The sequence below is a fragment of the Bacillus sp. z50 genome (genome assembly GCF_058313585.1).
The window spans coordinates 807,402-922,744 of sequence record NZ_JBZFQL010000001.1; the positions used below are offsets into that span (position 1 = coordinate 807,402).

A 115,343-nucleotide genomic window follows, 5' to 3' on the forward strand; every position below is an offset into this window, starting at 1 on the left:
CTCGCAAATATACAATTATTGGTTTGACATTGTGCTGCAGGGGAATTGTGTAATAAAACGATGCATAAGGAGGAATAAAAATGCTAACATTTTTACCAAGTAAGGACCCGTCTACTATTGCAGTAGAAATGTACGGGAAATCAACTGAAGAAGATGCACGTAAATTAGATAACTTTGTAAAAGAAAATTTATTGGATGGTAAGGAATTCAATTTACTAGCTGTCATTGAAAACGTCGATGGAGCCAGCCTAAAAGGTCTGGCAGAAGGAATCAAATTCGATACCAAACGAATGAATCAATTTAACAAGATTGCCATTGTAGCAGATCAAAGTTGGTCTAATATGATTGCAACACTCAGTAATCTGGTACCGGGCATTAAAGCTAAGCATTTTGACTCCGATCAGCTGGATGATGCTTGGAATTGGATACTTGGATATAAACAACACAGTGATGACCCGACAAATGTCATTCTTTAAAATAGCCATTAATTAACTCCCTACAGTTATTTAGGGAGTTATTTTAGTTGTTTTATTAATCTATTAACTATCCATGAATACTTTGAATCAGTTATAAATGAACGATCCTTAAAAGAGAGTAAACTTCTACTATATTACTTTCTTTTTTCTAATGAAAGCAGTGCCTTCTTAACATTCGTCAAAAATGGATAAATTATGTAAATATAATGATATTTAATCCTAAATAATGGACAAACGGAACATTTATTTGGTAATTTATAAGTGTAGGATAATATGCCTAATACTAAATATTAGGCGCTGAGGGGGAATGCCATCATGGCACGTATGGAAGGTAAAGTTGCTATTATTACTGGAGCGGCTCAAGGTATGGGCGCGGCACATGCTCGTAGATTAGTAGAAGAAGGCGCTAAAGTAGTTTTAACAGACCTTAATGTAGAAAAAGGTCAAGCTACAGCTGCTGAACTTGGGGAAAACGCTTTATTTGTAAAACAAAATGTTACTAGTGCTGAAGATTGGGCAAAGGTTGTAGAAGAAGCGGAAAAAGCATTTGGAAAAGTCGATGTCTTAGTCAATAACGCTGGTATTACAATGGCAAAATCTATTTTAGACATGACTGAGGAAGATTATCGCCGTATCGTGGATATTAACCAACTTTCTGTATTCTTAGGAATGAAAGCAGTTATTCCAGCCATGCAAAAAGCTGGCGGTGGATCGATTGTTAATATCTCGTCTATGAACGGAATCGTTGCTGGTGCTATCGGTTATACAGATACTAAATTTGCAGTACGCGGTATGACAAAAGCAGCTGCAATCGAATGTGCAAATTACGGTATTCGTGTAAACTCTATTCACCCAGGTGTCATTGCTACACCAATGGTTGTACAAGAAGATACAAAAGCAGCCGTAGAAGCATTTGCTAAACACATTCCTCTTAAACGTGTGGCTCAATCTGAAGAAGTTTCTAACTTAGTGCTTTACTTGGCATCTGATGAGTCCAGCTACTCAACTGGCAGTGAATTCATCATTGATGGTGGTTTAACAGCACAATAAAGTTTAAAGGCATTAATTTAATACTTATAACCAGAAAGCCAAAACCTTCTAAATCAAGGTCTTGGCTTTTTGCTATTATATATACTAAAAAGCAACAGGAAGTGAATCGATTCCTTTTGAGGAAAGGGCAAATTGCCATTGAATTTCCTCCTGAGGTACATTCAGTCTTAAGTCAGGAAAACGTTTTAATAGGGTAGTAAATGCAATATCTCCCTCTACTCTTGCAAGCGGAGCTCCTAAGCAGGTGTGGACACCATGTCCAAATGCTAGGTGATGATTTATTTTCCGCTTCACGTCTAACCCTTCTGAATCAGTAAATACTTCCTCATCTCGATTCGCGGCTTTTACCGTCACAAGAACCATATCTCCTTTTTTAATATTTTTGCCGCCTATCTCTACATCCTCTTTTGCAAAGCGTGGACCCACACTTGTAGATGGACCGTTGAAACGTAATAATTCCTCTACAGCTGATGGAACTAAACTTAGATCGCTTTTTAATGCTTCAAGTTGTTCAGGATGTTCAAACAACAACATCGATCCCGTTGCGATTAAGTTTGAGGTGGTTTCATGCCCAGCAAAAATTAATAAAGTAATCATTGAGATTAATTCTGATTCTTCAAGACGTTCTCCTTCTGCTTCAATCGCAATAAGCTGACTAATTAAATCATCAGAAGGATTGGCTCTCTTTTCTGCAACCAGGTTTTGGGTGTATTCTCCAAATTCCTGTAAATGGGCTGCTACAGTAGGGTCTTGTCTCCCCCAGCCCATCCCCTTCGCAATCGCGGAGGACCATATATTGAGTTTTTCACGATCTGCGTATGGCACCCCCAACATTTCAGAAATCACATTAATTGGTAATGGGTAAGCATAGTCTTTTACAAGATCCATTTCACCCTTAGATTGAACTTTATCAAGTAATTCATCTGCAATTTCTTGAATACGCGGTCGCAAGCCTTCCATATATCTTGGTGTAAATGCTTTTGAGACCAACATCCGTAATCTCCTATGGTCCATACCATCAACAAAAAGCATTGATTTGCCGGTAAAAAATGTGTCAGGTGCTGATGTATCTACCTCGCTATAAATTTTATCTCTAAAACCCTTTTCTCCATCAATAGAGGAAGGATCTACAGTAAATTGTTTGTGATTTTTAAGGATTTGGACTGCCTCATCCATATGTACAACCATCCAAGCTTGACGATCTGCCTCTCCCAAAGGGTTGGGAATAGAAACGATAGGCCCAAGCTCGCGCATTTTTGCAAATACAGAAAATGGATCTTCATTACTCTTTCCACTTAATACACCCAGAACCTGGTTGGAAACCATTTCTTCTGTCTTATTCATCAATCTACCTTCCTTCCATCTTTTCTTTTAGCCTTACATATTCTTAATGATTGTAAGCTCTGATACAATACTCTATTTTTAGTACTCTAATTTGTGTACTATTTCTTAGGATACTATTACCCTGCTATAGAGTAAATGCGAGTAAAGTACTTTTTTAATATAGGTAGAATGAATGTATAGCTTCAAAGAATCCCTTTCTGTCATATGCAAATATATCCCTTTTATAATAAATACTTTTTGCTCATCTAGACACAATGTCATGGGTGAAAAAACTTATATTTACAAAAAAAGACCTGCACAAAAGCCATAATAGGCATTTATACAAGTCATGATAAGGAAATTATTTAAGCAAGATCCCATTTCATCAAATCAAATCGTCCTTCTCTACTAAAAAGAATTTCTTTTTCTTTTAGCTTAGGGAAATAACGGGCTGTGAATGTTTCTTCTCCTTCATTAATAAATATTTCTAATGAAGAGGTATCTATAAATATTTGCATCGTCTTTAGGCTATCCAGTTTACACGTTCTTGACTCTATCTTCATTGCTTTCTATAACCCACTTTCTTTTTTTCAAGCATACGTTACTAACAAGCTAATAAAAATGAGCTATAGAAGTATTTTAAGTTAAGTCTCAAGCCCTAGAAAACTCTACTGCCTATTATAGATAACCATCAAGATAGCTTCTCCCGTCTAAAAGTTTAATTTATCTGATTAGCCTGCTCTTCAGCCGAATATGTCTTTTTACAATACCATAAAAAGTAAATTATTCTTGTCATACTTTTTACGAAAGGTTGAGATTAATGGGATTTCACTACCTTTAGACATATTTATCTATATAAGAAGTACTTCTTTCTTTCTATTCAGAGCGACAATCTATGCGAAAAAAAAGCCTTTTAAAAAAGACCTGTCCTAAAGTCGTTATTGCAGACTTCCTGAGCAGGTCTATTTTAGTGATTTCATATATTTTATCTATAAAATTATTTCGCTTTCTCCACGCAATAGCCATAAAAGCGATCACAGAGGTCTATGATTTTATCTTGACTGACCAGGGCATTCACCCATTTTTCCGAAATATTTTTCATCCCGTAATACATACCAGCTATAGTTCCCGTTATAAAAGCAATCGTATCAGTATCATTGCCCAGATTGACCGCTTCAAGAACGGCATCTTCATAGGTTTGAGATTTAAAGAAACACCACAAAGCAGCTTCAAGTGAGTGAACAACATATCCATCCGAGCGAATATCATCGCGGTCTGCTTCAAGCAAGCTTAGACTAAAGATTCTTTCATATGAAGCAAATTCTTGTTGATACTCATTCTCTGATCCAAGCTGTTCCCAGCATGTATTGAGTGCAATTTTCAAGGATTCTAAAGGTGAATGTTGATCGTACATATTCAGCAAAAATTCCACATAAATAATTGTACCAAGGGTAGATCTTGGATGGCCGTGCGTGACATGCGCAATTCTCTCTATTTCCTTTTTCCTCGTCTGAAAATCTGGCTCTTTCGATAATGTAAATACAAGTGGCACTATACGCATAAGTGCGCCATTGCCATTATCATATTCCGTTTTCCCACCACACTGAACAGCCGGTACACCTTGCTTATAACGGCTAATAGCATTTGCGGTTGCAATGCCGATATCGAACATTTCACCATATGGGGTCCAGTAGCCTTTATCCTGGTAGGAAACAAAGCGGTTCATCAAATCATTTTCATCTTTTCCTGCAATTAAATTTTCAATCAGGCACATCGTTAGTGATGTATCATCAGACCATGTTCCAGGAGGCATATTATAGGTCCCATAACCGATCATATCTGTAACGCCGGCATTTCTGGCTTTAAATTCTACCGGTACACCAAGAGCATCCCCAATAATCCCGCCTATAATGGTTGAATATATCTTTTCCTTCATTGTATCTGCTGGAACTCCATCTACTTTTCTTGTCATATGGAATCCTCCCTTATACTGTCTTTTATCTCATTTTACCAAACTAACCTTTCTTCTATAACGGGATTTCCCAAAAACTTAATTCCATTTCCTTCAATTTGTTAAAATAGAATGAATATGTTAATATATCAGAATACTTAATTTTTGGATATCCCTCCAAACTACCATAAAAGAGGACTGATAAAATGAAACAAAGTTTATACCTAGCAGGTGCATTTGTAGGAGTCATTGTTGGAGCGGGATTTGGCTCTGGCCAAGAAATCATGCAGTTTTTTACGAATTTTGGCTTTTACAGTATACCTGCTATTTTGCTGGCAACTGTCTTATTTTCCTTTATTGCCATGCAGCTCTCTCAACTGAGCAGCCATATGCAAGCCACCTCACATAAAGAAATCATCGAGGTTCTCTGCGGACGTTTTCTTGGTCAAGCACTGGATATAATTTTATCGTTCTTTTTATTTGGCGTTGGTGTAATTATGATAGCAGGCGCAGGATCAATTGTTGAGGAACAGTTTGGGATTTCTGCCATCTGGGGTTCACTATTTATGACAGTGATCACCATCCTGACCATGCTATTGAAGGTAGAGAAAATCATCTCTATCATTAGCTCAATCACACCATTTTTATTAGTTATTATGATTTTTATATCAGGATACGCGCTAATTAAAAATGGAATCACTCCTATAGACATAGAGCGTAATGTTGATTTAGACAAAGCAGCGGCTTCAAATTGGTTCATGTCCGCATTACTTTATGTATCCTTTAATGTTGCTGTCGGTTTCTCTATGCTATCTGTTATTAGCGGAACGTTTAAAAATAAAAAACAAGCAGCTATTGGCGGAATTATGGGCGGTATCCTGCTCGGTGTACTCATGCTGCTGATTAATATAGGTATGATGACTGATATGGCTAATATGCAAATTGTAGAAATGCCTACCTTATTTTTAGCTAATAGTATCTCACCTTTAATCGGGAACCTGCTATCTATTATTCTATTGGCTATGATTTACAATACATGCGTGGGAATGTTTTATGCATTCACAGTGCGAATCATTCCTCAAGGACGCTTCTTTCATCCTTCAGTTGTGATATTCGGAGCAATTGGTTTTGGTCTTAGCTTTGCTGGTTTTACTACATTGGTAAACACCGTGTATCCAATCATGGGCTATGTGGGATTTATTTTACTGGCAGCAATTGGCTGGTCCTGGATTAAATCTAAGCACCATGCTCCTGAAATCAATCGCATAAACCCCGTAGCTGAAAAAGAAAAGAAAATAGTCTAGAACTTCAAAGGATTCTATCCCCGTACCATTTATGGCACGGGGCTTTTTTAATGTAATAAATGAATATACTGCTACAATCTTTCCAGTTTTATCGCTTTAAAGATAGGGGGAGAGGATTCCATTGTTTGGCTTATCCATACTTTCACCCTTTGTCCGGTTTTTAGTTCACCTCTATAATCACTTTGATGGATGGATAGACGCCCGACATTTTTATATTTGGCTTGCAGCTCCTCAATCGGCAAATCCACGTCCTCATTCTTAAAATTTGAATCGAGCACTACGAATACAGCATCGGCTTCGCTAATGATAATTGTTCCTTCGGTTCCAGGTGAGTCGGTTTGTCGTTCAAGTTCATACAGATAAAGAACGATGAGAAGCAATAAGGATAACCCGATATATAGGGAAACTTTCGTCGTAATCTTCAAGATTCCACCTCCCTTACCCACCTTTATCAATACCTTCATTCTGTCATTCCTAAAATCTCCCACTGCACTTTTTTAATTACGTATATAATTTAATAAAGGGGGAGCTGTAATGAATTGTTTAGGCTGTAATTTAGCACATAAAAAAGAAAATGTTTATGTAGTTTTTGAAGATGATTATGTTTGTTGTATTTTAGATATTGATCCTTATAACGAAGGACACGTTTTGATTTTACCTAAAAAACATGTTCGATACTTTGATGAATTTGACGATAATACGGCAAGCTCCGTAATGATGGCAGCAAAGAGGCTATCAAAAGTGATAAAAATTTTGTTTAATCCGGATGGCATTACAGTCTGTCAGAACGGTGGAGCATTTGATGAATTAACACATTTTCATATGCATGTAGTTCCGCGGTATGAAGGACAAAATTTTGCAGATTTCTATTCTGAAGATGGAGAAACACTTGGAGAAAAGGAATACGACTTGGAAGAGACGAAAAGAAAGATCACCGAAATGCTAAAGGTTTTGGATTAATTTCCACTACCTTTTTTTATTCATTCCATTATACTACGCCCGTTTATTTCTTTTTTACTGCTTTGTATACCAGACGAAACTTATTAAATTTAGTAAACTAGCATCACTCCTGCTATCCCCTTCATCTGTGCCCTCCCATTCATTAGTAATTATGTTCCCTTTTGCATTTCTTCTATGCTCTATTTCGCGCGGTACCCTTTCAAGTTTATTCCCAAATGACATATACATTTTTTTCAAATATAATGGTAGGCGAGGTGAAAATATGATAACCACAAATAGCTTTAAAAGACTTGTATCAATTCTAGCAATTGCAATGCTAGCTTTGGTTACTGCTGCATGCAGTAATAACAAAGGGGAAGAAAGCAAAAAAGAGGAAAAAACCGGCTGGGAAGCCATTAAAGAATCCGGCAAATTAAAAGTTGCAACTTCCGGAACCTTATATCCCGCTTCCTATCATGATTCTGAAACAAATGAATTAACCGGATACGATGTGGAAGTAACACGTGAAGTAGCTAAACGATTAAACCTAGAAGCTGAATTTACTGAAATGGCCTTTGATGGAATGCTAGCCTCCATCAACAATGGACAAACTGACATCGCTGTCAATGATATTACAGCTACTGAGGAAAGAAGAGAAAAATTTTCTTTTTCTGAACCCTATAAATATTCCTTCGGCGCTGCCATCGTTAGAAAATCAGATTTATCCGGCATTAAAGATCTTGATAGTTTAAAAGGGAAAAAAGCAGCTGGAGAAGCAACAACTACATATATGGAAGTGGCACGTGAACATGGAGCTGAAGAAGTCATCTATGACAATGCAACAAATGATCAATATTTGCGAGATGTTTCTACTGGCAGAACTGACATTATTCTAAATGATTATTATACCCAGCGTTTAGCTGTAGCCGCATTTCCAGAATTCGATATTACCGTACATCCTAATATAAAATACAATCCAAGCAATCAAGCCATATTGATGAAAAAGGATAACAGTGACTTGTTGAAAGAAATAAACAAGGTATTGGAAGAAATAAAAACGGATGGAACGATGGCTGAGCTCTCTAAAAAATTCTATGACAGCGCAGACGTTACAAAAGAAGTTCAGTTGGACTCAGTTAAATAAGTGATTGAAAGGGAATTTATATGGCACATATCCAATGGCAATATATATTTAACCCAGAATTAGCAATCGATTCATTGCCATATGTTCTTGAAGGCTTATCGAATACCCTCTTGATTTCATTTATCAGTATGGCTTTGGGATTGATCATTGGTTTCTTTTTGGCTCTTGGACGGAGTTCTAAAAGTAAATGGCTGCGGTGGCCAGCCAGCATGTACATCTCTTTTATGCGCGGTGTACCCATTCTTGTGATTATTTTTATTCTTTATTTTGGCTTTCCGATTATCGGAATTGAATTTACTGCCATGCAAGCGGCTATTATTGGATTCAGTTTTAACAGTGCAGCTTATATTGCTGAAATCAACCGTTCTGCGCTTGGTTCTGTCGATAAAGGACAATGGGAATCCTCACAATCATTGGGTTTATCCTATTGGCAAACCATGGGAGGGATTATCCTTCCGCAGGCTGTCCGAATTGCGCTACCACCTCTCTCTAATGTGTTGCTGGATTTAATCAAAGCTTCTTCATTGGCAGCGATGATAACGGTCCCTGAAATATTTCAGCATGCCAAAATCGTCGGAGGACGGGAATTTGATTATATGACTATGTACATACTTGTAGCGATGATCTATTGGTGCATATGTGCGGCTGTTTCTCTTCTGCAGCGCTGTTTAGAAAAAAGAGCTGAGGTGTATTTGCAGAAATAGAATGGCTGCTAAAGCCACTCCTCACTCAATTTCTATTGTTCGGAGACATTTATATGAAATTCCGCAGGGCACAGTTTATTGGATAAAAAGGATAGAGAATCTATCATTTTTTCATATTGATAGAAAATAAGCAGGGAACATACCCTGCTATCAAGTCGTTATTCGTTAAATTGACAGAAGTTAAGAATATGACCATCCGGATCTTTAAAATCGAAGGTTCGTATATCCGGGTAATCAGCTATTTCGTCGGCATCTACTTCATTTTCTATAAAGAACTTATATACTTCATCTATGTTAGTTGTAAAGAAATTAAATGGGTAGTGTTTTGCAGGTTTTACGTCTGTTGATTGAACAAGGGTTAACGAGGTTTCTCCTATTGTGAAGGCAGCATACCCATTTCGATTCCATCTCATATTTAATCTTAATTTTTCTGAATACCATTTAATCGAGTAGTCTAAATCACTTACCTCTAAAAATACGGTATCAATTCTCTTTACTAGTCCTTCCATTCTTCTACTCCTTCTAATTATTTTCCATAATTAAATTCCATCAAAGAAAGTGTATTTCCTATAGAAATTGAAATAACCCCCGAAAGTTAGAATTGATATCCGACTTTTGGAGGCCACTTCTAGATAGCCCTTGAAACAAAAAGGAGTATCTGCTTTTGACTTCATAAATGACTCAATCTTTTTCTTTAGCCTTCTGTGTATCCCTAATATTTTTTTGAACAGTTATGGCAGCGAATACACTTAATACAAAGGACATACCATAAAATCCTTTCTCACTTAAATCAATACTTCCCGCATTATAAAGACCGATGCCCATCAAGGCGATTGCAACAATAAGAGCAAACCAGCTAATTCCATAATAGATGGCTGTCACAGGTATATCCTCATCTCGATCTCTAACCGCCTTTTGTAATGATACTGCTGAATAAAGTCCAAATACTAATACTGCGAAATAATACCCTTTTTCGTTTAATTCCATTGAAGCATTAAATAATCCTATTAGATAAGCAGCAACCCCTACCAATAAAGCCGCCCAGGTAGCACCTTTAAAAGCAGTCGTTGGTTCCCCAGGATGTCTTTCGACCTTCTTTTTTGGAACACTTTGTTCGTTATCTAATAAATATTCATTCTCATTCGACACTGAGTCTTTTCACCTCTCCTCTATATAAATAGTAATTATGTAAAGCGGAATTCCGCCTCTATATCTATTGTATAGAATATTTTTACAAATTAGTACATATTATCCTTTTTTGTTGTTCAATTGTCTTCACAAGGGCCTATTATAGCATGCGACTAATCAAGATTGTGGTGAATATCCTAGCCTTTTAACACCCAACATAAGTACCGACACAAAAAATATAATGAGCAAAATAAAAAGTTCAACCAGTCTTGTTCTGGTTGAACTTTATTATTTTGCAGATTGATCTCACAATCTCTGAGAATCTCACAGATCTTATACGTTAACTGTCTCTGCTCTATTCGCTTTTCTCTTATGGATTTTCTTCATTACAAATCTGGCAATTGGCTGTGCTACTATTAATTCAATCCAAAATGCCACACCGAAATTCCTAAACCAGCTCAAAAAGAAATTTTGAAAAGGTTCTAAGCTGATTTGTTTTGAGCCAACCCAGGTACCGATAATGGTTAAAAGGACGGATAGAACAGTTACATTGAAAAATGTATTCATTAAAACTCTTGCATTGAATCCATCTGTTTTACCTATGAATTTAGGCATTATTTTACCAACCACAGGTCCAGCAACAAATCTCACCAATAAAACAACAATGATCCACATAAATGGTATAATCTTTAAGGTTTCGATATAATTTTCTTTACTGAAACCACGTTCCAATCCCATAATAATTGGTGCAATCGTATTTACTGAGATGATTGAAATGATGAGCATAAATAATATGCCTTCTCTTGCGTTTTGTGGCAACCTATCTTCTCTATGCATATATACCCTCCGAAAAATGAAAAATTCAGATGGCAGACGTATCATCAAGACATATATTTTTGGCATATCAACTATACCAATATCTCTACACACTGATTTAAATATATTACCATGTTAGTTAAATATTTTTCGAGCTCCATTTTTTACCTATTTACTCTAATAATAGATTCCAATTATGCGAATGAACTATTCCAAGCGTTTAACTGCAAATCCATGGGAGATGTCTAAATTAGATTTGTAGCTCATTGTAGGATACTATATAGCCGTTTAAATCCTTGATTGTCCCAGATAATTCACCGGAGGATTGATTTACCTCATCTATTATAACGGCTATTTCTTTTAAGTCCTTTTCCGCTTTTAACGCTGAGTAAATCTTTTGCTCCAAGCTAAGTACTTCTTCATATTGATCAAGGGCTTGATTATATGTATGTAACAGGTTAATCAGTGAGTCATGGAGGCTCAACAATGTTTCCTTATGTACTTTTTTCTGATCTATTTTACTCAGTAATTCTTCTGATTCTTTCATTTTTATTAATTGATTTTCTACCAATGATTTGTCCTCACCAACCATCAGTTTACACTGATTGATCGTCTCTTCTGCCTTACTAATTTGATTGTCAGCCTTTTTCAGGTTATCTGCTCCATCCTTTACTGTCCTTTCGTATAGGGTTTGCAGCTTATTATTTTCGGTATTAAAAAGCTCCCCATAATTCATATTAGACTTAAAATCCCATGCAACTTGATTATGAACTTTTATATATTTTTCATCATACTTTTGTATAACTGGCAGAATTAAAACAGCCATTAACATACTGGTTACAATTAAAGCTAGATATATACCTATTTTCTTTCTAATCATACGATTCCTCGTCCTTATAATCTCTTATCTTTATGGAAGTTTGCCGGAAAATGTTTTGATTCTTCGTATCTTTCAAATTCATAGCCCGCTTCCTTTATACTTTTAATTATTCCTGGCAATGCCTCAATGGTACCTTTCTTTTCATGAATTAAGATAATTTCCTCAGATCCATTTAATTGCTTCAGAATTTCTCCTTCAATTTTTGAAGGATTCTCTTGCAGCTTCCAATCTTTTGAATCGATTGTCCAATCCCACATTTTCAATCCTGCGTGTGCAGCTTGATCTCGCAATTTCGTATTTAACCCTGGAGATGATCCATATGGACATCTGAATAAAATCGGCAAAATATTTACCTGTTCTTTGATTAATTGCTGTGTTTCCATCACTTCTTCTACAATTTTTCCCTTTTTGTACAATCTATTATAATCATGGCTCATTGAGTGCATTCCGATATAATCTCCACGGTTGACATATTCCTTGGCCATATCCGGGTATTTCTTCATATTATTTCCGATCAGAAAATGAGTAGCCGGTATTTCAAATTGATCGAGTATAGCAATTAACTCCTTTGTATAAAGACTTGGACCATCATCAATTGTTAAATAAACTACTTTTCTTTCTTTACCATTTAATTTTTCAGGCACTTTTTTTACGGTCCTTTCATATGTAACCATGTTCAGTTCTGGATGCCCTGATTGATCATTGGTTTTGTCAGCCAAACTGGAAGTCGGCTTGATCCAGCTCATTACTGTTATGGATACTATAATAGTAACCAAGATAATTGCAAAATTACGCATTCTTTAATCTTCCTTTATAAATCTCTATTTAACTCCTATTATATTACAATTCTTTTTCTATTGTAATATTTTAGTAATATTTCAGAAAAATAGATTAACTAAAAAGCCACTATCCTCTTGTAGGGTAGTGGCTCTTGCATATCTATTTTTTTCTCTTAGATAATCTGCCAAGTAAAAAGGCACCGGCTGCTATCGCAAGAGCCGTGTTTGTTTTTTTGGTGAATACTTGTTTCGTTACAAGGCTTATGTTTTGAGGTCTTTCAGCCAAACGTCTCATAAAGTATCCATACCAATCCGTCCCAAAAGGAACATACGTACAAAACTGGTAGCCCTCTTTAGCCAATTCCATTTGCATATCGAAGCGGAAACCATAGAGCATTTGGAATTCAAATTTTTCATTAGGAATTTGATGATCTTTTACAAATTGCTTCACATGGTTTATGACTTTATGATCGTGTGTTGCAATGGAGGTGAACTTACCATTTAACAGATGATATACTATCAAATTGATATAATTTTTATCAATTTCTGCTTTTGTTTGATAGGCTAATTCAGCAGGTTCCTTATAGGCACCTTTTACAATACGAAGGCGGTAATTTTTATATTTTTGTATATCATTTTCGGCTCGATGAAAATATGCTTGTATAACTGTACCAATATTATCGTATTTTTCCGATATCTGATCTACTAAATCAAAAGAAGGCTGTAATCTGGAATGGTTCTCCATATCAATATTTATAAAAATATCATACTTTGCAGCTGCTTCAAAAATTTCCAACAGATTGTCTCTGCAGAAATCCAAATCTATATCCAACCCTAATTGAGAGGGTTTTAATGATATATGAGCATCGACTTTATTTTCATAAATGGCCTCAATAACCTGAAGGATTTGATTCTTCGCCTTTACAGCTTCATCTTTATCACTCACAAATTCTCCAAGATTATCCACGGTACAAGAAATTCCATACTTATTTAACTCTTTTATACTCTCAATTGTTTCGTCTATATTTGTACCGGCAACTACAGTTTGGGCACCCATTTTTAACCCATATTTTTGAGCTGTGCGGTTTAAAAGCTGATTTTCTGAAAGAGCAATGAAGAAATCTTTAACAATCATTAAGAACACCCCTTATGTTAGTTAAATAACATGAAATCAATAAATACAGAATAAATACTTGTAATCTTACACTATGGGTAGGCTAAAACTTATATGTTCATATAACCTCATTTGAAGCGCTTACTTATTTCAATATATTCATAATATAGTAAATTCCGAAAGATTTCTATAAGGAATATCTTTTTTTACTTCCGTAATAATATGCCGGCTCCCCAATAGAGCAACAGCCTTATATAATAGGCAATTAATCGATTTAATGACCTTTCCTATATTTTTGATTGAGACATATGCAACTATAGTGATTGTTCTTTTAACAAGTACAGGTATTGGCTTCAATCTATATACCGCACTCCATTTCTTTTATGTACTTAGCCCTATATTAACTTGTCAGCTAGTTTTCTCTCCGTGATTTATGGCCTATTTTTCTCGTAACTTAGTTTGTTTCCTAGACTTACTAAGTAGATACCTTCTATAATAATGTTCAAATACCTATGTAAACGCTTTCTATTTTAAATGAAAAGGAGATTAGGACATGTCACAAAAATTAGTACGTAAGTTTCTAAGTTTCGGATTAGCTATTGCCCTTGTAACTCCTGTCGTTTCCACCGATATTGCGAGTGCTAAGCCATTAAGTGCTTTAAAAGCTTCCCCTTTATATGAAAGATACGAAGATTCTTTTACAATTGGGGCTGCTGTCGAACCTGATCAATTACAGGGCAAGAGTGGTCATGTATTAAAGCGTCACTATAACAGTATTGTCGCAGAGAACGTAATGAAGCCAATATCTATCCAACCCGAAGAGGGGAAATTCAATTTTAAAGAAGCAGATAAAATTGTGAAATTCGCCAAGAAAAATGATATGGATGTTCGTTTTCATACCCTTGTATGGCATAGTCAGGTACCTGATTGGTTCTTTATTGATAAGAACGGGAATAAAATGACCGAAGAAACCAATCCAAAACAGCGGGAGAAAAATAAAAAGCTATTATTACAGCGCTTAGAAAATCACATAAAAACGATTGTCAAAAGATATAAAAATGATGTCGACTCATGGGATGTTGTAAACGAAGTGATTGACGAATATGCATCAAATGAGCAGAAGCTGCGTGAGTCTCCTTGGTATCAAATAACTGGTACTGATTATATTAAGGTAGCATTTAAAACAGCTAAAAAATATGCAAAAAAGGATGCAAAACTGTACATTAATGACTACAACACAGAGGTGGAACCCAAAAAAACCCATTTATATAACTTAGTTGTTGAATTGCTTGAACAAAAAGTCCCTATTGACGGTGTCGGTCATCAAGCTCATATTCAATTAGGCTGGCCATCCATTGCTGAAACGGAGGAATCTATTAATCGTTTTGCCAGTCTTGGTTTAGATAATCAAGTAACCGAGTTAGATGTGAGCTTATACGGCTGGCCACCAAGACCTGCTTATCCTTCATATGAGGATATTCCAGAAGAAGAGTTCCAGCGTCAAGCTGCCAGGTATAATGAGTTATTTGAAATGTATGAGAGATTAGGAGATAAGATCAGTAACGTAACATTCTGGGGAATTGCAGATAATCATACATGGCTAGACGACCGTGCCGAGGAATATAATAATGGCGTTGGAAAAGATGCACCGTTTGTCTTTGATCCGAATTATAATCTTAAGCCTGCTTATTGGGCAATAATGGACTAGAATAGATGCCGAGATTAATTTAGTATAAGAATCCTTAGATATCTTCTTATACTATAGTAAAAGAGGAAGCTTATCGCTTCCTCTTTACCTTTTAGTTTCAGTATATACATCCTTTTAATTAACTTGTTGTTATTGTTTTATCTTTAAATGGATTTTTTTACTCAAAGGATTAACCTGCAAGTTTTCCAATCTGAAGCTCATACATTTGATAATATTTGCCTTTTAATTCCATGAGTTCATCATGGTTTCCTCTCTCCATAATTTTTCCTTTATCGAGAACAAGGATTTGGTCAGCGCTTTTAATAGTAGAAAGACGGTGTGCAATAATAAAAGTGGTTCGACCTTTCTTTAGCACCTCCATTGCTTCCTGAATTAAGCTTTCTGTTTCTGTATCAATACTGGATGTTGCTTCATCAAGAATCAGGATGGCCGGATTAAAAGCCAAAGCACGGGCAAAGGATATTAATTGGCGCTGCCCTGATGAAAGAGTACTCCCTTTTTCAACTACCGGTTCATCAAACCCATGTTCAAGATGGGCCAATACGCGGTCAGCTCCCACATCACGTAACGCTTTTTCAGCTACTTCTCTCGAAATTTTTGGATCATCAAGTGTGATATTCGAAAGGATGGTTCCAGTAAACAAATATGGATCCTGTAAAACAATTCCCATATGCTCACGCAAGGTTTGATGTGGGATATCTTTCAATTCTATCCCATCAATGCGGATAGCCCCCTCCTGATAGTCATAAAATCTGAATAACAGATTCATAATGGAGCTTTTCCCAGAGCCTGTATGCCCCACTAGGGCTATTGTTTCGCCCTGACTAGCCTCAAACTGAATATCCCTTAATACTTTTTCTCCTTCTTTATAGCTAAAAGATACATGATCAAATTCAACATGCCCTTTAAAACGTGACTTACGTTGATCCTCAACATCAATACCTTCCTCATCCAGAAGTGCAAATACGCGTTCACCGGCTACCATCGCCTGTTCAAAATTTGCAAACTGATTGACAATTCCTGATATTGGGTGGAACAGACGATTTAAATAATTCACCATCGCGTATAAAACGCCAAGACTGACGACTGATTCCCCAGATGCTGCCATACCTCCGAAATACCAAATAAATAGTGTTAATGTAATAACACGCAAAGCACCTACAAGATTTCCATTTAACAAGGAATTTAATTTTTGCATTTTACTTTGGTATACATAATGCTCTGTGTTCAGTTTTTCAAATTCCTCTGTTGTTTCTTTCTCCCGCTTGAATGCCTGAATGATATTCATCCCATTTATGGATTCGTTAATCATGGCATTAATATCACTTATACGCGCCCGAATGACCCTATTATACTTTGTAGCAAATTTACGAAATAATAATGTCCATCCAACGAGCAGCGGCAGAATAATCAATGTCACCATTCCAAGCTTTACATTAAGTAAAAATAGAGCAATGATAATTCCGATAATATTAACCGTACTCGAGAAAAAATTAGCTAAAACCCTTACATAAAGCTCCCGAATTGCTTCGGTATCATTTGTAATCCGTGCTACGACCTTTCCTGCCGGTAAATTATCAAAGTAGCGAATCGGCAGTCTTTGAATTTGAGCAAAAACGTCCTTTCGCATTGTTTGAATAATTCGATTCGCTGCTTTTTGTAAATAATAGCTCTGCCCATATTGAAAGAAGAATGCCACAACCATAATTCCGAAATACAGAGCAAGCAATTGCATTATACGGCTGATCTCCGGCTGATAAAACGCCATGATTTGTGCTCCTGACAATTTCTGAGCCTCATAGGTTGCTCTTTTTTCTCCACTAGTAATCACTAGCTGCCCATCTTTATAGGATCTCTTCCCATCAAACTCTATCGGTTGGTTTAGGAATAAAAATGTCGTCCCAACCTGTTGGATGGCAACCTCACTTCCGGTCCATTCCCCATCCTCTACATAGGCCTCACGTTTATAAGTGCTCCCCTGATAGTGAACCGCATCCTTTGTATCCTTCGTTTCTACCCATGGAGATTCAATCCCCATAATATGGTTATCTATCATGTTTTTCCCGATATAGGGTCCGATTAAGTCGGCCCCTACCGAGATGGATAACATCATTAGTGCTAGGATAATGGTTCCTTTACACTTCACTGCATATTGATATAAACGTTTTCCAGTCTTCCAACCGGATTCCGTTTGTTCCAAATGTTCGTTCATTAGGCGCTCACCTCCTTGTTCGCTTCAATTTGCTGGCGATCAAATTGTTCTTTATACCAGCCCTTCTTATTGAGCAACATTTCATGTGTGCCTTCCTCAATCACCACTCCATCATCCAGTACAATAATCCAGTCTGCATGCTGTACTGCTGATAATCTGTGAGTAGTGATTATCGTCGTTTTGTCGCTTCGTTCATTCCGAATATTTTCGATAATCGTTGTTTCTGTCTTGGCGTCCACTGCAGAGAGGGAGTCATCGAGGATCAGAATCTCCGGATCTTTAATTAACGCCCTGGCTATTGAAATCCTTTGCTTTTGTCCGCCAGATAAAGCAATACCTTTTTCCCCAACCAGCGTCTCCAGTCTGTTCGGCAGTCTCTCTATATCTTTTTCAAAATCAGCGAGGCGAACTGCTTTCCAAAACTCTTCATCAGTTGCTTCCATTTTTCCAAATAAAATATTCTCCCGAACTGTTTTAGAAAATAAAACATGATCCTGCGGTACATATCCAATCCATTCCCGGACATCCTCAAGATTTTGTTTTTCAATCGGTACATCGGATAGGGAAAGAATTCCGTTCCCAGCAGGATATTCACGGAGCAATTGTTTCACAAATGTGGTTTTTCCGCTTCCTGTTTTTCCGACGATTCCGATGGTATCCCCGCTATCGATTTTGACATTGATATCGGCTAGATTATCCACCTTTGAAGAAGGATAACGGAATACTACTTGATCAAATATAACGTTCTCTAATTCCGGGACATCCACTGGATTCGGATCGTTTTTTACATCCTCCTGAGAAGATAATGTTTCGTTCATGCGATCGAGAGAGGCATTTCCTCTTTGCATGACATTAATTAATTCCCCAATGGCGATCATCGGCCAAATCAGCATCGATAGATATACGTTAAAGGTCACAAGCTGCCCAATTGAAATGGCTTGAGCGAATACTAGATTGGCTCCATATCCAAGACTGATTAAATAACTGATACCAATAACGAATGTGATAACCGGATCAAACATGGCATCTACTTTCGTTACTTTCATGTTTTTCTCATATACATCTTCTGTCATCTCTTCAAAGCGTTTTTCATCCGCTCGTTCCTGTACATAAGCACGAATGACACGGACACCCGCGACTGATTCAAGGACCTTGTCATTTAGTTCACCAAAAGCATCCTGTGCTACTGTGAAGTGCTCATGAATTCGCTCTCCGCCCTTTTTGACTGCCCATGCCATAATCGGCAAAGGTAAGATGGCGGCAAGCGTAAGTTCCCAACTAATTGTAATGGCCATTGTTGCTAAAATCGCAATCATATATAAGGTAGAATCCATTAACGTTAAAATACCGAATCCTGCTGTAACGGATATAGATTTAAGATCATTGGTTGCTCTTGCCATTAAATCGCCTGTACGATTCTTTTCATAGAAGGTTGGTGTCATTTTTAATAAATGACCTATAAATCCTGAGCGCAGCTTCCGCTCTAAAACATACGCTCCACTAAATAACTGGTAATTCCATATATAGGTTAGTATATAGAGGGTGACCATTAACCCGATCATCCACCAAACATAGGTCATGAGTGTCTCCTGATTCATTTCACCTATACTCATGTCATCTATGGCCATCCCAACAATCATCGGTGGCAAAACCTCCAGCACATTTACGATATTCAATAACGCGATTGCGACTGTATACCGAATCCAGTGCTCTTTAAAAAACCAACCTAATTTCTTTAAAACCGAAAACATTCCATCTCCTCCTTTGTCTTAACCGAAGAACATTTTAATTGCTACGTACTGTTTGCCTGTATGTCCCTTGAGATTTTTACATTGACCACATTTGATTCCATTTTTCTTCCTCCTTTTTTGAATACAACTTAAAATTACCAACAAAAAAAGACTGCAACGATTACGTGTTGATACTTCCTCCAATCAAAAGAAGATTCGAACGTAAAAACGTCCAATCTTTACATTTGAGTTAGACAAAAGTACTCACGGCAACGTGCAGTCTTTTCGTTTAAAACGAGTTAAATCATATTTAAACGGGAGGACTGCACAAATCTCATATCGACTCGATGATACGCTACAACAATCACTGATTTTTTCATCATACAGTCCTCCTTTCATTGATAAGTAAATTGGTAAGTCTTTACACAGATTACTACTATTTGAATTGTTAGTCAATTACAAATTCAAAATATTTTCCGAAATTTAATTGCATGTTCGCTCAGTGAATTATTTTTACAAAAACATCCATACTACCTTGCATTAAACAGTACCATGTGTAATACTATAGTTACTACTATACAATGTATAATAGCGAAGGAAAGGAGGCTTTACGATTGAATGTCCAATTCAAAAAGGGCGTTTTAGAGCTTTGCGTACTTGTTATGTTAAATAACAAGGATCGTTATGGATATGAGCTCGTTCAGGGGATTTCCGATAAATTTGAAATTTCCGAAGGAGCCGTCTATCCGCTTCTCAGACGACTTACCAAAGAAGAATATTTCACGACCTATTTACAGGAATCTACAGAGGGGCCCTCTCGTAAATACTATCATCTAACAGAAAAAGGCCGGGATTACCTGAAGCAGCTGGTAAGAGAATGGCAAGCATTTTCCACAGGTGTTAATCAAATTATTGAGGAAGGTGAAGTACAGTGAATCGGGAACAATTTTTGCAACAATTATCTAACCATCTTAGCGCCCTGCCTAAAGAGGAACGCAATGACATCTTAAATGATTATAATGAGTATTTTGAAAATGGTTTATTAGAGGGAAAGTCCGAGAGTGAAATATCAGATAATCTTGGTTCTCCTGAATTAATCGCAAAGGAATTAAATATATCGAATACATTTGCCGAGATAGACAGGAAGATGACCTTCTCAAACGTCTTTGGTGCGATTGGATTAACAATTGGACTGAGCTTTCTGAATCTAATTTTTGTCCTTGGTCCTGCCATAGCTCTTGGAGGTATATTGTTAGGCGGTTGGGGGGCAAGTATCGGTCTCATATTATCACCATTCCTCCACCTGATTGGTATTATATTGGGTTTCAATCAGGCCTATGCATTTGAAGTTTTTCTTTCAATCGGGTTCAGCGGTTTAGGAATTCTCCTCTTGTTTGGCATGTATTATGTAACCATCTTTAGTTCTAAAGTGTTTATTAAATATTGCAAATGGAATGTTTCAGTTGTAAAGGGAGGTATGAAGCATGTATAAAAAGTGGCTGATTGTAGCTGGAATACTCATCGTTATTGGCTTTTCAGGAGCATTGCTGACTGCAAAATCGTTTTTTTCACTTCAAAATGAGAATGACAAACAAACGAAGCAGTTTCAAAGTTCAGAGATACAATCGATTGATGTCAATAATACCGTAGGGACAATCAAGCTGGCAGAAACATCTGGAGATGAAATTATTATTGAGACAATTGGGTCTAAAATGTCCAATCCCATAAAAATAGAAGAGAACGGTGAAACCCTGTCCATTACAAACGAGGCGGATCATACTATTTCTCTAGGTGTTAATTTTAAAAAATCATCAGAGAATATTACAGTCTATTTGCCAAAAAAACAGTATGACAGAATCTCAGCATCAAATGAAGTCGGTGAAATTACAATCTCTCAGATTAATGCAGCCCACTTAAATGCAGAATCAGAAGTTGGAAGCATTCATATAAGCGATGTATCCTCCACTTCAATAATCGCTTCTTCAGAGCTAGGGAACATTAAGATACAAAAATACAGCGGCAAGCTCCAGGTCGATAATGAAGTTGGCTCGATTGATATTTCGACGGATGAAATCACTGAACCGCTTATCGCCAAAAATGAACTTGGAGAAATCGACTTAACAATTAATCAGGATCCAAATAACATCTTAATTACAGCAGACTCTGAGATAGGCAGTAAACGAATCTTTGGCAAAAAAACCGGAAGTTATATGAGTGGGGATGGAAGCATTACAGTTCAACTGAGCACGGAGACCGGCAGTATTCGTGTTACTGATTAATGAAAAACCCGATAAAACCTTCAAGGGCTTTATCGGGTTTATTTTCAATTCTATCAAACAGCTGTTTTAGCCTGATTTTGAGCAGCATCCACAAGGATGAATACCGCTGACAACAAGTGCATAATCATTCCAATACCAGGAATGAAGCCAACAACGGACGTTACAATTCCCAGTATATTTCCGTTAGCTTTTATTCCGGCTTTATACGAAAAGACTACAATGATGATATGGAAAGCAAGCATAATAAATAAGGGTACCCATGCCATGCTTAGGATAATTGTTCCTCCAAGAACAGGTATACCTAATAATGCTTCCATACCGCCTGATACCCATTTTAAAATATTAATCATTTGACGACTCATTACTAGCCACCCTCTCTCTTATATATTTTTTAAAATATTATTCTATAATAACTATATTTACTATATACCCATTAATCTAAATATTATTAACTCTATTTTTCAATAAATATGTATTATGTTTATATAATTTTGTCTTTCTTATCTTTATGTACATCCATTTTTCCAGTAACCATCTAACACGTTGCTGCTATTATAAACCTCCTCCTGCCCTACTTCATCAATAGAACTACTCCCCATCAATTAAAATTCCAAAAAAGATAACAGCACAAGCGGTATCGCCATACATAAAGAATACCTTTTAATCGTAGATTGCAAAGATATGAAAGTAATCAATCAAGATGTAGATAAGATTATTTATCAAAAGGAAGGATTAAGTAAATCCATAAATGCAAATGCTGACAGCCAATACATTCAATTTACCCCTTTCGATGCGAGTTTTTCTGCTCAGATTATTTTTGATCTATTTGACCGTATTTTGGAGCTGAATAGCTTGAGGATATCCGATATTGCTGCATTTTGTATTTCACAATTTGCATATGGAGATAAGTTAACCATTGAACAACACTAGGATATCCAAAGCCAAAAGGTCATTTATATTGGAGATCAATATGGCTATACAGGTTCGAGCAGTCCGTTCCTCGCTTTCCATGAAGGGATACAGGATGGGCGTATTAAGCGCGGAGATTATGTTATGTTTTGGACAGTTGGTGCAGGACATCAGTTCATCGCTATGTTATGGAAATACTAATCTCTTTATATAAAATGAAACGGATCTAGCATCAAGTCGTTGCAGGAACAAAAAATCCACCTTGTTTTTTAGGTGGATTTTCTCTTATCATTTTTTATTAAACTGACTTCGCCCGAGCGTTTCAACCGTCCTCGGAATTAAACTGTAAATCTTACTTCCCGCATTCATCCAGCCTGGTGCATTAATTTCCCGCTTATTTTTTAGCATGATATTCGTGATTTTTTCTGCCAGCTTGACCGGATCAATCATCAAGCGTTCAATGTTTTTGATATACGTACCTTCTTTATCTGCGATATTAAAGAAATTGGTTTTAATCGGTCCAGGATTGACGGATGTAACAAAAACATTCTCTGTATGCATTTCCATACGTAAGGCATTTGTAAATCCAAGTACCGCATGCTTCGTTGCTGAGTAAACACTTGATTTCGGCGTCGCCATTTTCCCAGCCTGGGATGCAATATTGATAATGTGGCCTGATTTCTTTTCTGCCATCGCAGGCAGTACCATTTTCGTACAGGCAATGAGTCCAACCACATTTGTATTGATCATGGATTCTGTATCATCTAAACTTGCGTCCAACACTTTCTCGAAAATTCCAAAGCCAGCATTGTTCACCAGAACATCGGTATCTCCCACTTCATTCTTGATGTGGGCAAATGTCTGTTCAACAGCATTCCGATCGGATACATCCAATGTATATACATAAACCTCGCAATTAAAATCAGTCATTAATTCTTTACGGATTTTTTCTAATTTGTCCAAACTCCGTGCGATTAAAACCAATTTTGCTCCACTTTTAGCAGCATGTCTGGCAATTTGTTCACCTAACCCGCCTGAGGCACCCGTAATCGTAACAATTTTCCCACGAATTCGTTCATTCATGTACTTCACTTCCTCATTAATGGTCCATTATTTATTATAATACCATACGACACCATCAACCATTTCACTTTCAATTTCATGAAGACTATCTAGATAATCGAGCTGGCCCAATGTCTCAAACAATGCCAGTGCTGGATCTCTCTTAACAGCCTTCGGAAATAATTGTATAGCTAATTCCAAGACGTTCCGACGGTCTTCCCCAATGAGGCTTTTAACATGAAATGCCCGCTCATGCTGATTTTTTAAACGTTTCTCTATTAGCTGGTATGGTTCAGTAATGTCCTTTCCATGCCCTGGATATACGATTGTCAGTCTTTCATTTTGCAATCGACGCAAGCTATCATTCAGTTGCAGTTGCGGCTTCAATCTCTCCTGCTCTGCCCTTTTCGGTACCTCCAGAATCGGGTTAGGTGAAATTTTACCCAATAATAAATCTCCGCCAATCAGTGTACCTGACTCTTCATGATAGAAGGATAAGTGACCCTGTGAATGGCCAAAGGTTTCCATTGCTCTCCAACCAGGATGGCCGGGAATCCAGTCTCCTTCTTTCAAAAAATGTGTGAGGGGTTTTGAACCCGAATACGTATATAGGGACTCTACATCATTGGCATATTTCATCAATTGCGGAGGTACGCCAAATTGCTTTGCCATACTTGTAAAATAATCTTTTTGTTCCTTCATAAATGCTGGATCCCTTTTAAGATACCGCTGGTTATCTTCATGTCCATACAATGGATCTTCTTGAAATACATCAATTAATCCACAGTGGTCAGAGTGGTGGTGGGTTAATATTACCTGTTCAATATCAGATAGCCTATATCCCAGTTCCTTTAACTGCCGTTCAAGTGCCTCTTTTGCTTCCTGTGTTTTAATTCCGGCATCTACCAGAGTTAAAGCATCTCCTTTTAGAAGATACGTATTTACATCTCCGACAGCAAACGGAGTCGGTATAATAATTTTTTCAGCTACCCTTGTAATCGAACTCATCTCATTACTCCCTGTTATGTATTTTAGTAATTATTTTTACATAATTTGTATGAAAATTCCATCATAAAGTTTGAATATTCTTGACACATGAGCTATTTTTTTGCATAATTTCTATTAATATCAAATAAATATACTTATACAAGCGTTCGAGAAAGAATAGTAAATCATGTATGGCGTAAGAGAGTGAAACCCGTTGGCTGTAAGGTTTCGCCGCCCACTGATGATTGAACCTGCCTTTCGAGCTGTCAGGAAAACCTGGCCGTCAGACCGGGCGTTATCCGGTATAAAGATGCAAGCATTCTAGAGCCGAATGCTCGTAAATTAAGGTGGTACCACGGAAGAATAGCCTTTCGTCCTTTACAGGATGAAGGGCTTTTTTTATTTTTACAAAGGAGGCAGGAGCATGAATAAAAAAATTGCTTTTCTTGGAGCCGGTTCTATGGCTGAAGCATTGATTGCAGGCATTGTAAAAAAAGGGGCAACTTCACCCGGAGATCTTTGGGTCTGTAATCGGAACAATGATCCTCAACTAGAACGCTTGAAAAAAAACTATGGCGTTATTCCATGCCGCAACATGTCCTCCCTTCTATCTGACGCAGATATCATCCTGATAGCCGTTAAGCCGAAGGATGTTTATACAGTCTTACAACAAGCCAAACCTTATCTAACCAGTAAGATGGTACTTATATCTGTTGCCGCAGGAATTTCTACTCAAAGCATTGAAGCCATTTTAGAGAATACTATGCCGATTATTCGGGCTATGCCAAATACATCTGCGGCAGTTGGAAAATCCGCCACTGCTATTTCAGGGAACATCTATATGAAACCAGAGCATCTTACACTGGCTAAAGACATTTTCAATACGGTAGGAATGGTCGTTTTTACAGAAGAAGAGAAAATGGATGCCGTCACAGGCCTCTCTGGAAGCGGACCAGCATATATTTATTACTTAATTGAAGCCATGCATCAATCAGCCCAACAAATTGGTCTTAATCATCAAGAAGCTCAAACTCTGATTATCCAAACGTTAATGGGAGCTGCCGAAATGGTCCACTCCTCCGATAAATCTCCTCAAATGCTGCGTTACGAGGTAACAAGTCCAGGAGGAACTACTGAAGCAGGTATCCAAATCCTTGAACAACATGGCGTTAAGGAAGCCTTTATTAAATGCATTCAAGAGGCTACCCTCCAATCAGAGCGTATGGGTAAGGAATTAGGAAGTAAAATCAAAGAAAAAATTCTATATGAATAAAATAAATAGTTATATGATGCGCGTATCAATTACAGCACTTCTCTAAGCGCATTCAGAAAAATGGTCAATCATTAATCATCTAACGGGAGGATTATACTATCCTCTCTTTTTTTACTATCCCACTCCAGTAGGCTTTCAACATTCAGCCCAGCAAATGTTAGAATCCCGCTCTCCCCTCATACATGATGAAATAATGATTGAACTTTTAAGGCCACCTCCATTGGTCTTACGTCAATAGATGTTAACTTTTCAAGACCCACCCATATTGGCAGGTACGTTCCTCTTCCCCTTGTTTTGTTTGTATATTCATCACCTTGCCCGGTGCCTATAGTTCCAGATAAAATTTCTGCCTTGTAGAAGTATTGGTTATTTCCGTTATATTTTACTTTTGAAATACATTCATTAACATTTACACCTACCCCCAATTCCTCGATGGCTTCCCTTTTAGCTGCAGCTTCAGGTGTTTCACCATTCTCTATGCCTCCTCCAGGAAAAACATAATAAACAGAAGCATTCAAACTTCTTTTAATGAGTACTATCTGATTGTTTTCTATAATTACCACGGAGCTCCGATCTCTCATAGCCATTCTCCTCCCTGTTTACGAGTATTGTTCTTGATATTTTTTATATAAAACCATGACTTATAGCAAAATAGCTGACCTTTTAACATTCGTAACATATTAATAAGGTAAAGAGGAATTTTCATAAGCTAATTTTAAATCCATTAATTCTCGAGAGTAATGATTGCTGCAGAAATTTAGGCTGTCCCAACTTTAAATATTGTCCAATCCATCTATCACTTTAAACCATATGATGGCTATGTAATGGGAATTCGCTCCCATTATTGCAGCAATGAACAGGAGGTGTCTGTATTGAGTGATTCTTATGGTGGTAAAGGTGTAGGAAGCTTTGCTTTCGTTGTTGTTCTTTTCATCTTGTTAATTATTGTCGGTGCTTCTTATGTTGGAGGCGGCTACGGCGGTTACTAAGTAAGATAGGGGGCATGTACTCGGGGATTCCCGGGCCACATGCTCTCTTCCTTTTATTTGAAGCATTTGATTAGTCACCCCTTAATCCCAACTGTTATACTTGGTTACTGAAAGGAGTTGTCATCAATGACTAAATCATTATTATTTGAACCATATACAATTAAAAATATAACTCTTAAAAATCGGATTGTCATGTCACCGATGTGCATGTACTCCAGCTACGAACGTGATGGAAAAATACAGAACTGGCATATGACTCACTATACAAGCCGGGCTGTCGGCCAGGTTGGTTTAATCATCGTGGAAGCAACCGCAGTTACTCCGCAAGGTAGAATTTCTGATCAAGATTTAGGCATTTGGAGTGACGATCACATTGAAGGTTTACATACGCTAACTGCTATGATGAAGGAATATGGCACAGTTCCCGGGATTCAGCTCGCTCATGCAGGGCGAAAAGCTGAGCTTGAAGGTGAAATTATCGCACCTGTTTCTGTGCCTTTTAATGAAAAAATGAAAACTCCTAGAGAAATGACCAAAAAGGATATTGCCGATACAGTTGAAGCCTTCAAACAAGCCGCTATTCGTGCCAAAAAGGCAGGATTTGAGGTTATGGAGATTCATGGCGCACACGGATACTTAATCAATGAATTCCTAACTCCTGCCGTTAATACTCGTACCGATGAATATGGCGGATCGCCGGAAAATCGTTATCGATTCCTAAAAGAAATCATTACTGCTATTAAATCTGTTTTTGACGGCCCATTATTCGTCCGAATCTCCGCTAAAGATTATCACGAAGACGGATATGAACCGGAAGATTATATTCAATATGCCCGTTGGATGAAAGAAGACGGAATCGATCTTATTGATGTAAGCTCCGGTGGTGTAATGTCAGTACCGGTACCAAGCTTCCCAGGCTATCAGGTCCCAATGAGTGAGACAATCAAGCATGAAGCCAACATTGCAACTGGTGCCGTCGGATTAATCACATCTGGCGTACAAGCGGAGGAAATCTTACAAAACAACCGTGCTGACCTAATTTTTATCGGTAGAGAATTATTACGTGATCCATATTGGCCTAAAAATGCTGCCAAGGAACTGCGTGCTTCTGTTGAAGCTCCTGTGCAATACGGTCGCGGTTGGTAATTTCCTTCGATTAAATCATTGTTTTGATTTAATAAAGTACAGGAAACAAATTAAGAAAAAAGTATCGTTTCTATAGAAACGGTGCTTTTTCTTTTTTTGAACCTTAAAATTCGACAGGAGAATACAAAATAATAATGACGAGATCTTAAACTAAAATTAAATAATTACATATTGGAACAATTCGATGTAGCTGTAGATTAGTATTTTTCCTTCACATCCGTACCAAAGGGACAAACATTTCTTCAGTTTCTCTTATCAGAATTTATTTTTCACAACAATTACATTATTTTCATGTTAAGACAAAAAAATGAATGCCGATAGTTAATTGAAGACCATTGTGACTTTCCTAATTGATAGGAGGAAAAATATATTGAAAAAGAAAAAAGCTCGTTCAATCAAGATTAAATTATTGATGTTAACTTTAATAACGTTAATCATTCCTGTAATCGTTATCGGTATCAGCGTATTTTTTATCTCAAAAGATCAATTGATTGAAACAGAGAAAGAAAATCTCCAAACAAACACTGATATGACAATTGGAATGATCGGACTCTTACACCAACAAGTGAGTGCTGGTTATATTTCCTTAGAGGATGCACAGCAACAATTAAATGAAGAGATTCTGGGAGAAGAAGAGCAAGTTTATCAAGGTTATGATTTTGGAGAAGATGGAGAACTATCTGCAATCGACAAAGATGGCACTCTTACCTTACATACTAAAAACGCAGATACAAATTATAAAGACCTTAAAACAAACGGAGACAAAACAGTGGATCAGCTGATTCTTGAGAAAGGTGAGAACGGGGCTTTCATATCGTATTCTTCCAAAAAAGGTGATGTTGAAAAAATAGCTTATGTTAAAAGGGAACCTTATTGGGAATGGACGATTATATCCAGCAAACCCGTCGCAAAAATTACATCTAAATCATCTGAGCTTGCCTGGTTAGTAGCTGTAATATCAATTGGCTCTGTCATCATTGCCAGTTGTACTGCTTACTTCTTTTCTGCAAAAATAGCCAAACCGATTTCACAGGTTAGTAAAGGCCTAAATCGGATTGCGACCGGTGACTTTTCAATCTCTCCATTAAAGAATAAAAGCAAGGATGAATTAGGACAGTTGGCAAGTGATTTTAATACAATGGTGGACAATACGAAGATACTGATCACCCAGGTTAACCATTCAACTGAACAAGTTGCAAGAGCATCCGAAGAATTGACTGCAAGCTCGGAGGAAACAACTCACAGCACAGAAGAAGTATCCAATTCCATTAACCATGTTGCCGATGTGTCTGATTCCGCTAATACTCGACTTCAGGAAAGTGTACACGCTCTTGAGGAAGTGACAACCTCTATCCAGCGTCTGGCAGGTGTATCAAACGAAATCTCCGAAACAGGCAGCAAGGTCGTATCAAAAGCAAATCATGGGAATGAATTATTATCCAGGACCATTCAGCAAATAGAGTTTATTTACAAGAAAGCCACTGAAAGCGAAGAAATCCTGAAAATGCTGGATACCAGTTCCAGTGAAATCAGCAAGATTTCAGGAACTATTTCAGCCATTGCCGATCAAACAAACCTTTTAGCATTAAATGCAGCTATTGAAGCAGCCAGAGCTGGAGAACATGGAAGAGGCTTTGCTGTTGTCGCAGATGAGGTACGAAAGCTTGCTGAGCAATCTCAATCCTCGTCCAGCCAAATCGTCAACCTTATTAAAGAAATCCAGTCAAATATGGAAGGATCGATTTCATCCATGTATGAGGTAAAGGTCGAGGTTGAGGAAGGGATGTCTGTTATCAATAATACGGAAGAGGCTTTCAAGGAAATTGTGGCTTACATGGTTCAAATGGAACAAGAAGTGAATAGCATGGCCGCTTCAGTCCAACAGATTTCGGCCAGCTCCAACCTTGTATCGGATTCCATTAATCAAGTAGCAGAGGATATATCAAGTGTGTCAGTGCATACAACTAATATAGCTGCCTCTACTGAAGAACAGCTTGCAGCCACCGAAGAAATCAGCCTGTCCTCAAGCTCTCTATCCAAGCTCTCATCAGAGTTACAGGAGCAAATGGCGAAATTTAAGCTATAAAAATCTCTTATTACAATTGAAAACTTGGAGAAAATCCAATTTAAGGAAAGACCTTCAGAGAATTTGGCGTGCTGGCAACATTCTTTATGGAAGGTCTTTCTTTTTGCTATTTTATAAGGTTTGTTTCTGAGCATTAAAGATAGCTTTTTTGCTGTCTCCGTTATTCAACTAAATCCCCTTTTTTAAGTACATTTATTCACATATAAATTCTATATATTTTTTCTATGTTAAACTTTAATATTGTTTTTCCCACTTTAAATTGTTTTTTTATTGAAGCATCCCTCACCAATAAAACAACTTTAATTTCATTATTTCTTTATTGCAGATTAAGCATTTAGGTTTTTACGGAATACTTTTTCGGCTCTTGATAAATGATCCAGACGAGTCTTTCTAATCAACACTTCCCCGTCTGCCGTCTGTCGGTTTCTCCAAGCCAAATAGCAAGTGGTTGAGGTCTCAGTGTTATTATTGGTTTTCCTCTAATAAAATCGTTTCACTATTTTCAACAGCTGCTAACATTTGAGCTGTATCGATACCGCAATCTAATAATTTTCACTTTCATGGACATAGTAAAATTATTATTTTAAGGAAGTGATATGATTGGACCAAAAACAAGCGATTAAGACGCTTAACACATTCTTAAGAGGTTCATATATGGCCATTAACGCCTATGAACACTTTATAAAAAAGCTACAACATTCCTCATTAAAAGACTCGTTTATTTCGATCCAGAAAGACCTAAAAAATCACGCAATCCTTATTTCAGAGAGAATTCAAAATCTAGGTGGTACACCTATAACGAGTGAAGGAATATTTGGAAGGATTGAAGCGAAAGTTGTAAATTTGATTGAAAACTACAATTCAGAGGAAGAGATTATAAAACATGCTATTAAGGGGGAAAATATATATGGGATAAAAATGAGTGAGGACCTAGTAAGGGGGAAGTTAGATGAAGAAAGTCTTAGTCTAGTCCATAAAATCCTGGATAAAGACCGGGAACATGTGGATTATCTAAAATCTCTTCTACATTCTTAAAAGTGAATTTCTCATTCAAATTAATTTTAGTACATTTCATTTCTTCCAAGCCTAACATATATATTTAATAAAAAAATCACCTCAAATCAAGAGGTGTTTTTTTTATCAATTAAAATTTTTGCTTTCATATTCATTAATATCATTTTTCCTAATATGATTAAATAAGTTGGTTTGATATCATTGATTCCTTATTCACTTCTCTTCCAAAATCTCTATCCATTCATCATCGCTATAAATCCAAGTATCTTCTGTTAGAATTCTAATTTCTCTTTCATACTTTTCTGCACGTTGATAATCTTTTTCCTGTGGGTTAGGAATTCTGGATAAGTCTCTGTTTTCTTTTAAGTCCGCTATTTTAACTGTTCGACCAAGCTCATTTAATTTGGCGCGATATATAAATGCTCCCCTCTCTTCTCCTTCCCTTCTAGTCACAGAATCAATTCCAGCTATAATTTTTTCTGAAAAGCCATATTCTCGTAAATCATCAAAGGTAAGCTCTGTATCCTCGATGATATCATGCAACACTCCGACAATTTTCTCTTCTGCCGTGTCTAACCTATTCATTACAGCTAATGGATGATTAATGTAAGGGTTACCGCCCTTATCAAATTGATCCTTATGATACTTTTTAGCTAATTCAATAGCTAAGTCTAATAACTCCTCAGACATACTAATCCGTCCCCCATTCTTTTTTAAATATTATATTAATATTATAACTTCATTTGGAATGAAATAAGAAATGGGTCGCTTTCATTTAATCGCAGATAAAAAAACATCTCAAACAACAGAGAGTTTTTAATAACAGGTAGAAAATCTTCTCTCTCAAACGGAAGTCAATAGCACTCTTATGCATTAATACCTTTCCTAAAGAATCACCTCAAACGGCTGTTTAGCCCTTCCATCCAGCAATATTTGAGAAAGTTTCATAGCTGCAGCCGGATGTATACTCAAAATCCTTTTTCATTCTTGTTGCATAAGCATAGGAGGCTATTGATAATAAAGGTTCAAATGTTCGATTTTTATTCATCATCTCGGGATTTTTTAATGTACGCTCAAAATTTTGCTGCCCCTCTGCAACCACTGCACAACGGATATACAAAAATAAATCAACAGAAAAATTGATTGGATTATCTTCTGTATATGAATATTCTCCGATGTTTTTGGCATGCTCTCTAGTGTCTAATAGGTAGAGTTTGTAAGATAATGCTTCCTCAAATTCTTTTATATCTTTTACACTCATTTTTGATAAAGCAATAACGGCCGGTTCTAGTATATCTTCTCTCCCATTACCATTTGAATTCAGCAAGGAAATAATAGACCAAAATTCTTCATCATGCATCATCTTTTTAGGTACTTGAGCTATATTTCGATTTTCTTCCTCTTCATTTTTTTGTTCCTCTTGAACTTCTTTAATAAAATTCTCCTGATCATTCTCCCATCTCCATTCATGATAAACCTCTATTCCAATACGATCCCATTGTTCACAGAATGAATTGCATATTATAGCTTTTTCCTTTTCCGCCAAAGGAAGATTTCCTATATATATTAAATCCCGAGGAGGCTCTCCATCAACCCATACAAGGGCTCGATTATTCTTATAAAAAAAACGATTTTGACGAAGGATATAAGTTAAACAATTATTCTCAATAACAGGCAGTTCCTCACCTATATATGGAGTTGTGATAACCAGGTATGAGCCTAATTCTTGATGGTGCTTAGCAATTCTTATCGCACCAAACCGTCCATCAGGCAGTTTTACAGCAAACACATCTCCAATTAATACTTCAAACTTTTGTTTATCCAAATCGTATTCCCCCTATATATGTATACATCAATTGTATTACATTTTCTTACAAAAGGGTTTTTAATTAAAACTAGTAAAACTATGCTTATCCCAGAAATAAAAAAAGATAGCAGGACATACGCTTCCTGCTATCTCTACTATTAGTTTATCGATTTATTTTTAAAGCTTAAAAACCGAAAAATCTCTCGCTAATTCAGTATTTGCAAAAACAGCTTTGGCCTCATTAACAAGCTCTATTTCATCATCCATAGTAAATCTGGAACTGATGTGAGTGAGGATTAAACGCTTGGCACCCGCTTTTACAGCGCATTCGGCTGCCTGAATGGTAGTCGAATGAAAATAGTCAGCGGCCATCTCTTCCTGTCCCTTTTGGAAAGTAGCTTCATGAACGATGCATTCAGCGTGCAATGCCAGATTGACAGTATTTTCACACGGGCGGGTATCACCCAATATAGCAATCACTCTCCCCGGCTTAGGTGTTCCGATATAATCTCTGCCATTTATTATGCGGCCATCCTCCAATTGGACCATTTCACCTTTTTTCAGCTTGCTGTATAACGGACCGGGCGGAATTCCAGCTTCTTTTAATAAATCAGCCCGTAGTTCTCCGGGTTTATCTTTTTCGACGATTCGATACCCATAGCTTAAAATAGCATGATCTAAAGGCAATACCTCCACTCTGAATGTCTCATCCTCGAATAGCAGACCATCTTCTACTATCTCCACGAATGACAGATCATATTTTAAATGAGTTTGGCTCAAACGCAAGGACGTTTCCACATACTCTTTGATTCCTACCGGTCCGTAAATGGTCAGCGGTTCTGTCCCCCCCTGAAATGAACGGCTGCCAAGTAAGCCAGGTAGCCCATATATATGATCACCATGCAGATGCGTGATGAATATTTTCTCTATTTTTCTCGTTTTTACAGGCGTGCGTAATATTTGATGCTGAGTCGCTTCTCCACAATCAAACATCCAGCTTGCCCCTCTCTCTTCATTCATCTGCAGGATAAGCGAAGATACGTTTCGCTGCTTAGCCGGTATGCCGGCTCCTGTTCCTAAAAATACAAATTCCAATCTAATTCCTCCAGCCTATTTGAATACATCTATTTTACAGCACTCTTCCTTTTTTTTCAGCATTTGAGAAAATCCGAATACTTCCACATTTTTAATATAGCGATAAAATATTTTATTTTCTCCCTCTTTATCTGTAAACTAAGTATAGATGGAAAAAATTCAATCCATTGATAAAGAGTTGAATAAGAGATAAAATAAACTATCGTAATTACCATATAAGGAGAGGTTCTGAATGCCCACTATTGACAAACAATCAGGATTAATATTGATATTTGGGGCTACTGGAGATTTAGCGCAACGGAAACTTTTCCCTTCATTATTCCGTCTATACACGAAAGGCAGATTATCTTCAAACTTCGCCTGTATAGGAATTGGCAGACGCGAATGGACAACAGATCGTCTTAAACAACATATTCAGGAAGCGGTTGCCGATGAACATGGCACTGATTCAGAAAAGCTTGAATTTGCCGGTCATTTCTACTATCAATCACTGGATGTCAGCCAAGCGAGTGTATCATATGAAGAACTGCGTCTCTTGGCAGACCAATTGGATGAAAAATATGAGTTAAATGGAAATCGACTATTTTATCTTGCGATGGCACCGGAGTATTTTGGACCGATTGCCACAAGATTAAAAGAAGATGGATTGACCAATACAGCCGGTTATAAACGCTTAGTTATCGAAAAGCCATTCGGCCATGATTTTAAATCAGCTGAAGAGCTCAATAATCAGCTTCGTCAATCATTCTCCGAAAATGAAATTTATCGAATCGATCATTATTTAGGGAAAGAAATGGTTCAAAATATTGAAGTGATTCGCTTTGCAAATGCTTTTTTTGAACCGCTTTGGAATAATCACTACATAGCCAATGTTCAGATTACCTCTACAGAAACTCTCGGAGTTGAAGATAGAGGCAGATATTATGAGAACAGCGGTGCCTTGCGTGATATGGTTCAAAACCATATTATGCAAATTGTTTCACTGCTTGCGATGGAGGCTCCGATTAAATTAACGACTGACGAGATCCGCAGTGAAAAAGTTAAAGTACTTCGCTCCCTTCGCCCTATAAAGGAAGATGAAGTAGATCAATACTTTGTGCGCGGTCAATATGGTGAAGGTCAAGTCGGTGACAAACTTTTACCAGCATACCGTTCTGAAAATATGGTTGACCCAGAGTCCAATACAGAAACTTATGTAGCCGGAAAATTGTTATTTGAAAATTTCAGATGGGCCGGTGTACCGTTCTATATCCGTACCGGCAAGCGGCTTGCGGCGAAGTCTACTCAGATTGTCGTACAATTTAAGGACGTGCCGATGAATCTGTTTTATAGAACTGAAGAGCAGCTAAACCCTAATTTACTAGTTATTAATATCCAGCCTAAAGAAGGAATCACGCTTCACCTCAATGCTAAAAAAGGCGGAAAAACACCAGTTAAATTAAGCTTTAGGACTTCCAAATACGACCGATTCAATACCCCTGAAGCCTATGAACGCCTGCTTTTCGATGCGATGCGCGGAGATGCAACAAACTTTTCCCATTGGGATGAAGTAGCCTTGTCCTGGAAGTTCACAGATGTAATTTCTCGTGCATGGGAAAGCCAACCTGCTGGATGTTTCCCTAATTATTCATCCGGTTCAATGGGGCCAGAGAGCGCAGATGAACTGCTCTCAAAAGATGGCTTCCATTGGTGGGCAATTGAAGAAGAAGACGAGTAAATTAAAATAAAGTTGTGGAGGAGAAACCAATATGAAAATTTATGATGTTTCTATGCCAATTTACACTGGAATGCCCGTTTATAAAAATATTGAGGACAAACAGCCAGTTTTCAACACTGTAACAAATGGACATGTTACCGAATCCCGTATTACTCTTGATGCTCATGTCGGAACTCATACAGATGCCCCGCTTCATATGATGAATGACGGTGCTACTATTGAAACAATTGGACTTGAACGTCTCGTTGGTAAGTGTAAAGTATTTGATTTAACTCATGTAACAGGGTTAGTTGAAAAAGAAGATCTTGAGTCTTTGCCTATTGAAAAAGGTGACTTTATTCTTTTAAAAACAAAAAACTCTTTCGATGAAGAATTTAACTTTGAATTTATCGCGCTAGGTGAGTCTGGTGCGAAGCATGTGTCTGAGATTGGCATTAATGGAGTGGGAATCGATGGGCTTGGTGTTGAACGTGCCCAACCTGGACATCCTACTCACCGTACCCTTTTTGCAAACGATGTAATTGTTATTGAAGGCTTGCGCTTGAAAGATGTCCCTGCCGGTGAATACTTTATGGTCGCAGCACCGCTTAAATTGGTAGGCATTGATGCTGCTCCGTCTCGTGTATTATTGCTGGATGGTATGCTTTAATAAATGATTAAATCCACTTTCGCGTGCGAAAGTGGATTTTTTTTGATGTTGAACATATCATAAAAACCTTTTTCGAATTTCCGGTGAAAGCAGTATACACTGATCTTTCTTACCGAACCATTTAATTCTGTTCCTCGCAATTAAATCATACACTCTATCTCTAATAGTTCTTGGAACCAGCTTAAAGACATACAACATACTCCATAAACCCGATAAATGTTTACATATCCTTAAGGCAGCCGAAGACTTCATATAGTATTTGTGATTATCTGGTTCAAGTAAAATTAAGCTGTCTATTCCTTCAGGAACATGGTATTCCTTTAATAACTGCTGGCCTGCTTCACTCTGCAGGGAGGCAAAAACAAAAATTCCTTTCGGGTCTCTTTTAATGATAAATTGAACACTCTTATCGCAAAAATTGCATTCCCCATCAAATAATACAATCATCTTCTACTAACCCCCTTCTCAAGTTGCCCCTTCGGTTTCTATTGATAAAGTTACCCTCTTTATTGTGATATAGACAATTTTGTTACCCCAAAATATAAATTCTTCTATTTGATTATACTAAACCCATCTTATTAAATATTGGATTTTATCTAAAAACCATCTCAGGTGCTATAAAGAATTAACCCTATGATAGTTTTTAAAAACTTCATGAATCTTTTTGATTGATTTTGAATGAATTTGATTGATTTTTATTTATAAACAAATTATATTTAAACGGTAGGGAGGTGACTGGATTGCTGACTTCAGAAAGACAGCAATATATCATCGAAAAAATCAACCAAAATGGCTTCATCAAAATACAGGAGCTAGTAAAAGAATTACATACATCAGAATCCACAATTCGCAGAGACTTAAGCCAATTGGAAGACATGTCTATTTTAAAGAGAGTACATGGCGGAGCTGAACTTGTGAAAAAACGCAGCATTGAACCAACGATTCTGGAGAAATCCACTTCCAGAACAAGCGAAAAAGAAGCAATCGCCAAAGAAGCGGCGAGTATTATTGATGATGGTGATTGTATTTATCTTGATGCCGGTACTACAACCCTTGCTATGATTCCATTCATTCAAAATAAGCCCATTACCGTTGTCACAAATGGGATTATGCAGGCAGCTGCACTTCAGGAAAGCAATATTATTACGTATTTAATTGGTGGCCGCATTAAGAAATCTACAAATGCAATAATTGGCAGTCAGGCTATCAATAATATTAACAACTACCGGTTTGATAAAGTTTTTCTAGGAATAAACGGCATTCATCCAGATTGGGGCTTCAGTACACCTGACCCAGAGGAAGCTATATTAAAAAGATCAGCCATCGATTTATCGAAAGAAGCTTTTATATTAGCCGATTTCAGTAAATTTGATGAAACATCGTTTGCCAGAGTGGCTGAATTGAATCAAGCAACCATAATTACCAGCGGGATGGATTCAGCCAAATTGGCTAAGTATAAGATGAATACAAAAATAAAGGTAGTGAAATCATGATCTATACCGTAACACTAAATCCATCGGTGGATTTCATCGTAGAGGTTGATCATTTTCAACTTGGTGGCTTAAATCGAATGAGTAAAGAAGCTAAATATCCAGGAGGAAAAGGAATAAATGTTTCACGTATCCTCTCCCGAATCGGTTCAAAAACAACTGCACTTGGTTTCAGCGGTGGATTTCCGGGTAGATTCATTCTCGATGCTTTAAGAAAAGAGAGCGTACCTGAAGATTTTATCGATGTTGATGAAGATTCCCGAATCAATATAAAGCTAAAAACTGGGCAAGAAACTGAAATCAATGGATTAGGGCCATACATAAGCGCCGAAAAAATGGATGAACTCCGTCAAAAGCTTTCAAACATGACCAAAGAGGATATTCTTGTTTTGTCAGGCAGCATCCCTCCTTCCATTTCACCAGATTTGTATCAGCAGTTAACAAGGGAATATGCAGCACAAGGCATACAGGTAGTAGTAGATGCAAGCGGAAAAACCTTACTCGATGTTGTAAAAGAACATCCTTTTCTTGTGAAACCAAATCATCATGAACTTGGAGAACTATTCGATACGAAAATAGAAACAACCAAGGAGGCCATTCAGTACGGTAGCATTCTTGTTGAGCAAGGTGCTAAAAACGTGATTGTTTCTATGGCAGGCGATGGAGCTTTACTTATTAATCGTGATGGAGTTTATACAGCTACGATTCCAAAAGGTGATGTAAAAAACTCTACTGGCGCAGGCGATTCTTTAGTAGCTGGATTTATCGGGAAGTGGGACCAAACGAAGGATATACAAAAAGCATTTCAATATGGAGTTGCCTCTGGAAGTGCAACAGCATTCAACTACGACCTTGCCGAAAAAGAACATATCGAAGCTCTTCTCCCGCAAGTTGAAATTCAAAAACTATAAGGAAGTGAAACCATGAGAATCACAGACCTGTTAAAGAAAGATACTATTATCCTGAATCTTTCATCCAGTAACAAAAAAGAAGTTATTGATGAACTTGTCAGCAAACTAGATCAAGCAGGCAAACTGAAAGATCGTAAAGGATATCATGAAGCAATCATGAAACGTGAAGAGCAAAGTACAACCGGTATCGGTGAAGGGATTGCAATCCCCCATGCTAAATCGGCAGCTGTTAAAGAAGCGGCCCTATGTTTCGGTCGTTCCATTAACGGAATTGATTATGAATCATTGGATGGGCAGCCCGCTCGCCTGTTCTTTATGATAGCTGCGCCTGACGGAGCAAACGATACTCATCTTGATACCTTATCCAAGCTGTCATCTATGTTAATGTATGATGATTTCCGTCAGGCCATTTTGAAAGCTGCCTCAGAGGATGAAATCCTCTCTATTATTGATGCCAAACAGAATGAGCTTGAAAATGAAGATTCAAAAGATCAGCCTGCTCCGGATACTGCAGAGGCAAATGAAGAAGGTTATGTGTTAGCCGTCACTGCCTGTCCAACTGGAATTGCGCACACCTATATGGCAGCGGATGCCTTAAAAGCAAAAGCGAAAGAAATGAATGTAAATATTAAAGTAGAAACAAATGGTTCCACCGGAATCAAAAACCCTCTCACTGCTGAAGATATTCAAAAAGCAAGTGCAATCATTGTTGCTGCAGACAAAAACGTTGAAATGAATCGTTTCAATGGCAAACATGTGATTCAAGTTCCAGTAGCACAGGGAATCCGTAAGCCAGAAGAACTAATTAACCGTGCTTTAAAACAGGATGCCCCAATTTATGAAGCCAAAGGCGGATCCACTAATCAAGATAGCGGGAATCAGGAGAAAAAAGGGATAGGCTCTCAAATATATAAACACCTCATGAGCGGTGTAAGTAATATGCTTCCATTTGTTGTCGGCGGCGGTCTCTTAATTGCCCTTTCCTTCTTATTTGGCGGAATTAAACCTACGGATCCAACGACACCGGGCTACAATGAATTTGCTGCAGCACTCAACACCATTGGCGGCGGAGACAAGGGTGCGTTCTTCTTATTAGTACCCGTACTTGCCGGTTTCATTGCCAGCTCGATTGCAGATCGCCCAGGTTTCATGCCCGGTATGGTCGGCGGATTATTGGCTGCAACGGCCGGCGCAGGCTTCCTTGGTGGATTAATCGCTGGTTTCCTTGCAGGGTATGTGACTCTTGGTGTGAAAAAAGCTTTCAATTGGCTGCCAGCTTCTTTGGAAGGTATAAAACCCGTATTGCTATATCCTTTATTTGGCCTATTAATCACCGGTCTAATTATGATATTCATCATTAATGACCCGGTTGTGGCCATGAATAAAGGGCTGACTAATTGGCTTGAAAACTTAAGCGGTACAAACGCAGTGTTCCTTGGTTTAATCGTTGGCGGTATGATGGCTGTTGATATGGGAGGTCCTATCAATAAGGCTGCTTTCACATTTGGTATAGCAGCAATTGCTGCCGGAAATGGTGTACCCCATGCAGCTGTTATGGCTGGAGGGATGGTACCACCTCTTGGCATCGCACTATCCACTACGCTCTTTAAACAGAAATATACTGACTCGGAACGTAAGTCTGGTCTTACAAACTATATTATGGGCGCATCCTTCATCACGGAAGGAGCAATCCCCTTTGCAGCAGCAGATCCGATTCGAGTTATCGTCAGTTCTGTAATCGGTGCTGCTACGGCTGGAGCCTTATCTGCAGCATTTGGCTGTTCGACTCCCGCCCCACACGGCGGACTCTTTGTATTCTGGTTAATTGATAATCGCTACATGTACCTTCTAGCCATCCTAATCGGTTCACTTGTAACAGCTGTTCTTTTAGGTTTCTGGAAAAAGAATGCAACTATTAAGGATGTTGCGTAAGCAAAAAAGAAAGAATGACCTTGTTTCTGGTCATTCTTTTTTTATATGCACAGATATCCGCATATAATATCTAATTTCTTTGTTGACGGCTGAGCTTAATTCTTCGTATAGGTATATAACTGCCTATTGGTTCACTATCATAAAATTTACACTTCCCTAAATTTGTACGTTTGCAACCAGAATATTCACTCACCCCTACTCAGGTATTAAATCCCTCCCATTGTTAATTATTCTAAAAAAATAAAAAATAGTAAGTTTTATTTCTAAATTTTATTAATCTCATATTCTTACAACAACGAAAATTAACACTTATAACTTTAATCTAAAATTTTACTATGCTAATATAATAACGATATTGTATTTTTATCAAATAGCTAGTAAAGGAGTTGATTAAAATGAAGCATATAAAAGTTGTGACCCTCACTACAGCTGCAATCATGTCGACTGCTTTTGCTCAAGAAGCCTCTGCAGCATCGACATATACAGTTAAAAAGGGGGATACACTTTCTTTTATTGCCTCAAAATTCAAAACAACGGTTTCGAATTTAAAGAAGTTGAATGATTTGACAGGTGACATTATTTATCCAAACCAAGTCATCACAGTATCTAGCAGTACATCATCATCCGGTATTACCGAACGTTCTATCAGTTCTAAAACTTACACCATTAAATCAGGAGATACTTTATCAGCAATAGCTGCTAAGCACTCTACGACTGTAAGTAAACTAAAGAGCTGGAATGATTTAAAGAATGATCTCATTTACCCTGGTCAAATTATTAAAGTGGCCGAAGGTGCTTCCGGATCCTCATCAAGCACCAATCATTCTTCTTCCGGAAGTACATCAGTGTCTACCAATCAGACATATACGGTAAAGTCAGGAGACACATTAAGTAAAATCGCCCGTAAATATTCAACTACGGTCAGTCAGCTTATGAGCTGGAACAACCTATCGAGTACAGTTATTTATCCGAATCAAACGTTAAAGGTGACTAAGTCTTCAACTACTACTGGATCTAGCAGTTCAAGTTCTACAAGTTCTTCCAGCAGTAGTTCATCCGCTACTACTTATACGGTGAAATCTGGCGATACGTTAAGTAAAATTGCCAACAAGCATTCAATTACGGTCAGTCAACTTAAGAGCTGGAATAACCTATCCAGTACAATTATTTACCCTAACCAAGTGTTAAAGGTGTCTAAGCCTTCTACTACTACAGGGTCAAGCAGCTCTTCAAGCTCTTCCGGCAGTACTGCTACTTCAACGACCTATACAGTTAAGTCGGGGGATACGCTAAGTAAGATTGCTAAAACCTATTCCTTGACCGTTTCACAAATCAAATCGATGAATGGGTTAAAATCTGATGTGATTTATGTGGGGCAAAAGCTGAAAATTTCAAAGGCAGCAAGTGATTTGCCTTCTGTTTCCGAACCTTCAAGCGGGTCTTCTTCCGCTCAGGAAACAATAGGAAACTCAGCTTTTACATCTAATCTGATTTCCATCAGTAAAAGCTTGATCGGCACAAAATATGTGTGGGGAGGAACAACACCATCTGGGTTCGATTGCAGCGGTTTTCTTTATTATGTCTTTAATAAAGCGGGACATTCTATGCCAAGATACACGGCTGAAGGTTTCTTTAATCGTTCCTATTATGTAAGTTCTCCTCAGCCTGGAGATCTCATTTTCTTTTCCGGTACATATAAGAAAGGAATCTCCCATTTAGGCATCTATCTAGGAAATAATGAATTTATTCATGCTGATAACAGCGGAGTACGTATTACTAGTACAAACAACAGCTATTATAAAAAACATTTTGATAGTTATAAGCGATTATACGCTAATTAAGATTCAGCGAGCGGGTTCTATTACCCGCTCGCTGTTTTTTCACCAATAGACTCACCTTCCCTCTAATGATAAATTAATAATAGATCTGTGCTACAAATAGTAATTCTAATAGAAAGGTTGTTAAGGATGAGTCATATATATAATGAAAGAGAAATAATAGAACCAGTTCATTTATGCAATGAAAAAGGTAATTTAATACCTGATAGCATAGGCTGGTCGAGAAAGCCTCTTATCAGCGGAAATGTCACTGGACGCTTTCTTCGTAAAAAGAAATGGAACTATTGGTGTATAACAAATAAAGATGTTCTTTTTTCGGCTACAATCAGCCATTTAGATTTCGCAATGGTTTGCTTTGTTTATTATCTCGATTTAAACACCAAGACATTTTTTGAGAAAACAGCCTTATTTCCTTTTAAAAGTAATAAAGCGCTCCCTAATGATGTATTGGCGAGTACTAAACTCACCTCCAAACAAATGGACATCGCTATATTATGGGAAAATAATCGTTTTCAGCTGAACGTAGAGATTCCTAATTTTAACGAAAAACCGTTGCTGGCAAACTTTGAAATTAGCTATCCTGAAACGGATTCGTTGAGTGTTGTCATACCCTGGAGTGATCAAACATTTCAATTAACAACGAAAATGCACTGTCTTCCTACTAAAGGGACGCTGACTATTGGGTCTAAAACCTATCAATTTACTCCTGATGAAAGCTATGCCAGCTTAGATTACGGACGAGGTATCTGGCCAAGAAACTGTACCTGGAATTGGGGAATGGCATCTGGTAAACAAGGAAATGATGTAATTGGTCTAAATTTTGGCGGACAATGGACTGATGGGACAGGCTTTAATGAAAATGCAGTATTAGTTAATGGACGGCTGACAAAAATCAGTGAAGATATGAAATTTCACTATAATAAACATGATTTCATGCAGCCATGGAAGATTGACTCTTTGGCGACTGATTGTGTAAGGCTCACCTTTACACCTCTATATGAACGGATCGCCAAGACTGATGCTATTATAGTGAAATCAGAAGTACATCAAATGGTAGGCTATTATAACGGAGAAATACGCTTACCGGACAGCACTATCCTGACAATCAAGCAAATGCTTGGCTGTATTGAAGACCATATAGCAAAATGGTAGATTGATGTTCACTTATTCAAATATAGATATACGGAGTTGCCTAAAAAAAAGTTAGTTTTCTTCATGTTTTTTCACAATCCATATCGTTTGCGTTCCTAACTGGCGATTGAGTTGACAAATGTAAGTTGCAACATTACAATTTACTTGTTACTTACTAAAAATAAGCAAAGCATATAATAATAACTTTATTTATGGAACTGTGGGGGATTTACTTTGTCAAATGTACATAAAGATTTATCAACGATTATTAAGGAACGTCATTCGATCAGACAGTATGATGCTTCTTTTAAAATTTCCGAAGAAGAATTAAAAAGCATCCTTGAGGAAGCTACTTTAGCTCCATCTTCTAGCAATATGCAGGCTTGGAGCTTCATCGTAGTTAAAGATGAGGATAGAAAGAAAGATCTTGCCTTATATGGTAACAATGCAAAGGTGGCTGAAAATGCATCTGCTGTTATTGCTGTCCTTGGGGATACTGAAATGTATAAAAAAGCAGATCAAATCTACGATATGATGTTTGAAGCAGGCTATGTTGACGAAGAAAATAGACAAAGGCTCGTGAATGATGTTAAACGGGTCTATCCGGGTGCACCTTTAGAAACAAGAGCTAATATGGCAAGCTTTGATGCCGGTCTTGTTTCCATGCAATTAATGCTGATAGCGAAAAATCGTGGGCTGGATACCATTACGATGGGCGGCTTCGATAAAACTGCTTTTGCTAAAAATTTCAATGTGGACGAAAGATATATTCCATTAGTATTAATCGCAATTGGTAAAGCAGAGGGAGATCATTACTTTAAAACCGTACGCTTACCTGTAGAAGATATTACTACATTTATCTAATCGAGATGATATAAGGATAGAGCTGTCACACTAGTTGGCAGCTCTATTCTTCATTTTTTCAGACCAATATAAAGTAAATGTGATGATGTACCGAGCAGAGATGGTTCCTTTGCATACTCAATCAACAGGTCTACTATTTTTCCCATTTCGCCTTCACCCTTCTCTCTCCAATAATTCCACTGATGATTTGTAACCATAGAACCTATATTAGATCCTATTAAAGCTACTTTTTCAAATCCACTTGATTTCATAAATGGATCTATATCTTCTACACGATAATAGTATGCACCCGTAAATCTCCCACTATCTGCATGATTAAAACAGCCGGTTTCGGTAAACTGTCGAATGGCATCCACCGTGTTGTTTGGCCGCCAATGTTCAGGACAGATGAGTGAATTTAACATGTGCTTTACTCTTGGCATAAATGCTATGAAAACAAGGCCGTTTTTCTTGGTTACACGATATAATTCTTTTACCGCCATCAATCGATCCTCTTCCTGCTGCAAATGGTATAGTGGCCCTAGCATTAATGAAGCATCGAATTGTTCATCTTCTATTGCAGACAGGTCTCTTGCATCTATGTTATAAAACCCATCAAATTGGGCAAACAGTCCCAATTCCCGCGCTTTATCTTCAGCAATATCAACCAAGCTCGGTGTCAGATCCGACAGGGTAACGCGATACCCCTCTTCAGCCAGCTTAAGCGAATATTTCCCTGGGCCTGCTCCATTGTCCAAAACAGTACCTGATGGAGTTAAATATTTTTTAATATAATGCCAATTCACCTGAAACTCAATTGGTTCCCTGTCTAATCTGCCCCACTCATCAAATTCACTATAGTAATCAACAATCTCATTCATACCGATCCCCCTTTAAACTATAAAACGATTTGACTACTTATGTTCAAGAAAGAGAGCTTAAAACCCTCCTAATTGTTAAAAATATTATTCGTGAAGCAGGAAAACAACCATTCCCTCTATGCTTGTGATTTATGATAAAGAACTAAAATAGATTAGAAAATTAAAATCCTTCAAAGAGGAATTAGTGCCATAGAAGCACAAATTAACAATCAATGATTTGACTCCAAGTCTACTGAATGAACCTACTACTAGTAGAGAATAAACCTATATTACAGAAGATTTCTTTTCTGTCCTTCCATAAAAAAAGCCGCTCAAATTGACTCCAATTGAGCGGCAAAAACATTAACTTTTTGAAATGAATCCTTATCTATTTTCCTTTTAATTCATCCATACTCTCATCACGGATATTAATTGCTCCAGGTTAATTGGTTTACTGATATAGTCTGATGCACCAGCCGCTAAGCATTTTTCACGATCGCCCTTCATTCCTTTTGCTGTTAAGGCAATAATCGGTAGTGATGCAAACTCTGAATTCTGACGGATACGTTTCATCGTCTCATATCCGTTCAATTCAGGCATCATAATATCCATCAGGATCATATCAATCTGGCAATCCTTTTTTAGAATCTCCAAGCATTCGATTCCATTATGAGCTACTAAGACTTCCATTTTCTTTTTTTCAAGAATTGCTTTTAGTGAGTATATGTTACGCTGATCATCATCTGTAATAAGCACTCTTTTTCCATGATGTATGTCCAATTGGATATCATTTGGTTCTTTAGCCGCAGCCACTTCTGCTATCATCTGATGATATTGATCCCCTTGATTTACATTAATATTTTCCTGATTCTGTAGATACGGTATATAAAGAGTAAACGTACTACCTTTCCCTACTTCACTTTCAACAAATATATGACCGTTAAGCAAATAGGATAATTTTTTGCAGATTGATAAACCTAAGCCTGTTCCACCATATTTTTGTACAGTAGATCCGTCTCCCTGTTGAAAGGCCTCAAAAATGGTTTGTTGCTTATCTTTATGGATTCCTATACCTGTATCCATGACAACAATTTTTATCCACTCGTCAGTTTGAGTGGTATTATGGTTATCTTTTTCATCACATGTATGGATTATTTTTTCCACCTTCACAGACACTTTTCCTCGTTCTGTGAACTTAATAGCATTTGATAGTAAGTTTTTTACGATCTGCTGAATTTTTTGTACATCTGTATAGAAATAGGAAGGTAGATTCTCATCTATTTCAATGGTGAAACCAAGTTGTTTTCTTTCGGCTTGTGGCGAAAATATATTTAAGGTTTCAACCAACTCACTGATGTTCATTTTGCTATATGTGATTTCAGACTTTCCAGCTTCTATTTTTGAAAGGTCAAGTATATCGTTAATTAAAGATGTTAAACTGTCTGCAGCCGAATAAATATATTCAATATACTCTTTTTCCTCTGCTGAAAAACAATCACTATCTATGTCTATTAACATCTCTGCAAGAATTAAAATACTATTTAAAGGAGTACGAAGTTCATGGCTAATATTCGCCAGAAATTCGGATTTATAATTTGAGCTTAGCTGCAATTGTTCATTTTTAATTCTTAATTCTTCCTGGGACTGTTCAAGTTCCTTCGTTTTTTGTATAGCTTCTTGCTCACGTTCTTCCAGAAGTTCATTAATCGTCATTAATTCTTCTGACTGTGAATGAAGCTCTTCAGTCTGAACCTGCAATTCTTCAGTCATTGCTTTTGACTCATTTAGCAAACATTCAATTTCCATTCTATTTAGAACACTGTGTATGGCCAAACCGAGAGATTCATTCACCTGCTGAATGGCTTGGTATTGTATATCTGAAAAGCCAGTTATACTTGCAAATTCAAGAACCCCAATCGTGTTGTTTTCATAAATGATTGGGACAATTAAGAAAGCTTTTGGTTTTGCCTCACATAAGCCCGTTGAAAGTAGTTGGTAATCTTCCGGGAAATCTTCTAACATAACTATTTTTTGATCAATAGCAGCCTGCCCAATAATCCCCTCACCAACTTTAAATTGATCTTTTCCACCGTCACCATAGGATGCTGCACGATAAAAACATGTTTCATCAGCTTGACCCCTCAAATAGAGCGCCCCAATCGAAGCACCTACTAATGGTGCAAGCTTCCCTTGAAGACGTTTTGCAAATTCATTTATATCAAAGACACTTTGTGTTAAGCTTGTTATTTCATTAATTTTTGATAGTACCCAGTTCTGTATCTTGATATCTTTCAAATACGCTTTCTCATTTTTATTGTAGATTTCTAAAGACACGGACATATTATTAAAAGCTTCAGCAATCAGACCTATTTCATCATCCGTTTTTACTTCAAGCCTGTGGAGGGTCGATGGATCATTTAAATCAATTTCTTTCAATACAGTTGTTATTTGTTTTAAGTCCTTTGTTGTTGAACGAATAACCCAGTATCCAATTAACCCAATTAACCCGCAGGAAGTTATTGTTAACAAGAAAACAACCTGACACAAATGATTGTACTTTTCACTTGCCCGTTTAAATGCGCCCTCCATCATCTCCTCTTGATAGCTAATAAACTCTTCTATTGACTCTGTTAGCTTAGAACTTGATTCCTCTATTTTCTTCCAATTTTTACTAACGTACTCATTGTCTTGTATTAATTCCATTATGATTATTCGTTCGTTTTCTTTGTATATACGATATAGGGATGCGCAATCCATTAATATTTCCCTAGCTTCCTCATTTAGTGTCATACCATGGATTTTTGCAAAATGTTCTTCAATCTTGACATGATTTTCAGCAAGTTTATCTTGTATAGTAGCTGATGTTACTCCTGATAGATCATTCGCAATACTCCCAACCAACATTTTTGATGAACTGACGTTCTTTTCTATCTCATAAGTATAATTCACTTTTTTATATCGATTTTCTACAATTTCTAATAAGTCCTCACGGGAGCTATTTAAATTCTGGATGGTCATTACCGAAAAGAGTACGATTACCACCATAATCAGGATTATAGAAATTTGGAATCTCCTTCCAAGCCCTAATTTACTGCTAATCATCATCCTCATCCTCTACGCTTAGTATTCAACCTAACTATTTTAATATCCTAAGTTTTCTATTTATACCGGTATTATTAGCCAGTTCATACAAAATACTGTATGACTGATTGAACAACAATCAACAAGCTATATATAAGAAAATAGTAATCAAAAAAAGTGAGCAACTTCTCTGTATTCCAATATTACAGCTTTTATTTTGAAAAGAAATACAGTTTTTTTGGCGACGTTTCGAATTTGTATAATGAGATAAAATGGAGGTGTTTACTTTGCGAAGCGTTGATAAAAAAGAAATCGTTAAAGTATGGTTTCGGGATGTATTTACGGACGGGAATACAGATATTTTAAAAGATATTGCATCAGCGGATATGGTTACTCATTCTCAGGGAAATGACGAGGGCTATGTCGGTATCGAGCACTTTAAAAATTGGTTATCCTGGTATTGCACCTCTTTTGTTGAGCGCAAATGGAGCGTTCATGACACGATTGAAGAAGGTGATAAAGTCGTTGCACGCTATAGCGGATATAGCATTTATAAAGGCGGATTACTGGACATTCCTTCTGAAAATCAACAGGTTAAAGAAACGGGCATCATTATATTTCGAATCGAGAATGGTAAAATTGCCGAACAATGGTGTGAAATGAGTGATTTACAGCTTATTCAGCAGTTAGGAGTTAAATTTGCTACAAACTAAATTATGTAGAGCTATTCTTTTAAGAATTTCTACTGAATGGCTTTTAATCCATTTTTTTTGATTTATTCCATATAAAAACAGCGGATTTTAACCGCATCCACTGTAATATAGTAATATTTTAGTAGTAGAATTTAATAATCAATTAGATGAATTAACACTTCAGATTCTTTTTTGTAAAAAATATTGATGATGTCCTTCTGGATGATTTTCAATCACTCCAAATACGGAAAATCCGTTTTTCTTATAGAAATCTGGTGCTTGAAAGCTGAATGTATCCAACATCAGAAGTGTACATCCTTTTTCTATTGCATAGTGTTCAACACTTGCCAGAAGCTCTTTCCCTACCCCTTTTTGTCGCAATTGATCGTCAATCCACAGGAAATCAATCTGCATTCTTCCCCAGCTGTAATGAGCTGCGATTCCGCCCTGTATATGATTGTGGTCGTCCTTTACCACATAGGTGACTTTCCCATACGGTGTATCATTATACTCCGGCAGTTTTCGTCGATTAAAATCAATTAAATGTTCTCGGATAAACGCTTGATCTCCTTCGGTGCCGAGCTCTATTTTAATCACTCAAACAACCTCTCCTTCTTAATCAACGAGTTCTTTATACATTAGTATATCATCCACATACTGACCATTCAGAAAAAATTCTCCCTTTAATACACCTTGCTTAATATAGCCATTCCTCTTATAGAAAGATATAGCCGGTGTATTTGTGGACAATACCCTTAAAGAAATTTTTCGGATCCCACGCTTCTTCCCCTCTTCATCCAGAAACTGCAATAATTTACTGCCTATACTCTTGCCCTGAAAGTCAGGATGGACACCAATCGCCATTTCCCATACATGACAATTGCTCTCCAACGGAGTAGGATATTTAACAGACATATAGCCCGCAACTCTCCCGTTCTCAATTGCGACAAACATGCTTCCCGGCGGAAAATGCTGAGCATAATCGGCTACTGATTCCCAAACGATCGGCATCGGTGTATTTGTATAATTCCAAATCAAATTTTCAAGTTTTATTAATTGTTCGTAGTCCTCAATTCTTGATGAACGTATGACCATTTAATATCTAATCCCCTTTTCAACCATCTATCCTATAGTTTACTCTTTACATGCTTGAATGATCTATCAAAGTCAAAAAGCATTGCCACCCTCTAAAGAATGACAATGCCACACAAAAGGAATTTCTCCCTTTATTTCGTTAATTCAAGGAATTCATTTACATCAGCAATTGCAAGATCCACACCAGCCTGCCAGAAATCTGGTTTCGTTAGGTCTACACCTAAATGTTTCATCGCAAGCTCCTCTGTTGTCATAGCAGCTGTATCCTGCAATAATGCAATATATTTCTTTTCAAATGACTTACCTTCTTTTAAAGATAAGTGATAAATCCCTAAGCTAAACAAATATCCAAACGTGTACGGGAAATTATAAAATGGCACTTCTGCAATATAGAAATGCAATTTACTTGCCCAGAAGGTTGGATGATATTCACTCAGAGAATTTTGATATGCCTCTTTTTGTGCAGATGCCATCATTTCGTTCAAGCGCTCAACGGAAACCAATCCATTTTTGCGTTCTGTATAATAATTTTTTTCAAAAATAAAACGGGCATGAATGTTCATGAACATAGCAATTGCATTTAGTATTTTGTTATCGAGCAATGTGATTTTTTCTGCATCCGATACAGCAGCACGGACACTGGCATCAGAGCAAATTTGTTCAGCAAATGTAGATGCTGTTTCAGCGACATTCATCGCGTAATCTGTATTAAAGAATGGCTTATCATTTAATACATGGCTGTGGAAAGCATGACCTAGTTCATGAGCAAGCGTTGCTACACCGCTTGGTGAGCCTGAATAGGTCATAAAGATACGTGATTCATTTGTTTCAGGAAAGCTAGTACAGAATCCTCCAGGACGCTTGCCAGTACGATCCTCTGCTTCAATCCACGCCTTTTCAAATGCTTCCTGGGCAAATTTAGGCAATTCATCACCGAATTTCGCAAAATTATCGATGATAAACTTTGCTCCCTCATCAAATGTGTAATGCATCGGTTCCGTTGTTACGATCGGTGCATCAACATCTACCCAGCTCAATTTCTCTTTACCTAAAAGCTTTGCCTTACGGTTAAGAAACTCTACAAAAGGCTGCTTATTTTTTGCAATGACATCCCACATTACATCCAATGTTTCTTTCTTCATTCGGTTATACTGCAATGGCTCTTTCATAAAATCTTCAACACCATGCATTTTATAATTAGCCAAACGGAAGCCGCCTAAATGATTAATCGTGTCAGCAAACAAAGGGGCTTTTTCTCCCCAGGCTTTTTCCCATTTCTTGAAAATTTCCGCTCGGACTTCTGGATTAGGATCGTCGTGCATCTTATTAAAAGCTTGGCCAGCTGATAAATGAACAGTCTCGCCATCTTCATTTGTATAAGGAATCTCAATCATTTTTACAAGTGAATCGTAATGGGTACTCCACCCGACATATCCATCTACGCGCAATGCATTAATGAGTGCTTCTTCAGCTTCCGATAATTGTTCCTTACCATGTTCCCTTTGCTCATTAATATAGAAAGCTATTTCACTAATTTCTGGTTGTTCGATGATTTCTTGCCAGACAGCATCATTTATTTGGACAAGTTTAATTGTAAATCCTGTAAAAACTGTTTCGAATTCACTTATTAATGTGTATACTTCTCCATTTAATTGATCCGCCTTTGTATCATGGACATTTTGGGCAGTAGCACATTCAAGAAATGCCGATACCTGATAGATTGCTTTTTGCAGTACCTCTGTTTGTTTTAATATAGAAACAATCTCTTTGGTACCGCTAACGTCTGAAGGAGCCTGCCAAGCTTTTACTGCCCCTTTGTATGTATTTAACAGCTCTTTGATTTCAGCTAATTTTGATAGTAATTCAGGTGACTCAGAGCCATTTGGAAATATGTTATCCAAATTCCATGTTAGAGAGTAATTCATTCAAAAACCTCCTGTCTTTTCACAATTTTCAGTATACAACTTTTATTACCAGTTGGATATATATTTTCCTCAATAATAGTACTGTCTCCCATATGCTATCTACTCATCCTCTTGAACCTCTTGATTGGTTACCCTTTTTAATATATAAAGTAAAACTTTTTATCTATCCAATATTATTCCGTATAATGAGAGTTAATACAGCACGAAGAAAATAAGGAGACAGGTTATGGGATATTTTCAATCAGAGGAGACTTATCAATTATTAAATGCAGTAGGAGAAAATATTTTTATTTGTGATGATCAATTAACCATCATATTTATCAATCGTTACGCTGACAAATTAATTCAATGTCTAAGTCCTTTTACCGGTTTATCAAGTAAGGAAGAATATATCGGGAGAAACATAGCAGAATTTGATCAAGGGGGGAACTGCAAGAGGACAATACTCGAAAACGATTCCTTCCCCAATACCAGCAGAATTATATTTTTCAATAAATACACAGCTAAGATTGCAATAAGTCCCTTTACATTCAACAATGGTTTAACAGGTTATATGCTCACTTGGAAGGATGTAACCGATTATGAAGAAGAAATACATAAAGGGCATTCGATGATGGAAGAAATGTATGCTCCTATCATCAAAACAATTCTGGATGATGTACTTTTAATGCCCATTACTGGATTTTTGTCGGAAGATCGTCTTCATAAGATCAAAGAGAAGGCTTTATATGAAAGCTCTGATAAACAGGCTTCCTATATGGTGATTGATTTTACTAGCGTAACTTCACTGGATGACGAATATATTGTGGCAGAGCTGGAGGTCATCTCTCAATCCCTTGCTTTATTGGGTACAGAAGCTATATATACAGGCCTGTCCACTACTCTTGTCCGCCAAATCGTAAACCAGGGAACAAAAATAAAGAATGAAACATTTGCTACGTTTAATCAGGCTATGAATCATATCTGCAAAATAAAAGGCTACAAGTTGGTAAAATATTAATCTTGATCTTCCTCTTCAGCTTGATTTATTAAAATCAAGCTGTTCTTTTTGTCAACTGATTTGCAAACGAATGACAATTCGTTTGCGCAGCTTTTGTGACAATATTGTTTCATAAATTTGAATTAATTATAGTAATTTTAGTTTAGTTATAGATATTTGCAAATTATAGGACTATTATATCTAATATAAACAAGGTCATTGTAAATTTAACTAATTATTAATATATACATAGGGATAACCTACTAAACAATTTAAACTATTTAAGCCAACTCTTCATTCACGCAAAAATAATTAGTTACTTTTATAATAGAGGTGACAGCACTTTATAAATGGTTTTTTTTCGTCTGTTTTGTGAATGAATGAACAATGCATAAGAATTGAAAGGTGTGAACAGTTAAATGGAAGTATTGGATCTCGCTAGGTTTCAGTATGCAGCAACTACAATCTATCACTTCTTCTTTGTACCACTATCCATTGGATTGGTATTTTTAGTTGCTATTATGGAGACATTGTATTTTTTTAAGAAAAAAGAAATTTATTTGGACATGGCAAAGTTTTGGGGAAATATCTTTCTCATCTCTTTTGCTGTCGGAGTAGTTACAGGAATTATCCAAGAATTCCAGTTTGGAATGAACTGGTCAGAATACTCCCGCTTTGTCGGAGATGTATTTGGTGTTCCATTGGCTATTGAAGCCTTACTGGCTTTCTTTTTAGAATCCACATTCATTGGTGTATGGATGTTTGGGCGTGACCGATTGCCAAGATGGGTTCATTTACTATCTATATGGCTTGTATCAATCGGTACCATTTTTTCTGCCTTGTTTATTCTCGCTGCGAACTCTTTTATGCAGGAACCAGTTGGGATTGCGATTGAGAATGGCAAAGCTGTATTAAATGATTTCGGGGCATTTATCACAAATCCTCAGCTGCTTGTTGAATTTCCACATACGGTCTTTGGGGCTTTTGCAACCGGAGCCTTCGTAGTAGCTGGGATCAGTGCATTTAAAATATTGAAAAAGCAAAACTTAGATGTATTTAAGAAATCATTTACGATCGCTATGATTGTGGCGATGATCTCAGGACTTGGAATCGCATTTACTGGTCACTGGCAGGCACAGCATTTAATGTCCTCACAGCCTATGAAAATGGCAGCCAGTGAAGGTTTATGGGAAGATAGCGGTGACCCGGCAAGCTGGTCGCTAATTGCTAATATTGATGAAGAAACCCGTGAAAACAAGTGGTCTGTTGAAATCCCTTATGCTTTAAGTATCTTAGCCTATAATAGCTTTGAGGGATCTGTAGAAGGAATGAATACACTCCAGGAGAAATACACAGAGCTTTATGGTGAAGGCGATTATATCCCGCCGGTAGGAGCTGTTTATTGGAGCTTCCGCATTATGGTTTTCGCTGGTGCTATTATTATGGGCTTAGCAGCCTTAGGACTATTATTTATCAAGAAAAATAACCTAATAAATCAATCACTCTATTTAAAAGCAATGGTTGGAGCAATAGCCCTTCCTTTTATCGCCAATACAGCTGGCTGGATTATGACTGAAATTGGCCGGCAGCCTTGGACAGTCTTTGGATTATATACGACTGCACAGTCCGTATCCCCTAATGTTACTGCAGGACAGCTGTTAACATCGATTATTGTATTTTTGGGGGCCTATACTGTTCTTGCTGTCGTATTAATCACTCTTATTGTGAAACAAATTAAAAAAGGACCATACCAAACCACTGATACAAAACCAGATGTAGATTTATTTGACAAGGAGGCCTTTGGAGCATGAGTCTAAATGAGTTATGGTTTATCCTTGTAGCTGTTTTATTTATTGGTTTCTTTATTCTTGAAGGCTTTGACTTTGGCGTGGGAATGTCCACTCGTTTTCTCGCGCGTAATCAAAAAGAGCGGGATCAGTTGGTTTCTACCATCGGGCCTTTCTGGGATGCAAACGAAGTATGGTTGATTACTGCAGGCGGTGCTATTTTTGCGGCATTCCCTGAATGGTACGCAACCATGTTCAGTGGGTACTATCTACCATTTGTTTTATTCCTGCTGGCCTTAATTGTACGAGGAGTTGCTTTTGAATTCAGACATAAAGTCCATGAAAAGTGGATCAGTTTCTGGGATTGGATGATATTTGTCGGCAGTATAATACCTGCTTTTGTATTGGGTGTTCTTTTTACTAGCCTTGTACGTGGAATGCCAATTGATGCATCCAAAAATATGTATGCTAGCTTTGGAGATTACTTTGACCCCTACTCCATTGTTGGCGGAATCGCGATGATTGTGTTATGCCTTGTGCATGGTTTAACATTCATCGGCATTCGGACAGAGGGGCAGATTCGTGATCGTGCACGTTCTTTAGTATCAAAAATATATTTAATTCTATTAGCAGGTCTTATAGTTTTCGCCGTACTAACCTATACAATGACAGACTTATTTGAAGTACGGCCGCTCGCTACACCATTATTCCTGCTCGGTGCAGTTGTAACAACCGTATTAGGTTATGTATTCTCAGCAAAGAAAAGGGAAGCTTTAGCCTTCACTATGACGGCTTCAACTATGCTATTTACTGTTACGATGTTATTTGTTGGTCTGTTCCCAAGAGTAATGGTCAGTTCAATTAGTTCCGAATATAACTTAACTATATTGAATGCTTCCAGTGGACCATATACCCTTAAGGTGATGACCATCGTAGCATTAATATTACTTCCCTTCGTTCTTGGCTATCAAATATGGAGCTACTATGTATTCAGAAAGCGTATTTCTGATAAGGAACCGGTGAGTCATTAATGATAAACAAAGAGATTTTAACTATAAAAGGAATAAAGAGCACCATGACATTCCTATTCGTGATTTCTTTATTACAGGGGATTGCCATTATTATTCAGGCCATCTACCTTGCTGAAGGGATTACAAACTTATTTAATGGGGAAAAGCTGTCTGAACAGCTTATCCCCTTCCTTTTATTCGTATTAGCTTTTTTGGTACGCCACCTTTTGACTTTTATTCGTGATAAATGGATGGATCGCTTTGCCTCCGAATCAGGGACAGCGATGCGAAAAGAATTATTGAAGAAATTATTTGAATTGGGTCCTCGATTCACCCAATCCGAAGGGACAGGAAGCTTAGTAACAATGGCTTTAGAAGGTGTTTCCCAGGTTGAAACGTATTTAAAGCTTTTCTTGCCCAAGATGATGAGTATGTTCCTGATTCCTCTGTTAATTGTAGGGTTTATGCTGACGCTTGATTTGACTTCTGCGGGAATTGTAATCATTGTACTCCCTATTCTTTTATTCTTTATGGCTATGCTTGGGATTGCAGCAAAGCGTAAGGCTGATAAACAATATGAATCCTATCAAGTCCTTTCCAACCATTTTGTTGATTCCTTACGTGGCTTGGAAACTTTACGACTTCTGGGCTTAAGTAAAAAGTACGATCGAAATATCAAAAACGTAAGTGAACGTTACCGAAAAGCAACGATGGGGACACTGCGAATTGCATTCCTTTCAACATTCGCGCTCGATTTCTTCACCTCCCTTTCAGTCGCTATTGTCGCCTTATTCCTGGGTGTTCGGCTTATGGAAGGTGCAATTTTATTAGGACCGGCACTTACGGTATTAATCCTTGCTCCTGAATACTTTTTACCGATTCGGGACTTCGGAACAGATTACCACGCTACTTTAGACGGAAAAAACAGTATGTCTGCTATTCAACGGATTATTAATTGGCCGCTTGATCTAAAACAAAAACAAAATACAACATTCTCTACTTGGTCAAATCAGGATTCCTTAACCATTAGCAACTTGACAGTCCAACACATGGAATCCAATCAATCCGCTTTGAATGATCTATCATTTTCATGGAAGGGATACGGAAAAATCGGTATTATTGGCGCAAGCGGTGCCGGAAAATCTACCTTAATTGATGTACTGGGCGGATTTTTAAACCCTACATCCTGCACAGTTACTATTAACAATCATTCCTATTCCTCTTTTAAAGAAATGAGCTGGCAGGATCAATTGCTATATATTCCACAGCATCCTTATCTATTTAATGATACTGTGCGAAACAATATTACATTTTACACTCCAAACGCCAGTGAAGAGGAAATTCAGTTGGCTATTGATCGAGCAGGATTAAAAGAAGTTGTTGATTCCCTACCAAATGGATTGGATGAACAGATTGGAGAAAGCGGTCGTATGCTGAGTGGCGGTCAGGAACAACGAGTTGCTTTAGCACGGGCATTCCTTGATAAAAATAGAAAAATTCTCTTGTTTGATGAGCCAACTGCTCACCTTGATATAGAGACGGAATATGAATTAAAGCAAAATATCGTTCCTTTATTTGACGATCATCTTGTATTCTTTGCGACTCATCGACTTCATTGGATGACAGACATGGACCAAATTATTGTTTTAGATCAAGGGCGTATCGTTGAAATCGGAAGTCATGAGGAGCTATTAAAAAAAGAAGGCCATTATTATCAATTAATTAAAGAACACTTAGGGGGAAATGAGGTGCACCATGGCTAAGAAAAAAGACTCTATCTCCATTCTCAATAACTCGTGGGTTGGTCCTTATTTATCCCAAAATAAGTGGCTCTTAACTATCGTAATTGTACTTGGTGTTGGCACATTCTTTAGCGCAGGTGCTTTAATGTTTACATCTGGCTATTTAATATCCAAATCTGCCACTTTACCAGAAAACATCCTCCTTGTGTATGTACCGATTGTCTTGGTAAGGCTGTTTGGAGTATCAAGGCCAGCCTTTCGTTATGCTGAACGCTTAAGCAGCCATAGCCTTGTTTTAAAAATACTATCGAGTATGCGGGTCCGTTTATATAGAGCACTTGAACCAGATGCTTTAGATTTCAAATCCCGATATAAAACCGGCGATTTGCTTGGTGTGATGGCTGATGATATTGAGCATCTTCAAGATTTATATATTAAGACAATCTTTCCATCTATCATAAGCATCGGTTTATATATGTTAATTGTCTTGGCATTAGGATTCTTTTCTATTCCTTTTGCGCTTCTAATGTTTCTATTGTTATTCGTCCTGATTATTTTGTTTCCTCTCGTATCACTATTAGTGACGCGTGCAAGACATGCACAAATGAAAAATGCAAGAAACGGACTATATCAATCTCTGACAGATGCTGTTATGGGAATTGGCGATTGGATGATTAGTGGCAGACAGTCCGATTTTATCGAACGTTATGAAAAAGATGAAAAAAAGGTTGATGTACTTGAAGCAAAGATCAATCTATTTCAACGAAAACGTAATTTTCTCTTTCAAGCTGTCATATTGGTTATTATTGTGGCACTTGCCTGCTGGATTACCTTACAGGTAGAAGCCGGACAATTCTCTCCTATTTGGATTGCAGCTTTTATTCTAGTAGTGTTCCCATTAGTCGATGCTTTCGCCCCATTATCCGATGCTGTTAGCCAGGTCTCCAGTTATAAAAGTTCATTGGAGCGAATGAATGGCTTACAGGAAGAAAAAGAATTAATAGGATTAACAAACAATGAAAACACGAGCGAATTTGATGATTTGAAGGCACAAACTGCATTGCCTATCACCTTTAATCAGATTAGTTTTTCTTATTCTTCTATTGACGAGAAGGTATTGAATAATTTAAACTTTACCATTCAGCCTGGCGAAAAAATTGCGATGCTGGGTAAAAGCGGAGCGGGGAAAAGTACAATCGTAAAGCTTTTATTAGGTGCATATAAACCTAATCAAGGAAAAATCAGTATAGGAAATAAAGATATTTCTCTTTTAGATTCTCGAATTACAAGCTTCATTTCTGTACTCCATCAGAAACCACATTTATTTGATACAACCGTTATGAATAATATACGGCTGGGCAATCCAAATGCTTGCGATGAAGAGGTATATGAAGCTGCTAAATTAGTTAGGATGCATGATTATATTGAATCTCTTCCAAATGGGTATCAAACGCGTATGCATGAATTGGGAGGGCGTTTTTCAGGCGGAGAACGTCAGCGTATTGCGCTTGCGAGAATACTTTTACAAAAAAATCCGATTGTTATTCTAGATGAACCAACTGTCGGTCTTGATTCGCAAACCGAACGCAGCCTCCTTGAAACCATATTTAAGACGTTAAATGGTAAAACAATGATCTGGATTACCCATCACTTAATGGGTGTGGAAAAAATGGATAGAGTTCTGTTTCTTCAAGACGGGGAAATCAGTATGAACGGTTCTCATGAAGAACTTCTTCAAATGATGCCCCATTATACAAAACTATATAAATTGGATATGCCACAGCTAAATAATTAAAAACAAAAGCGCTTGAGACATATACCCGTCATCAAGCGCTTTGTTTTTATTCTGCTGGCAATTTCTCAGCTTGGTTCCAATTTACCAGGCCATCGTCTTCATCGAATTCGATCATGACATCAACAACGCCCTTTTCCGCTAAGATTTGCTTTTTAAGACGATCTTTAATATCGTCCATATCGGCAACCGTTAAAGACAGATCAATTTCGACACAGACTTCTACATGAAAATCCTCGCCCTCTTTAATTACGACTACCTTCTGAACATCCTTGATATCTTTATCAAGAAGAACCAGATCGCCAATATATTGCTCCATCAGTTCATCAGCTTCACCAAGGGCACCTGCTGCATTGTCGAAGAATACTTTACCAACTACAAATAACATCATCATGCCGATAAGAATGGAGGCAATTCCTTCAGCTGCGTGTAGGTTTGTTAAATGTGATATGACAATCGCGATGATCGCTAAAACCCCACCTGAAGTAGCAACTAGGTCTTCCAAAAACACTAGCCTAGTTGCAGGCTTCGCTTTACCAAAATAGGTGAAGCTTTTATATAAGAAAGACAAGCCTTTCGCTTCCACTCCGACTTCATGCATAATTTCCTTCATTGCTTTAACTAAAACAAAAACTTCGAGAATTACACTGATGGCTAAAACACCGATACTCACCCAAAAATAACTAGATTCACTAGGGTGTAAAATATGCATATATCCTTCTTTTATCGTTTCATAAGACATGATTCCTACTATTAATACCGCTCCCAAAAGAACCAAATTTACCAAGCGGCCAAATCCATTGGGAAAACGTTCGGTCGGTGCTTTTTTACTTAACGCTGACCCAATAAACACAAAGAATTGGTTAGCTGAATCTCCCAAACTATGAAGTGTCTCCGCGAATAATGCCACATTACCAGTAAACATATAAGCTGCACCTTTAATAATAGATATCACTAAGTTGACGATTGCTGCTGTAATTGCGCTTGTATTTCCTTTTTTTAGTAACTGAAATAATTCACCCATAGACCCTACTCCTTCAATTCAAAATAGATACATGCAGATAGAAAAACTAGATATGTAAAGATTAGGCTAGCCTCTGTAATGAAAACTAGTAAGCTATTCCATTAAGACGAGGATTTTAAAAAAATATAAAACATTTTGGATCACACTTCATTTAATTCCTATGTTTGAATTTTCTTCTTCACCTCCTAATCCCTTATCTGTTAATCTCAATTATCTCATCATTTTATTCCCCATCTCTAGTGTATTTACACTAATTTTGAAGAAACAATAATCCAAATGAATTTATTGGTGCTTTTTACTGGATTTATGATCAACACCGGCGTATAGTTACCTAGGTAACTATATTCGAGGTGGTGGTACAATTGTCTATTTCCGGGCACCAGTATTTTTTTCATCAATATTTGCAGACAGCTCGATTATTTACAAAACGATTGAATGATCAATTAGCCAAGCATGATTTATTCCACTCACAATGGGCTATTATTTATTATTTAAAGCACTATGGACCTTCCACCCTCGTGGATATTAGTAATTATTTGAATGTGGAAAAACCCACTATTACAAGAACCGTTACCAGACTGCAAGAGCGGGATATTATCGAGCAGATTCCAAGCGATAATAAACGGGAAAAAAGAATTCAATTAACAGAGGCAGGAAGAGAAATTTATATCACCTGCATACACCATGTCAGTGAATTTGAAGAAAAAGTAATGTCAAGTGTATCAGAGGATGAAATAAAAATTATGATGAAGATATTTGGCAAAATGCAGCATCAATTACAGCATGAATAAGGACGTGACTACAAATGGAGAAACCAAGACTTTGGACAAAAAACTTCCTATTAATCTCTTCAGCTAATTTATTTATCTTTTTAACATTTTACAGCTTAATGGTTACTTTAACACTTTATACAATTACTACTTTTCATACGAGCCAAAGTATAGCCGGACTCGCTTCAAGTATATTTGTTATCGGAGCTGTGCTAGTTAGGCCTATTGCTGGCAAAAGAATTGCCCTGGTCGGTGCAAAAAAAATGCTTACGATCAGTCTAGCCTTATTTTTAGCAGCAACTATTCTCTATTTTATGGCGTCGAGCCTTGCACTCTTACTAATCGTTCGATTAATCCACGGTATTTCATTTGGTTTCGCATCAACCGCTACAGGAACACTTGTGGCTGAAATATTACCTTTATCCAGAAGAGGGGAAGGTATGGGATATTTCGCGATGAGTACAAACCTGGCAATGGCTATTGGACCATTTCTAGGCTTAATGATCAGCAATTCCTTTTCTTATACAATTGTCTTTTCGGTTGCCGTTGTCTTTGCTTCGTTAAGTTTCATCTTCACGCTCTTCTTGAATGTTCCAAAGATGCAATTTACAGCTGAGCAAGTCAAGTCGATGAAAGGTCATAAAATAAGTGACTACTTTGAGCTGGCCGCACTGCCTATTGCTATTACAGCTGGGGTCATTGGATTTACATATTCCAGTATATTATCTTATTTAACTTCCTATTCTCAGGAGCTTAATTTAGTATCGACAGCAGGCTTCTTCTTTGTCATGTATTCTATTTGTCTAATACTGACGCGTCCATTTACGGGAAAATGGTTTGATATATACGGTGAAAATACAGTAATCTACCCCTCTCTAATTTTATACACAATCGGGTTGATCGTTTTAAGTCAGACAAGCCACAGTATTACATTGCTTTTAGCAGGCGCTATAATCGGTGTAGGGCTTGGCACTTTTCAATCCAGTGCACAAACTGTAGCAATCAAAATGACGTCTCCCCACCGGATTGGGCTCGCCACCTCCACATTCTTTGTCATGTATGACATTGGGATCGGGATCGGACCATTTGTTCAAGGATTTTATATTCCGGTTTCCGGTTATAGTGGGCTTTATTTAACAATGGCTGTTATCTCGTTTATAGCTATAGGCCTTTATTATGTAGCTCATGGTAAAAAAGCTACTCAAGCTTCAAGAGTTACTCAATATTAATTGAAAAAGTATCGATTCAGCTTATTCATAGCTTGCTTGAATCGATTTTTTCTATAAATGATGTTATTAACCATTCATCTGTATTCAATCAAGTCTTTTACATGCTTATTTCAATAAAAAAAGCTCAAAACAGCCATTTATTAGCCAAACAGATAAGAAATAATCTTATTCTATAGCTTTCTTTGAATATAATTGAGCGATTTTCCATAATAATTGAGCGAAAACAGCACTTAATTGAGGCGATTTCCCCTTTCCATATTTTTTAGTTATATAGCATACATCTCCCTAACTATTAAAATAGGATAAGCGCCTAAACGTATTGTATTTCTTTATCTCCATAACAAAAGCTGTCCAATCAGTTACTCGGTTGAATGATTGGACAGCTTTAAAATTCACTTTATGTTTCTGCAAGATTCCCGTTCAATAAATTGTGTTGCAACCGTCACTCTCTTTGGAAATGTGTTTGGATCCTTTATCTTTTCAATTAAACTTTTTGTTGCTTCAATACCAAGGCGAGATATATGTATTTCTATTGATGTCAGTGGCGGTCTCGAATGCTGAGAAAGAATTTGGTTATTAAAGCCGATAATGGAAAGGTCTCTTGGTACATGGATATTGAGTTTTTCCAAATAACTTAATATTTCATATCCGGTCAAATCATCTTGGGCAATGATAGCTGTTGGCATGGGATTGTAGTTAATTAGATTCTTTAGTGATTCAAAACCTTTATCATTAAATTGATGTTCGTCAATCAGATAATCCCTGCAAAATGGTAGTCCACTCTCTTCCAGCGCCTCCCTGTATCCTTTTAAACGATCAATCGTAACAGCAAAGTTTTCATTTCCTCCAATAAATGCAATATTCTTGTGTCCCATCTCTATCAAATACTTTGTAACATCTTTAGCAACTGTCACATTATCATTATCCACATAGGTAATACTTTTTTCATGCATCAAGGGTCTTCCAATTACGATGAATGGGAAATTAACTTGCTTTAAAAACTCAATCACTTCATCATTTTTACGTGAATACAAGAGTATTAACCCGTCGACCCTTTTTCCTTGAACCATGGAAACAACTTCTTCATAGATACCTTCTTGAGTAAAACTGGTTGATAAATACAAACCATATTTTTGTTCATTCGCACTTCGGCTAATGCCACGTAGAACGACTGAGAAGAAAGGATTTTTAAATGCTTGATAGGCAGTGTCAGGCATAATTACTCCTATAGCCTGTGTACTTTTCCCAGCTAAGCTTTGAGCCTGAAAATTAGGGGTATACCCCATCAGATTCATGATTTCCCGGACTCTCCGTTTTGTTTGAAGACTGATATGCGGGCTATCTTTCAGGACTCTTGACACAGTTGACGGTGCTACATTCGCTTCTCGAGCAACATCTTTAATTGTTACATCCATCAGAGCCACCCCTCAATTCGTAAATCCTATTTCACTGCACCTTCAGCTACCCCTTTAATAATTTGTTTTTGTGCAAAGAAATATCCAATGATGACAGGAATAATGGCTAAAGTTAACCCGGCTAGAGCAAGATGCCATTGTTTTGTATATTCCCCAAAGAAGAAGAACATTTTCAATGGAAGAGTCTGCATTCCTTCCTGGTTGATGACAAGGGACGGCAATAGATAGTCATTCCAAATCCAGATCGTATTTAAAATACCGACTGTAATAGAAATTGGTTTTAGCATTGGGAAGATAATATGCCAGAAGATTTGCCATTTGTTAGCTCCATCTATAGTAGCCGCTTCATCAAGCGATTGGGATATACTTTTTAATGTTCCATGATACAAGAAAATCGACAAGCTGCAACCAAAGCCAATATACATAAAGATTAAGCCAGCACGATTCAGCATTTCAAATTTCCCAAATACCGTAATTAATGGAATCATGACGGATTGGAAAGGAATCAGCATAGCTGCCACGAAAATAAAGAATAAAAACGTACTCATCTTACTTTTATTCCGTGAGAGAGCATATGCAGCCATTGAAGAAAAGATAATAATCAGACCTACACTTACAACTGTAATTAACACGGAATTAAATAGTGTTTTCAAGAAATCCAGTTGTTCGTACGCCTCCACATAGTTGTCAAAATTAAATGCTTCCGGAAGGCTTAAGACATTCGTAAACATTTCTTTTTTTGTTTTAAGCGAATTAACAATCATGATATAGAAAGGGGAGAGCCAAATTAAGGCTAATACAATCCCAGTTATTTCTAAGGGCCAGTTATGCTTTCTGCGCATTACAATTCAACCTCCCTTTTCTTGTTGATATATACTTGTGTCAAGCTGATAGATGCGACAATCAAGAAAAAGATAACTGCTTTTGCAGAGGCATAAGCCATATCGCTTTCCTTAAATGCAGTCTGGAATATTTCCATGGCGACCATTTGTGTGGAGTTATAAGGTCCCCCAGCTGTTAAGCTTAAGTTTTGATCATATAATTTAAACGTATTGGACAGCGTCAAGAACATACTAACGGTAAATGCCGGTGCTACGAGCGGGAATATGATTGCGCGTAGTTTTTGGAAATAGCTCGCCCCGTCAATCTCGGCAGCTTCAGTTAATTCTTCTGGAACACCCTCAAGATACGAAATATAGATAATCATGATATAACCGGCCATTTGCCAGCTCATCAGGATGACTAATCCCCAGAATCCAGTATTTGTAGTCGACAACCAGCCTTGTAAACCTTCATAGCCAAGGGCCACACCAACTGCGTCAAATGCTTTCGTGAAAATAAACTGCCAAATGAACCCTAAAATCAGTCCACCAATCAAGTTTGGCATAAAGAAGATTGTACGTAAGATATTATTTGATTTAATTTTTGAGGTTACAATTAAGGCTAAAACTAAACCGATCACATTGATTAAAATAATCGATACGATAGAAAACTTAACTGTGAACCACAAAGCGTCCATGAATTCTTTTTCTTGGAATATACCAATATAGTTTTGAAAACCAACAAAAGCGGTTGTTTGAATTCCATTCCAGTCCGTAAATGAGTAAAATACACCAAGTGCCAGTGGCACGAGTACGACAAGAAATAGCGATACTAGAACCGGTGTAAGGAATAACCAGTAGGAAAAACTGCGAGTACGCATTATTACCCCTCCAAAATTGTGACAAAATTTATGACCTCATCCATTATCTATGTAGCAAAACAAAGTAGCCCAACACTACTTTGTTTTGCAGTTCTATCACATATACGTAAAGGATATTAGCGTGATTCAGACCAAGATTTTTGAGATTCTTTGACTAGCTCATCCCAAGACATTTCATCACTTAAATATTTTTGTATGTTTACACCCAATTTATCTTCGCCCCAACCAGTTGGATAGCCCATAAATACCCATCCAATTGTTTTTCCTTCAGTCGCATAATCATATACTTCTCTAGATATTGGGTCTGCGATTTTACTAGAATCATATCCTTTGTAAGCAGGAATGAAGCTGAAATCTTCAAGAACTGTCTTTTTACCTTCTTCAGATGTATATAACCAATCCAAGAAGTCTTTAGATGCTTCAATAACTTTCTCATCATTGTTGCTGTTTACTCCCCAGTACATTGGAATACCAACTGGTAGAGAATCTTCTTTATAACTTTCTACAGGAATTGGTAGAATACCAACTTTTTCTTGAGCAAATTCTTCATCAATTCCGGCGATGGAACCATATACCCAGTTACCTTGTTGAATCATAGCTACCTTTCCAAGTGAGAAGTTTTCTTCTACTTGCTGTGAGTAATCAAGGCTAACAGTTGGCTGAATAGAATATTTATTGGATAAATCAATGTATGTTTTATATTGATCTCCATATTTAAAATCAACCTTGTCAGATTTGTAAGCATTCATAATATTTTCTTCAAATTCTGGAGAGATAAAGACGTTGGAAGCATGCAACCCGGTAATCCATTTTTCTTTTCCTGGTAAAGCAAATACTGCTTTAATACCAAGATCGTCTTTTTTGGTATCGATTGTTTTAACCGCCTCTTCAAGCGCTTTCATTGTTCTGATTTCTTCTGCTTTAATACCAGCTTTTTCAAAGACTTCTTTGTTATAAAGCAAGCCGTATCCTTCCTGGTTATATGGAAGACCAAGGATTTTATCATCTGTAGTTACACCATCTAGAGTTCCATCTAGTGCTTCTTTGGATGCTTTTGTATCGGATAAATCAGCTAGTTTATCTTTCCAATCTGCAACATCCTGCGGTCCGCCAACATTATAGATAGCAGGTTCCTTGCCTGAAGCAAATTTAGATTTTAAAGAAGCACCATAATCTTCCCCGCCACCAACTGTAGTAATATTAATTTCTACACCTGGATTTTCTTTTTCATATTGTTCGGCTACATCTTCAAATTGATCCTTGAATTCCACTTTAAACTGAAATACATCAATTGTTACCTTATCTTTGCTATCGGAGGAAGAGCTCTCAGATGAGCATCCCGTTAAGACAGCTGCTGCCAATAGTGAAGCTGATAAAGCACCCGCATACCATTTTTTTTGTTTCATTCTTTTACCTCGCTTCTCTCTTTATGTTTGGTTCAAGTAAACGTTTTCTATAAATATGTAAAAGACCAGTGACCTTATTCTTAAAAACTATTAATTTTCCACTTTACGAAAACGTTTGCACAAACCTTTCTTTTCCAATTTAACATATGAATGTAATATCTCAAACCTTTTTTTACTCATTTACCTATTTAATCATATAAATTATCCTGAAAAGTCAAATAATATTCACTTTTTGCGCAAACGATTTCATCTATGACTTGTCAATATTGTGAGACCAAAAAATGATTAAACTCTTTGCAACCAAAGAACGAGTGAATCAAATGGTTTTAAGTACATTTTAGATTAACGGTTAAATATATGTGTAAAAAAAGCCACCTCCATAAGGAAGTGGCCGACGCATTATTCCACTGAAGTACCAGACTCAGGTATAAAATCTTTATTAACTAAAGGTTTTCCATCTTTATCAACCATAACAGTTAATCCAGAAATAAGGCCGTTATAATGAAACATATATAGGACTCCTGTCTCATTATCACGAATTATTTTAGTAACCTCCATTTTCCTTGAGTATAAACATCCTCAAAACGTTTATTTATCACTATAACGCACTCCTTTTTTCGGTTTGTTGAAGCAGCTATCTCTATCTATAACTACTACAAAATGGTAATTGAGTCTTTTGTATTGAGCAACATACGAAAACAGCCATTGAAAAAGAACATCTTTGAAAAGCACGTTCTTTTATTACTATTTATACTAATCTTACAATCGATATGTTAGCCCCTGTCCCCTGTTTCCACAGAGACCGTACCTACTAATTGGAGAGAAATAGTCGAACCTTTCAGTTAAAGGGAGGCTTACCTCATTGGCACGTTGAAAAGATACTACTACTGACAAGGTAGATGGAACCTAGCCCAAAATGATATCTTCCAATTTCAGTTGCAGCATAATTTATGATATTACAGTTGTCCTAAGTGTTTGATTAACGCTATCATCCATCATAATAGAGTCTTCTGAATGTTATGGACAGCTTTTACTACAGTTTCTCTCCCCTTGCATTCAATATATGTGATAAACCCATAACTTCCATCGCTATGGAAGGCAGTAACATTTTAATGGCATCTTCCCGGTCAATTATTATACAAGGGTAATGTTTGGGTTGTTAGGTAAGGACATACTAGTCCCCTCTCTGTTTATAAATAAATTTCCCTTACGTTACTCTCTTTGGGATAAATGTGCAGGTATACGTTAGCCTCTTTTTGGCAAATAAAAAAATAGACCATCCAGTCAATAATAAAGATTGAGCGGAATGGACTACTTTTTAAACACCTTTTTCTCAATTGCATAACCATATTCGGCTCTCGGCTTTATTTCAATAACTTTACACTCTTTAGTGATACTCAACATTTTTGGCGATTGTCTATATTTTTCAGCACGATATTTGGCTTTGTCCATAATATAATCAGTCAATCCAATACTCACCTCTCCATAATTTCACAATCAGTTTCATAAAAATGACCACAGGCTGCTTTTTTTTCAATCCAGATGGCATATTCTATGTTTTCCAGACGATCAGATAAGGCATGATGAAGTATATACATGCATTGCTGGTCAATAGCATCAAACTCATGAGTATAACTCCAAAGAACCGTTACAAGGACGGTGTCAAAATGCTGATACGTATAAATCATGGAGTTTTTTGATGGTCCATATACAGTCGTTTGTTTATTCTTTATACAAGGCTTATCTTTATCTGCTGATATATAAGCCTGGTGTTTCCATTCTTCCGGTAAAGCCTGCCACTCATATACCCCCCAATTGATTCCTATCCTAACCTGCTCCCAGTATTCCTCCGCCATTATTTCCAGATAGAAAGCCAGTGCCTCTTTATAATCTGCCCAACCGGCTTGTTCATTATAGAAACGGTAGAGACTCATTTTATTGTTTTCGGCATAGATATTAGAAATGATTTTTAACCGTGCATATTGAAAAATTTCGACAGGGACTTGTTCCTCCAAAGGATCTTCATCCTCCAGCTCTATCTCAAACTGAAATAATCTGAAGCTCTTTAAACTCCTCGTTGCTAAAGGCACAAATAGAAATAGTAGTATCCAAATAATCAGCAACAACAGCCCTCTTCCAATAATCCGATTTGCATCTGATGTTACTATATTGGTCATCAATGCTACGAACCAACCTTTATCAAGGTTAGACAATTCTGTTACCATGAGCAGTTGTATCGGATTCATCAAGACTTCCTGATATGCCATCACTAAACTTGCCAATGTCCAGCCGGCAATACTAACTAACCCCAATTGATAAAAATAAAGCATTCCTTTCTTGGCTATCGAGCGAAATAACTCTACGCATCCTTTCATTCGAAACCATTTTTTCATTATCATCAATTCCTTTATAAGGATTTTGCTAATGGCAACTACCTAAAGGGGGATAGTAATGAATAATTAAATAGTGTAATTGTTTCGTTGTATCTGATATATCAGTCGGCTTTCAGACTCAGTTGGCTGGATTTCCGTCCAGTTCGGCTGGATTCTGTTCCATTTTGGCTGGATTCTGCTATTTATATACTCGCTTTGGCTAATTTCAGCTCCACGTCAGCAGATTTTCCTCTGCTTAAGATGAATTCCCCACAAGTTTTGTTGTTTTACATCATTTTTTTATACTTCATCTGGAAACACCTCCTAGTTTTGCAGATTCCATTGAATTCCAGATCAGATTAATCCACTCTCTCAATTAATCCTATTATCAATCAGCCTCCCAAAAATCGGGAGGCTGATTCGTAAGTTTCAATTATTATTGTACTCTTGCAAAACCGAAACCGGATGCGTAATCATCACCTGTAGCGGCTCCATATCCACCTTTAATATCAACTAACTTCGCACGTCTTTGTAATTCCGCGCGTAGCTGTGTATGAGAGTATCCTGTATTGGAAGCCCATATTTTTGCTGCCAATCCGGATACATGCGGTGTTGCCATTGAGGTTCCACTGATTGTATTATATCCACCCGTATGCCAGGTTGATTCAACTGCAGAACCTGGAGCAGAGATTTCAACATCCTTTAAGCCAATTACATAATCACCATCTGTGGATGGGTTACCTCTGGAAGAATAGTTAGCCACACGGTATGTTCCATTTTGCTGAACATTCTCAAGAGCTGCCACAGCCACTACATTCGCCAAAGCACCCGGATATCCGATTGTATTGGCAGAATAGCCGCTATTACCAGCTGCCGCAATAATTAGAACACCTTTTCCATAAGCATATGTTACAGCACTGCTAATGAGAGAGTTATTAGAGCTGGAACCAAGTGACATTGAAATAATTACTTTTGAACCTGTAGAGGATGCTTGGTCTGCCGCATGTCTAATTGCTGCTGCTATATCATCTGAATAACCAGATCCATCGTCACCCAAAACTTTATAGGCCCATACTTTGGATTGAGGGGCAACCCCATATACGCCAGTACCATTGCCAGCCACTGTTCCGGCTACATGGGTACCATGACCATTCCCATCAGCACAGGAGCCATTCACAACCGTGCTGCTTGTTTGAGTGAAATCCTTACATTGTTCAATATTGGATGAAAGACTCGCATGCGTTTTTAACACGCCTGTGTCTAAAACTGCTACTTTAATTCCACTGCCGCCTGATGTAGAAGTAAGAGAGCTATTATTATAGATTGCTTTAATTCCCCATGGCACTCGGGTTGTAGGTGCAGAAGTAGCTTTTTCTATAGCAGTTGCAGCAATTTTAAATTCAGGTACTTTTTCTACTTCGATATTTTTATTTTCCAATAGTTTCTGATATTCTTTTTCAGAAACATCTGTCGTAAATCCTTGGTTGCTGAAGTCTCGGTGTGTCCCCATATTTTTCTTTACTTTTGTTTTTTCTGACTGAGATCCCTGAATCAGAACACGATAGGTTTTCTCTGAGCTGACATCCTTTGCCTTTGCAGTCGACCTATCCTCAGCATTTGTTCCTGAGCCAAAAGATAAAGCCATTGATACACTTAGGACAACTCCAGCAAATATCTTCCTTTTTTTCATCTTTCAGTCTCCTCTCGTTTTTTGAATTTTCTGTGAACTTTTCTTGTTGTATCGTTATTATAGTGGCTATTTTTTTCTTTGAACACGGAACAAATTAACTATTAATTCAGAATTATTATTTTCTATTTTGTCAAATAAAAAAACTTTCCCAAGTTATCAGATTAGTTTTTGTGACAAATTACTATATTTTTTGCGCTTTTTCTTACCTATCGACATTTTTCTATCCTATTTGCGACCTATTTGGCGATTAATACAAACGGGTGTTTGTACCTAGTAGAATTATATTTTCCCAATAAAATTTATGTAAATTTTCAGATAATTTAATAATCCACTAAATTAATTATGCAAAAATGAAAACAAAAAAGAACTGATTGATTGGACAATCAGTCCTTTTGACCCTCTCTAAAATGACACCATTTATACGATTGGCGGCAAAATGGGAGCTTTTCTTTTCATCTATTCTCCTCCTTAACTAGTAGTCTGTATAAATATATTGCAAGGCTTTCTGAAACTTTCCTGATTTCTTATAATAATCTGCCAAAATTTTACTAACACTGCGAATATCATTATAATGAGATTCCCCATTATATAGATAAGGAAGGGTATACTCTTCTAAATAGCTAATCGCTCTTTCTTCTTCCCCCTGAATCATATATAAATAATAATTGGGCAGCATTTGATATATTTTAGACCCGGTTTCTTGAGCTTTCTTCTTTAAGTGATGTAAATACTCTTTCGCCTGTTCCCATTCTCCCAAATAATAAGAGGTTTCTGCCAAAGCATAAAGGCTCACCATAGAAGATTGGGCATTCTCCGCTTCACAATTTACAGCTTTATAATAATAGTCTCTTGCTTCACTCAGCTCTCCTTTTTTCTGCTTTAAATAGCCAATATTATGATAGGCAATCGATAAAGTTGCCGATTCATTTAGGATCTCAGCATTTCTTTTCAAATGTTTATAGCACTCTGCTGCCACCTCATAAATGCCTGTATCGGTATAACTAATGCCGAGAATCACAAGCGTGTGCATAATTCGCTTTATATTATATTGGGCAGTAAAGGCATTTAGTGCCTCGTTAGCATAGAAGATAGCATGCCCATGCTGTTCCATATGACATTTAGCAAGTGCCAAATGATAATAAACATCCGCAGAAACACTCATCCCATCCCTGCTTGCAGAAACTAATTCCTCTAAAACTTCATTGGCCTGTCTGTACTTATTTTGGATGAGCAGACAAATAGCATGATAATAATGAAGCAAATATAGCTCCTGATAATTTAAATTCTTCTTATGTTTATCAAGCCATTTATAGTGTTGAATGGCTTTTTTAGTATCCTTAATAAATAATAAATATCTCATTTTATACAATTCATATAAAAATAAATGTGGTGTATAGGCAATGAAATCTACCAAACTATCTAACTTCCGATCAATCTCTTTTGCCTCTTCAATCTGAAAATAATTGATGCATTCAATCCATTCATCCAGCAATCTTTTCACCGTATTATTTTGTTCATAAACATTCGTTAAGTCTGCTCCTAAACGTTGTAATAATAAATGGATAGTTTGGTCATTTGCTTCCTTCTCATTATGTTCAATCTTACTTAGATGAGGTACAGAACATATGCCTTCGACCAGCTCACTTTGAGTTAATCCCTGCTTAGTCCGATAATATTTAATCAACGAACCTACTTTCATGCACCCACCCTCTTCCATTTGTTTCCAATATTATATATTTAAAAGTCAAGTTCTAACATACATCCTGAAACCTATTTTTATAATTTTCGTTCCCCTCATTTCATCATTTACCGACATTCAGTCTGATATTATAGCGGATTTTAGTCAGTAAAAATAAAAACCTGGCTATATGCCAGGTTCATTAAATATTTCTTAGCCACATTCATTCTTTTTCAGCATGGTTCGCCGTTTGCGTAATCTTATCCCTTTAATTCTAACTTGTTCTAAATCATTCGGAAGGATATTACGATACTCACGAAATAATTGTCTCCATTTCAAGGTATAAGCACTCCCTTCCTAAAATTTATTTTGAAAGCAAAAAATCCACCTTGTCTATTGGCAAGGTGGATTGCTGATTATCTCCAGTTTTTCACTTCAGCTTCTGTTTTTCTCACGTGTTCCATTATTTCCTGAATACGAACCCGTTTATTTTCCCAGCATTTTGGACTTAGATCAACCGGATATTTTTCCGGATTAAGGAACCGTTTATATTCATCCCAAAGCAAGTCCAGGTTATCCTTTGCAAATTGTTGAATAACCGTCAAGTCTGGTGTTTTATACACTAATTGCCCATCCACAAAGATGTTTTCATGCAGTGGTACTGCATCAAAATTTGTTACTTCCTTGCTAATGAAGGTATGTACAGGATGGAACATAGTCAATATTTTCTCAGAAGCAGGATTTTCATATTCAAGTGTAATATAATCCCCTTCCGATTTATTTGTTTCCTTATTAATAATCCGATACACATTCTTCATGCCAGGAGTAGTTACTTTTTCAGGATTTGCACTGATTTTGATCGTATCAACCATATCGCCGTTTTCATCTTCAATGCTGACCATTTTATATACAGCTCCTAAAGCTGGCTGGTCATAGGCCGTGATCAGTTTGGTTCCGACACCCCACATATCAATTTTGGCTCCCTGTGCTTTCAGATTCAGGATTGTTGCTTCATCTAAATCATTGGAAGCCGTAATTAATGTATCTGTGAAGCCTGCTTCATCAAGCATTTTTCGTGCTTTCTTAGACAAGTAAGCTAAATCCCCGCTATCCAAACGAATGGCTTTAAAATTAATTTTATCGCCCATTTCCTTTGCTACTCGTATGGCAGTTGGCACACCTGATTTTAATGTATCAAAGGTGTCAACAAGGAATGTGCAATCATAATGTGATTCTGCATATTTGCGGAAGGCTGTGTATTCATCCCGATAAGCCTGAACAAGCGCATGTGCATGAGTTCCTACTACCGGAATGCCGAATTTCTTGCCAGCTCTGACATTGCTGCTTGCCTGAAATCCTCCGATATAAGCGGCTCTTGTTCCCCAGATAGCCGCTTCCGTTTCCTGTGCTCTCCTTGTACCAAATTCAAACAGGGATTCACCGCCAGTTACTACACTCAGACGTGATGCTTTTGTTGCAATAAGAGTTTGGTAATTAATAATATTCAATATTGCTGTTTCAACCAGCTGAGCTTCTGCAAGCGGAGCCTCAATTCGCATTAAAGGCTCATTTTCGAAAACGAGCTCGCCTTCTTTCATGCTTCTGATGGTACCTGTAAAACGCAGTTCTTTTAAATATTCAAGGAATACTTCGTCATACTTAAGCTCTTCCCTTAAATATTGAATATCACTCTCTGTAAATTTTAAGTCTTTAATATATGTAATCACCCGTTCAAGTCCGGCAAATATGGCATAACCGTTCTTAAATGGGTTGCGCCTGAAATACACATCAAATACCGCTTTTTTATTATGAATCCCATCTTTAAAATAGGTTTCCATCATATTAATTTGGTATAGGTCTGTATGCAAAGCAAAGCTGTCGTCCGGATAATGTGTCATCAAACTTCCTCCTTCAATTACAAAACACTGGCTCCCAGCGTATTTTCAAAATGGGATAAGGCCCACTCATGACCTGCTTCATTAAAGCTCGCCACTCCATTTTTATGTATTACTATTTTAAACCCTTTATTATAGGCATCCACTGCTGTATGCAAAATACAGATATCTGTACAAACTCCTACTAAATGTAATTCCGTGATTCCGCGTTCACGCAATTTAATTTCCAAATCAGTACCAGCAAAGGCAGAGTATCGTGTTTTATCAATCCATAGCAGGTTCTCTTGTCCAATATTAGTATTATACACATTTTGAAGATTTCCAAATAATAAACGACCTTCGGTACCACGTATATTATGCGGTGGGAATAATTTACTTTCAGGGTGAAATGGATCATTCTCATCGTGTACATCAATAGCAAATACAACAAAATCTTTGTCCTCAATGAATCTTTTTGTTAAAGAAACAATGTACTCTTCAATTTCCTTTCCAGGTTTACCGCATGTTAATTTGCCAGCATCTGCTATAAAGTCATTTGTATAATCTATATTGATTAAAGCTTTCATCTCTCCACTCCCCTATCCATTTTCCATCAAATCCGCTTATCGTACGTATAGAATATCAAATTGTATTACAAAATGCCTACTTTGATTTTAAAGAAAGTCAACCACCAATAAAATAAACAGCGCTTTTTGATACGAACACAGTGGTTATTAAAATCGTATCAATCCTTTAAATCTTTAAAGTCGACCCTAAATCCATATCGCCATACAAGAATAGCTGTGATCAGCAAGACTCCCCCATATCCATATAAACCATACTCAACCTTGCTTATAAGAAAGTGAAAACCTGCAAATACGCCAAGAATGAAAAGCAGGAAAACGGTCTTAATCCCCTCATTCTCCTGTGTTGCAGAAGTTGGTTTAGAAAATGGCAATATAATTGTATATGTCCTGAACGACAGGACTGCCATTATAAATAACGTAAAGAGACCAATCAATAGATCCCAAAAGATAGCACTTCCATATATAAGAATAAATAGAAAGCTATATGCCAAATAGATGGGAAGAACATACTTGGCCATAACCGCATTCCATGTACCTATAAAGATAGACTTAGCACTCTGTAATGGAGAGGCCCTGTATATCCATGCTCCTTTATATGAATCGGTATATCGGAGTGCAATAGCAATAGTTGGAATCATAAGCGCACTGAAATAAATTGTATAATAACCGCTGCCATTTTGAATACCTTTCCATCCATTTTCCCCGAATTGATTGAGTAGTGTAATAAACGGAAAAATAATAACCATTCCAATAGATGGATATACCTTCAGTTTAAACGCCTGTTCGTTTTTCATGAGGTTTTTTGCGAAATGATAAAAGACTCGTTCTTCTTTATTTCGTAATAGGAACATTGAAAAATGACTGCGTTTCTTTTTCGATAAGGCTCCTGTATGATTAGTTAACTTTTGTAAATACTGCTCAAAGTTTTGAACATTTTTAATATAAATAATGACAGAAACAAGCGGTACAATTACAGCCAAGCTGATTAAGAGAATATATTGCCATGCAAAATTCCCATTTAGTATTACCTCAAAGGGAGCGGCATACCAAATAGGCGCAAGAATATAGCTCCACCAAGTTGGTGTAAATTCTACTTGCCTATCTACAAGGTCAAATATCCTTACCGTTAGTTGATAGCCAACAATCATTAAAATAGACAAGGAGATTTGTACATAACTGATAAAATCCTTTAATTTCTCTCCATCAAAATACTTTAAAATAACCAAGTAGATTAAAGCAGTAAGCAAGACTATCCATATATCAATCAATATAATGACCAGCAAAAATAACAGACTAAAGCCAATTCCTTGAGTAACAATAGCAGCAATGAACGCAGGCGCAATAAAAATAAGGGTTATTGTGCCAAGGTAAATAATAATATGTATCAGCTTTGCCACCGAGACCGTTCTCCCATCAACCGGTCTAGACAATAAAATAGACTGATCCCGTATATCAAGCATTACATGGGAAAAATCAGATATTAAAGATGTCATGATAAAGAACATAAAAATAGCAAACAGCAAACTCATTTGGAAAAAATAATTTTCACCCATAATAATAAAAGGAATCAGGATAAGACCCATAAGCGCATAAACCCATAAGGATTTCAAAAACTGATTAGAATCCTTACCTGTATTTCCAGACCCATCATTCATCAAAGTTGGAACTCTTCTGGCATCCATTGTAAGCTTAACCTGAAGAATTCTTCTCATAACCGGATAATCAATTCCCATCCACTGAAAGAGCTTTTGTCCTCTATCCAACACACGCAAACTCATAAATTTTTTCATCTATTAATCCTCTTTAACAACAGATACAATATCTTCGGCAATTGAACGATGCTGTGTAAAACCAGTTAATTGGTTAAAAATTTCTTCAAGAGTTCCTTCCTTGCCAACATCCTGTAATTCTGCAAAGCTTCCATCTGCAACAATCCTGCCTTCATGCAGTAAAATAATTCGATTGCTAATTTTCTCGACGACATCCATGATATGTGAGGAATAAAAAATAGTTTTTCCCTCGCTTGCCAGCAGTCCAAGCAATTCTTTAATGACCATAACGCTATTCGCGTCGAGACCGCTTAAAGGTTCATCTAAAAATAAAATATCCGGATTATGAAGAAGGCTTGAAATTAATAGAACCTTTTGCTTCATCCCTTTTGAATAACTATTTATTCGTGAATCATACATTTCTTCAATATTTAATAGCCTCATTAGTTTAAAAGCCTTTTGGTCAGCCTGCTCATAAGATAAGCCATAAAGCTCACCTATAAAAGTCAAATATTCACGTGCAGTCAATACATCATATAAATCTGCCAATTCAGGCACATAGCCAATTCTATTTTTATAGGTAATCCTATCCTCAGAAAGCTCTTTATCAAAGACCTTCACTGAGCCTGTATAGTCTGTAAGGAGTCCAAGCAATATTTTAACTGTGGTAGTTTTCCCCGCCCCATTGGGACCTATATAGCCAATAATTTGTCCCTTGTTTACATCAAGATTAATTCCTCGAAGTACTTCTTTCGATCCATAATGCATTTGAAGATTGCTAATAGAAATCACCAGTTCAGCCATTTTCATTCTCCCCAAAGACCCATTTTGGTATAGTATATCAAAACGGGTCGTTAATTTGCATAATTTTCTAATTTATCCTTTTTAGGTATTACTTCTGGAATCCTTCATGATGCACCTAAATGCCTGTAAAGTTCAAATTTCTAATAACCTAAACCGATAATGATTCAAAAGCTTGAATAAGATCATCAATCAAATCATTCGCATGCTCTATCCCAACAGAATAGCGCAGCAAACAATTACAGACTCCATTTTGTGTACGCACTTCCTCAGGGATATCCGCATGTGTTTGTGTAGCAGGGTACGTCATTAAACTTTCTACTCCACCCAGACTTTCAGCAAAAGATATGATGCGAAGGCTTTTTAAAAATGGATTGATCCATTCCTCTGATTTCAGCCGGAACGATATCATCCCCCCTTTACCAGGATAAAGGACATCTGTCACTTCTTCTCTTTCTCTTAAAAATCGGCTGATTATCTTAGCATTTTCCTCATGCTGCCTCATCCTTAGGCTCAATGTTTTCATTCCCCTCATCACAAGCCAGGAGTCAAATGGCGGCAGTACAGCGCCTGTTGCATTTTGATATTCTTCTAGGCGCGCACCAACCTCTTTACTCTTTGAGACAATTAATCCAGCCAATACATCATTATGTCCTGCTAAATATTTGGTGGCACTGTGGACAACAATATCTGCTCCCTGCTCAATCGGTCTTTGCAAAATGGGTGTATAAAACGTATTATCCACAAGGAGCAGTAGATTGTTAGATTGGGTCAGTTGAGCAATTTCTTTAATATCCATTTCCTGCATAAGCGGATTTGTCGGTGTTTCTATAAAGAAGGCCTTCGTATTTTCCGTAATGGATTCAGCGAAATCTTCATATGTATGGCAATAGTTAAATTTGATGCCATACGTCTTCCATATTTGCTCAAATAACCGATATGTCCCTCCATACAGATCGGCAGAGACGGCTATTTCATCACCTGGAGAAAATAAACATAGCAATGAGTGAATGGCAGCCATACCTGAACTAAAGGCAAATCCCTGTTTACCACCCTCTAGCTCGGCAATTGCTTCCTCTAATAATTTTCTGGTTGGGTTTCCTGTTCTTATGTAATCAAACCCTGTTGATTCCCCTATTCCGTTATGGCGATAGGCTGTGGAAAAATAAACTGGCGGATTAACAGTACCTGTTTGTGTTTCACTTCGATTGCCTATTTGAGCTAAGAGTGTTTCGATTTTAACTGTTGTCATATGTATGACCCCTCTCTCTTTATTAATCCCCGAAATACAGTTACTCTGATTTACCTTCATCCGGCTCTAATTTGCCATCAAAGTTACGAATTACTTACATCCACTCATTTTCCCAGTGAATAAAAATATGCTTAAAAACGAAAAAAGTCTTCAAGAAGAAGACTTTTCATTAGAGTGAGTCCCTTCTTATCGGCCAGGAATGATTGTTCCTGCAGGAATTAGCACCTTTCCATATTGGCGGTTGCTGAGACTTCACAGGGCCTGTCCCTCCATCTCTCTTGATAAGATTTTTCAGAATATTTATTTAACTATAAATTTACAGTCCTACTGCTAAAAAAGCAAGTTATTTCTGCCTTTATTGTCCAACTTTTTAACAAAGGTATATAATAAATCTATACATAAAAAGGAGTGATTCGGAACCATGAAAGCCAATGGCCAGGAAATTTTCCAGTACATAAAAGACCTTGTATCCATTCCAAGTCCGAGCGGCTATACAACGGAAGTAATTGATCATGTAGCACAGTTTTTACAATCTCAAGGAATACCTGCAGTAAAAACAAATAAAGGTGCCCTATTGGCAACAATCAAGGGACAGGATGATTCAAAGCACCGTTTTCTAACAGCCCATGTAGATACATTAGGTGCTATGGTGAAAGAAATCAAACCAAGCGGGCGTTTAAAATTATCGATGATCGGCGGATTTCGTTGGAATTCTGTTGAAGGCGAATATTGTAAAATCCATACAGCTGAAGGTAAAACGTTTACAGGGACGATTCTTTTAAATCAAACTTCTGTCCATGTTTATCAGAAAATGGGAGATATTAAACGCGAGGATGCAACGATTGAAGTTCGAATTGATGCTGTGACAAAAAGCAAGACGGATACAGAAGGTCTAGGTATTTCTGTAGGTGATTTTGTTTCCTTCGAGCCCCGTGTTGAACTGACAGACAATGGATTTATTAAATCCCGTCATTTAGATGATAAAGCGAGTGTCGGCATACTGATGTATATCATTAAACAGTTAAAAGAAGAAGGCATCACTCTCCCCTATACGACCCACTTCTTAATTTCAAATAATGAAGAAATAGGCTATGGCGGAAACTCCAACATTCCTGCTGAAACTGTTGAATACCTGGCTGTAGATATGGGAGCAATTGGAGAAGGACAATCTACGGATGAATACAGTGTTTCCATTTGTGCAAAAGATTCTAGCGGACCCTATCATTATGGCCTGCGTCAGCATTTAGTCGAATTGGCAAAGCAACACAAGATTGATTACCGTGTAGATATATATCCTTTTTACGGATCTGATGCTTCTGCTGCCATCCGTGCCGGCTATGATATCATACACGGATTAATTGGACCCGGCATTGATGCTTCACATGCTTTTGAAAGAACCCATATCAGCTCTATTGAACATACTGCCCAGTTAATCTGGAATTACTTACAATCAGAATTAGCCTAATTTCATACTAAACGTTAACCCATCACCATTTAAGTGATGGGTTTTTATTATAATAACCGTTTGATTTTTCCATAAGCAGCCTTGGCTTCAGCATATCCTTGATTGTACAGCTTTTTCAGCTTTTTAGGGTTACGCTCAACACGGCTGACATCTGATTTCACTAATGGACGAATAATGACGACAAGTCCCTTTTCTTCTTGTTCCTCCAAATAGCGGATCGTGTCATTGTAAACGATATGCCGTTTGCGAAGAGCCTTTAGCAGCCCTTGATAGTTCTTATATTTTCTTTTTCCAAGCCAATCAAGCGACGATGCTTTCATATAGCCTTTATTCCCAGTAAGCACAACGATATTTTTCGTATTCCCGTCTGCTTGAGATTTTTGTATCGGTATTGGATCGGCAACACCGCCATCCAGCAGCATTCTTCCATCATAAGAGATTTCCGGAGCAAAAAAAGGAATCGAACTGGATGCGCGCAGAATCGTTGTAATATCTTTTATTAGGTGCTCTTTTCTATAGTATACAGGTTCGCCTGTTACGCAATCTGTAACACCCACGACAAACTGTTCCTTTGCTTCACAAAAAGCCTTTATATCAAATGGGACCAGTTCATTTGGAATTTTATCAAAAATAAAGTCCATTCCAAATAATTCACGTTTCTTCAGAAAACGTTTATAGGATAGGTATTCCGGGTGTGAGACATAATCGATATTCGCCGCATAATTACGGTCTATTTGCCGTGCAATATAAGAAGAGCCATTACATGCACCAGCTGAAACACCAATTGTATATGGCACATATATATCCTGTTCCATCAAATACCTCAGAACTCCAGCTGTATATAGCCCTCTCATTCCGCCACCCTCTAGAACCAGGCCTGTATTATGCATAACAAGTAAACTCCTTCCCCAGAGAATCCTTATTATTTTGCCATGACCCTTCTTAAATAATTACACGTTTTAAAACTATTTCAGGGAATTTTTTACTATCCTATTGACAGTTTTAGTGTATTAACTGTATAGTACACATATCAAGTGTATGAACTACATAGTACACACACTAATAATTGGTTAAAAAGCCATAGGAGATGAATTAATGAACATCATCTTTAATAACCGGGATCCTGTATATTTACAAGTTGTCCGTTACTTCAAAGAACAAATAGCGACCGGTCGGCTTGCAAGCGGAGAGGAGATTCCTTCTCGACGTGAGCTTGCCAATCTTCTAAAAATAAACCCCAATACTGCTCAAAAAGCGTATAAGGAAATGGAGGAACAGGGATTGATTCACACAGAAAGAAATTTCCCAAGCCGGGTCACAACCGACAAGGTCATATTGTCAAGCGTTCGTCAGGAACTCATTGTTGAAGCCGTTGATACCTTTGTTCAGGCAATTAAACCGATTCAATTACCAGTAGATGAACTGTTGAGTATTGTCAAAGAAAAATATAATGCGGAACAAGAGTAAGGAGGGGATTTCATGTTAGAAGTAAAAAATGTAACGAAAAAATTTGGAAGAAAAAACGTATTGGATGATGTATCATTCACAGCCAACAAAGGGGAAATCACGTGTTTAATCGGTATAAACGGTGTAGGTAAAACAACGATTATGAAATCCATCATGGGCCTTACTCCTATTGATGGTGGAGAAATTCTTATAAACGGAACTAAAAGAACGAAGGATACGTATGAGAAAATCACATTTATTCCAGATACGTTCACGATGCTTTCGAACTTCACCATTATGCAGGCAATGGATTTTATGAATGATTTTTATGAGAGTTGGAACCAAGATCGCGCCGATGAATTATTGAGCTTTTTCAAATTGGATGAAAACATACGGATTTCAACATTATCTAAAGGAAATACCGCGAAAGTGAATTTGTTATTGGGATTGGCTCTGGATGTTGATTATGTTCTTATGGATGAACCATTCTCCGGTATCGATATTTTTAGCCGTGAACAAATAGCAGATGTCTTTACAAGCCACCTGATTGAAGACCGCGGTGTTATCATCACAACCCATGAAATCAACGATATTGAGCACCTCATTGATAAAGTTGTTTTGTTAAATGACGGAGTCGTTTATAAAGAATTTAATGCAGAAGAAGTTCGAAATAACGAAGGTAAGTCTGTCGTAGATGTAATGAGAGAGGTGTATAGAGGATGAATCGCTTTTTTAAGCTTGTGAATGTGGAGTTAAATCGATTTACAAAAATTTTATTTGGATTGATTATTGCTGTTTTTATTATACAAGTTGCCGGGTTAATCATTGAAGCTAACATCTACATGAGTGACGCTAATAAATCATTAACGAATGGTGTCCCTATAGAAGTCTTTATTGAAGAATTTGGTTATTATGGCATGGACAATTATGTGAATTCTATTTGGTTTAATGGTCCGATTGCCTTATGTGCAGGTGCCATCTTCTTATATATCTTTCTAATTTGGTACCGTGACTGGTCAGGTAAAGGATCCTTTATCTATCGTTTATTAATGATTCCTACATCAAGAATGAATATTTATTTTTCGAAATTAACAGCTATAATGCTACTTGTACTCTCACTAGTATCTATCCAATTGATACTCCTTCTAATTGAATCAAAAATTTTGAAATGGTTTATATCAGCGGATTATTTACATGAGGTATCGATTGGCAGCTTAATCAAGGGATCTCAATTTATTACGGTTATTCTCCCATCTACCTTCACAGAATTCGTTTTATATTATGGTGCAGGATTTATTGCTTTGAGCATCCTATTCACGGCCATATTGCTTGAGCGCAGCTTTAAATGGAAAGGAATCATTCTTGCCATCCTATACTGTGTAGGTGTTATAGCTGTATTATCAGCACCTATTATATTAATCGAATTATTAGAAATAGGTAATTACATTTATACATCTGAGCAAATCATCATTGTAAGCGTTACAGCCAGTATTTTAGGCATTATCTCCATTTTATTAAGCCGCTATTTATTAAATAAGAAAATAACTGTGTAAGGAGAGGAAACATATGAAAAAATATCGAAATTCTATTCTGATCCTGCTTGTTGCTGTGCTATCCATTTCAGTATTTTATATAAATCAGGCCTTTTCTTCCTCCACCCTCCCTGATTTTTACGTCAAACAAATAAATGGAGATGCTAAAATCTTAGACACCTTATCATTGGAAGCAGATTATCAAGTAGGTGGATTCACAGAAACGTTTAATGTAACGAAAGAGGGGGCCACTTATCGATCTGAATTACCTTTTTTTGAGCAGGTGGACTACGGGGAAAAATATTTAGAAACAGCGGAATTGAAAGATTTAGCAAATCAGTATTCTTCCTTTATGAGAGGAAAAATTTATAGTAACCAGTTGTACAATGACACAAATCAAGTCATTTTTGTCGACTCCAAGTATGATTTTTCTACCAGACATGGAATGCATAATTTCAGTTTAAAAATTGATCAGCTCAATAAGAAAACAGAGGATACAACCTCTTTTGAAGTAAACCTGCCCAATCAGGAATATTCATCTTTTATTGAAATCCTTGATGTCCAAATCTCCACGAATGAATTATTTGTCATGACACGCAGTAATTCGAAAGATGGGACAGAAATACTTCAGGAATATACGATTAACCTTAAAAAGGAAAAACTAATTGACGATAATTCGATTTTGACAACTGAACAATCAACGGATCAGCAAGATATTTATATAACCAGTTTAACAGATACTAACCCGACGCAAGCTCGTACTCATTTTACATTTCAGATAGATAAGACTATCCATACAGATGAAAACAGTCAAACTGTTAGCCGTGACTTATATGTGTACAACTATAAAACAAAGAAATTAGATAGGTTGACCCTTCCGAGTGATTTAACGAAACAGCTATTACAAGAAGATGGTTCTAGTTTTAATATAGCTTATGATCAAACTTCATTATATGTTTCCGCTATTAAAGATGAGAACGGAAAGAAAATAGTCGCTATGGTTACGTATGATTTTGAGAAACAAAAAATCACAAAGGATCATAAAATCCAAGTGAACTCAGAAATGTTTGATCACAATATAAATGTATATCACAACAAAATGATTCTCACTTATAGAGGAGAAAAAAACAAACCTTATATAAGCATCTTTAATTTCGAAGACGGAAAATCCATTTTCGAAGGAACGATTGAGACAAAAAGCAACGATCAAAAGATAGACTATATGGATCTATATTTATATCAGATTATTGGTCTATAATGTAAAAATTGTTTTGTTAACTTCAAAAAGGGAATACAATAACCAAATGATGATTTGGAGGAATTTCCCATGTACTATGTTTATTTTGAAACGGAGCCAAGGCTTTTGCATGAAGGTACTAAATACAACGTGGAGGTTCCGACCAGAGAGTTGCAGGATCAAATAGCCAATGAACTTGAGAAATATGGAGAGGTTTTCAATGTACAAAAACTCGATGCTCCTGTGGATCAATTCCCGGTGCTGACAAAAGAAACCTATAAACGCAATATTTAAAAACGGAAAGGTGAATGGCTCGAGAGCCATTCACCTTTTCCACACCATGTGGAGATGCAATTTTATCAATCTGTTTTACGTGCGTGTTCAAATGGGAGAATGACATATTCACATGTACCGACTATATCATCTTCATCTATGTAGCCCAATCCATTACGGCTATCCCTGCTGTTCAACCGATTATCTCCCATCACAAAATAATGATCATTAGGAACTTTCAATGGATCAAAGTCACCTGTTTTATTCATTTTCAGTAAATCAACTTCTCCTTGTTCATCAGGCAGATATGGCTCATCTTTTTGCTTGCCGTTTATATAAAGCGAGTCATTCTTATATTCAACCTTTTCTCCAGGTAACCCTATAATCCGCTTTATATAGTATTTATCTTTTCCATCATCTCGAATGACTACTATATCCTGACGATCAACTGAACCGCTATACGCCGCTAACTTATTGACCAAGACTTTTTCATTATTATAAAGTGTTGGTTCCATTGAGGCTCCTTCAACTATAAAAAAGGAAATGATAAATGTTTTTACAAGATAAGCTAAGACGATTGCAAATGCGATAGAGATAATCCAACTTCCTACTTCAGTTTTAAATAACTTCCTCAATCGCAGTCTCCTTCTTTCAAGCATGATTCCTCTAGTTGTTTCTACATATGATTCTTATATTTTATACCCATATAATATGCTAAGATACCTACAAACGATATTACATTTTCATTACGATTAATTTACATCTAGTAAGGGAATACAATAACATCCATTTTTCATTCACGTGAGGAGTGAAACTCCAGTATGTTGTACTTATCGAAAAATCATGATCCAAATAAAAATGAAATTCTCTTATCTAGATGGCTTCCCTCAAACCAAACTCCAGCAAGTCTGGTAAAAGAGACGTTTTCATTGCTTAATGAAAAATTAAATAAGTTTTCCCCTCTTTCCATGCCTAATCGGAAGCCACTAAGGGATTTAAAATATGCATTTCCCCGTCTCTTATTGACAACAAGCAGACAGCCTGAGCTAAAAAATCCAGCTGATTTCACAATCTTGAACGGTTACCCTTTTCCAGCATGGAAAAAGAAATTAGATGAAGAGTATCAGCATTTAAATCAAAAGATCCAGGAACAGATCAATGTAACCGACTATGGTGCTGTTGGTGATGGGATAACAGACAATACTAAAGCGTTTGAGGCTGCTCTTGGTAAAGGTAAGCGAATGGTTTATATTCCGGAAGGTGTTTTTATTGTTAAGGGACTAAAGCTCCCCTCCTACACATGTCTGATAGGAGAAGGTAAAGATAAAACGGTTCTTAAATTAGCCAATGAAACACCAAAGAAAGCTATTCTTATTACAAACTCTAGTCCAATCCGTGGTAATCATCATATTCTCGTACAGGGGATGACACTTGACTGGAATGTAGAAAGGCTTCCACAGAGCGATCGAACTAGTTCCGGTAATAACCGTTCGAGCTGTTTAACATATGCTCATGTTACTTATGGATGGGTGAAGGATGTTGTAGCCCGTAATGCAGGTTTACACTGTTTTGATGTTTCAGCTGCCTACTATACATATTTGGGCGATGGCACACGTTCGAGATGGCCGAGCCAATATATATGGTTAGATCATCTTTCTGGCTATGGATTTGGAGATGATGGAATAACAACACATCATAGCAGCCATATTCTGATTACAAACAGCCATATGTGTGATCCAAGCGGCAGAGCTCACATGAAGGGATTCTCCAATTCAAATGGGTTTGAGGTAGATGACGGATCTGACGATGTTTGGCTGATTAATAATTCTTCAACCAGGTGCTTTGGAGGGGTTGAAATAAAGGCGCATGGTACTGCATCAGCTGCTTCCAATGTTCATATTATCGGACATATATCTATCCATGATAATCGTTCCTATAACTTCCGGCACATAGGCCACCATCTCGAATCAGAGCCACAGTCTAAATCTGCCTTTAATATAACAGCGACGAATATCGTTGCAATTGCACCCATTTTCACAGATCTTTATGAAGGCTCGACTCCAAGGTGTCTAGTCGTATCAGCCTATCAAAATGTGGTTATTAACCATTTCACTCTGCTCGGAGATTCGAATTATGATTATCAAAGGAATCCAATGGTTTCCATTCAATATAAATCTCGTCATATCACACTGGCAAATATAACAATAGAAAATTTCCAAACTGCGGGTACGGATATAAAAATAGTTGGCGGCAGGCAGCATACCGATGACATTCGTTTAAGTACTATTTCCATAAAAAACTCAGCTCCAACTGCCATCGATATTGGTAAAGGTGTAGCAAAAGCAACTATATCAAATGTACAGGCTGAATCAAAGATTGGAGATATCGCAATTAAAAATGCCAACCATAAAGTCAAGCTGAATAATATTCATACGGTTGGATATAAGACACCCATTTTAAAAATGGATTAAAACTTAATTACCTATTCTATTTCTCCACCTCTTCGCATATACATTTATGGTCTTTCCTGTAAAATGTGAAGAGGTGACTATTTCGTGAGTCGGATTGCAGAAGTCCTCAAACAGTTCCTTTCATCAATCAAAGACCTAATAAACGATATACTGACTTTTATTTATTATAGCGGGCTGCTCTTCATCATCGGCTGGACACTATATCAATTGTTATGGGGTGATGTGAAACCGCTTCCTATTTCAACTGCTGTTCCTCCTACATGGTGGACGGAATATGTAATTAAACCACTGATTTCCTCCACCTTTCTGCTTACCATATTGAAGGGAATCTTCTTATTATCAGTCTGGATCATTTTATTTTTAATTATTCCTAGTACAACGAGGCAGCTCAAACGTTTCAAGCTATTTCAAATGGAATTTGAGGTGGAGGATAAAGAAACGGCTGCAGTTGCCTTTATAGAATTGCAAAGCTCAAAAGCAACCCTTCTGTCAGCCATGTATTCAGATGCAAGCATCGGAAAGTTGTTCACATTCCTTGATGAAGAAACGATGGAGGTGAATTATTTTTCCGCACTTGATTACTTTTTGGAGGACTTTAAAATCAGTTATAAACAACGGTATAATATTGCCTTTGAATGCGAAACCAAGGATTTACATCAGCTTATCGGAGTCGAACGGGAATATGCCATACTTTCAAAAGAAACCGGCGATCCAGAAGTGTTAAACTGGGAGGCTCCCCTTGTGAAAATAAAGAAAAACAGACTTGTTTTCCATTTCAACTATCGCGGAACTGATAAGGTGACCATATTGTCCAGCTACTCTTCTCAATTTGATGTTATTGATAAACAAAATATCTTATTTTTACATTATGCCCTAATGTATCAAGCTGAAAATATTGAGTATGCACTTATGGTTGAAAAAGAAGAATGGCCCTTTGCCAAAACCCCTAATTAAAGGGGTTTTATTTGTTTACAAAAAAAATGCCCTTATTCATATAGTAATAAGGTCAAAGTTTAATACAGATGCTCATATAAAATGTCTATTATTTTGGAACTGTTGTGAATACTTCTTTAGCATATCCTGAACCACTTTGTTATTGGATGCCAGTTCTGTTGGATCTTTTGCACTTAGCTTCCCCACTTGCTTTTGGCTAAAGGGCTTAGCAAATTTCTCGCCTTTTTTATAACGCTCATATAAATTTTGGATATTGTCCATAATGGTTCCCCTCCCATTAAGTCCTCACTTATTTATATTCAGTTCTTTAGAAAAATCGCCATCTATTTGTCTAGTTAACTAGTATTTTTTTTTACGGGTTGATTTTCTGTCATAAACGTAATCCTATAAGTTTAATTTACTGTTTTAAATTCGTATAAATTGTGATAGGATAAAAAACTGTTTAGTGAACACGAAAAAATGTTATTTGGTGTTTTATTATGAGATATAGTACGATGATATTGGCTTTTACAGCAAACGGGTTATATTATGAATCAATACACTAACTTTACAAAGAAGAAATGGAGATTAAATAAATATGCAGCAGAGCAAATCTTCAATCCACTCATTCCGGCAAATATTCTTCCTATACATAGGTTTTATCATTTTATTTGCCTTTTTGTTATGGATACCCCAGTCCAATTCCATCGGGTTTTCTATAATGGATTCTCTATTTCTGTCCACAAGCGCCTTAAGCGTAACAGGACTTACTACAATAGACGTAGGAACAGAATTAACCAGGGTGGGACAATCCATCTTAATGGTGGAAATGCAGCTTGGCGGAATCGGGATTGTTGTATTAATCAGTTACCTGTTTGTCGTGATGGACAAGAAGATTACGGTATCAAGTATGCTTCTTTTATCCAAGGACCAAAACCAGTCAAAACTAAGTTCCATTACATCTCTTGGAATTTCGGTTTTAGTCATTGCCTTATTAGTAGAAACGATTTGTTTCTTTATATTATTAGGGGAGATACGACCCCGATATGATGATTTTTGGGATGCGGCATTCGTGTCTGCCTTTCATGCAGTAGCAAGCTTCACTAATTCCGGATTTGATTTATTCGGTGATAGCCTGATTTCATTTAAACATAATCATCTTTTCCTAATAACAACGGCTATAACAATCTTCTTAGGAAGTCTTGGCTATCCGACATTGGTAGAGTACTTCTTATCTTTTAGAAGGAAGAAAAGTTTGTTTACAAAGATTAATATAAGACTTCATTTTCTCCTACTATTTATCGGTATGGCTATATTTTTCTTTTTGGAAACAAATAATACGTTTAGCGGACTTTCCATTTGGGAAAAACTATCGAATTCATTGTTTTTTTCGGCGACAGCAAGAAATGGTGGGCTTTCAACGATTGATGTCTCACAAGTAACAATCACTACCTTTTTATGTTTGACCCTATTTATGTTTATAGGGGGAGCTTCCTCCAGTACAGGAGGCGGTATACGATTGACCACCTTTGCAGTACTATTATCAAAGGTATTATCTGTAGCGAAATCACAAAAAGAGGTTGTTATCTATAAAAAAACCATTGCTCAGGAAGCAGTTGATAAATCCTTTATGGTTTTCTTTACTTTTATGGCATTGTTTTTTGGTTCTACGATTTTATTAACCATGTTACAAACGCAGCCATTGGAGCCATTGATGTTTGAGGTGTTATCTGCCCTGACAAATACAGGCTTATCATTTGGAATTACATCTGAATTAACACCTGTTTCAAAATCCATTTTAATCATGCTGATGATTATCGGCCGAATAGGTGTATTCAGTTTCATTTATACTATTTTTAAAGTAGAAAAAGTTAAAACAAGATATTTAAAAGAAGACTTAGCAGTAGGCTAAAAAGGGGACATTTTTCATGAAATCATATCTAGTCATTGGAGCAGGAAGATTTGGTACTGGCATCGTAAAAGAATTATACAAACAACATTGTGAAGTAATCGTTACAGATCGCAGTGAAAAAAATCTCGAGTCCTTAGATGAATATTCGACTCATGCGATTGTCGGTGACTTTCGTGATCCGCTTGTACTCGATGAACTGAAAATCGATCAATTCAATGCGGTCTTTGTTGCAATTGGCTCTGATGCCTTTTCGGCCATTTTAATTACAAAAAAACTGAAAGAAAGAAAAGCAAAAAAAATCATCGCCAAGGCTAACAATCGAGAAATCGGGGAAATTTTAAAAAGCCTTGGTGCCGATCGTATTATCCTTCCAGAGGAAGAAGCTGGTCGGAAAGTGGCACGTCAGGAATTATTAACAGGTGTCATTGAATATATTGAAATCACGAAGGATATTTCTGCAATTGAAATGCAAGTACCTGAAACGATGCATGGAAAGTCATTGAACGAATTGAATTTTTCAAGAAAATTCGATATTACGGTGTCCTTAGTCCTTCGTAATGGACAGCCAATATTATCGCATTTTGCGGATCTCAAATTACAAGAAGGAGACGACTTTTTACTGATTGGTTCAAATACCAGTATCGAGAAGTTCAAAAAGAAATATAAATAAAGGCGGGTTGCTATGTTAATCGGGCACGTGAAAGCAATTATGCGCCACCCTGTTAAATCCTTTACAGGTGAACATGTTCAGGAATCTAATGTAATGCCCTATGGTCTTTATGGGGATCGCAGTCATGCTTATATAGACAATAGCCGTACAAATAAATTTCTGACCATCACTCAGGCTCCAATCATGGCAAGTTACCAAGCATCCTTTATGGGTCCTGACAGCTTGGATACCTATCCACCCATCGAAGTAGTCATGCCATCAGGAAAAAGAGTAACGTGGAATCACCCTGGATTGATTAAGGACCTAGAAACGGCAGCAAACAGGAGTATTACTCCTGTACAATTCACCCCGAATGATGTGCCACTAGGCGCAATTGAGGTGGAACATTTATTGCTCGTAACAGATGCTTCTCTTCTAGAATTAAAAAAGCAGTATGGAAGTCTGATAGACTATAAACGGTTTCGCCCTAACTTGGTCCTCGATCTAACTGAAAAGCAACCATATATAGAAGATACCTGGTTCGGAAGACGTCTTTTGATTGGTGAATCGGTTGAAATACAAGTTAACCGACATTGTGAAAGATGCATGATTATTACCATTAATCCCGAAAACAGCGAAAAGGATCCTTCTCTATTAAAATTTATTAATAGAACTCGTCAGAATTGTTTCGGTGTATATGCCTCCGTTCTTAAAACCGGAAAAATCCGGATAGGTGATGAGGTACAATTAGTTTAAGATTTCTTATTTTATGCTAGTTGTTAGTTCAAGACTCATAGTAATAAGCAAAACAAGGGAACCCATTTGGTTCCCTATTTTACTAATTTTAATGATTTCTTATTGGTAGATTCGTGTTTAGAATATCCGCAATTAATCACCAGTATCAGGAATAAAAATTCCTTAACTCTCAGGACAATTGCACTGTTTTGTCTTTGCCATGAACTACTTATTAAATACACTTTTCTCCCTGTATCCCTTTCTCCCCCACTATGATCCATGTTGAATTTTAATAGAAAACCCATATAGAAATGCTAGATAGTAATAAAAAAAGAATCCAAATGGATTCCTTTTTTTCAAACCTATTCATTTTTTAATCTGATTAGTAAGCAGACCATCCTGCATCCGCTGCCAATACTACACCATTAATATAGGAAGATTCATTGCTTGCCAAGAAAAGGGCAATGTCTGCAATTTCTTGTGGCTTAGCAGCACGAGGCATTAAACTAACACCACGCGTTGCATATTGTAATCCTTCCATATCCATACCATCCACTGAACTGGTTAACCCAGTCTCAACTTGGGCCGGTGCGATTCCATTGCAACGAATCCCTTGCGGGCCATAATGAGATGCAATATTTTTAGTCATGCCTGTAACTGCATGTTTAGCCGCAGTATACGTAAATCCGCCACGTCCACCAGTTAAACCGGTAATGGAGGAAAGGTTCACGATTACGCCGCTGCCCTGAGCCTGGAAGTATGGCAATACTTTACGTGTACCGCGCATTACACCGCCAACATTAATATCCATTACGCGGCTCCAAACTGCATCTTCTACATTATGAGCAGCCTGCATTTTGTCTAATACACCTGCACAGTTAACTAAAATATCTACGCGACCAAATGTGGCCACAGTTTCTTCCACCATTTTTTGAACATCTTCTTCAACTGCCACATTGACTTTTACACCCATTATCTCAACATCTTGCGCTTTAAATTCATTGACAGTAGCTTGCAATGCTTCTTCATTGAGATCGGCAATTACCAGCTTTGCCCCTTCTTCCGCATAGCGTGTCGCAATTGATTTACCAATACCATTCGCTCCACCTGTAATAATGGCTACTTGGTCTTGCAATCTTCCCATTGTTCATCCTCCTAATCATCGTTAAATTAATTGGCAGATTCATGTATGGATCATAAATCAGGGCGATGAATTCTATAACTTGTAAGATTCCAGATTTATTAACAGTTAGAAACACAGTATTTGATATTCCTATATATTAAACCCGAAAAGTAATTTTTAAGAGATTCATCGTTCTAAAGAACAAATCAATAAGCTTACTAAAACCCTTACATTTCCTCTGCCCTATCAACTTTTTATAGCATCATGTATATCTCTACTACATTTAAACTATACATGAAACTTTTTTTAATTTCAAAAGATTCTTGATATATTATAATAATTTATACTGAATAATATTCTTTGAGTCACAAAATCCAAAATATAGCCATCTCTACATAAAAGGAAGTGGATTTTATTTCATTTTATTCTCTCTTTTTAGATGAAAATACCCAGCTGAAATTATCTAAAAAACAAGCCTCTATTTATAGATAATTATCATTCTAATAAAATAATATATTTTTCTAAAATAATGAAAGCGGATTATTCTAAGCGACAATAGGGTATTAGATAGTTGTAATATTTTTAGTATAATCATAGGAAAGATGAGGTGTCAGGTGTCATGTATAAAGAGTTAGCGGATATTTTTTCTCTCCTTGTGGATGATATGCCAATAACGCGATGAGTACAGAAGTCTCACCGGACAAACTGGCGGACTGTGTTCTTACAATCTTAGAATACGAAGGATATACATTCCCTGCATTAGAAAAAATCTTGAGATGACACTGCATATTTCCTCTTAGGATGAATATAATTTTGAACTAGGTCATCCGGTTTATGTAGCATTCTAAGGTGTACATATGTAGTTATAGAGTTTCTGAATATTAGTGTGTGGAAAATTAATTAAAAAATTGAGCCACTTAAATTTTCATGTAAAGGAGACTGCCTTATGGGTTTCTGGTCAACTGTTTTCGCAATCATAGTCGCATTGGTTCTCTTCTCAATATGCGGTTAAATAAGAGACAAAAAAAGGATCTGTTATTTTTCATTGTGCCGCTGATCCTTTTTCAAGTAAATGAATTAATTAAAGCGGACGTACAAATTCCTGTCCTCGGATATCTGCTGCGATGTCATTTCAATGACTACCTAGGAGGCATCTCCTTTGCAGCATACCTGAACTTTATTCTATCTCTAAGTAACTGGACTTCGTTTCAGCTAACAAAGATCCATCACTTCCTGGTTGCCGGTTTATTTTGTGGAATCTGTTGGGAGGTCATAACTCCTCTATTTATAAAAACGAGTACCGGTGATGCATGGGATATTATTGCGTATATCTTGGGGATGCTGACATACTGGTATTACGGCAGAAAATTGGCATCTTAAACAAATAAATAAGTACGCTGATAAATGTAAAAGAGACGACCAAGTCGTAATGACCCCTAAAAGTTAGAGTAAAAAACTAACTTTTGGGGTCGATACAAATGATCGTCTCTTTGTAGTTTCTTTTATTTTTTATGAATATCAAATTATAGCCTCATGATTAGGCACGTCTCGCAAACGATACTAAAAAAATGATGGCTTTCCAAAAAAAGACCATATTACAAGTAGTATGCAATATGGTCCGATTAACTTTAATCAAAATTTATACCTAATTTCCGGTTCTATTCAGCATAGTCTTCTGCTCAATTAATTGTTTAAACTCTTCATCCAATGCACTGTACTTAGAATCGCCGGGTGTTAATAAACTCAATTGACTTAAGACTGCAGCTAGTTTTGTCTCTACGACCATAAGTTCTTCTTCGATATTCTTATTCATTGCTTTTATTTGTCTGACTGGCTTTCGATTGTTGCTTTCAACGCGGTTAATAATCTTTTCATCAATAACCAACAGCTTGTTACACAAACGTTCAATTAAATATTGATCATGCGATATAATTAACAAGGTCCCGGCAAAGGTAGAGAGAGTCTCCTCCAATTGTTCTCTGCTCGGCAAATCAAGATGATTAGTCGGTTCATCCAGTATCAACAAATCATAGCCTTCCATCAGCATTTGAACTAGCTTGATTTTCGTACGCTGCCCCATTGATAGGGAGGAAATCGGTTCGTCTATTTGTCTTGCTGTAATCCCGAGATTCGCCAAGTACGTTTTTGCCTTAAATATCGAATCCCTTTCATAAAGTCCAAGTGCTTCTATTGGCTTCTTATGAACCGGGAGATCACCAACATCCTGACTTAAGTAGCCGATTTTCAGAGTAGGACTTTTCCATAACTCTCCGCCGCTGATGGGCTCTTGATCTAGAATCAGCCGAATTAGCGTTGTTTTCCCCGCGCCATTAGGACCAACGACGCCAATTGACTCCCCGTGTTTTATATAAAAATAACTGCTTTGGAAAACTGTATGATCTCTATATTGCTTTTTTAAATCCTTTGCCTCCACTATCCGTTTACCGCGCTTGTCCGCCGCCTGAAAATCAAATTCAATCTTTACTTCATCAGCAGGCTTTTCTATTCTTTTTTTTGTAAGTTCCGCTTCCAGCCTTTTTCGCTTGGATTTAACCTGTATATCCTTCTTCTTGGCCTTAACTCGGTAATATTCTTTTTTGCCCATTAATTTTCTTTCAGAGGCAGTGCCATGCTTCGTTGAATCACGGTGTGCCTTTTCTGACCAATTCTTCAATTGATTCATTTGCGCTTCTACCCGTTTGATTTCTTTCTGTTGTTGATCATATTGATGTTTATGAATTCTTCTGTTTTCTTCTTTTTGTTTCTTATAAGCACTGTAATTGCCAGTGTACTCATGCGCAATACCATCCTCAATTTCATATATACGTTTAACAGCCAGGTCCAGGAAGTATCGATCATGTGAGATGATAATGGCCGCACCTTGATAGGATGCAAGCTCCTCTACCAGCCAAAGAATCCCATCAAAGTCTAAATGATTTGTTGGTTCATCCAGAATTAATAAATCAGGTTTGGTTGACCAAATATGTGCGAGTGCAAGCTTTAAACGTTCTCCCCCGCTTAAATGGTCCAATCGTTCTTGATTCCACAACTGTGACCCTTCTAATCCAAGCTGACTCGTCAGCTCAAACATTCCAGCCTCAGCCCCGGTCTCCAACATGGATTGAAAGATACTGGCTGTATAGTCAATTGACTGCCGCAGATATCCTATACTGACATGATCTTTCCCAAAACTAATATTCCCTTTATCCGCTTGAATTGCTCCTGTCATAATATTGGCTAACGTTGTTTTACCTGCCCCGTTATAGCCAATCAGCCCAATTCTATCCCCAGATTCTATAATCATATTTATATTCTTTAAAATCGTTCTTTCACCATAGCTTTTTTGTATTTCCTTCAGACTTAGCATATTCATTCTCACCTCTTAAAATTAACAACTAAAAACCCCAACAGAAGCCTATTGGGGTGTGAACATCGTTGATCAACAGAGGTATACAAATATGAATACAGCCATGGCAGCTGAATCCTTTATTTATACTCTATTCAATGAAAGAACGTGTTATGGGCACACTAATCCAATTTTCAGGCTTCTGTTTTTATAAAAAAACATCGCAGAAAACAAGATTAGATTCTCATCGTCCCAATATCAGTCCTTTACCATTTATTATTTATTATTTATTATTTACAGTATATGCCAGCTCTTGAACGATGTCAAACTGTTCTAAAACTATTATGACTTTTCAGTCACTGAGGGTTTGCTAAAATCTATTTCCTAGAATGGATTTCATTCCCATAATTATACATAAAAAAGCAGCTTAAAGAACAAGGATCTTTAAGCTGCTTTATTGATATTATTTAGATTCCATCCATTCAGTATGGAAAATGCCTTCTTTATCTACACGCTCGTATGTGTGAGCTCCAAAGTAGTCACGTTGTGCCTGTAATAGATTTGCAGGCAATGTTTCTGCACGGTAGCTGTCATAGTAGGACAATGCTGCTGTAAAGCATGGTACCGGAATACCAGCCTGAACAGCTGCAACAATTACTTCACGCAATGCTTCCTGATAGCTTAATGCAATTTCTTTGAAATAATCGTCCAAAAGAAGATTCTTAAGGTTAGGATTGCGATCATAAGCATCTTTAATCTTTTGAAGGAATTGTGCACGAATGATGCATCCGCCACGGAAGATCATCGCAATATCACCATACTGAAGATCCCAATTGTATTCGTCTGATGCAGCTTTCATTTGTGCAAAGCCTTGAGCATATGAACAAATTTTGCTCAAATATAAAGCTTTTCGAATTGATTCGATAAACGCTGCTTTATCTCCGGCAAATGGTTTAACCTCAGGACCTGTTAAAACTTTAGAGGCTTCCACACGTTCTTCTTTCAACGCGGATAAGAAACGCGCAAAAACAGACTCAGTAATGATTGGCAGTGGAACACCAAGATCCAGTGCACTTTGACTTGTCCACTTTCCAGTTCCTTTTTGTCCTGCTTTATCAAGGATTACATCTACCATCGGCTTACCGGTCTCGTCATCTTTTTTCGTAAAGATGTCAGCTGTGATTTCGATTAGATAGCTATCAAGTTCACCTTTATTCCATTCGGAGAATACACCATGAAGTTCATCAGCATTAAGCCCTAGAATATGGCGTAATAAAGCATAGGATTCGGAAATCAATTGCATATCTCCGTATTCAATTCCATTGTGAACCATTTTCACATAATGACCAGCCCCATCCGGCCCAATATATGTACAACATGCATCATCGCCAACTTTAGCGGAAATAGCTTTTAAAATTGGAGCTACAAGCTCGTATGCTTCCTTTTGTCCTCCAGGCATAATAGAAGGGCCTTTCAGTGCTCCCTCTTCACCGCCAGATACACCAGTCCCAATAAAATGGAAGCCTTGCTTGCTTAATTCTTCATTACGGCGCTGCGTATCTTTAAAGAACGTGTTACCGCCATCAATCAGGATATCCCCTTTGTCAAGGTAAGGAGTTAATTGGGCAATAGTTGCATCTGTTGCTGCACCCGCTTTAACCATGATTAAGATTTTACGCGGCGTTTCCAATGAGTTTACAAATTCTTCGATTGAATAGGTAGGATGAACATTTCTGCCTTCTGCCTCTTTCATCATAGCATCTGTTTTTTCGGATGAACGATTATATACTGAAACGGAATATCCACGGCTTTCAATATTAAATGCTAAATTCTTACCCATAACGGCAAGACCGATTACACCGATTTGTTGTTTTTCCATCTGTAAACATTCCTTTCATTGATTTATTCGCTATATTAAATCGTATTAACTTTAGCAATTTTACACTATTTTCGCAAGTGCTACGAATTAGTTTCCCTTGTCATTCCTAGGTTTGGGCTGTTTTAAGAAGTCCTTGCTAAAACTGGTATTAGCATCCACTTTGTTGTTATCTATTTCTATCCCTTTACGGATAATTTTATCCCCAAACTTTTTGGTTAGCTTTTCCACAGCAGTATCCAATTTCACTTCTTTTTCATCCTGATCAAAAGAAAAAATGTCCAATTGCTTAATTGCTTCCTGCTGCTCAACTACTTCATTTGCTGTTACCCCCAATAGCCTGACTGGATTTCCATTCCAATGCTTTGAAAAAAGATCTCGTGCATGGCTATATAGATCTTCAGCTTTATAAATAGGATTTTGAAGGGTTTTACCTCGAGTTACTGTTTTTCGATCCTTATAACGAATCGTTATTTGAACTTTTATGGTCAGCAGTTCCTTCTTCTTTAACCGAGCAGATACTTTTTCACTCAAGCGATGAAGGACTTCAAACAATTCATGCTGGTTTGTTACATCTCTTGGTAATGTAGTTGAATTCCCGACACTTTTAAAATCATATATCGACTCCGGATCTACCACACGTCTGTCAATGCCATTGGCTCTTTCTCTTAATCGCACCCCATTAATTCCAAGCAGCTTTTTAAGCGAAACCTCATGTGCATTGGCCAAATCACCAATAGTTTCAATTTTTATTGATGATAGTTTTTCAGCTGTTTTCTGGCCCACTCCATGCATCTCTCCAACCGGCAGGTGCCAAAGTTTAGCCTGAACTTCACGCTTTCTAAGAATCGTAATTCCCATTGGTTTTTTCATATCTGAAGCCGTTTTCGCTAAAAACTTATTTGGAGCTATACCTATACTGCAAGGCAAATCCATCGTTTCCATAATCCTTTTTTGAATCGTCTGGGCTATTTCAACTGGTGATCTATCTCCGCAATAATCGGTAATATCCAAATACCCCTCATCTATCGAAACTGGTTCTACAAGCGGTGTATACATCCGCAACAAATCAAAAATACCTTGCGAGGCAGCACGGTACCGGTCAAAATTAGGTTCCATCAGGATAAGGCCGGGACAAAGCTTCTGCGCCTGCCAAATAGGCATGGTGGTTTTCACCCCGTGTTTACGCGCTGCATAGCTGCATGTCACGATAATCCCTCTTCTTTCTTTTGCATTCCCGGCAATCGCCAATGGCTTGCCTTTCAATTCAGGATTATGTGCCATTTCAACTGAGGCGTAGAAGCTATTCATATCCACATGTAAAATGACTCTTCCGCCTTTTTTTACTTGACGTTGTTCCATCTCTTTAAACCCTCTTATTCCCTTATATTCACTGTTTATCCGGCACTAAACAATTTTATGTAAAATGGCCACCGGAATAATCCAGTGGCACCTTGAACAAACACTATTATTTAGATGGACTTGCTATTTCTTCAATAATCGCAAGTACCATTTCACCAAGCTTATTAAGCTCAGCAATTGGCATTTTTTCACTTGTAGTATGGATATCCTCATATCCTACCGCAAGATTAACTGTAGGAATGCCGTGTCCAGCAATGACATTCGCATCACTGCCTCCACCGCTGTGCTGAAGTTTTGGTTCACGGCCGATTTTAACGGCTGCTTTTTTAGCAACTTCCACCACATGATCACCATGATCATATTTAAAACCAGGATACATAACCGTTACCTCTACTTCAGCAGTACCGCCCATTTCTGCAGCTGTTGATTCAAAGGCATCTTTCATTTTCGCAACCTGAGCTTCCATTTTCTCAGGGATTAGGGAGCGCGCCTCCGCTAGAATTTCTACGTGATCACAAACGATGTTTGTTTGAGTACCGCCCTCAAAGCGGCCAATATTAGCAGTAGTTTCTTCGTCAATTCGTCCAAGCGGCATTTTGGCGATGGCTTTAGCCGCAATCGTAATCGCAGAAACACCTTTTTCCGGCGCAACGCCTGCATGCGCTGTTTTACCTTTAATAACAGCCTGAACTTTAGCTTGTGTCGGTGCTGCAACAATTATGTTGCCAACAGCTTCATCACTATCCAACGCAAAACCATATGTAGCTTTAATAAGAGAACGATCTAATACCTTCGCACCGACTAAGCCGGATTCTTCACCAACTGTAATGATGAACTGGATTGTGCCGTGCTCAATATTGTTTTCTTTTAATACACGGATAACTTCCAGCATAACGGAAAGACCAGTTTTATCATCTGCCCCAAGAATAGTTGTACCATCAGTTACTACATAACCATCTTTAATGGAAGGTTTGACACCGTTACCAGGAACAACCGTATCCATATGGGATGTAAAATAAATCGTATCAACACCTTCTTTAGTGCCAGGCAGCGTACAAATTAAGTTGCCTGCTCCAAAGCCAGTAAGTTCTTTTGCATTGTCCTCGTAAACGTCTAGTCCAAGAAGACTGAATTTATCTTTTAAGATTTTTGCTATTTGTCCTTCATTTTTTGTTTCAGAATCAATTTGTACTAATTCTAAGAATTCTTGTAATAATCTCTCTTCATTAATCAATTGTCTTCCTCCTATCAGGAATAAGTTACTTTATAAGTATACCGATGTTTTTCTCATAAGAAAAGAGCAGGCGCTTGACATATGGCAGACAGTTTTTCCCTTTGCAAATAATAATTTTGGGCATTCCCTTTTTCAGGGAATGAGGTGTACGGTTAGTATCATTTAGAAATTACAAGTCTTTTAGTCAGCTGTTTAATAATCAGATAAAATTAATCTTTATTAAAAAAAATAGTTTACAAGAAAAGAGCCCTTAATAGGACTCTTCAATTTAATTAAAGCGGAATATTTCCATGTTTTTTTGACGGCCTTGATTCTTTTTTTGTTCGAAGCATCTCTAAAGCCTGTGCCAATTTAATTCGGGTTTCTCTTGGATCGATAACATCATCGACCATCCCTTGACTTGCCGCTACATATGGATTAGCAAATTTTACACGGTATTCTTCAATTTTTTGTTGGCGTACGGCTTCAGGATCAGGGCTATTGTTAATTTCTTTAGCAAAAATGATATTGGCTGCACCTTGTGGCCCCATCACAGCGATTTCAGCATTCGGCCAAGCATAGACAAGATCAGCCCCAATCGATTTACTGTTTAAGGCTACATATGCTCCCCCATATGCTTTTCTTAAAATCACCGTTAATTTTGGAACGGTTGCTTCCGAATAAGCATACAAAATTTTCGCACCATGCCGAATAATTCCTCCATGCTCCTGTTTAATTCCCGGAAAGAATCCCGTTACATCCTCAAATGTAATAATCGGGATATTAAATGAATCACAGAAACGGATAAATCTTGCCGCCTTATCAGAAGAATTGATATCGAGTCCTCCCGCCATATATTTCGGTTGATTACATACCAAACCGACTGTCTCACCTTTAATTTTCGCTAAACCAATCACTAGGTTTCGAGCAAAACTCTCTTGGATTTCAAAGAAGGAATCCTGATCGACTACTGCTTTTACAACCTTCCTAACATCATAAGGACGGATACCGTCATAAGGTACCAATTCAGCAATATCAGGGCAATAATCATTTTGCTCAGTCCATTCACTTACTGGTGGTTTTTCTTCATTATTTAAAGGCAGATAGGAAAGCAATTTCCTTACCAAACGTAATGTTTCTTCCTCAGTTTTTCCTTCAAAATGTGCATTTCCACTAATAGAATTATGCACTTTCGCTCCGCCTAAATCTTCTGAACTAATTTTTTCCCCAGTCACGGTTTCTATCACTTTTGGACCGGTGATGAACATTTGGCTTGTTTGATCCACCATAAAAACGAAATCCGTAATGGCTGGAGAATATACGGCACCACCTGCACATGGACCCATGATAACTGATATTTGCGGTACAACGCCCGAGTAGATAACATTGCGGTAAAAAACCTGGCCATATCCATCCAGCGAGGTGACACCCTCCTGAATTCTCGCTCCGCCGGAATCATTTAATCCTATTATTGGAGCTCCGTTTTTAGCAGCCAAATCCATAATGGATGATATTTTCTTGGCATGCATCTCACCCAATGCTCCGCCAAATACGGTAAAATCCTGAGAAAAAATATAAACTGGCCTTCCATCAATTTTGCCATAGCCGGTTACAACCCCATCGCCAGGCCCTTTTATTTGATCCAAACCAAAGTCTCTGTTGCGATGTTCAACAAAAGCATTCAGTTCAACAAAGCTATTATCATCCATCAAAATATCGATTCTCTCTCTAGCTGTCAATTTTCCTTTTTCGTGTTGTTTTTCAATCTTATCCCATCCGCCACCAAGCTCGATATCATTTTTTCTATCATACAGTTCGGTTATTCTTTCATACATATCCACTATTTTATTCCTCCCGTTCCGGTTTCTCTAGAACCTCTACTAAAACTCCCTGTACCGACTTAGGATGTATAAAAGCTACTTGTGTATGATGTGCTCCGGGTCTGGGTTCTTCATCAATCAATTGAATGCCATTATCCTTTATTTCTTTAATTCTTTCTTTAATATCACTCACTTCAAGCGCAATATGGTGTATGCCTTCCCCTCTTTTTGCAATAAATTTTGCAACAGCACTTGATTCATTCAAGGGCTCCAATAACTCTATTCGTGTATTACCAGTGGATAAAAAAGCTACCCTAACTCCCTGGCTCTCGACTATTTCTTCCCCTTCATTTACCATACCAAAAATCCCCTCATATAAAGGAAGCGCTTTCGAAATGGAACGAACAGCAATGCCGATATGATCAATTCCCTTTTGCATACAAATCCCCCTTTATTTTCCTATCTTAAATAATAGAGCATTCTTAAAATTCTATAAAGATATTTTGCTCAAATAGTGAATGAATTTTTTTTAGACTTGAGGAGTTTTGCTAAACATAGTAGTATCAAATAGAAGAATGTAAAAGGAGTGTAGCTCTATGTCTAAAAAGCGTACACAGAAGATAATCGTTTATATTATGATTTTTACGATGGTCGCGGTGACCTTATTATCCGGTTTGTCAGCTTTCCTATAAAAAATAAACCTCATCTTTTTCTCTTCACGGAGAGTCAGATGAGGTTTTTTCGTTTATGGCATGAAATAGTCTCGCATAAAAAGAAGCAGGCTCTGAATTATCATAGATGTACACCTTTGTACCAAGCGGAACTAATTCAAACAGTACCTGGACTTCTTGATTTTTCATCCGGATACATCCAGCAGACACCTTTTTTCCAATCGAATCCTCCTGATTCGTTCCATGAATCCCGTAATTTCTACCATTCGTTTTACGTGCATCAAACCCCATCCATCTAGAGCCGAGTGGGTTTCTTTCATCATTACCGGGAATCGACTTTCTGGAGTATTCAGGATCCTCGAATTTTGTAATAATCGTAAACAGACCCTCTGGTGTATCTTCATCATTCTTTCCAGTAGCAATCGAAAATTGATATCTTTCCTGATTATCAACATAAAATACTAGCTGATTGGTTTGTTTATTAATCACGATAAACGGATCCCCGGGAATTGGGTTGGGTCCTAAAGGCCATATTGGAGACATTACTTGCAGTAATAACCAGAGTGACATCCATTTCATAAAAAACACCCATCCTTTTTGTTTAGGATGGGCTCTGAACTGTGTTTTCATTCATTTCTTTTCTTTAGAATTTGGCAGTGGTTTCACTGTACTTTTGATTATTAGATAGTCTTTCAATTCTTTGATCAGCTGGAAAAGTGCGGCCCGTTTCTCAAAATCATCGAAGGATGTTGGAATTTCTTTCTTTTTTACTTCCTTCACTAACTTCTCAAGCATCTCGATGTATTCATTAGCGGTATTATGATGATGAACATTATCACTTAAAAATCCAATGTATTCACCAAGTTCATGACTGACCTCATCACCCGACAAATCCATCTTAGCAGCTAAAGGCAGTATTCTCTTTAAGATACTCAACTGTTTTTCACGGAGTTTAAAATAGTGATAGTACGAGGCATCATCGACTATTTTATGATTTTCTTCCTCCAAAGCTGCATAGTAAACCGCTTTTCGAATTAAATTTTCTGCATCTATAATCTCTTTACCGCTCCAGGCACTGTTCCCTGTCACCAAATAATTACTTAATTCCTTAAAAATAATACTATAGAGCTTTTCAATATCCATTCGGTATTTTTTTAGCTCCCGCTCCATGTTCGGCATATAAAAGTTAACCAGAAAGGCAACTGTAATCCCAATGACAACTAGTAAAAATTCATTAAGTAAGCTTGACAATGTAATCGAATTAGAAGCGTATAAGTGCAAAATAATTACACTGCTTGTCACAATACCGCCAGAAATATTTAATGCAACAGTTGTCGGAATAAAAAACAACAGCATTAATCCAATGACAGGAGGTGTATATCCGAGAAGTTCAAAAAATGCAAAGGAATAAACCATGGCCAATGAACAGGCAAAGAAACGCTCACCGGCAGCCCTGAACGATCGCTTTTTTGTTCTTTGAATACACAATATAGTAATGATTCCAGCAGAGGCAAAACTCTGAAGCCCAATTATTTGGGCTATGTATATAGCAATTGGAGTCCCTATAGCCGTTTTAACGGTTCGATATCCGATTTTAAACATAGTTTATGTAGTCCCTCTCATGCAATTTAATGCAAAAAAGACGCTCTGAAATCAGACCATCTTTTTACTAATAGCATAAACTTTTTAGAGTACCTTTTGCAAGAAGTCTTTAGCACGTTCAGATTTAGGATTCGAGAAAAACTCTGCCGGAGGGGCATCCTCCACAATCACTCCTCCATCTAAAAATAAAACACGATCGGCTACTTCCTTGGCAAATCCCATTTCATGCGTCACAATCGCCATTGTCATCCCTGAAGTTGCCAGTGATTTCATAACTTCGAGTACTTCTTTCACCATCTCAGGATCAAGCGCTGAAGTAGGTTCATCAAACAGCATAATTTCAGGTTTCATGGCTAACGCTCGCGCTATGGCTACCCTTTGTTTTTGACCGCCGGAGAGGCGTTCAGGATACACATTCGCTTTATCTTCCATTCCTACTTTTGCCAATAGTTCCATTGCTTCCTTTTTGGCTTGCTCTTTCTTGACTTTGCGGACTTTCATTGGTGCGTACATGATGTTTTCCAAAACCGTCTTATGAGGGAACAGATAAAAGTGCTGGAATACCATTCCTACATTCTGACGCATCGCTAACACATCTGTTTTCGGTGCAGTAATCTCCTCACCCTTTATCCAAATCTGTCCGCCAGTTGGTTTTTCCATTAGGTTCATACAACGAAGAAATGTTGATTTACCGGAACCGGATGGTCCAATTACAGCAATCACTTCTCCTTCTTTTATCTCTGTGGAAATCCCCTTTAGAACTTCCAGCTTTCCATAGCTTTTATATAGCTCTTTTACTTTAATCATCAGTGCTGCAACCTCTTTTCAAGCATTTTTCCGATTAGCGTTAAAATCATAACCAGTACGTAATAGATTAAACCTGCAAACAGAAGCGGCTCTAAATATTGGAAGGTTTGTCCCCCAACTTGGTATGCGCGTCTCATGATATCCATTACGCCAATAGTTGTAACGATCGCAGATTCCTTTGTAAGCGTGATGAATTCATTCATTAAGGCAGGTAAAATATTTTTATATGCCTGCGGAAGGATGATATTGGCCATCATGCTGCTGTATGGAACACCAAGTGCCATGGCCGCTTCCCTTTGACCCTTATCTACCGCAAGAACCCCCCCACGGATAATTTCGGAAATATATGCAGCCGAGTTTAAAGAAAATGCTAAAACTGCTGCCCAATACCCTTCAATCTGAAAACCAAATAATTGCGGTGAAGCAAAATAAATAATCATTAATTGAAGAACTAATGGAGTACCCCTAAATATAGATGTATAAAAATCTGATAACCAAATGAGCGGCTTAATTGTAGTGATTTTGCATAAGGCTATAATGGTTCCAAGAAAGAAACCAAACAATGCAGCCAATGCTGCTATTTGCAATGTCGTATATACACCTTCCATTATATAGGGCATGGAAGGGATAATATCTGTAAAATCAAGATTCATGTACTTTCTCCTATCACTGTTAATAAAAAGAAAATTTCAGAAAGGGGTTCTCCCTTTCTGAAATTATTATTCAGCGTCTCCGCCAAACCATTTTAGAACTAACTCTTCAAGTTCACCATTTTCTTTCATCTTTTTCAACTCTTCATTAAATTGATCGCGCAATTCACTGCCTTTTTTGAAAGCAATGGCAGATCCAACTTCTTCTGCATCTCCTTCAAGAAGGAATCCTGTTAAATCTTCATTCTTATCAAGATACCCTTGTGCCACTAAATCTTCAATAATAGCCGCATCAAAACGTTCAGATTTTATTTCCTGTACCAATTCAGGAATTTTGTCACGGTTTTCAACTGTCATTTTTGTTGTTTTAGCTAATTCCTGAGCTTTTTCTTCTTGAATAGAACCCATTTGTACCCCGACAGTTTTATTTTCCAGATCTTTAACTGATTCGATTTTGTTATCTTTTGAAGTGACAATCATATGGTTTGCTGTGTAATAAATATCAGAGAAATCCACATTCTTTTCACGCTCCTCAGTTGGAGTCATCCCAGCCATAACAAAATCAGCTTGTCCATTTTTCACAGCCGTTACTAAACCGCCAAAATCCATATCGACAACTTCTACTTTATAACCAAGTTTCCCAGCAATCGCTTTTGCCAAATCTACATCAAATCCGATAATTTCATCACTTTTCGCTGTATCAATGTATTCGAATGGTTTATAATCAGCCGATGTAGCCATTTTTAAAACTTTTTCATCTTCAGAACCATTTCCTGACTCGTCAGAACTTCCACAAGCCGTTAATACCGAAACTGCTAATACTGCTGTCAATAAACTAAGCAACCATTTTTTCATTGTCCTTTACCCCCACTATAATGTGTTTTTCATGATGATAGTTTTCATTTCCTTACACAATTAAACTATCAAACTATATTTTAAGATTTAATAAATATTATATATATGCAACAAAATGTATTTTAACACATAAAATCTGTTTTGCAAAATATTTAATTATTATGTATATATAATTAATTTTTCTTGAGTTTTCACGCGTTAAACTAAAAAAGAAGTATCAAAAAATGATACTTCTCCCATAACATTATAATAAAATTATATACAGAATTTTATTATATTTAGACATTTTCATTCTTATCTTTTTTGAGCTTATTTTCCTCTTTTCACCTGAGGTAAGATCGATTAGACTTCTTCACAATATTCATCAAACATTTTTTGCAGATTTTCAATTACTTCTAAAGGTTCATGCCCTTCAATCTCATGACGCTCAACCATTTTGATGATTTTTCCATCTTTTAAAAGAGCGAATGATGGAGAGGAAGGCGGATAGCCCGTAAAGTATTCTCTTGCTCTGGCAGTAGCTTCTTTATCCTGACCGGCAAAGACCGTTACCAATTGGTCTGGTCTTTTATCATAATTCACTGCATGATAAGCAGCAGGACGAGCAATACCACCTGCACATCCACAAACAGAGTTAACCATAACAAGCGTTGTTCCCTTTTTGCTTAGAGTCTCATCTACTTCTTCTGCAGTTGTTAATTCTTTGTAACCTGCATTTTGTATTTCCTGACGAGCCTGGCGAACCACGTCGTTCATAAATAAATTAAAATTCATGCTCACTTAAACATCTTCCTTTCTATCGGAGCTACCCTTATAGTATCAGAGCAGCCGTTTTTTATAAAATATTCCAGATGACAGGTTTAGTTTACTTACACATGGGAATAGTACCTTTAATTAAGATGACCCCCTATACTCCTAAACTTTTGGATAGCCATAAGGCTATCCATCTTTTTTATGTACTACTCTACATTTTACTTATCCTTCGAAAAAAAATACAGATGAAATAATTCAGCAGCTGCTTTTGAAACTATTTTCTCTCCATCTCTGACACTTGCTTCGATAATCGGTAATAGTTTCTTAACAGCTTTATCGGTATAAAAATGATCAATGATTTGCTGTTCTACTTCACTCTCAAACCATTTTGTGACCTGCCGTTTTCGCCTATTCGAAAATTCACCTGTTTCCTTTGTGAAAACGGAAAATTCTATAATGGCCTCCCAAATTTCATTCAGACCCTGTTTATGCAAGGCTGAACAAGCAAACGTCCTGACAGTCCAATCCTTTGTAGCCGGTATATGATCACGGAGGATTTGACGGTATTCCTCTTTCGCTCGCATTGCTAGCTTTTCATTTTCCCCATCAGCTTTATTAACAGCTATTCCATCGACAAGCTCAAGGATGCCTTTTTTCATTCCTTGCAGTTCGTCTCCTGCACCCGTAAGAGTCAGCAGCAGAAAAAAATCTACCATATCCCTGACTTCAGCTTCACTTTGTCCCACTCCAACCGTTTCTACTAAGATCACTGAATATCCGGCAGCCTCACAAATCATCATGCTTTCTCTTGTTTTACGGTGCACACCGCCTAATTTACCTCCTGATGGGGTCGGGCGGATAAAGGCATTTGGATGTTTCGAAAGTTCTTCCATCCTAGTCTTATCTCCAAGTATACTGCCTCCGCTGATGGAAGAGCTGGGGTCAATGGCAAGTACGGCCACTTTATACCCAAGCTCACATAAAAATAGCCCCATATTCTCAATAAATGTACTCTTTCCTGCCCCTGGAACCCCACTAATACCGATGCGAATTGAATTCCCTGTAAAGGGGAGGATAGATTGCAAAATCTCTTCAGCCTGCGGACGATAAACGTCCCCTTTGCTTTCAACGAAAGTAATGGCTTTTGATAATGCTTGTAATTGCCCGGCTTTTAAGTTCCGGACAATTTCCTCTGTATCAACGGGCTTCGTATGGACTCTCTTATATCTTTTTCTTTCGTATTGCTGATTATGGTCTGTCATGACTGGACACTTCCTCATACCCTAGCCTTTTATAAATTTCATTTACTATTTTGATAGCCGCTTCCGGTATGACGGTTCCAGGACCAAATATAGCTGAAGCACCATGCTTGTATAAATAATCATAGTCCTGCTCCGGTATGACGCCTCCTGCAATAATGACGATATCCTCCCGGCCAAGTTTTTTTAGTTCACTGGCCAATTGAGGCAACAATGTTTTATGCCCTCCGGCTAAAGAACTCATCCCAATGACATGCACATCATTTTCAACTGCCTGTTTAGCAGATTCCTCCGGTGTTTGAAATAAAGGACCCATATCGACATCAAATCCAAGATCTGCATAAGCTGATGCAACAATTTTGGCCCCACGGTCATGACCGTCCTGACCCATTTTAGCAATTAATATTCGAGGACGGCGACCCTCATTAAGCAAAAATTCCTCTGTTAATTCTCTAACTTCATTGATTTTATCTAACTCCCGATAATGGGAACCATAGACTCCGCTGATTGTTCGGATAACAGCGCGGTGGCGACCCGATACCGCTTCTATCGCATCCGAGATTTCACCAAGAGTTGCTCTCGCAATGGCTGCCTCAACAGCCAATTCCAACAAATTGCCTTCTCCAGACTGTGCAGCTTTGGTCAATGCATTCAGTGTTTTTGTAACTTGTTCCTGATTACGCGTACCCTTAATCGTTTCGAGTCGTTTAATCTGCTGTTCGCGGACCTTTGAATTATCAATTTCAAGGATATCAAATTCTTCTTTTTCTTCTGTCCGGTATTGATTGATTCCAATCATGATTTCTTCACCGGAATCAATTTTGGCTTGCCGGCGTGCAGCAGCTTCCTCAATCCTCATCTTTGGAATACCGGATTCAATTGCCTTGGCCATCCCTCCAAGCTGTTCAATTTCCTCCAAATGTGCCCATGCTTTCTCAATTAAACGATTCGTTAAGGACTCGACATAATAGGAACCACCCCATGGATCAATAACATTTGTAATTCCGGTTTCCTCCTGCAGGAATAACTGCGTATTCCTGGCGATACTAGCTGAAAACTCTGTCGGCAGCGCAATCGCTTCATCAAAAGCATTTGTATGTAAGGATTGAGTATGCCCAAGTGCCGCTGCGTGTGCCTCTATTAAAGTTCTGGCGATATTATTGAAGGGATCTTGTTCAGCAAGGCTCCAACCGGATGTTTGCGAATGTGTTCTAAGTGCCAGCGATTTTTCATTTTTCGGATCAAATTGCTTCATAAGTTTTGACCATAAAAAGCGAGCCGCTCTTAGCTTAGCAACTTCCATAAAATAGTTCATACCGATACCCCAAAAAAACGATAAACGTGGGGCAAATGTATCAATAGCTATGCCCGCTTTCAATCCTGTTCTCACATACTCAATTCCATCAGCCAGTGTATAGGCAAGCTCCAAATCCGCAGGTGCTCCTGCCTCCTGCATATGATAGCCAGAGATTGATATACTATTAAATTTCGGCATATGAGCGGAGGTATACTCAAAGATATCGGCAATAATTTTCATAGACATAGCTGGTGGGTAAATATATGTATTACGTACCATATATTCTTTTAAAATATCATTCTGTATCGTACCGGTAAGCCGTGATGAATCTACGCCCTGTTCTTTTGCTGTAGCAATATAAAATGCCATTATCGGCAATACGGCACCATTCATTGTCATCGACACAGACATTTTCTCTAGTGGTATACCGGAAAATAGTATTTTCATGTCTTCTATCGAATCAATCGCAACTCCCGCTTTCCCAACATCCCCAACCACACGCGGATGATCAGAATCATAGCCTCGATGAGTCGCTAAATCAAATGCAACCGATAACCCTTTTTGTCCCATCTCCAAATTCCGTCTGTAAAAAGCATTCGATTCTTCAGCAGTAGAAAAGCCTGCATATTGGCGAACTGTCCATGGGCGGTTTACATACATCGCTGCATATGGCCCCCGCGTAAAGGGAGCAATCCCCGGGAAGGACGGTACATGCTCCACCAGTTCTAAATCATCCCGATTATATAGAGGCTTTAACGGTATTTGCTCATTTGTTTCAAAGTCAGGAATATCCGAACGTATATCTGCTGAATCTGAAACGAAATCCTCATGGACAGACTGCCAATCTATTTGTGAAAAATCCGGTTTTTTCATGCCTTTACCCCCTGCCTTGATGACAATATGGTTAATAGGTCAATCATATTTGTATGTCGGTCAATTTTCTTCCAATTAAATTCCTTGATAGCCAAATCAAAATTCCCCACTGCATAAATATGCATATTGCTGTCTACTTTTAAATTGGATAATGGCGTATTCAGGTGATTCTCATCACCGCATATCAGGAAATAGCTTCCCTGGCAACCTCTTATTATCTCTTCCAGCATTTCTTGATTTACTATTCCGGTTCGCTCTGTATAACTCAGACCCCCTGCCGCCAATACTTCTTTTGAAAGATCAATATATGGCTTAGATTGAGAGACGCTGCCCAGCCCAATCACTATGATTCTTTGCTGTTGCTCCATCTCATTGCCCCAGGTCAAATTCATCGATCGAATAGCTTCAAATTCTGATGCTAAACGGATTGGTTTAAGCGGGAATATTTCTTTTTCACTCTTTTGAATGCTTTGCGTATCTATTAAATTCTGCGTGAGATCCGGTCGTTCTTCTTTTGGATTTGCATACACATTTGTACCCACCATCTTTTCCTTCCTAATAGCTACCGCTGATAATCTGTTTTTAGCTAGCTCTGCTAACTCTCCTTGTATTTGCCCCTTCTTTAACTCTGAAAGAATACCGCCTTTTTTCTCCAGTTTAATAAACTGATCCCATGCCTGTTGACACAGTTCATCTGTTAAAGCCTCCAAATAGTAAGAACCCCCGCCTGGATCAGCTGTTTTCATTAACATGCTCTCTTCCCTAAGAATATGTGGAATGTTTCTTGCCAGGCGTTTTCCAAGAGAACTCTTTTCTCTTTGCAATTGATCGAATGGAATGACCGTGAGATACTGACAGTTCCCAATTACAGCTGCCAATGCTTCATTTGTTGTACGAAGGAGATTTACATAATGATCAAACCCGGTTTTATTTCTTAATGAGGTCTGTGCATGGATGTCCATTTTAAAGATGTTTTCCTGACCATATGCCTTACCAACCGCAAACCAAAGCTTTCGCGCAGCTCGAAGTTTGGCAATTTGCATGAAAAAGGAGGAATCAATCGAGAATGAAAAAATTATTTTTTCTGCCGTTTCTTGTGCTGATAACCCTGCCTGCATGCCTTCAAATACATAATGTGCACCAAGTGATAATGAATACGCAATCTCTTTGACGGCATCTGCACCTGCTTCATGATAAGGCCTACTATTGACCAGAATTGTTTTTATTGTTGGGGAAGATAGATTCCAGTTCTTTATATAGTGAAACCAATCAGATAAGGCATTGTTTTCTTTAGTAGGTATAGACCCTCTTTCAGCCCATTCAGTAATTAAATCTCGTACCACTGCTCCTTGTTGATCAGATAGCCCGTTAACCTCAGCTAACTTTTCCATAATGATTTCCTGCCTGTTACCAGAACCAGCCTCTAGAAATAAAGGATAGTCCTCAATCGGCAAATCATTCAATAGTATGATTAGTTCTTCACTGCCCATTTTGTTTACATCAAAGGAAATCGTATTTTGCCCATTCTCCAATGCCTCGAGTATAGTTCCCTTAATATTGCTTCCTGTTGCCACTTGGCAAATTTTTAGCGGGTGATGCTGATAGCCATTTTCATAGATTCCTCTTGTATAAGGAGGTTTACCGGGTACTTCATCTTTTTCTGAATCCAGATTGTAAAGCGGTTTCAAAATAATTTTTTCAAGCGTTTGAGTGTGTAATGTGTCCAGTTCTTTTCCCTTTAAAGATTTTAGAACTGCTTTTTCCCACTCCTCCACTGTTGTCTGTTGAAACCTATCATTCTTTGCATCCTTTATATTCATAGCTTGCTTTCTACTAAAAGAAAGCTCCCTCCCCTCGCCAATTAACGAAATAGTATGTTAATTAATCTTATCATGCAAATGACCTTTTTCTCCAATAAAAGGAAAAATAGTGCAAATCTCTTAAGTCCTTATAAAATCAATTCACCAATACTTCTCCATTAAAGTATTTGACCAGGTGGGTTGAAGAACTCTTTCTTTTGGCAAAAATTCTTTCATTACAGGCTTAATATCTATGATAGGGGTACCATCCAGAGCATCTAGCCCTTTAACAGTTAATACTCTCTGTTTAACTCCCACCAATTCAACGATTGTAACCCCAAGCTTATTCGGCCGATTCTTCCCTCTTTGTGCAAAGACGCCTACCTCGGGAAATTCTTTATTATTTCTGGGATGTCTGGCTTCATACTGAATATTTCTATCATCCACTTTGTCAAAATAAAAAATAATTTCTAAATGAGAGAATTCGTGTATACCTTTTAAAGACGATTGACTTATATTCTCAGCCAGTTCAATGGACGATACAATAGCACCCCAATCATCATCCACTATTTCTTTCCTGCTATTCTTCACAAATGCTATTGGTTCTATCAAATAGTGCATAGCTACATCTCCTTAATCAGACGTCAGTCACTCTATCATTTCTTCAACTCCGAGAAAAATTCCTTTAAAATAAAATGAAAAGAAAAACGTCGATGAATTCACAGGTGTATATAATGTCCATTTAATCCAGTAAATTATTTCTTGGGAAATGATTCAAGCAAATAAAAGAAGACACACATACTGTGTGCCCTCATGTTTTCTATTAATATAGCGGTGTGTTTTCGCTTGTGATATGTTCCAGGATATCTTTCACTCGAGCCAAAAACCTTCCGCATACCAATCCATCAAGAACACGGTGATCTAGTGATAGACATAAATTGACCCGATCCCGGATAGCAATCATATTGCCGTGCATGACAACTGGTTTCTTGACAATTGACTCCACTTGCAAGATAGCTGCCTGTGGATGGTTTATAATTCCCATCGATTGGATGGATCCAAATGAACCAGTATTATTTACCGTAAAGGTACCGCCCTGCATATCCTCGGACTTTAATTTACCGGAACGGACCTTTTCAGCCAATTCATTAATTTCACGCGCGATCCCTTTAATTGTTTTTTCATCTGCATATTTAATAACCGGAACATACAACGCATCATCCGTCGACACAGCAATCGAGATATTAATATCTTTTTTCCTGACAATTTTATCTCCAGCCCACATTGAATTCATTTCAGGAAACTCTTTTAATGCTTGAGCAACCGCTTTAACAAAAAAGGCAAAATAAGTTAGATTATAGCCTTCCTTTTGCCTAAATTCCTTCTTAAGTGAATCACGGTATTGAACGAGATTGGTTACATCCGCTTCCACCATTGTCCATGCATGCGGAATCTCATGTTTAGAACGCACCATATTTTGTGCAATAGCTTTCCTCATACCAGTTACAGGTATTTCTAGGTCTCCACTTTCTATCTTCATATCACTGCCTGATGATTTTTGCTTTACACCCAAATCAGGCTCATACATCTGAGTATCCGCTTTCGGTTCAGCATTTTCAATGTTAACTTGGGCCTTAGCAGCAGTGCCGCCCTCCACAGCTTTCAAAATGTCTTTACGAGTAATTCGACCGCCGGCTCCGCTTCCAGCCACGTTTTCGAGGTTAATCCCATGTTCCTGGGATAATTTTAATACGGCCGGAGAATAACGTGCCTTATTAGATTGGTTGGTCTGAATTAGCAATTCACTTTTTTCCTCAGAACGATTCTTTTCTTCCTTTGGTGCCTCTTCAGAACTATCAGGCTCTCCTGCCAGTTGGATACTGCACATGACTTCCCCGACAGGAAGTGTCTCTCCCTCTGCTGCAATCAAATCTTTAATTACTCCAGTAAAGGAAGATGGAACTTCGGCATTCACTTTATCCGTCATTACTTCAGCTATCGGGTCATATTTATTCACTCGGTCACCGGGCTTTACAAGCCAGCTCGAGATCGTCCCTTCTGTCACACTCTCCCCAAGCTGCGGCATTTTCATCTGTTCTATTGGCATTCGCTATTTATCTCCTTTCGCAATCAGTTTAAAATTCTGCTAATTCTCTCATGGCTTTTTCCACTTTTTCCGGGTTGACCATAAAATATTTTTCCATAGTTGGAGCATATGGCATCGCCGGAAGATCAGGACCTGCTAAACGTTTAATTGGTGCATCCAGCTCAAACAAGCAGTTCTCGGCAATGATCGCCGCCACCTCGCTTATTATGCTGCCTTCCTTCGTATCTTCCGTTATCAATAGCACTTTACCAGTTTTGGAGGAAGCCTCGATAATTGCTTCCTTATCGAGGGGATACACTGTCCTTAAATCTAAAACATGCACTGAGATT

At 37.5% G+C, this 115,343-nt stretch carries 109 protein-coding genes and 1 riboswitch (1 of these 110 only partly in view); of the genes, 45 read left to right on the forward strand and 64 right to left on the reverse strand.

Features of this window, described 5'->3' with window-relative positions:
• The first annotated feature begins 80 nt into the window (after positions 1-80).
• Both AC4G3N_RS03795 and AC4G3N_RS03800 read left to right on the forward strand, forming a co-directional pair.
• On the forward strand, positions 81-476 hold the full coding sequence (locus AC4G3N_RS03795) for a SpoIIAA family protein (RefSeq protein WP_491089775.1): 396 nt from the start codon (positions 81-83) through the stop codon (positions 474-476).
• Positions 477-791: 315 nt separating this feature from the next.
• A complete protein-coding gene (locus tag AC4G3N_RS03800; protein WP_066104599.1) occupies positions 792-1,526 on the forward strand; it encodes a glucose 1-dehydrogenase in 735 nt (244 codons plus the stop codon).
• An 84-nt stretch (positions 1,527-1,610) separates the two neighbouring features.
• Here AC4G3N_RS03800 and AC4G3N_RS03805 read toward each other — a convergent pair whose 3' ends face one another.
• The 3 genes from AC4G3N_RS03805 to AC4G3N_RS03815 form a co-directional block, all read right to left on the reverse strand.
• On the reverse strand, positions 1,611-2,870 hold the full coding sequence (locus tag AC4G3N_RS03805) for a cytochrome P450 family protein (protein WP_140462066.1): 1,260 nt from the start codon (positions 2,868-2,870) through the stop codon (positions 1,611-1,613).
• A 344-nt stretch (positions 2,871-3,214) separates the two neighbouring features.
• Complete coding sequence (locus tag AC4G3N_RS03810) at positions 3,215-3,412, reverse strand: GH32 C-terminal domain-containing protein (RefSeq protein ID WP_139892411.1); 198 nt, start codon at positions 3,410-3,412, stop codon at positions 3,215-3,217.
• Between the two features lie 434 nt (positions 3,413-3,846).
• Positions 3,847-4,821, reverse strand: a complete 975-nt coding sequence (locus AC4G3N_RS03815; protein ID WP_491089776.1) for an ADP-ribosylglycohydrolase family protein — start codon at positions 4,819-4,821, stop codon at positions 3,847-3,849.
• Positions 4,822-5,006: 185 nt separating this feature from the next.
• Here AC4G3N_RS03815 and AC4G3N_RS03820 point away from each other — a divergent pair, with 185 nt between their 5' ends.
• Positions 5,007-6,104, forward strand: coding sequence for a YkvI family membrane protein (locus tag AC4G3N_RS03820; protein WP_066104608.1), 1,098 nt, complete (start codon positions 5,007-5,009; stop codon positions 6,102-6,104).
• A 71-nt stretch (positions 6,105-6,175) separates the two neighbouring features.
• Here the strand turns inward: AC4G3N_RS03820 and AC4G3N_RS03825 are convergent, their stop codons facing one another.
• Complete coding sequence (locus tag AC4G3N_RS03825) at positions 6,176-6,529, reverse strand: DUF3221 domain-containing protein (protein ID WP_491089777.1); 354 nt, start codon at positions 6,527-6,529, stop codon at positions 6,176-6,178.
• A gap of 109 nt (positions 6,530-6,638) precedes the next feature.
• On the opposite strand from AC4G3N_RS03825, the gene AC4G3N_RS03830 reads away from it, so the two are divergent.
• From AC4G3N_RS03830 to AC4G3N_RS03840, 3 genes are all read left to right on the forward strand, one after another.
• A complete protein-coding gene (locus AC4G3N_RS03830; RefSeq protein ID WP_491089778.1) occupies positions 6,639-7,064 on the forward strand; it encodes an HIT family protein in 426 nt (141 codons plus the stop codon).
• A 262-nt stretch (positions 7,065-7,326) separates the two neighbouring features.
• Entirely contained in the window at positions 7,327-8,187 is an 861-nt protein-coding gene (locus AC4G3N_RS03835) for a transporter substrate-binding domain-containing protein (RefSeq protein WP_148630050.1), read from the forward strand.
• Between the two features lie 20 nt (positions 8,188-8,207).
• Positions 8,208-8,891, forward strand: coding sequence for an amino acid ABC transporter permease (locus AC4G3N_RS03840; protein ID WP_491089779.1), 684 nt, complete (start codon positions 8,208-8,210; stop codon positions 8,889-8,891).
• A 158-nt stretch (positions 8,892-9,049) separates the two neighbouring features.
• On the opposite strand, the gene AC4G3N_RS03845 is transcribed toward AC4G3N_RS03840, so the two are convergent.
• The 6 genes from AC4G3N_RS03845 to AC4G3N_RS03870 form a co-directional block, all read right to left on the reverse strand.
• A complete protein-coding gene (locus tag AC4G3N_RS03845) occupies positions 9,050-9,400 on the reverse strand; it encodes a VOC family protein (protein WP_491089780.1) in 351 nt (116 codons plus the stop codon).
• A gap of 172 nt (positions 9,401-9,572) precedes the next feature.
• Positions 9,573-10,040, reverse strand: coding sequence for an inner membrane protein YiaA (gene yiaA, locus AC4G3N_RS03850; protein WP_066104623.1), 468 nt, complete (start codon positions 10,038-10,040; stop codon positions 9,573-9,575).
• Positions 10,041-10,352: 312 nt separating this feature from the next.
• Positions 10,353-10,856: a DUF2798 domain-containing protein gene (locus AC4G3N_RS03855; protein ID WP_491089781.1), complete on the reverse strand. Its 504-nt coding sequence runs from the start codon at positions 10,854-10,856 to the stop codon at positions 10,353-10,355.
• A gap of 229 nt (positions 10,857-11,085) precedes the next feature.
• Complete coding sequence (locus tag AC4G3N_RS03860; protein ID WP_491089782.1) at positions 11,086-11,715, reverse strand: YkyA family protein; 630 nt, start codon at positions 11,713-11,715, stop codon at positions 11,086-11,088.
• A 14-nt stretch (positions 11,716-11,729) separates the two neighbouring features.
• Positions 11,730-12,512, reverse strand: a complete 783-nt coding sequence (locus AC4G3N_RS03865) for a polysaccharide deacetylase family protein (protein ID WP_066104633.1) — start codon at positions 12,510-12,512, stop codon at positions 11,730-11,732.
• 142 nt (positions 12,513-12,654) lie between these two features.
• A complete protein-coding gene (locus tag AC4G3N_RS03870) occupies positions 12,655-13,629 on the reverse strand; it encodes a proline dehydrogenase family protein (RefSeq protein WP_491089783.1) in 975 nt (324 codons plus the stop codon).
• Between the two features lie 532 nt (positions 13,630-14,161).
• Between AC4G3N_RS03870 and AC4G3N_RS03875 the strand changes: the two genes are divergently transcribed.
• On the forward strand, positions 14,162-15,316 hold the full coding sequence (locus AC4G3N_RS03875) for an endo-1,4-beta-xylanase (protein ID WP_066104649.1): 1,155 nt from the start codon (positions 14,162-14,164) through the stop codon (positions 15,314-15,316).
• Positions 15,317-15,485: 169 nt separating this feature from the next.
• Here the strand turns inward: AC4G3N_RS03875 and AC4G3N_RS03880 are convergent, their stop codons facing one another.
• Both AC4G3N_RS03880 and AC4G3N_RS03885 read right to left on the reverse strand, forming a co-directional pair.
• Entirely contained in the window at positions 15,486-17,528 is a 2,043-nt protein-coding gene (locus AC4G3N_RS03880) for an ABC transporter ATP-binding protein (RefSeq protein ID WP_491089784.1), read from the reverse strand.
• The gene (locus AC4G3N_RS03885; RefSeq protein ID WP_066104653.1) at positions 17,528-19,279 is read right to left on the reverse strand and encodes an ABC transporter ATP-binding protein; all 1,752 of its coding nucleotides are present in this window, start codon (positions 19,277-19,279) and stop codon (positions 17,528-17,530) included. The genes AC4G3N_RS03880 and AC4G3N_RS03885 overlap by 1 nt, the downstream gene beginning before the upstream one ends.
• 593 nt (positions 19,280-19,872) lie before the next feature.
• Between AC4G3N_RS03885 and AC4G3N_RS03890 the strand changes: the two genes are divergently transcribed.
• Genes AC4G3N_RS03890 through AC4G3N_RS03900 form a run of 3 tightly spaced genes read left to right on the forward strand, consistent with a single transcriptional unit; the run spans position 19,873 to position 21,537 of the window.
• Positions 19,873-20,193 (forward strand): PadR family transcriptional regulator, encoded by a 321-nt coding sequence (locus AC4G3N_RS03890; protein WP_066104658.1) that lies wholly within the window; start codon positions 19,873-19,875, stop codon positions 20,191-20,193.
• Positions 20,190-20,750 (forward strand): HAAS signaling domain-containing protein, encoded by a 561-nt coding sequence (locus AC4G3N_RS03895; RefSeq protein WP_066104661.1) that lies wholly within the window; start codon positions 20,190-20,192, stop codon positions 20,748-20,750. The genes AC4G3N_RS03890 and AC4G3N_RS03895 overlap by 4 nt, the downstream gene beginning before the upstream one ends.
• Positions 20,743-21,537, forward strand: coding sequence for a DUF4097 family beta strand repeat-containing protein (locus tag AC4G3N_RS03900; RefSeq protein WP_066104664.1), 795 nt, complete (start codon positions 20,743-20,745; stop codon positions 21,535-21,537). Before AC4G3N_RS03895 ends, AC4G3N_RS03900 begins: the two co-directional genes overlap by 8 nt.
• 53 nt (positions 21,538-21,590) lie before the next feature.
• Here the strand turns inward: AC4G3N_RS03900 and AC4G3N_RS03905 are convergent, their stop codons facing one another.
• Positions 21,591-21,899, reverse strand: coding sequence for a hypothetical protein (locus tag AC4G3N_RS03905; RefSeq protein ID WP_225983600.1), 309 nt, complete (start codon positions 21,897-21,899; stop codon positions 21,591-21,593).
• A gap of 319 nt (positions 21,900-22,218) precedes the next feature.
• Between AC4G3N_RS03905 and AC4G3N_RS03910 the strand changes: the two genes are divergently transcribed.
• Positions 22,219-22,467, forward strand: a complete 249-nt coding sequence (locus tag AC4G3N_RS03910) for a hypothetical protein (RefSeq protein WP_491089785.1) — start codon at positions 22,219-22,221, stop codon at positions 22,465-22,467.
• Positions 22,468-22,470: 3 nt separating this feature from the next.
• Positions 22,471-22,647: a 3-oxoacyl-[acyl-carrier-protein] synthase III C-terminal domain-containing protein gene (locus tag AC4G3N_RS03915; protein WP_077248084.1), complete on the forward strand. Its 177-nt coding sequence runs from the start codon at positions 22,471-22,473 to the stop codon at positions 22,645-22,647.
• An 87-nt stretch (positions 22,648-22,734) separates the two neighbouring features.
• Here AC4G3N_RS03915 and AC4G3N_RS03920 read toward each other — a convergent pair whose 3' ends face one another.
• Both AC4G3N_RS03920 and AC4G3N_RS03925 read right to left on the reverse strand, forming a co-directional pair.
• Positions 22,735-23,529: an SDR family NAD(P)-dependent oxidoreductase gene (locus AC4G3N_RS03920; protein ID WP_066104670.1), complete on the reverse strand. Its 795-nt coding sequence runs from the start codon at positions 23,527-23,529 to the stop codon at positions 22,735-22,737.
• 27 nt (positions 23,530-23,556) lie between these two features.
• Positions 23,557-24,516, reverse strand: a complete 960-nt coding sequence (locus AC4G3N_RS03925; protein WP_066104672.1) for an MBL fold metallo-hydrolase — start codon at positions 24,514-24,516, stop codon at positions 23,557-23,559.
• Between the two features lie 403 nt (positions 24,517-24,919).
• Between AC4G3N_RS03925 and proC the strand changes: the two genes are divergently transcribed.
• Entirely contained in the window at positions 24,920-25,768 is an 849-nt protein-coding gene (proC, locus tag AC4G3N_RS03930) for a pyrroline-5-carboxylate reductase (protein WP_066104675.1), read from the forward strand.
• 176 nt (positions 25,769-25,944) lie between these two features.
• Here the strand turns inward: proC and AC4G3N_RS03935 are convergent, their stop codons facing one another.
• A complete protein-coding gene (locus AC4G3N_RS03935) occupies positions 25,945-26,349 on the reverse strand; it encodes an NUDIX hydrolase (RefSeq protein ID WP_066104677.1) in 405 nt (134 codons plus the stop codon).
• A 291-nt stretch (positions 26,350-26,640) separates the two neighbouring features.
• On the opposite strand from AC4G3N_RS03935, the gene AC4G3N_RS03940 reads away from it, so the two are divergent.
• The 4 genes from AC4G3N_RS03940 (at position 26,641) to AC4G3N_RS03955 (ending at position 31,024) form a co-directional block, all read left to right on the forward strand.
• Positions 26,641-26,757 (forward strand): YjcZ family sporulation protein, encoded by a 117-nt coding sequence (locus tag AC4G3N_RS03940; protein ID WP_077248053.1) that lies wholly within the window; start codon positions 26,641-26,643, stop codon positions 26,755-26,757.
• Between the two features lie 126 nt (positions 26,758-26,883).
• Entirely contained in the window at positions 26,884-27,903 is a 1,020-nt protein-coding gene (gene namA / locus AC4G3N_RS03945; protein WP_066104680.1) for an NADPH dehydrogenase NamA, read from the forward strand.
• Between the two features lie 412 nt (positions 27,904-28,315).
• Entirely contained in the window at positions 28,316-29,989 is a 1,674-nt protein-coding gene (locus AC4G3N_RS03950) for a methyl-accepting chemotaxis protein (protein WP_395940466.1), read from the forward strand.
• A 600-nt stretch (positions 29,990-30,589) separates the two neighbouring features.
• Positions 30,590-31,024 (forward strand): ferritin-like domain-containing protein, encoded by a 435-nt coding sequence (locus tag AC4G3N_RS03955; RefSeq protein ID WP_077248054.1) that lies wholly within the window; start codon positions 30,590-30,592, stop codon positions 31,022-31,024.
• 192 nt (positions 31,025-31,216) lie between these two features.
• Here the strand turns inward: AC4G3N_RS03955 and AC4G3N_RS03960 are convergent, their stop codons facing one another.
• The 3 genes from AC4G3N_RS03960 to rnz form a co-directional block, all read right to left on the reverse strand.
• Positions 31,217-31,693, reverse strand: coding sequence for a bifunctional (p)ppGpp synthetase/guanosine-3',5'-bis(diphosphate) 3'-pyrophosphohydrolase (locus tag AC4G3N_RS03960; protein WP_066104686.1), 477 nt, complete (start codon positions 31,691-31,693; stop codon positions 31,217-31,219).
• A 220-nt stretch (positions 31,694-31,913) separates the two neighbouring features.
• Positions 31,914-32,828, reverse strand: coding sequence for a DUF4240 domain-containing protein (locus tag AC4G3N_RS03965; protein WP_077248055.1), 915 nt, complete (start codon positions 32,826-32,828; stop codon positions 31,914-31,916).
• Between the two features lie 159 nt (positions 32,829-32,987).
• On the reverse strand, positions 32,988-33,905 hold the full coding sequence (rnz, locus tag AC4G3N_RS03970) for a ribonuclease Z (RefSeq protein WP_066104689.1): 918 nt from the start codon (positions 33,903-33,905) through the stop codon (positions 32,988-32,990).
• A gap of 232 nt (positions 33,906-34,137) precedes the next feature.
• Here rnz and zwf point away from each other — a divergent pair, with 232 nt between their 5' ends.
• Positions 34,138-35,622: a glucose-6-phosphate dehydrogenase gene (gene zwf, locus AC4G3N_RS03975; RefSeq protein ID WP_066104691.1), complete on the forward strand. Its 1,485-nt coding sequence runs from the start codon at positions 34,138-34,140 to the stop codon at positions 35,620-35,622.
• 31 nt (positions 35,623-35,653) lie between these two features.
• On the forward strand, positions 35,654-36,271 hold the full coding sequence (locus tag AC4G3N_RS03980; RefSeq protein ID WP_066104694.1) for a cyclase family protein: 618 nt from the start codon (positions 35,654-35,656) through the stop codon (positions 36,269-36,271).
• A gap of 57 nt (positions 36,272-36,328) precedes the next feature.
• On the opposite strand, the gene AC4G3N_RS03985 is transcribed toward AC4G3N_RS03980, so the two are convergent.
• On the reverse strand, positions 36,329-36,718 hold the full coding sequence (locus AC4G3N_RS03985) for a thiol-disulfide oxidoreductase DCC family protein (protein WP_140462060.1): 390 nt from the start codon (positions 36,716-36,718) through the stop codon (positions 36,329-36,331).
• 293 nt (positions 36,719-37,011) lie between these two features.
• On the opposite strand from AC4G3N_RS03985, the gene AC4G3N_RS03990 reads away from it, so the two are divergent.
• From AC4G3N_RS03990 to AC4G3N_RS04015, 6 genes are all read left to right on the forward strand, one after another.
• Positions 37,012-37,764 carry a DeoR/GlpR family DNA-binding transcription regulator gene (locus tag AC4G3N_RS03990; RefSeq protein WP_066104698.1) on the forward strand — a complete coding sequence of 251 codons (753 nt, stop codon included), beginning with the start codon at positions 37,012-37,014 and terminating at the stop codon, positions 37,762-37,764.
• Positions 37,761-38,672 (forward strand): 1-phosphofructokinase, encoded by a 912-nt coding sequence (gene pfkB / locus AC4G3N_RS03995; protein WP_066104700.1) that lies wholly within the window; start codon positions 37,761-37,763, stop codon positions 38,670-38,672. Before AC4G3N_RS03990 ends, pfkB begins: the two co-directional genes overlap by 4 nt.
• Positions 38,673-38,684: 12 nt before the next feature.
• Positions 38,685-40,604, forward strand: a complete 1,920-nt coding sequence (locus AC4G3N_RS04000) for a PTS fructose transporter subunit IIABC (RefSeq protein ID WP_066104704.1) — start codon at positions 38,685-38,687, stop codon at positions 40,602-40,604.
• Between the two features lie 395 nt (positions 40,605-40,999).
• A complete protein-coding gene (locus AC4G3N_RS04005) occupies positions 41,000-42,445 on the forward strand; it encodes a peptidoglycan endopeptidase (RefSeq protein ID WP_066104705.1) in 1,446 nt (481 codons plus the stop codon).
• Between the two features lie 126 nt (positions 42,446-42,571).
• Positions 42,572-43,594, forward strand: a complete 1,023-nt coding sequence (locus AC4G3N_RS04010) for a DUF2804 domain-containing protein (protein WP_491089786.1) — start codon at positions 42,572-42,574, stop codon at positions 43,592-43,594.
• Between the two features lie 213 nt (positions 43,595-43,807).
• On the forward strand, positions 43,808-44,437 hold the full coding sequence (locus AC4G3N_RS04015) for a nitroreductase family protein (protein ID WP_066104710.1): 630 nt from the start codon (positions 43,808-43,810) through the stop codon (positions 44,435-44,437).
• Between the two features lie 50 nt (positions 44,438-44,487).
• Here AC4G3N_RS04015 and AC4G3N_RS04020 read toward each other — a convergent pair whose 3' ends face one another.
• Together AC4G3N_RS04020 and AC4G3N_RS04025 are read right to left on the reverse strand one after the other, a co-directional pair.
• Positions 44,488-45,297 (reverse strand): class I SAM-dependent methyltransferase, encoded by an 810-nt coding sequence (locus AC4G3N_RS04020; protein WP_066104713.1) that lies wholly within the window; start codon positions 45,295-45,297, stop codon positions 44,488-44,490.
• 378 nt (positions 45,298-45,675) lie between these two features.
• Positions 45,676-48,381: an ATP-binding protein gene (locus AC4G3N_RS04025; RefSeq protein ID WP_491089787.1), complete on the reverse strand. Its 2,706-nt coding sequence runs from the start codon at positions 48,379-48,381 to the stop codon at positions 45,676-45,678.
• Between the two features lie 263 nt (positions 48,382-48,644).
• Between AC4G3N_RS04025 and AC4G3N_RS04030 the strand changes: the two genes are divergently transcribed.
• On the forward strand, positions 48,645-49,070 hold the full coding sequence (locus AC4G3N_RS04030; protein ID WP_181162040.1) for an ester cyclase: 426 nt from the start codon (positions 48,645-48,647) through the stop codon (positions 49,068-49,070).
• A 159-nt stretch (positions 49,071-49,229) separates the two neighbouring features.
• Here AC4G3N_RS04030 and AC4G3N_RS04035 read toward each other — a convergent pair whose 3' ends face one another.
• The 3 genes from AC4G3N_RS04035 to AC4G3N_RS04045 form a co-directional block, all read right to left on the reverse strand.
• Positions 49,230-49,646: a GNAT family N-acetyltransferase gene (locus AC4G3N_RS04035; protein WP_140462056.1), complete on the reverse strand. Its 417-nt coding sequence runs from the start codon at positions 49,644-49,646 to the stop codon at positions 49,230-49,232.
• Positions 49,647-49,664: 18 nt separating this feature from the next.
• Positions 49,665-50,144: a GNAT family N-acetyltransferase gene (locus AC4G3N_RS04040; RefSeq protein WP_140462055.1), complete on the reverse strand. Its 480-nt coding sequence runs from the start codon at positions 50,142-50,144 to the stop codon at positions 49,665-49,667.
• Between the two features lie 131 nt (positions 50,145-50,275).
• The gene (locus tag AC4G3N_RS04045) at positions 50,276-52,069 is read right to left on the reverse strand and encodes a M3 family oligoendopeptidase (RefSeq protein WP_140462054.1); all 1,794 of its coding nucleotides are present in this window, start codon (positions 52,067-52,069) and stop codon (positions 50,276-50,278) included.
• A 226-nt stretch (positions 52,070-52,295) separates the two neighbouring features.
• On the opposite strand from AC4G3N_RS04045, the gene AC4G3N_RS04050 reads away from it, so the two are divergent.
• The 5 genes from AC4G3N_RS04050 to cydC all read left to right on the forward strand — a co-directional run bounded on the left by AC4G3N_RS04050 (position 52,296) and on the right by cydC (position 59,382).
• Positions 52,296-53,069: a hypothetical protein gene (locus tag AC4G3N_RS04050; protein ID WP_066104727.1), complete on the forward strand. Its 774-nt coding sequence runs from the start codon at positions 52,296-52,298 to the stop codon at positions 53,067-53,069.
• Between the two features lie 398 nt (positions 53,070-53,467).
• Positions 53,468-54,859, forward strand: a complete 1,392-nt coding sequence (locus AC4G3N_RS04055) for a cytochrome ubiquinol oxidase subunit I (protein WP_066104730.1) — start codon at positions 53,468-53,470, stop codon at positions 54,857-54,859.
• Positions 54,856-55,866: a cytochrome d ubiquinol oxidase subunit II gene (gene cydB / locus AC4G3N_RS04060; RefSeq protein ID WP_066104733.1), complete on the forward strand. Its 1,011-nt coding sequence runs from the start codon at positions 54,856-54,858 to the stop codon at positions 55,864-55,866. The genes AC4G3N_RS04055 and cydB overlap by 4 nt, the downstream gene beginning before the upstream one ends.
• Before the next feature lie 2 nt (positions 55,867-55,868).
• Positions 55,869-57,608: a thiol reductant ABC exporter subunit CydD gene (gene cydD / locus AC4G3N_RS04065; protein ID WP_218975791.1), complete on the forward strand. Its 1,740-nt coding sequence runs from the start codon at positions 55,869-55,871 to the stop codon at positions 57,606-57,608.
• Entirely contained in the window at positions 57,601-59,382 is a 1,782-nt protein-coding gene (gene cydC, locus AC4G3N_RS04070) for a thiol reductant ABC exporter subunit CydC (protein ID WP_140462053.1), read from the forward strand. Before cydD ends, cydC begins: the two co-directional genes overlap by 8 nt.
• A 46-nt stretch (positions 59,383-59,428) precedes the next feature.
• Here the strand turns inward: cydC and AC4G3N_RS04075 are convergent, their stop codons facing one another.
• Positions 59,429-60,403: a cation diffusion facilitator family transporter gene (locus AC4G3N_RS04075; RefSeq protein WP_066104742.1), complete on the reverse strand. Its 975-nt coding sequence runs from the start codon at positions 60,401-60,403 to the stop codon at positions 59,429-59,431.
• 362 nt (positions 60,404-60,765) lie between these two features.
• Between AC4G3N_RS04075 and AC4G3N_RS04080 the strand changes: the two genes are divergently transcribed.
• Complete coding sequence (locus tag AC4G3N_RS04080) at positions 60,766-61,194, forward strand: MarR family winged helix-turn-helix transcriptional regulator (protein WP_175354269.1); 429 nt, start codon at positions 60,766-60,768, stop codon at positions 61,192-61,194.
• Positions 61,195-61,208: 14 nt separating this feature from the next.
• Positions 61,209-62,402, forward strand: coding sequence for an MFS transporter (locus AC4G3N_RS04085; protein WP_066104746.1), 1,194 nt, complete (start codon positions 61,209-61,211; stop codon positions 62,400-62,402).
• Between the two features lie 392 nt (positions 62,403-62,794).
• Here AC4G3N_RS04085 and AC4G3N_RS04090 read toward each other — a convergent pair whose 3' ends face one another.
• The 16 genes from AC4G3N_RS04090 to AC4G3N_RS04165 all read right to left on the reverse strand — a co-directional run bounded on the left by AC4G3N_RS04090 (position 62,795) and on the right by AC4G3N_RS04165 (position 78,948).
• Positions 62,795-63,817 carry a LacI family DNA-binding transcriptional regulator gene (locus AC4G3N_RS04090; RefSeq protein WP_140462052.1) on the reverse strand — a complete coding sequence of 341 codons (1,023 nt, stop codon included), beginning with the start codon at positions 63,815-63,817 and terminating at the stop codon, positions 62,795-62,797.
• A gap of 26 nt (positions 63,818-63,843) precedes the next feature.
• Positions 63,844-64,659, reverse strand: coding sequence for a carbohydrate ABC transporter permease (locus AC4G3N_RS04095; RefSeq protein WP_139892441.1), 816 nt, complete (start codon positions 64,657-64,659; stop codon positions 63,844-63,846).
• The gene (locus tag AC4G3N_RS04100; protein WP_139892442.1) at positions 64,659-65,519 is read right to left on the reverse strand and encodes a carbohydrate ABC transporter permease; all 861 of its coding nucleotides are present in this window, start codon (positions 65,517-65,519) and stop codon (positions 64,659-64,661) included. The genes AC4G3N_RS04095 and AC4G3N_RS04100 overlap by 1 nt, the downstream gene beginning before the upstream one ends.
• 116 nt (positions 65,520-65,635) lie before the next feature.
• Positions 65,636-66,925, reverse strand: a complete 1,290-nt coding sequence (locus AC4G3N_RS04105) for an ABC transporter substrate-binding protein (RefSeq protein ID WP_066104760.1) — start codon at positions 66,923-66,925, stop codon at positions 65,636-65,638.
• A 399-nt stretch (positions 66,926-67,324) separates the two neighbouring features.
• Positions 67,325-67,435 carry a DUF6440 family protein gene (locus tag AC4G3N_RS04110; protein ID WP_257469147.1) on the reverse strand — a complete coding sequence of 37 codons (111 nt, stop codon included), beginning with the start codon at positions 67,433-67,435 and terminating at the stop codon, positions 67,325-67,327.
• A gap of 523 nt (positions 67,436-67,958) precedes the next feature.
• Positions 67,959-68,033, reverse strand: coding sequence for an alpha-helical endospore appendage domain-containing protein (locus AC4G3N_RS04115; RefSeq protein ID WP_483861449.1), 75 nt, complete (start codon positions 68,031-68,033; stop codon positions 67,959-67,961).
• 203 nt (positions 68,034-68,236) lie between these two features.
• Positions 68,237-68,392 (reverse strand): hypothetical protein, encoded by a 156-nt coding sequence (locus tag AC4G3N_RS04120; RefSeq protein ID WP_175354270.1) that lies wholly within the window; start codon positions 68,390-68,392, stop codon positions 68,237-68,239.
• 8 nt (positions 68,393-68,400) lie between these two features.
• Complete coding sequence (locus AC4G3N_RS04125) at positions 68,401-69,318, reverse strand: hypothetical protein (protein ID WP_066104763.1); 918 nt, start codon at positions 69,316-69,318, stop codon at positions 68,401-68,403.
• 415 nt (positions 69,319-69,733) lie between these two features.
• Positions 69,734-70,987, reverse strand: coding sequence for a S8 family peptidase (locus AC4G3N_RS04130; protein WP_139892445.1), 1,254 nt, complete (start codon positions 70,985-70,987; stop codon positions 69,734-69,736).
• 472 nt (positions 70,988-71,459) lie between these two features.
• Positions 71,460-72,686, reverse strand: a complete 1,227-nt coding sequence (locus AC4G3N_RS04135) for a helix-turn-helix domain-containing protein (protein ID WP_066104769.1) — start codon at positions 72,684-72,686, stop codon at positions 71,460-71,462.
• Positions 72,687-72,878: 192 nt separating this feature from the next.
• Positions 72,879-73,004, reverse strand: coding sequence for a hypothetical protein (locus AC4G3N_RS04140; protein WP_257469149.1), 126 nt, complete (start codon positions 73,002-73,004; stop codon positions 72,879-72,881).
• A gap of 77 nt (positions 73,005-73,081) precedes the next feature.
• On the reverse strand, positions 73,082-74,563 hold the full coding sequence (locus AC4G3N_RS04145) for a nicotinate phosphoribosyltransferase (RefSeq protein ID WP_066104773.1): 1,482 nt from the start codon (positions 74,561-74,563) through the stop codon (positions 73,082-73,084).
• 17 nt (positions 74,564-74,580) lie between these two features.
• Positions 74,581-75,126, reverse strand: a complete 546-nt coding sequence (locus AC4G3N_RS04150; RefSeq protein WP_139892446.1) for a cysteine hydrolase family protein — start codon at positions 75,124-75,126, stop codon at positions 74,581-74,583.
• A gap of 158 nt (positions 75,127-75,284) precedes the next feature.
• Positions 75,285-76,916 carry an ABC-2 family transporter permease gene (locus AC4G3N_RS04155; RefSeq protein ID WP_491089788.1) on the reverse strand — a complete coding sequence of 544 codons (1,632 nt, stop codon included), beginning with the start codon at positions 76,914-76,916 and terminating at the stop codon, positions 75,285-75,287.
• A 3-nt stretch (positions 76,917-76,919) separates the two neighbouring features.
• Positions 76,920-77,705, reverse strand: coding sequence for an ABC transporter ATP-binding protein (locus AC4G3N_RS04160; protein ID WP_066104780.1), 786 nt, complete (start codon positions 77,703-77,705; stop codon positions 76,920-76,922).
• A gap of 142 nt (positions 77,706-77,847) precedes the next feature.
• Complete coding sequence (locus AC4G3N_RS04165) at positions 77,848-78,948, reverse strand: methionine biosynthesis PLP-dependent protein (RefSeq protein WP_066104782.1); 1,101 nt, start codon at positions 78,946-78,948, stop codon at positions 77,848-77,850.
• A 183-nt stretch (positions 78,949-79,131) separates the two neighbouring features.
• A riboswitch (SAM riboswitch) is annotated at positions 79,132-79,236 on the reverse strand.
• A gap of 133 nt (positions 79,237-79,369) precedes the next feature.
• Here AC4G3N_RS04165 and AC4G3N_RS04170 point away from each other — a divergent pair.
• Entirely contained in the window at positions 79,370-80,413 is a 1,044-nt protein-coding gene (locus tag AC4G3N_RS04170) for a M42 family metallopeptidase (RefSeq protein WP_066104788.1), read from the forward strand.
• Positions 80,414-80,460: 47 nt separating this feature from the next.
• Here the strand turns inward: AC4G3N_RS04170 and AC4G3N_RS04175 are convergent, their stop codons facing one another.
• A complete protein-coding gene (locus AC4G3N_RS04175) occupies positions 80,461-81,303 on the reverse strand; it encodes a patatin-like phospholipase family protein (protein WP_066104791.1) in 843 nt (280 codons plus the stop codon).
• Between the two features lie 205 nt (positions 81,304-81,508).
• Between AC4G3N_RS04175 and AC4G3N_RS04180 the strand changes: the two genes are divergently transcribed.
• The 5 genes from AC4G3N_RS04180 to AC4G3N_RS04200 all read left to right on the forward strand — a co-directional run bounded on the left by AC4G3N_RS04180 (position 81,509) and on the right by AC4G3N_RS04200 (position 84,922).
• On the forward strand, positions 81,509-81,880 hold the full coding sequence (locus AC4G3N_RS04180; protein WP_066104793.1) for a GntR family transcriptional regulator: 372 nt from the start codon (positions 81,509-81,511) through the stop codon (positions 81,878-81,880).
• Between the two features lie 12 nt (positions 81,881-81,892).
• On the forward strand, positions 81,893-82,582 hold the full coding sequence (locus tag AC4G3N_RS04185) for an ABC transporter ATP-binding protein (RefSeq protein WP_066104796.1): 690 nt from the start codon (positions 81,893-81,895) through the stop codon (positions 82,580-82,582).
• Positions 82,579-83,412: a hypothetical protein gene (locus AC4G3N_RS04190; protein ID WP_491089789.1), complete on the forward strand. Its 834-nt coding sequence runs from the start codon at positions 82,579-82,581 to the stop codon at positions 83,410-83,412. Before AC4G3N_RS04185 ends, AC4G3N_RS04190 begins: the two co-directional genes overlap by 4 nt.
• Before the next feature lie 13 nt (positions 83,413-83,425).
• Entirely contained in the window at positions 83,426-84,649 is a 1,224-nt protein-coding gene (locus AC4G3N_RS04195) for a hypothetical protein (RefSeq protein WP_139892450.1), read from the forward strand.
• Between the two features lie 69 nt (positions 84,650-84,718).
• On the forward strand, positions 84,719-84,922 hold the full coding sequence (locus AC4G3N_RS04200; protein WP_140462048.1) for a hypothetical protein: 204 nt from the start codon (positions 84,719-84,721) through the stop codon (positions 84,920-84,922).
• Positions 84,923-84,987: 65 nt separating this feature from the next.
• On the opposite strand, the gene lepB is transcribed toward AC4G3N_RS04200, so the two are convergent.
• On the reverse strand, positions 84,988-85,560 hold the full coding sequence (gene lepB, locus AC4G3N_RS04205) for a signal peptidase I (protein WP_066104808.1): 573 nt from the start codon (positions 85,558-85,560) through the stop codon (positions 84,988-84,990).
• Between the two features lie 162 nt (positions 85,561-85,722).
• Here lepB and AC4G3N_RS04210 point away from each other — a divergent pair, with 162 nt between their 5' ends.
• Both AC4G3N_RS04210 and AC4G3N_RS04215 read left to right on the forward strand, forming a co-directional pair.
• Positions 85,723-87,372 (forward strand): glycosyl hydrolase family 28-related protein, encoded by a 1,650-nt coding sequence (locus AC4G3N_RS04210; RefSeq protein ID WP_491089791.1) that lies wholly within the window; start codon positions 85,723-85,725, stop codon positions 87,370-87,372.
• An 84-nt stretch (positions 87,373-87,456) separates the two neighbouring features.
• Positions 87,457-88,326, forward strand: a complete 870-nt coding sequence (locus AC4G3N_RS04215) for a hypothetical protein (RefSeq protein WP_066104814.1) — start codon at positions 87,457-87,459, stop codon at positions 88,324-88,326.
• Between the two features lie 72 nt (positions 88,327-88,398).
• Here AC4G3N_RS04215 and AC4G3N_RS04220 read toward each other — a convergent pair whose 3' ends face one another.
• Positions 88,399-88,587, reverse strand: coding sequence for a hypothetical protein (locus tag AC4G3N_RS04220; protein WP_066104817.1), 189 nt, complete (start codon positions 88,585-88,587; stop codon positions 88,399-88,401).
• A 316-nt stretch (positions 88,588-88,903) separates the two neighbouring features.
• On the opposite strand from AC4G3N_RS04220, the gene AC4G3N_RS04225 reads away from it, so the two are divergent.
• The 3 genes from AC4G3N_RS04225 to AC4G3N_RS04235 are packed head-to-tail and all read left to right on the forward strand — an operon-like array spanning position 88,904 to position 91,622.
• Positions 88,904-90,217, forward strand: a complete 1,314-nt coding sequence (locus tag AC4G3N_RS04225; RefSeq protein ID WP_066104823.1) for a TrkH family potassium uptake protein — start codon at positions 88,904-88,906, stop codon at positions 90,215-90,217.
• Positions 90,218-90,233: 16 nt separating this feature from the next.
• Positions 90,234-90,887, forward strand: a complete 654-nt coding sequence (locus AC4G3N_RS04230; protein WP_066104829.1) for a potassium channel family protein — start codon at positions 90,234-90,236, stop codon at positions 90,885-90,887.
• Positions 90,888-90,899: 12 nt separating this feature from the next.
• Entirely contained in the window at positions 90,900-91,622 is a 723-nt protein-coding gene (locus AC4G3N_RS04235) for an MOSC domain-containing protein (protein WP_491089792.1), read from the forward strand.
• A 361-nt stretch (positions 91,623-91,983) separates the two neighbouring features.
• On the opposite strand, the gene AC4G3N_RS04240 is transcribed toward AC4G3N_RS04235, so the two are convergent.
• The 7 genes from AC4G3N_RS04240 to mce form a co-directional block, all read right to left on the reverse strand.
• A complete protein-coding gene (locus AC4G3N_RS04240) occupies positions 91,984-92,745 on the reverse strand; it encodes a glucose 1-dehydrogenase (protein WP_491089794.1) in 762 nt (253 codons plus the stop codon).
• Between the two features lie 1,624 nt (positions 92,746-94,369).
• Entirely contained in the window at positions 94,370-96,097 is a 1,728-nt protein-coding gene (gene abc-f / locus AC4G3N_RS04245) for a ribosomal protection-like ABC-F family protein (protein ID WP_491089795.1), read from the reverse strand.
• Between the two features lie 436 nt (positions 96,098-96,533).
• The gene (gene gnd, locus AC4G3N_RS04250) at positions 96,534-97,949 is read right to left on the reverse strand and encodes an NADP-dependent phosphogluconate dehydrogenase (protein ID WP_066104849.1); all 1,416 of its coding nucleotides are present in this window, start codon (positions 97,947-97,949) and stop codon (positions 96,534-96,536) included.
• 87 nt (positions 97,950-98,036) lie between these two features.
• Positions 98,037-99,308 (reverse strand): DNA polymerase IV, encoded by a 1,272-nt coding sequence (locus tag AC4G3N_RS04255; protein WP_066104852.1) that lies wholly within the window; start codon positions 99,306-99,308, stop codon positions 98,037-98,039.
• A gap of 106 nt (positions 99,309-99,414) precedes the next feature.
• Positions 99,415-100,542 carry a M20/M25/M40 family metallo-hydrolase gene (locus tag AC4G3N_RS04260; protein WP_066104855.1) on the reverse strand — a complete coding sequence of 376 codons (1,128 nt, stop codon included), beginning with the start codon at positions 100,540-100,542 and terminating at the stop codon, positions 99,415-99,417.
• A 272-nt stretch (positions 100,543-100,814) separates the two neighbouring features.
• The gene (locus tag AC4G3N_RS04265) at positions 100,815-102,356 is read right to left on the reverse strand and encodes an acyl-CoA carboxylase subunit beta (protein ID WP_373925498.1); all 1,542 of its coding nucleotides are present in this window, start codon (positions 102,354-102,356) and stop codon (positions 100,815-100,817) included.
• 10 nt (positions 102,357-102,366) lie between these two features.
• A complete protein-coding gene (gene mce / locus AC4G3N_RS04270; protein ID WP_066104864.1) occupies positions 102,367-102,780 on the reverse strand; it encodes a methylmalonyl-CoA epimerase in 414 nt (137 codons plus the stop codon).
• 157 nt (positions 102,781-102,937) lie between these two features.
• Here mce and prli42 point away from each other — a divergent pair, with 157 nt between their 5' ends.
• On the forward strand, positions 102,938-103,033 hold the full coding sequence (gene prli42, locus AC4G3N_RS04275) for a stressosome-associated protein Prli42 (RefSeq protein WP_139063836.1): 96 nt from the start codon (positions 102,938-102,940) through the stop codon (positions 103,031-103,033).
• A 24-nt stretch (positions 103,034-103,057) separates the two neighbouring features.
• Here the strand turns inward: prli42 and AC4G3N_RS04280 are convergent, their stop codons facing one another.
• The 12 genes from AC4G3N_RS04280 to AC4G3N_RS04335 all read right to left on the reverse strand — a co-directional run.
• Complete coding sequence (locus AC4G3N_RS04280) at positions 103,058-103,591, reverse strand: L,D-transpeptidase (RefSeq protein WP_066105640.1); 534 nt, start codon at positions 103,589-103,591, stop codon at positions 103,058-103,060.
• Between the two features lie 51 nt (positions 103,592-103,642).
• Positions 103,643-104,614: an aromatic acid exporter family protein gene (locus AC4G3N_RS04285; protein ID WP_066104868.1), complete on the reverse strand. Its 972-nt coding sequence runs from the start codon at positions 104,612-104,614 to the stop codon at positions 103,643-103,645.
• A gap of 84 nt (positions 104,615-104,698) precedes the next feature.
• Complete coding sequence (locus AC4G3N_RS04290; protein ID WP_066104869.1) at positions 104,699-105,421, reverse strand: amino acid ABC transporter ATP-binding protein; 723 nt, start codon at positions 105,419-105,421, stop codon at positions 104,699-104,701.
• Positions 105,421-106,074 (reverse strand): amino acid ABC transporter permease, encoded by a 654-nt coding sequence (locus AC4G3N_RS04295; protein WP_066104872.1) that lies wholly within the window; start codon positions 106,072-106,074, stop codon positions 105,421-105,423. The genes AC4G3N_RS04290 and AC4G3N_RS04295 overlap by 1 nt, the downstream gene beginning before the upstream one ends.
• Positions 106,075-106,140: 66 nt before the next feature.
• Complete coding sequence (locus tag AC4G3N_RS04300; RefSeq protein ID WP_066104877.1) at positions 106,141-106,926, reverse strand: transporter substrate-binding domain-containing protein; 786 nt, start codon at positions 106,924-106,926, stop codon at positions 106,141-106,143.
• A gap of 342 nt (positions 106,927-107,268) precedes the next feature.
• Positions 107,269-107,706, reverse strand: coding sequence for a BrxA/BrxB family bacilliredoxin (locus AC4G3N_RS04305; protein WP_066104881.1), 438 nt, complete (start codon positions 107,704-107,706; stop codon positions 107,269-107,271).
• A 191-nt stretch (positions 107,707-107,897) separates the two neighbouring features.
• Positions 107,898-108,941: a methylmalonyl Co-A mutase-associated GTPase MeaB gene (meaB, locus tag AC4G3N_RS04310; protein ID WP_066104884.1), complete on the reverse strand. Its 1,044-nt coding sequence runs from the start codon at positions 108,939-108,941 to the stop codon at positions 107,898-107,900.
• Positions 108,928-111,108, reverse strand: coding sequence for a methylmalonyl-CoA mutase (gene scpA / locus AC4G3N_RS04315; RefSeq protein WP_490551169.1), 2,181 nt, complete (start codon positions 111,106-111,108; stop codon positions 108,928-108,930). The genes meaB and scpA overlap by 14 nt, the downstream gene beginning before the upstream one ends.
• The gene (locus AC4G3N_RS04320; protein WP_491089796.1) at positions 111,105-112,928 is read right to left on the reverse strand and encodes a methylmalonyl-CoA mutase family protein; all 1,824 of its coding nucleotides are present in this window, start codon (positions 112,926-112,928) and stop codon (positions 111,105-111,107) included. Before AC4G3N_RS04320 ends, scpA begins: the two co-directional genes overlap by 4 nt.
• Before the next feature lie 141 nt (positions 112,929-113,069).
• Positions 113,070-113,528, reverse strand: a complete 459-nt coding sequence (locus tag AC4G3N_RS04325) for an SAM-dependent methyltransferase (protein WP_491089797.1) — start codon at positions 113,526-113,528, stop codon at positions 113,070-113,072.
• Positions 113,529-113,730: 202 nt separating this feature from the next.
• On the reverse strand, positions 113,731-115,014 hold the full coding sequence (locus AC4G3N_RS04330) for a dihydrolipoamide acetyltransferase family protein (RefSeq protein ID WP_491089798.1): 1,284 nt from the start codon (positions 115,012-115,014) through the stop codon (positions 113,731-113,733).
• A 28-nt stretch (positions 115,015-115,042) separates the two neighbouring features.
• On the reverse strand, positions 115,043-115,343 hold the final stretch of the coding sequence (locus AC4G3N_RS04335) for an alpha-ketoacid dehydrogenase subunit beta (protein ID WP_066104899.1). It continues 683 nt past the right edge of the window; only the last 301 of its 984 coding nucleotides appear in the window; the start codon falls outside the window, past its right edge; the stop codon is at positions 115,043-115,045.

What these genes read in the sequence shown, in the direction of transcription:
- AC4G3N_RS04075 (WP_066104742.1), bottom strand. Translation starts at nt 60,403, where the DNA reads ATGGGTGAATTATTTCAGTTACTAAAAAAAGGAAATACAAGCGCAATT.
- AC4G3N_RS04110 (WP_257469147.1), bottom strand. Translation starts at nt 67,435, where the DNA reads ATGTTTCATTATAACGGCCTTATTTCTGGATTAACTGTTATGGTTGAT.
- AC4G3N_RS04160 (WP_066104780.1), bottom strand. Translation starts at nt 77,705, where the DNA reads ATGAAAATGGCTGAACTGGTGATTTCTATTAGCAATCTTCAAATGCAT.
- AC4G3N_RS04020 (WP_066104713.1), bottom strand. Translation starts at nt 45,297, where the DNA reads ATGAATGAGATTGTTGATTACTATAGTGAATTTGATGAGTGGGGCAGA.
- AC4G3N_RS03820 (WP_066104608.1), top strand. Translation starts at nt 5,007, where the DNA reads ATGAAACAAAGTTTATACCTAGCAGGTGCATTTGTAGGAGTCATTGTT.
- AC4G3N_RS03950 (WP_395940466.1), top strand. Translation starts at nt 28,316, where the DNA reads ATGTTAACTTTAATAACGTTAATCATTCCTGTAATCGTTATCGGTATC.
- AC4G3N_RS04320 (WP_491089796.1), bottom strand. Translation starts at nt 112,928, where the DNA reads ATGAATATAAAGGATGCAAAGAATGATAGGTTTCAACAGACAACAGTG.
- namA (WP_066104680.1), top strand. Translation starts at nt 26,884, where the DNA reads ATGACTAAATCATTATTATTTGAACCATATACAATTAAAAATATAACT.
- AC4G3N_RS03900 (WP_066104664.1), top strand. Translation starts at nt 20,743, where the DNA reads ATGTATAAAAAGTGGCTGATTGTAGCTGGAATACTCATCGTTATTGGC.
- AC4G3N_RS04150 (WP_139892446.1), bottom strand. Translation starts at nt 75,126, where the DNA reads ATGAAAGCTTTAATCAATATAGATTATACAAATGACTTTATAGCAGAT.
- AC4G3N_RS03855 (WP_491089781.1), bottom strand. Translation starts at nt 10,856, where the DNA reads ATGCATAGAGAAGATAGGTTGCCACAAAACGCAAGAGAAGGCATATTA.
- AC4G3N_RS03920 (WP_066104670.1), bottom strand. Translation starts at nt 23,529, where the DNA reads ATGAATGAACGAATTCGTGGGAAAATTGTTACGATTACGGGTGCCTCA.
- AC4G3N_RS04125 (WP_066104763.1), bottom strand. Translation starts at nt 69,318, where the DNA reads ATGAAAAAATGGTTTCGAATGAAAGGATGCGTAGAGTTATTTCGCTCG.
- AC4G3N_RS04200 (WP_140462048.1), top strand. Translation starts at nt 84,719, where the DNA reads ATGTACTATGTTTATTTTGAAACGGAGCCAAGGCTTTTGCATGAAGGT.
- AC4G3N_RS04000 (WP_066104704.1), top strand. Translation starts at nt 38,685, where the DNA reads ATGAGAATCACAGACCTGTTAAAGAAAGATACTATTATCCTGAATCTT.
- AC4G3N_RS03905 (WP_225983600.1), bottom strand. Translation starts at nt 21,899, where the DNA reads ATGAGTCGTCAAATGATTAATATTTTAAAATGGGTATCAGGCGGTATG.
- AC4G3N_RS04045 (WP_140462054.1), bottom strand. Translation starts at nt 52,069, where the DNA reads ATGAATTACTCTCTAACATGGAATTTGGATAACATATTTCCAAATGGC.
- AC4G3N_RS03880 (WP_491089784.1), bottom strand. Translation starts at nt 17,528, where the DNA reads ATGAACGAACATTTGGAACAAACGGAATCCGGTTGGAAGACTGGAAAA.
- AC4G3N_RS03985 (WP_140462060.1), bottom strand. Translation starts at nt 36,718, where the DNA reads ATGATTGTATTATTTGATGGGGAATGCAATTTTTGCGATAAGAGTGTT.
- AC4G3N_RS04225 (WP_066104823.1), top strand. Translation starts at nt 88,904, where the DNA reads ATGCAGCAGAGCAAATCTTCAATCCACTCATTCCGGCAAATATTCTTC.
- AC4G3N_RS04290 (WP_066104869.1), bottom strand. Translation starts at nt 105,421, where the DNA reads ATGATTAAAGTAAAAGAGCTATATAAAAGCTATGGAAAGCTGGAAGTT.
- pfkB (WP_066104700.1), top strand. Translation starts at nt 37,761, where the DNA reads ATGATCTATACCGTAACACTAAATCCATCGGTGGATTTCATCGTAGAG.
- AC4G3N_RS03845 (WP_491089780.1), bottom strand. Translation starts at nt 9,400, where the DNA reads ATGGAAGGACTAGTAAAGAGAATTGATACCGTATTTTTAGAGGTAAGT.
- abc-f (WP_491089795.1), bottom strand. Translation starts at nt 96,097, where the DNA reads ATGAATATGCTAAGTCTGAAGGAAATACAAAAAAGCTATGGTGAAAGA.
- AC4G3N_RS04025 (WP_491089787.1), bottom strand. Translation starts at nt 48,381, where the DNA reads ATGATGATTAGCAGTAAATTAGGGCTTGGAAGGAGATTCCAAATTTCT.
- AC4G3N_RS04325 (WP_491089797.1), bottom strand. Translation starts at nt 113,528, where the DNA reads ATGCACTATTTGATAGAACCAATAGCATTTGTGAAGAATAGCAGGAAA.
- AC4G3N_RS04135 (WP_066104769.1), bottom strand. Translation starts at nt 72,686, where the DNA reads ATGAAAGTAGGTTCGTTGATTAAATATTATCGGACTAAGCAGGGATTA.
- AC4G3N_RS04050 (WP_066104727.1), top strand. Translation starts at nt 52,296, where the DNA reads ATGGGATATTTTCAATCAGAGGAGACTTATCAATTATTAAATGCAGTA.
- AC4G3N_RS03980 (WP_066104694.1), top strand. Translation starts at nt 35,654, where the DNA reads ATGAAAATTTATGATGTTTCTATGCCAATTTACACTGGAATGCCCGTT.
- AC4G3N_RS04145 (WP_066104773.1), bottom strand. Translation starts at nt 74,563, where the DNA reads ATGACACATTATCCGGACGACAGCTTTGCTTTGCATACAGACCTATAC.
- AC4G3N_RS04195 (WP_139892450.1), top strand. Translation starts at nt 83,426, where the DNA reads ATGAAAAAATATCGAAATTCTATTCTGATCCTGCTTGTTGCTGTGCTA.
- AC4G3N_RS04190 (WP_491089789.1), top strand. Translation starts at nt 82,579, where the DNA reads ATGAATCGCTTTTTTAAGCTTGTGAATGTGGAGTTAAATCGATTTACA.
- AC4G3N_RS03870 (WP_491089783.1), bottom strand. Translation starts at nt 13,629, where the DNA reads ATGATTGTTAAAGATTTCTTCATTGCTCTTTCAGAAAATCAGCTTTTA.
- AC4G3N_RS03795 (WP_491089775.1), top strand. Translation starts at nt 81, where the DNA reads ATGCTAACATTTTTACCAAGTAAGGACCCGTCTACTATTGCAGTAGAA.
- scpA (WP_490551169.1), bottom strand. Translation starts at nt 111,108, where the DNA reads ATGAAAAAACCGGATTTTTCACAAATAGATTGGCAGTCTGTCCATGAG.
- AC4G3N_RS04300 (WP_066104877.1), bottom strand. Translation starts at nt 106,926, where the DNA reads ATGAAAAAATGGTTGCTTAGTTTATTGACAGCAGTATTAGCAGTTTCG.
- AC4G3N_RS03910 (WP_491089785.1), top strand. Translation starts at nt 22,219, where the DNA reads ATGAAAGTAATCAATCAAGATGTAGATAAGATTATTTATCAAAAGGAA.
- AC4G3N_RS04235 (WP_491089792.1), top strand. Translation starts at nt 90,900, where the DNA reads ATGTTAATCGGGCACGTGAAAGCAATTATGCGCCACCCTGTTAAATCC.
- AC4G3N_RS03885 (WP_066104653.1), bottom strand. Translation starts at nt 19,279, where the DNA reads ATGTTTTCGGTTTTAAAGAAATTAGGTTGGTTTTTTAAAGAGCACTGG.
- AC4G3N_RS04085 (WP_066104746.1), top strand. Translation starts at nt 61,209, where the DNA reads ATGGAGAAACCAAGACTTTGGACAAAAAACTTCCTATTAATCTCTTCA.
- AC4G3N_RS04040 (WP_140462055.1), bottom strand. Translation starts at nt 50,144, where the DNA reads ATGGTCATACGTTCATCAAGAATTGAGGACTACGAACAATTAATAAAA.
- AC4G3N_RS04230 (WP_066104829.1), top strand. Translation starts at nt 90,234, where the DNA reads ATGAAATCATATCTAGTCATTGGAGCAGGAAGATTTGGTACTGGCATC.
- AC4G3N_RS04180 (WP_066104793.1), top strand. Translation starts at nt 81,509, where the DNA reads ATGAACATCATCTTTAATAACCGGGATCCTGTATATTTACAAGTTGTC.
- AC4G3N_RS03875 (WP_066104649.1), top strand. Translation starts at nt 14,162, where the DNA reads ATGTCACAAAAATTAGTACGTAAGTTTCTAAGTTTCGGATTAGCTATT.
- AC4G3N_RS03865 (WP_066104633.1), bottom strand. Translation starts at nt 12,512, where the DNA reads ATGCGTAATTTTGCAATTATCTTGGTTACTATTATAGTATCCATAACA.
- AC4G3N_RS03925 (WP_066104672.1), bottom strand. Translation starts at nt 24,516, where the DNA reads ATGAGTTCGATTACAAGGGTAGCTGAAAAAATTATTATACCGACTCCG.
- AC4G3N_RS04210 (WP_491089791.1), top strand. Translation starts at nt 85,723, where the DNA reads ATGTTGTACTTATCGAAAAATCATGATCCAAATAAAAATGAAATTCTC.
- AC4G3N_RS03840 (WP_491089779.1), top strand. Translation starts at nt 8,208, where the DNA reads ATGGCACATATCCAATGGCAATATATATTTAACCCAGAATTAGCAATC.
- AC4G3N_RS04095 (WP_139892441.1), bottom strand. Translation starts at nt 64,659, where the DNA reads ATGCGCAGAAAGCATAACTGGCCCTTAGAAATAACTGGGATTGTATTA.
- AC4G3N_RS03935 (WP_066104677.1), bottom strand. Translation starts at nt 26,349, where the DNA reads ATGAGAGATCGGAGCTCCGTGGTAATTATAGAAAACAATCAGATAGTA.
- AC4G3N_RS04105 (WP_066104760.1), bottom strand. Translation starts at nt 66,925, where the DNA reads ATGAAACAAAAAAAATGGTATGCGGGTGCTTTATCAGCTTCACTATTG.
- AC4G3N_RS04165 (WP_066104782.1), bottom strand. Translation starts at nt 78,948, where the DNA reads ATGACAACAGTTAAAATCGAAACACTCTTAGCTCAAATAGGCAATCGA.
- proC (WP_066104675.1), top strand. Translation starts at nt 24,920, where the DNA reads ATGAATAAAAAAATTGCTTTTCTTGGAGCCGGTTCTATGGCTGAAGCA.
- AC4G3N_RS04330 (WP_491089798.1), bottom strand. Translation starts at nt 115,014, where the DNA reads ATGCCAATAGAACAGATGAAAATGCCGCAGCTTGGGGAGAGTGTGACA.
- AC4G3N_RS04005 (WP_066104705.1), top strand. Translation starts at nt 41,000, where the DNA reads ATGAAGCATATAAAAGTTGTGACCCTCACTACAGCTGCAATCATGTCG.
- AC4G3N_RS04175 (WP_066104791.1), bottom strand. Translation starts at nt 81,303, where the DNA reads ATGCATAATACAGGCCTGGTTCTAGAGGGTGGCGGAATGAGAGGGCTA.
- AC4G3N_RS04090 (WP_140462052.1), bottom strand. Translation starts at nt 63,817, where the DNA reads ATGGATGTAACAATTAAAGATGTTGCTCGAGAAGCGAATGTAGCACCG.
- AC4G3N_RS04240 (WP_491089794.1), bottom strand. Translation starts at nt 92,745, where the DNA reads ATGGGAAGATTGCAAGACCAAGTAGCCATTATTACAGGTGGAGCGAAT.
- AC4G3N_RS04220 (WP_066104817.1), bottom strand. Translation starts at nt 88,587, where the DNA reads ATGGACAATATCCAAAATTTATATGAGCGTTATAAAAAAGGCGAGAAA.
- AC4G3N_RS03830 (WP_491089778.1), top strand. Translation starts at nt 6,639, where the DNA reads ATGAATTGTTTAGGCTGTAATTTAGCACATAAAAAAGAAAATGTTTAT.
- cydC (WP_140462053.1), top strand. Translation starts at nt 57,601, where the DNA reads ATGGCTAAGAAAAAAGACTCTATCTCCATTCTCAATAACTCGTGGGTT.
- AC4G3N_RS03800 (WP_066104599.1), top strand. Translation starts at nt 792, where the DNA reads ATGGCACGTATGGAAGGTAAAGTTGCTATTATTACTGGAGCGGCTCAA.
- AC4G3N_RS04185 (WP_066104796.1), top strand. Translation starts at nt 81,893, where the DNA reads ATGTTAGAAGTAAAAAATGTAACGAAAAAATTTGGAAGAAAAAACGTA.
- mce (WP_066104864.1), bottom strand. Translation starts at nt 102,780, where the DNA reads ATGCAAAAGGGAATTGATCATATCGGCATTGCTGTTCGTTCCATTTCG.
- AC4G3N_RS04280 (WP_066105640.1), bottom strand. Translation starts at nt 103,591, where the DNA reads ATGAAATGGATGTCACTCTGGTTATTACTGCAAGTAATGTCTCCAATA.
- AC4G3N_RS03835 (WP_148630050.1), top strand. Translation starts at nt 7,327, where the DNA reads ATGATAACCACAAATAGCTTTAAAAGACTTGTATCAATTCTAGCAATT.
- AC4G3N_RS03810 (WP_139892411.1), bottom strand. Translation starts at nt 3,412, where the DNA reads ATGAAGATAGAGTCAAGAACGTGTAAACTGGATAGCCTAAAGACGATG.
- AC4G3N_RS03860 (WP_491089782.1), bottom strand. Translation starts at nt 11,715, where the DNA reads ATGATTAGAAAGAAAATAGGTATATATCTAGCTTTAATTGTAACCAGT.
- meaB (WP_066104884.1), bottom strand. Translation starts at nt 108,941, where the DNA reads ATGACAGACCATAATCAGCAATACGAAAGAAAAAGATATAAGAGAGTC.
- AC4G3N_RS04255 (WP_066104852.1), bottom strand. Translation starts at nt 99,308, where the DNA reads ATGGAACAACGTCAAGTAAAAAAAGGCGGAAGAGTCATTTTACATGTG.
- AC4G3N_RS04130 (WP_139892445.1), bottom strand. Translation starts at nt 70,987, where the DNA reads ATGAAAAAAAGGAAGATATTTGCTGGAGTTGTCCTAAGTGTATCAATG.
- AC4G3N_RS03960 (WP_066104686.1), bottom strand. Translation starts at nt 31,693, where the DNA reads ATGTCTGAGGAGTTATTAGACTTAGCTATTGAATTAGCTAAAAAGTAT.
- zwf (WP_066104691.1), top strand. Translation starts at nt 34,138, where the DNA reads ATGCCCACTATTGACAAACAATCAGGATTAATATTGATATTTGGGGCT.
- AC4G3N_RS04155 (WP_491089788.1), bottom strand. Translation starts at nt 76,916, where the DNA reads ATGAAAAAATTTATGAGTTTGCGTGTGTTGGATAGAGGACAAAAGCTC.
- AC4G3N_RS04170 (WP_066104788.1), top strand. Translation starts at nt 79,370, where the DNA reads ATGAAAGCCAATGGCCAGGAAATTTTCCAGTACATAAAAGACCTTGTA.
- AC4G3N_RS03805 (WP_140462066.1), bottom strand. Translation starts at nt 2,870, where the DNA reads ATGAATAAGACAGAAGAAATGGTTTCCAACCAGGTTCTGGGTGTATTA.
- AC4G3N_RS04295 (WP_066104872.1), bottom strand. Translation starts at nt 106,074, where the DNA reads ATGAATCTTGATTTTACAGATATTATCCCTTCCATGCCCTATATAATG.
- AC4G3N_RS04100 (WP_139892442.1), bottom strand. Translation starts at nt 65,519, where the DNA reads ATGCGTACTCGCAGTTTTTCCTACTGGTTATTCCTTACACCGGTTCTA.
- prli42 (WP_139063836.1), top strand. Translation starts at nt 102,938, where the DNA reads ATGTCTAAAAAGCGTACACAGAAGATAATCGTTTATATTATGATTTTT.
- AC4G3N_RS04285 (WP_066104868.1), bottom strand. Translation starts at nt 104,614, where the DNA reads ATGTTTAAAATCGGATATCGAACCGTTAAAACGGCTATAGGGACTCCA.
- AC4G3N_RS04055 (WP_066104730.1), top strand. Translation starts at nt 53,468, where the DNA reads ATGGAAGTATTGGATCTCGCTAGGTTTCAGTATGCAGCAACTACAATC.
- gnd (WP_066104849.1), bottom strand. Translation starts at nt 97,949, where the DNA reads ATGGAAAAACAACAAATCGGTGTAATCGGTCTTGCCGTTATGGGTAAG.
- AC4G3N_RS03815 (WP_491089776.1), bottom strand. Translation starts at nt 4,821, where the DNA reads ATGACAAGAAAAGTAGATGGAGTTCCAGCAGATACAATGAAGGAAAAG.
- AC4G3N_RS04265 (WP_373925498.1), bottom strand. Translation starts at nt 102,356, where the DNA reads ATGTATGAAAGAATAACCGAACTGTATGATAGAAAAAATGATATCGAG.
- lepB (WP_066104808.1), bottom strand. Translation starts at nt 85,560, where the DNA reads ATGCTTGAAAGAAGGAGACTGCGATTGAGGAAGTTATTTAAAACTGAA.
- cydB (WP_066104733.1), top strand. Translation starts at nt 54,856, where the DNA reads ATGAGTCTAAATGAGTTATGGTTTATCCTTGTAGCTGTTTTATTTATT.
- AC4G3N_RS04010 (WP_491089786.1), top strand. Translation starts at nt 42,572, where the DNA reads ATGAGTCATATATATAATGAAAGAGAAATAATAGAACCAGTTCATTTA.